General features: G+C 39.3%; 99 protein-coding genes, 2 tRNA genes and 3 rRNA genes (2 of these 104 cut by a window edge). 67 read left to right on the forward strand and 37 right to left on the reverse strand.

Features of this window, described 5'->3' with window-relative positions; translation table 11 throughout:
• On the forward strand, window positions 1–239 hold the 3' portion of the coding sequence (gene guaA / locus PYV58_RS00525; protein WP_004823655.1) for a glutamine-hydrolyzing GMP synthase. 1,330 nt of this gene lie to the left of the window's left edge; the window shows 239 of its 1,569 coding nt (coding positions 1,331–1,569); its start codon lies beyond the left edge, outside the window; its stop codon occupies window positions 237–239.
• A 285-nt stretch (window positions 240–524) separates the two neighbouring features.
• Window positions 525–1,445, forward strand: a complete 921-nt coding sequence (locus PYV58_RS00530; protein WP_034614969.1) for a restriction endonuclease — start codon at window positions 525–527, stop codon at window positions 1,443–1,445.
• Between the two features lie 150 nt (window positions 1,446–1,595).
• On the opposite strand, the gene PYV58_RS00535 is transcribed toward PYV58_RS00530, so the two are convergent.
• The gene (locus tag PYV58_RS00535) at window positions 1,596–2,363 is read right to left on the reverse strand and encodes a putative porin (protein ID WP_004823657.1); all 768 of its coding nucleotides are present in this window, start codon (window positions 2,361–2,363) and stop codon (window positions 1,596–1,598) included.
• A 484-nt stretch (window positions 2,364–2,847) separates the two neighbouring features.
• Here PYV58_RS00535 and prfB point away from each other — a divergent pair.
• From prfB to PYV58_RS00560, 5 genes are all read left to right on the forward strand, one after another.
• Window positions 2,848–3,943 (forward strand): peptide chain release factor 2 gene (gene prfB, locus PYV58_RS00540; protein WP_096735380.1). Its coding sequence is split into 2 segments (ribosomal slippage): window positions 2,848–2,919 and window positions 2,921–3,943, totalling 1,095 coding nucleotides; the frame shifts between segments, so codons are not numbered across the junction.
• A 140-nt stretch (window positions 3,944–4,083) separates the two neighbouring features.
• Window positions 4,084–4,383 (forward strand): helix-turn-helix transcriptional regulator, encoded by a 300-nt coding sequence (locus PYV58_RS00545; RefSeq protein ID WP_034614967.1) that lies wholly within the window; start codon window positions 4,084–4,086, stop codon window positions 4,381–4,383.
• Window positions 4,384–4,421: 38 nt separating this feature from the next.
• The gene (locus PYV58_RS00550; RefSeq protein ID WP_034614963.1) at window positions 4,422–5,480 is read left to right on the forward strand and encodes an alkene reductase; all 1,059 of its coding nucleotides are present in this window, start codon (window positions 4,422–4,424) and stop codon (window positions 5,478–5,480) included.
• A gap of 350 nt (window positions 5,481–5,830) precedes the next feature.
• A complete protein-coding gene (locus PYV58_RS00555; protein ID WP_034614960.1) occupies window positions 5,831–7,111 on the forward strand; it encodes a 3-deoxy-D-manno-octulosonic acid transferase in 1,281 nt (426 codons plus the stop codon).
• 60 nt (window positions 7,112–7,171) lie between these two features.
• The gene (locus PYV58_RS00560) at window positions 7,172–7,885 is read left to right on the forward strand and encodes a 16S rRNA (uracil(1498)-N(3))-methyltransferase (RefSeq protein ID WP_034614958.1); all 714 of its coding nucleotides are present in this window, start codon (window positions 7,172–7,174) and stop codon (window positions 7,883–7,885) included.
• Here the strand turns inward: PYV58_RS00560 and PYV58_RS00565 are convergent.
• Both PYV58_RS00565 and PYV58_RS00570 read right to left on the reverse strand, forming a co-directional pair.
• Window positions 7,868–8,845, reverse strand: a complete 978-nt coding sequence (locus PYV58_RS00565) for a mechanosensitive ion channel family protein (RefSeq protein WP_034614990.1) — start codon at window positions 8,843–8,845, stop codon at window positions 7,868–7,870. The two genes, PYV58_RS00560 and PYV58_RS00565, sit on opposite strands and share 18 nt — an antisense overlap.
• 152 nt (window positions 8,846–8,997) lie before the next feature.
• Complete coding sequence (locus PYV58_RS00570) at window positions 8,998–9,579, reverse strand: DUF805 domain-containing protein (RefSeq protein WP_034614988.1); 582 nt, start codon at window positions 9,577–9,579, stop codon at window positions 8,998–9,000.
• Between the two features lie 293 nt (window positions 9,580–9,872).
• Between PYV58_RS00570 and acs the strand changes: the two genes are divergently transcribed.
• Together acs and PYV58_RS00580 are read left to right on the forward strand one after the other, a co-directional pair.
• Window positions 9,873–11,816, forward strand: a complete 1,944-nt coding sequence (acs, locus tag PYV58_RS00575; protein WP_034614955.1) for an acetate--CoA ligase — start codon at window positions 9,873–9,875, stop codon at window positions 11,814–11,816.
• 169 nt (window positions 11,817–11,985) lie between these two features.
• Entirely contained in the window at window positions 11,986–13,170 is a 1,185-nt protein-coding gene (locus PYV58_RS00580; protein WP_155768686.1) for an acyl-CoA dehydrogenase family protein, read from the forward strand.
• Window positions 13,171–13,391: 221 nt separating this feature from the next.
• On the opposite strand, the gene ampC is transcribed toward PYV58_RS00580, so the two are convergent.
• The 3 genes from ampC to msuE all read right to left on the reverse strand — a co-directional run bounded on the left by ampC (window position 13,392) and on the right by msuE (window position 16,772).
• A complete protein-coding gene (ampC, locus tag PYV58_RS00585; protein ID WP_034614985.1) occupies window positions 13,392–14,567 on the reverse strand; it encodes a class C beta-lactamase in 1,176 nt (391 codons plus the stop codon).
• A 302-nt stretch (window positions 14,568–14,869) separates the two neighbouring features.
• A complete protein-coding gene (gene sfnG, locus PYV58_RS00590) occupies window positions 14,870–15,988 on the reverse strand; it encodes a dimethylsulfone monooxygenase SfnG (protein ID WP_034614949.1) in 1,119 nt (372 codons plus the stop codon).
• Between the two features lie 46 nt (window positions 15,989–16,034).
• Window positions 16,035–16,772: an FMN reductase gene (gene msuE, locus PYV58_RS00595; protein ID WP_004723461.1), complete on the reverse strand. Its 738-nt coding sequence runs from the start codon at window positions 16,770–16,772 to the stop codon at window positions 16,035–16,037.
• 378 nt (window positions 16,773–17,150) lie between these two features.
• Between msuE and PYV58_RS00600 the strand changes: the two genes are divergently transcribed.
• From PYV58_RS00600 to PYV58_RS00615, 4 genes are all read left to right on the forward strand, one after another.
• On the forward strand, window positions 17,151–17,804 hold the full coding sequence (locus PYV58_RS00600) for a response regulator transcription factor (RefSeq protein WP_004823671.1): 654 nt from the start codon (window positions 17,151–17,153) through the stop codon (window positions 17,802–17,804).
• Window positions 17,805–18,038: 234 nt separating this feature from the next.
• A complete protein-coding gene (locus tag PYV58_RS00605; protein WP_034614943.1) occupies window positions 18,039–19,247 on the forward strand; it encodes an MFS transporter in 1,209 nt (402 codons plus the stop codon).
• A 279-nt stretch (window positions 19,248–19,526) separates the two neighbouring features.
• Window positions 19,527–21,932 carry a YgiQ family radical SAM protein gene (locus PYV58_RS00610; RefSeq protein WP_034614941.1) on the forward strand — a complete coding sequence of 802 codons (2,406 nt, stop codon included), beginning with the start codon at window positions 19,527–19,529 and terminating at the stop codon, window positions 21,930–21,932.
• A gap of 431 nt (window positions 21,933–22,363) precedes the next feature.
• Window positions 22,364–22,888 (forward strand): DUF2726 domain-containing protein, encoded by a 525-nt coding sequence (locus PYV58_RS00615; RefSeq protein WP_004823674.1) that lies wholly within the window; start codon window positions 22,364–22,366, stop codon window positions 22,886–22,888.
• A gap of 60 nt (window positions 22,889–22,948) precedes the next feature.
• On the opposite strand, the gene PYV58_RS00620 is transcribed toward PYV58_RS00615, so the two are convergent.
• The 7 genes from PYV58_RS00620 to argS form a co-directional block, all read right to left on the reverse strand.
• Complete coding sequence (locus tag PYV58_RS00620; RefSeq protein ID WP_004823675.1) at window positions 22,949–23,305, reverse strand: RidA family protein; 357 nt, start codon at window positions 23,303–23,305, stop codon at window positions 22,949–22,951.
• A gap of 59 nt (window positions 23,306–23,364) precedes the next feature.
• Window positions 23,365–23,589 carry a hypothetical protein gene (locus tag PYV58_RS00625; RefSeq protein ID WP_004823676.1) on the reverse strand — a complete coding sequence of 75 codons (225 nt, stop codon included), beginning with the start codon at window positions 23,587–23,589 and terminating at the stop codon, window positions 23,365–23,367.
• 69 nt (window positions 23,590–23,658) lie between these two features.
• Window positions 23,659–25,071 (reverse strand): cell envelope integrity protein CreD, encoded by a 1,413-nt coding sequence (creD, locus tag PYV58_RS00630; RefSeq protein ID WP_275059686.1) that lies wholly within the window; start codon window positions 25,069–25,071, stop codon window positions 23,659–23,661.
• 113 nt (window positions 25,072–25,184) lie between these two features.
• Entirely contained in the window at window positions 25,185–26,648 is a 1,464-nt protein-coding gene (gene creC, locus PYV58_RS00635) for a two-component system sensor histidine kinase CreC (RefSeq protein WP_004823678.1), read from the reverse strand.
• Window positions 26,649–26,651: 3 nt separating this feature from the next.
• A complete protein-coding gene (gene creB / locus PYV58_RS00640) occupies window positions 26,652–27,371 on the reverse strand; it encodes a two-component system response regulator CreB (RefSeq protein ID WP_034614935.1) in 720 nt (239 codons plus the stop codon).
• 445 nt (window positions 27,372–27,816) lie between these two features.
• Window positions 27,817–28,410, reverse strand: a complete 594-nt coding sequence (locus tag PYV58_RS00645) for an SPOR domain-containing protein (protein ID WP_034614933.1) — start codon at window positions 28,408–28,410, stop codon at window positions 27,817–27,819.
• A 145-nt stretch (window positions 28,411–28,555) separates the two neighbouring features.
• Window positions 28,556–30,346: an arginine--tRNA ligase gene (argS, locus tag PYV58_RS00650; RefSeq protein ID WP_004823680.1), complete on the reverse strand. Its 1,791-nt coding sequence runs from the start codon at window positions 30,344–30,346 to the stop codon at window positions 28,556–28,558.
• A 194-nt stretch (window positions 30,347–30,540) separates the two neighbouring features.
• Here argS and PYV58_RS00655 point away from each other — a divergent pair, with 194 nt between their 5' ends.
• Window positions 30,541–30,960 (forward strand): hypothetical protein, encoded by a 420-nt coding sequence (locus PYV58_RS00655; RefSeq protein WP_034614930.1) that lies wholly within the window; start codon window positions 30,541–30,543, stop codon window positions 30,958–30,960.
• Window positions 30,961–31,018: 58 nt separating this feature from the next.
• The gene (locus tag PYV58_RS00660; protein ID WP_004823682.1) at window positions 31,019–31,288 is read left to right on the forward strand and encodes a DUF2798 domain-containing protein; all 270 of its coding nucleotides are present in this window, start codon (window positions 31,019–31,021) and stop codon (window positions 31,286–31,288) included.
• A 5-nt stretch (window positions 31,289–31,293) separates the two neighbouring features.
• Here PYV58_RS00660 and PYV58_RS00665 read toward each other — a convergent pair whose 3' ends face one another.
• Entirely contained in the window at window positions 31,294–31,890 is a 597-nt protein-coding gene (locus PYV58_RS00665; protein WP_034614927.1) for a hypothetical protein, read from the reverse strand.
• A 324-nt stretch (window positions 31,891–32,214) separates the two neighbouring features.
• Here PYV58_RS00665 and PYV58_RS00670 point away from each other — a divergent pair, with 324 nt between their 5' ends.
• The 5 genes from PYV58_RS00670 (at window position 32,215) to PYV58_RS00690 (ending at window position 41,761) form a co-directional block, all read left to right on the forward strand.
• Window positions 32,215–33,912 (forward strand): NAD-dependent malic enzyme, encoded by a 1,698-nt coding sequence (locus tag PYV58_RS00670; RefSeq protein WP_034614981.1) that lies wholly within the window; start codon window positions 32,215–32,217, stop codon window positions 33,910–33,912.
• Window positions 33,913–34,097: 185 nt separating this feature from the next.
• Entirely contained in the window at window positions 34,098–37,400 is a 3,303-nt protein-coding gene (locus tag PYV58_RS00675; RefSeq protein ID WP_034614978.1) for a type VI secretion system Vgr family protein, read from the forward strand.
• 20 nt (window positions 37,401–37,420) lie between these two features.
• Window positions 37,421–39,763, forward strand: coding sequence for a LysM peptidoglycan-binding domain-containing protein (locus PYV58_RS00680; RefSeq protein ID WP_275059687.1), 2,343 nt, complete (start codon window positions 37,421–37,423; stop codon window positions 39,761–39,763).
• Complete coding sequence (locus tag PYV58_RS00685; protein ID WP_227504276.1) at window positions 39,760–40,503, forward strand: RND transporter; 744 nt, start codon at window positions 39,760–39,762, stop codon at window positions 40,501–40,503. Before PYV58_RS00680 ends, PYV58_RS00685 begins: the two co-directional genes overlap by 4 nt.
• 376 nt (window positions 40,504–40,879) lie before the next feature.
• Window positions 40,880–41,761, forward strand: a complete 882-nt coding sequence (locus PYV58_RS00690) for a hypothetical protein (protein ID WP_034617241.1) — start codon at window positions 40,880–40,882, stop codon at window positions 41,759–41,761.
• 76 nt (window positions 41,762–41,837) lie between these two features.
• Here the strand turns inward: PYV58_RS00690 and PYV58_RS00695 are convergent, their stop codons facing one another.
• Window positions 41,838–42,758, reverse strand: a complete 921-nt coding sequence (locus tag PYV58_RS00695) for a Dyp-type peroxidase (RefSeq protein ID WP_004823695.1) — start codon at window positions 42,756–42,758, stop codon at window positions 41,838–41,840.
• Window positions 42,759–42,920: 162 nt separating this feature from the next.
• Here PYV58_RS00695 and PYV58_RS00700 point away from each other — a divergent pair, with 162 nt between their 5' ends.
• Window positions 42,921–43,541, forward strand: a complete 621-nt coding sequence (locus PYV58_RS00700; protein WP_004823696.1) for a LysE family transporter — start codon at window positions 42,921–42,923, stop codon at window positions 43,539–43,541.
• A gap of 72 nt (window positions 43,542–43,613) precedes the next feature.
• On the forward strand, window positions 43,614–44,234 hold the full coding sequence (locus PYV58_RS00705) for a LysE family translocator (RefSeq protein WP_034617240.1): 621 nt from the start codon (window positions 43,614–43,616) through the stop codon (window positions 44,232–44,234).
• Between the two features lie 34 nt (window positions 44,235–44,268).
• Here the strand turns inward: PYV58_RS00705 and znuB are convergent, their stop codons facing one another.
• Genes znuB through PYV58_RS00720 form a run of 3 tightly spaced genes read right to left on the reverse strand, consistent with a single transcriptional unit; the run spans window position 44,269 to window position 46,343 of the window.
• On the reverse strand, window positions 44,269–45,069 hold the full coding sequence (gene znuB / locus PYV58_RS00710; protein ID WP_004723435.1) for a zinc ABC transporter permease subunit ZnuB: 801 nt from the start codon (window positions 45,067–45,069) through the stop codon (window positions 44,269–44,271).
• 3 nt (window positions 45,070–45,072) lie between these two features.
• Window positions 45,073–45,873 carry a zinc ABC transporter ATP-binding protein ZnuC gene (gene znuC, locus PYV58_RS00715; protein WP_004723434.1) on the reverse strand — a complete coding sequence of 267 codons (801 nt, stop codon included), beginning with the start codon at window positions 45,871–45,873 and terminating at the stop codon, window positions 45,073–45,075.
• Window positions 45,846–46,343, reverse strand: coding sequence for a transcriptional repressor (locus PYV58_RS00720; RefSeq protein WP_004723431.1), 498 nt, complete (start codon window positions 46,341–46,343; stop codon window positions 45,846–45,848). The genes znuC and PYV58_RS00720 overlap by 28 nt, the downstream gene beginning before the upstream one ends.
• A 138-nt stretch (window positions 46,344–46,481) precedes the next feature.
• Here PYV58_RS00720 and PYV58_RS00725 point away from each other — a divergent pair, with 138 nt between their 5' ends.
• From PYV58_RS00725 to PYV58_RS00770, 10 genes are all read left to right on the forward strand, one after another.
• Window positions 46,482–47,324, forward strand: coding sequence for a zinc ABC transporter substrate-binding protein (locus PYV58_RS00725; RefSeq protein WP_004823702.1), 843 nt, complete (start codon window positions 46,482–46,484; stop codon window positions 47,322–47,324).
• 171 nt (window positions 47,325–47,495) lie between these two features.
• Window positions 47,496–47,894 carry an ATP synthase subunit I gene (locus PYV58_RS00730; protein WP_004723429.1) on the forward strand — a complete coding sequence of 133 codons (399 nt, stop codon included), beginning with the start codon at window positions 47,496–47,498 and terminating at the stop codon, window positions 47,892–47,894.
• A 103-nt stretch (window positions 47,895–47,997) separates the two neighbouring features.
• Window positions 47,998–48,873: a F0F1 ATP synthase subunit A gene (atpB, locus tag PYV58_RS00735; protein WP_004723427.1), complete on the forward strand. Its 876-nt coding sequence runs from the start codon at window positions 47,998–48,000 to the stop codon at window positions 48,871–48,873.
• A gap of 83 nt (window positions 48,874–48,956) precedes the next feature.
• Window positions 48,957–49,202: a F0F1 ATP synthase subunit C gene (gene atpE, locus PYV58_RS00740; protein WP_000424060.1), complete on the forward strand. Its 246-nt coding sequence runs from the start codon at window positions 48,957–48,959 to the stop codon at window positions 49,200–49,202.
• 39 nt (window positions 49,203–49,241) lie between these two features.
• Window positions 49,242–49,712 carry a F0F1 ATP synthase subunit B gene (locus PYV58_RS00745; protein WP_004723424.1) on the forward strand — a complete coding sequence of 157 codons (471 nt, stop codon included), beginning with the start codon at window positions 49,242–49,244 and terminating at the stop codon, window positions 49,710–49,712.
• 11 nt (window positions 49,713–49,723) lie between these two features.
• Complete coding sequence (locus tag PYV58_RS00750) at window positions 49,724–50,260, forward strand: F0F1 ATP synthase subunit delta (protein WP_034617236.1); 537 nt, start codon at window positions 49,724–49,726, stop codon at window positions 50,258–50,260.
• Window positions 50,261–50,320: 60 nt separating this feature from the next.
• Window positions 50,321–51,865 carry a F0F1 ATP synthase subunit alpha gene (atpA, locus tag PYV58_RS00755; protein WP_034617234.1) on the forward strand — a complete coding sequence of 515 codons (1,545 nt, stop codon included), beginning with the start codon at window positions 50,321–50,323 and terminating at the stop codon, window positions 51,863–51,865.
• An 88-nt stretch (window positions 51,866–51,953) separates the two neighbouring features.
• Entirely contained in the window at window positions 51,954–52,823 is an 870-nt protein-coding gene (gene atpG / locus PYV58_RS00760; protein WP_004723421.1) for a F0F1 ATP synthase subunit gamma, read from the forward strand.
• 26 nt (window positions 52,824–52,849) lie between these two features.
• Complete coding sequence (atpD, locus tag PYV58_RS00765; protein ID WP_004723420.1) at window positions 52,850–54,244, forward strand: F0F1 ATP synthase subunit beta; 1,395 nt, start codon at window positions 52,850–52,852, stop codon at window positions 54,242–54,244.
• A gap of 27 nt (window positions 54,245–54,271) precedes the next feature.
• Window positions 54,272–54,691 carry a F0F1 ATP synthase subunit epsilon gene (locus PYV58_RS00770; RefSeq protein ID WP_004823705.1) on the forward strand — a complete coding sequence of 140 codons (420 nt, stop codon included), beginning with the start codon at window positions 54,272–54,274 and terminating at the stop codon, window positions 54,689–54,691.
• A gap of 99 nt (window positions 54,692–54,790) precedes the next feature.
• On the opposite strand, the gene PYV58_RS00775 is transcribed toward PYV58_RS00770, so the two are convergent.
• Window positions 54,791–55,564 carry a tRNA(His) guanylyltransferase Thg1 family protein gene (locus tag PYV58_RS00775; protein WP_034617231.1) on the reverse strand — a complete coding sequence of 258 codons (774 nt, stop codon included), beginning with the start codon at window positions 55,562–55,564 and terminating at the stop codon, window positions 54,791–54,793.
• Window positions 55,565–55,660: 96 nt separating this feature from the next.
• Between PYV58_RS00775 and PYV58_RS00780 the strand changes: the two genes are divergently transcribed.
• A complete protein-coding gene (locus PYV58_RS00780; protein WP_034617228.1) occupies window positions 55,661–55,960 on the forward strand; it encodes a hypothetical protein in 300 nt (99 codons plus the stop codon).
• A gap of 8 nt (window positions 55,961–55,968) precedes the next feature.
• Here the strand turns inward: PYV58_RS00780 and PYV58_RS00785 are convergent, their stop codons facing one another.
• The gene (locus tag PYV58_RS00785) at window positions 55,969–56,406 is read right to left on the reverse strand and encodes an ATP-binding protein (RefSeq protein ID WP_034617225.1); all 438 of its coding nucleotides are present in this window, start codon (window positions 56,404–56,406) and stop codon (window positions 55,969–55,971) included.
• Between the two features lie 94 nt (window positions 56,407–56,500).
• Between PYV58_RS00785 and PYV58_RS00790 the strand changes: the two genes are divergently transcribed.
• Complete coding sequence (locus PYV58_RS00790) at window positions 56,501–56,965, forward strand: hypothetical protein (RefSeq protein WP_034617223.1); 465 nt, start codon at window positions 56,501–56,503, stop codon at window positions 56,963–56,965.
• Window positions 56,966–56,986: 21 nt separating this feature from the next.
• Here the strand turns inward: PYV58_RS00790 and PYV58_RS00795 are convergent, their stop codons facing one another.
• The 5 genes from PYV58_RS00795 to PYV58_RS00815 all read right to left on the reverse strand — a co-directional run bounded on the left by PYV58_RS00795 (window position 56,987) and on the right by PYV58_RS00815 (window position 61,291).
• Window positions 56,987–57,601, reverse strand: a complete 615-nt coding sequence (locus PYV58_RS00795) for a hypothetical protein (RefSeq protein WP_034617221.1) — start codon at window positions 57,599–57,601, stop codon at window positions 56,987–56,989.
• A 278-nt stretch (window positions 57,602–57,879) separates the two neighbouring features.
• The gene (locus tag PYV58_RS00800; protein ID WP_004723411.1) at window positions 57,880–58,425 is read right to left on the reverse strand and encodes a glutathione peroxidase; all 546 of its coding nucleotides are present in this window, start codon (window positions 58,423–58,425) and stop codon (window positions 57,880–57,882) included.
• A 155-nt stretch (window positions 58,426–58,580) separates the two neighbouring features.
• Complete coding sequence (locus tag PYV58_RS00805) at window positions 58,581–59,105, reverse strand: hypothetical protein (protein WP_004823717.1); 525 nt, start codon at window positions 59,103–59,105, stop codon at window positions 58,581–58,583.
• 188 nt (window positions 59,106–59,293) lie between these two features.
• A complete protein-coding gene (locus tag PYV58_RS00810; RefSeq protein ID WP_004723409.1) occupies window positions 59,294–60,040 on the reverse strand; it encodes a helix-turn-helix domain-containing protein in 747 nt (248 codons plus the stop codon).
• 12 nt (window positions 60,041–60,052) lie between these two features.
• A complete protein-coding gene (locus tag PYV58_RS00815; protein ID WP_171077806.1) occupies window positions 60,053–61,291 on the reverse strand; it encodes an MFS transporter in 1,239 nt (412 codons plus the stop codon).
• 149 nt (window positions 61,292–61,440) lie between these two features.
• Here PYV58_RS00815 and PYV58_RS00820 point away from each other — a divergent pair, with 149 nt between their 5' ends.
• Together PYV58_RS00820 and PYV58_RS00825 are read left to right on the forward strand one after the other, a co-directional pair.
• Window positions 61,441–62,085, forward strand: coding sequence for a TetR/AcrR family transcriptional regulator (locus PYV58_RS00820; RefSeq protein WP_004823720.1), 645 nt, complete (start codon window positions 61,441–61,443; stop codon window positions 62,083–62,085).
• 142 nt (window positions 62,086–62,227) lie between these two features.
• A complete protein-coding gene (locus PYV58_RS00825) occupies window positions 62,228–63,121 on the forward strand; it encodes a DMT family transporter (protein ID WP_004823721.1) in 894 nt (297 codons plus the stop codon).
• A 620-nt stretch (window positions 63,122–63,741) separates the two neighbouring features.
• Here PYV58_RS00825 and PYV58_RS00830 read toward each other — a convergent pair.
• From PYV58_RS00830 to PYV58_RS00840, 3 genes are read right to left on the reverse strand one after another with little or no spacing between them, the layout of a single operon-like run.
• The gene (locus PYV58_RS00830) at window positions 63,742–64,311 is read right to left on the reverse strand and encodes a Sua5/YciO/YrdC/YwlC family protein (RefSeq protein ID WP_004823722.1); all 570 of its coding nucleotides are present in this window, start codon (window positions 64,309–64,311) and stop codon (window positions 63,742–63,744) included.
• A gap of 46 nt (window positions 64,312–64,357) precedes the next feature.
• Window positions 64,358–65,485 (reverse strand): DNA-processing protein DprA, encoded by a 1,128-nt coding sequence (dprA, locus tag PYV58_RS00835; protein WP_034618197.1) that lies wholly within the window; start codon window positions 65,483–65,485, stop codon window positions 64,358–64,360.
• A gap of 23 nt (window positions 65,486–65,508) precedes the next feature.
• Window positions 65,509–66,660: a LysM peptidoglycan-binding domain-containing protein gene (locus PYV58_RS00840; protein ID WP_034618195.1), complete on the reverse strand. Its 1,152-nt coding sequence runs from the start codon at window positions 66,658–66,660 to the stop codon at window positions 65,509–65,511.
• Between the two features lie 123 nt (window positions 66,661–66,783).
• Here PYV58_RS00840 and def point away from each other — a divergent pair, with 123 nt between their 5' ends.
• The 4 genes from def (at window position 66,784) to PYV58_RS00860 (ending at window position 70,318) form a co-directional block, all read left to right on the forward strand.
• Window positions 66,784–67,314: a peptide deformylase gene (gene def, locus PYV58_RS00845; RefSeq protein ID WP_004723400.1), complete on the forward strand. Its 531-nt coding sequence runs from the start codon at window positions 66,784–66,786 to the stop codon at window positions 67,312–67,314.
• Between the two features lie 108 nt (window positions 67,315–67,422).
• Window positions 67,423–67,890: a DUF2946 family protein gene (locus PYV58_RS00850; RefSeq protein ID WP_034618192.1), complete on the forward strand. Its 468-nt coding sequence runs from the start codon at window positions 67,423–67,425 to the stop codon at window positions 67,888–67,890.
• 70 nt (window positions 67,891–67,960) lie between these two features.
• Entirely contained in the window at window positions 67,961–70,033 is a 2,073-nt protein-coding gene (locus PYV58_RS00855) for a TonB-dependent copper receptor (protein ID WP_034618191.1), read from the forward strand.
• Window positions 70,034–70,075: 42 nt separating this feature from the next.
• Window positions 70,076–70,318, forward strand: coding sequence for a hypothetical protein (locus PYV58_RS00860; protein ID WP_034618188.1), 243 nt, complete (start codon window positions 70,076–70,078; stop codon window positions 70,316–70,318).
• A 113-nt stretch (window positions 70,319–70,431) separates the two neighbouring features.
• Here PYV58_RS00860 and PYV58_RS00865 read toward each other — a convergent pair whose 3' ends face one another.
• Entirely contained in the window at window positions 70,432–71,640 is a 1,209-nt protein-coding gene (locus PYV58_RS00865; RefSeq protein WP_034618187.1) for an oxygenase MpaB family protein, read from the reverse strand.
• 86 nt (window positions 71,641–71,726) lie between these two features.
• Here PYV58_RS00865 and PYV58_RS00870 point away from each other — a divergent pair, with 86 nt between their 5' ends.
• From PYV58_RS00870 to PYV58_RS00910, 9 genes are all read left to right on the forward strand, one after another.
• Window positions 71,727–72,341 carry a TetR/AcrR family transcriptional regulator gene (locus tag PYV58_RS00870; protein ID WP_034618185.1) on the forward strand — a complete coding sequence of 205 codons (615 nt, stop codon included), beginning with the start codon at window positions 71,727–71,729 and terminating at the stop codon, window positions 72,339–72,341.
• An 834-nt stretch (window positions 72,342–73,175) separates the two neighbouring features.
• Window positions 73,176–74,714: ribosomal RNA gene (locus PYV58_RS00875) — 16S ribosomal RNA — on the forward strand.
• Between the two features lie 59 nt (window positions 74,715–74,773).
• Window positions 74,774–74,850 (forward strand) — tRNA-Ile (locus PYV58_RS00880).
• A gap of 44 nt (window positions 74,851–74,894) precedes the next feature.
• Window positions 74,895–74,970: transfer RNA gene (locus PYV58_RS00885), tRNA-Ala, on the forward strand.
• Between the two features lie 337 nt (window positions 74,971–75,307).
• A 23S ribosomal RNA gene (locus PYV58_RS00890) occupies window positions 75,308–78,198 on the forward strand.
• A gap of 167 nt (window positions 78,199–78,365) precedes the next feature.
• Window positions 78,366–78,480: ribosomal RNA gene (gene rrf, locus PYV58_RS00895) — 5S ribosomal RNA — on the forward strand.
• The 16S, 23S and 5S rRNA genes sit together here with 2 tRNA genes alongside, the layout of an rRNA operon.
• Before the next feature lie 447 nt (window positions 78,481–78,927).
• Entirely contained in the window at window positions 78,928–80,070 is a 1,143-nt protein-coding gene (locus PYV58_RS00900; RefSeq protein ID WP_034612740.1) for a PQQ-dependent sugar dehydrogenase, read from the forward strand.
• A 138-nt stretch (window positions 80,071–80,208) separates the two neighbouring features.
• The gene (locus PYV58_RS00905; protein WP_034612737.1) at window positions 80,209–80,604 is read left to right on the forward strand and encodes a tautomerase family protein; all 396 of its coding nucleotides are present in this window, start codon (window positions 80,209–80,211) and stop codon (window positions 80,602–80,604) included.
• 227 nt (window positions 80,605–80,831) lie between these two features.
• Window positions 80,832–82,076 carry an esterase-like activity of phytase family protein gene (locus PYV58_RS00910; RefSeq protein WP_034612735.1) on the forward strand — a complete coding sequence of 415 codons (1,245 nt, stop codon included), beginning with the start codon at window positions 80,832–80,834 and terminating at the stop codon, window positions 82,074–82,076.
• A gap of 278 nt (window positions 82,077–82,354) precedes the next feature.
• On the opposite strand, the gene PYV58_RS00915 is transcribed toward PYV58_RS00910, so the two are convergent.
• Together PYV58_RS00915 and PYV58_RS00920 are read right to left on the reverse strand one after the other, a co-directional pair.
• Window positions 82,355–83,122 (reverse strand): hypothetical protein, encoded by a 768-nt coding sequence (locus PYV58_RS00915; protein WP_034612732.1) that lies wholly within the window; start codon window positions 83,120–83,122, stop codon window positions 82,355–82,357.
• Window positions 83,123–83,563: 441 nt separating this feature from the next.
• Window positions 83,564–87,055: a PAS domain-containing hybrid sensor histidine kinase/response regulator gene (locus PYV58_RS00920; protein ID WP_034612729.1), complete on the reverse strand. Its 3,492-nt coding sequence runs from the start codon at window positions 87,053–87,055 to the stop codon at window positions 83,564–83,566.
• 185 nt (window positions 87,056–87,240) lie between these two features.
• Here PYV58_RS00920 and PYV58_RS00925 point away from each other — a divergent pair, with 185 nt between their 5' ends.
• From PYV58_RS00925 to PYV58_RS00940, 4 genes are all read left to right on the forward strand, one after another.
• The gene (locus tag PYV58_RS00925; RefSeq protein WP_004725226.1) at window positions 87,241–87,573 is read left to right on the forward strand and encodes a DUF485 domain-containing protein; all 333 of its coding nucleotides are present in this window, start codon (window positions 87,241–87,243) and stop codon (window positions 87,571–87,573) included.
• 1 nt (window position 87,574) lies between these two features.
• The gene (locus tag PYV58_RS00930; RefSeq protein ID WP_004816490.1) at window positions 87,575–89,290 is read left to right on the forward strand and encodes a cation acetate symporter; all 1,716 of its coding nucleotides are present in this window, start codon (window positions 87,575–87,577) and stop codon (window positions 89,288–89,290) included.
• Window positions 89,291–89,508: 218 nt separating this feature from the next.
• Window positions 89,509–90,189, forward strand: coding sequence for an ion channel (locus PYV58_RS00935; protein ID WP_034612723.1), 681 nt, complete (start codon window positions 89,509–89,511; stop codon window positions 90,187–90,189).
• 167 nt (window positions 90,190–90,356) lie between these two features.
• Window positions 90,357–92,324: a BCCT family transporter gene (locus PYV58_RS00940; RefSeq protein WP_275059688.1), complete on the forward strand. Its 1,968-nt coding sequence runs from the start codon at window positions 90,357–90,359 to the stop codon at window positions 92,322–92,324.
• 73 nt (window positions 92,325–92,397) lie between these two features.
• Here PYV58_RS00940 and omp33-36 read toward each other — a convergent pair whose 3' ends face one another.
• Complete coding sequence (gene omp33-36, locus PYV58_RS00945; RefSeq protein WP_034612715.1) at window positions 92,398–93,282, reverse strand: porin Omp33-36; 885 nt, start codon at window positions 93,280–93,282, stop codon at window positions 92,398–92,400.
• Window positions 93,283–94,161: 879 nt separating this feature from the next.
• Here omp33-36 and PYV58_RS00950 point away from each other — a divergent pair.
• Both PYV58_RS00950 and PYV58_RS00955 read left to right on the forward strand, forming a co-directional pair.
• On the forward strand, window positions 94,162–95,007 hold the full coding sequence (locus PYV58_RS00950; RefSeq protein WP_034612711.1) for an OXA-274 family carbapenem-hydrolyzing class D beta-lactamase OXA-668: 846 nt from the start codon (window positions 94,162–94,164) through the stop codon (window positions 95,005–95,007).
• A gap of 286 nt (window positions 95,008–95,293) precedes the next feature.
• Window positions 95,294–97,006 carry a GGDEF domain-containing protein gene (locus PYV58_RS00955; RefSeq protein WP_034612708.1) on the forward strand — a complete coding sequence of 571 codons (1,713 nt, stop codon included), beginning with the start codon at window positions 95,294–95,296 and terminating at the stop codon, window positions 97,004–97,006.
• A 79-nt stretch (window positions 97,007–97,085) separates the two neighbouring features.
• Here the strand turns inward: PYV58_RS00955 and PYV58_RS00960 are convergent, their stop codons facing one another.
• A complete protein-coding gene (locus PYV58_RS00960; RefSeq protein ID WP_034612704.1) occupies window positions 97,086–97,655 on the reverse strand; it encodes a hypothetical protein in 570 nt (189 codons plus the stop codon).
• Between the two features lie 242 nt (window positions 97,656–97,897).
• Complete coding sequence (gene uvrA / locus PYV58_RS00965) at window positions 97,898–100,729, reverse strand: excinuclease ABC subunit UvrA (protein WP_004816511.1); 2,832 nt, start codon at window positions 100,727–100,729, stop codon at window positions 97,898–97,900.
• Window positions 100,730–101,207: 478 nt separating this feature from the next.
• Between uvrA and PYV58_RS00970 the strand changes: the two genes are divergently transcribed.
• Window positions 101,208–101,972: a hypothetical protein gene (locus PYV58_RS00970; protein ID WP_034612701.1), complete on the forward strand. Its 765-nt coding sequence runs from the start codon at window positions 101,208–101,210 to the stop codon at window positions 101,970–101,972.
• Between the two features lie 100 nt (window positions 101,973–102,072).
• Entirely contained in the window at window positions 102,073–102,426 is a 354-nt protein-coding gene (locus PYV58_RS00975) for a GlpM family protein (protein ID WP_034612698.1), read from the forward strand.
• A gap of 111 nt (window positions 102,427–102,537) precedes the next feature.
• Here the strand turns inward: PYV58_RS00975 and PYV58_RS00980 are convergent, their stop codons facing one another.
• Window positions 102,538–103,170, reverse strand: a complete 633-nt coding sequence (locus PYV58_RS00980; protein WP_004816519.1) for a TIGR00730 family Rossman fold protein — start codon at window positions 103,168–103,170, stop codon at window positions 102,538–102,540.
• Window positions 103,171–103,543: 373 nt separating this feature from the next.
• Between PYV58_RS00980 and PYV58_RS00985 the strand changes: the two genes are divergently transcribed.
• The 8 genes from PYV58_RS00985 (at window position 103,544) to PYV58_RS01020 (ending at window position 113,195) form a co-directional block, all read left to right on the forward strand.
• Window positions 103,544–105,127 (forward strand): TerC family protein, encoded by a 1,584-nt coding sequence (locus PYV58_RS00985; protein ID WP_034612694.1) that lies wholly within the window; start codon window positions 103,544–103,546, stop codon window positions 105,125–105,127.
• A 182-nt stretch (window positions 105,128–105,309) separates the two neighbouring features.
• A complete protein-coding gene (locus PYV58_RS00990; RefSeq protein WP_004816522.1) occupies window positions 105,310–105,777 on the forward strand; it encodes a YchJ family protein in 468 nt (155 codons plus the stop codon).
• 61 nt (window positions 105,778–105,838) lie between these two features.
• Window positions 105,839–106,483, forward strand: coding sequence for a trimeric intracellular cation channel family protein (locus PYV58_RS00995; protein ID WP_004816523.1), 645 nt, complete (start codon window positions 105,839–105,841; stop codon window positions 106,481–106,483).
• Window positions 106,484–106,544: 61 nt separating this feature from the next.
• Complete coding sequence (locus tag PYV58_RS01000; RefSeq protein ID WP_034612691.1) at window positions 106,545–107,048, forward strand: GNAT family N-acetyltransferase; 504 nt, start codon at window positions 106,545–106,547, stop codon at window positions 107,046–107,048.
• Between the two features lie 54 nt (window positions 107,049–107,102).
• Window positions 107,103–108,422 (forward strand): MFS transporter, encoded by a 1,320-nt coding sequence (locus tag PYV58_RS01005; protein ID WP_034612688.1) that lies wholly within the window; start codon window positions 107,103–107,105, stop codon window positions 108,420–108,422.
• A 184-nt stretch (window positions 108,423–108,606) separates the two neighbouring features.
• Window positions 108,607–108,909: a hypothetical protein gene (locus PYV58_RS01010; protein ID WP_034612685.1), complete on the forward strand. Its 303-nt coding sequence runs from the start codon at window positions 108,607–108,609 to the stop codon at window positions 108,907–108,909.
• 243 nt (window positions 108,910–109,152) lie between these two features.
• On the forward strand, window positions 109,153–111,372 hold the full coding sequence (gene parC, locus PYV58_RS01015; protein WP_034612682.1) for a DNA topoisomerase IV subunit A: 2,220 nt from the start codon (window positions 109,153–109,155) through the stop codon (window positions 111,370–111,372).
• Window positions 111,373–111,521: 149 nt separating this feature from the next.
• The gene (locus PYV58_RS01020; protein ID WP_004816532.1) at window positions 111,522–113,195 is read left to right on the forward strand and encodes a long-chain-fatty-acid--CoA ligase; all 1,674 of its coding nucleotides are present in this window, start codon (window positions 111,522–111,524) and stop codon (window positions 113,193–113,195) included.
• A gap of 84 nt (window positions 113,196–113,279) precedes the next feature.
• Here the strand turns inward: PYV58_RS01020 and PYV58_RS01025 are convergent, their stop codons facing one another.
• Window positions 113,280–113,666: a hypothetical protein gene (locus PYV58_RS01025; protein ID WP_004816535.1), complete on the reverse strand. Its 387-nt coding sequence runs from the start codon at window positions 113,664–113,666 to the stop codon at window positions 113,280–113,282.
• A 106-nt stretch (window positions 113,667–113,772) separates the two neighbouring features.
• On the opposite strand from PYV58_RS01025, the gene PYV58_RS01030 reads away from it, so the two are divergent.
• A complete protein-coding gene (locus tag PYV58_RS01030; protein WP_004725268.1) occupies window positions 113,773–114,171 on the forward strand; it encodes an MAPEG family protein in 399 nt (132 codons plus the stop codon).
• Between the two features lie 120 nt (window positions 114,172–114,291).
• Window positions 114,292–114,816, forward strand: coding sequence for an inorganic diphosphatase (gene ppa / locus PYV58_RS01035; RefSeq protein ID WP_004725270.1), 525 nt, complete (start codon window positions 114,292–114,294; stop codon window positions 114,814–114,816).
• 103 nt (window positions 114,817–114,919) lie between these two features.
• Here ppa and PYV58_RS01040 read toward each other — a convergent pair whose 3' ends face one another.
• A protein-coding gene (locus PYV58_RS01040; RefSeq protein ID WP_034612675.1) for an OprD family outer membrane porin crosses the window boundary here: on the reverse strand, window positions 114,920–115,343 show its 3' end. It continues 902 nt past the right edge of the window; only the last 424 of its 1,326 coding nucleotides appear in the window; its start codon lies beyond the right edge, outside the window; its stop codon occupies window positions 114,920–114,922.

The following is a 115,343-nucleotide window of genomic DNA, read 5'->3' on the forward strand; positions in this document are numbered from 1 at the left end:
CATTTGCAGTATTCCAACCAGTAAAATCGGTGGGTGTTGTGGGTGATGGTCGTCGTTATGCATGGGTCATTGCACTTCGTGCCGTGGAAACGGTTGACTTTATGACAGCTCGTTTTGCCCATCTTCCATATGAGTTGGTTGATAAAATCTCAACACGTATCATGAATGAAATTAAAGATGTTTCTCGTGTGGTGTATGACGTTTCTTCTAAACCACCAGCAACAATTGAATGGGAGTAATTCAGGGATTTCAAGAAGCGAAGCTTCTTGCCTGAATTACGCCAAGGGCTATGCCCGCGGCAGCAGGGTTTCAAAATGCAACGCATTTTGCTGATTTTACGCCAAGGGCTATGCCCGCGGCAGCAGGGTTTTAAGAAGCGATAGCTTTTAGCCAAATTTACGCCAAGAGCCGTGCCCGCGGCAGTTAGGGATTTCTGTCCAAATTTCCTTTTAAAAAGAGCGCTTAGGCGCTCTTTTTCTTTTATACTTGAATTATTTAAAGCAAAAAATATTAAGAGAAATAGAATGTCTTTGCCTAATCATCAGGAATTAATGCTACCACTATTGAAACTCCTCAATACGCAAGGGCAAGCCATCCAAATTAGTCAAGTTGGTAAATTGTTGGCAGAACAATCAAATTTGACTATGGATGAATTAAATCAAATGATTCCAAGTGGGAAAAGAACAGTTTTTTATGATCGTGTGGGATGGGCCAAAACATATTTGGTTAAAGCAGGTTTAGTTAATCAGCCTGATTGGGGGATGTGTGAATTATCTGAAGAAGCGAAAAAATTAGATTTAAATGTATTAGATAAAATAGATAATAATTTTTTAATGCGCTATGAAAGTTTTCGTGAGTTCAAGGTTCCAACAAAAATAAGGCAGAATAAAGAAAAGATTATTTGTATTGAAGAAAATGATGATATTGAAACACCTGAGGAATCATTACAAAGAATTAATGAAATACTACTTACCAATTTGAAAGATGATTTATTGAATTTGATTCAGACAAAAAATCCATATTTTTTTGAAAGATTAGTTGTCGATTTACTGGTTGCTATGGGCTATGGCGGCTCACATCAAGATGCGGCACAAGCCATTGGTAAAACAAGTGACGGCGGGATTGATGGAATTATTAGTGAAGATCGTTTAGGTCTAGATAAAATTTATATTCAAGCCAAACGTTGGAAAAACACTGTTGGACGACCAGATATTCAACAATTTAAAGGTGCTTTAGCAGATCAAGTCGCTAAAAAAGGGGTGTTCATTACGACCTCAAATTTTAGTAAAGAGGCTGTTGAATCTGCAAAGAAATCGGGAATTGTTTTAATTGATGGAGATAAATTGACTTCTTTAATGATTGAATTTGGTTTAGGTGTTCAGGTTGAAAGAAGCTTTAATATTTATAAGATAGATCAAGATCGGTTTGATGAAGACAATTTTTAGAAGTGTTTAAAAGAATTTTAATATTCTGACATTTACTACAAATTTATTAAAACGTATTTAATTAATGATGCATACACATATAAAAAAGCCAATCAACGCATTGATTGGCTTTTGTTGCTCCAAAAGAGCGATTGCTAAATGGATTTAAACTTAGAAACGGTATCCAGCACGAACGCCGTAAGTGTTGTAGTTATCACCAAAACCTACACGACCTTCTAAGCTAACGTTTTGATTAAAGAATTTCTTCGCAGAAATACCCCATTCATCACGATCAGTTAAATCATTGTTGTAGTAGTCAGCACCTACACTTAAAGTCTTATCTAAATACAAGTCACCACGTACTTTGTACTCATCCAAGTCCCCGAATGCACCAAAAGCTTCAAAGTTAGCGTCATATTGACCTACTTTGGTTACATATTTAGCACGTACAGTTGGGTCTGCGCCGTCATCACCATTTTTAACATCATAACCCGTTACACCAAGTGCAAGTAATAAACCAGGAGCTGGTAAATAACCCACTTCAGCGCCGTAAGTTGTTACTTTATTGTCGATGTTAGTGTTATCAACTTCAAGTTCATCACGACCTACACGACCACTTACATAGAAGTCTGAGTTAGGTACATAGTATTCAAGACCTGCACCATATTGACTATCTTTTACACCATCATTTTTGGCATAATTTACATTGGCTTTTACATTACTTGCGCGATCTAAGAATGCAGCCTCATTAAGTGGTGAATTACGAGTTTGTACTGGTTTGAAATAATAAGTACCATCTACACCAAAGCTATGAGTTGCATCAAAATTATCTGGATCATTATATGTATATGAACCACCAACTTCGGCTTGGTAAGCATGTGCAGTGCCAGTTAAAGCGGCTACGGAAAAGATTGCAGATGCGATTGCTAATTTTTTCATGGAATTCGCCCCTATGAAGAATTGATTGATTTATACATGTTTAGTTACAATTTTGAGTCTAGGGCAAATATAAAAATCGTCAACCACGCTATAGTAACTGGAATGTAATATTAGTGAGTTTATGTAACAATATTGGATTAAGTTATTGAAAATAAATACATAAAACTTATGTGTTGTTTTATTAAAATTGTGTAGATAGTGTGGATATTGGTACGCTTTGAGTAAGAGCTGGACATAATTTGTAATAAAAAAGCATTCAGAAATTAAAATACTCTTAAGCAAATGATCAATTGTAGAATTTATAAACATAAGTTTTGACTACGATAAGATGATCTTTCTAATTGCAAAAAGCAATTCATCTCACTTTTCTTGTTACAGCATGATTGAGCTATAGGTGGATCTATAAAATGCCATATCTCAACTTTTTCCACTCTGTGGTAGAATGCGTGCGAATTAAAAGACGTCAAATGTGAGATTAAAACTCGTGGAAATTAATCCTTATCTAGTTCAGCTAAAAGACTTAAATGACCGTGGTCTAACACTACGGGGGTATCTTTGACTACGATCTAAAGAAAGAGCGTTTAGAAGAGGTTCTCCGCGAGTTAGAAGATCCAGCGATATGGAATGATCAAAGCCGCGCACAGGCGATGGCAAAAGAAAAAGGCGAGCTTGAAAACGTGATCAACGTTTTAGAAGGCTTGGCGACACAGCTTGATGATGCACAAGCCATGCTTGATCTTGCTGTTGAAGCAGATGATGAAAGCTTATTGGCAGATGTTCAGTCTGAATTGACTGCAGCAGAAGAAGAGTTAGCAAAACTTGAATTCCGTCGTATGTTTAGTAATCCAATGGACCCAAATCCATGTTATGTGGAAATTCAAGCTGGTTCAGGCGGTACTGAAGCACAAGATTGGGCTTCAATGTTGTTACGTATGTATATGCGTTGGATCGAACGTCATGGCTTTAAAGCAGAATTGATGGAAGAATCAGATGGTGATGTTGCAGGGATTAAATCTGCAACAATCCGTGTTGAAGGCGAGTATGCTTATGGTTGGTTACGTACCGAATCTGGTGTACACCGTTTAGTACGTAAGTCACCATTTGACTCAGGTAATCGCCGTCATACCTCATTCTCGGCAGTATTTGTATCACCTGAAGTGGACGATAATATTGAAATTGATATTAATCCTGCTGACGTGCGTACAGATACATATCGTGCATCTGGTGCAGGCGGTCAGCATATTAACAAAACCGACTCAGCAGTACGTTTGACTCACGCACCCACTGGGATTGTGGTGGCATGCCAGAACCAGCGTTCACAACATGCAAACCGTGATCATGCTTGGAAACAGTTACGTGCAAAATTGTACGAACTGGAAATGAGTAAACGTAATGAAGCTGCTCAAGCACTTGAAGATTCAAAGTCGGATATCGGTTGGGGCAGTCAGATTCGTTCATATGTACTGGATGACTCTCGTATTAAAGATTTGCGTACTGGTGTTGAGAACTCGAACACGGGTGCAGTATTGGATGGCGATCTAGATAAATTTATTGAAGCCAGCTTGAAACAAGGTCTTTAATTTAAATTTTTAACAAAAGCAAAGCTTTATCCGTATTTTTGCAATATATCTAAAAAAATCGATATTAAAATCGAAAAAATGCGATATATTGGGTGCAAAGATGCTGAATGGAGCTTTGCTCTGAATTGAATGTGTCTAAGATGGATATTGATTTAATTTCTAAAGCATTAGCGAATCCGACTCGCCGACAGATTTTGGAATGGCTCAAGAAGCCACAACAATATTTGTCGGAAGAGCAGTGCGGTGGCTTTGGTCGTGGTGTCTGTGCAGGGAATATCGAGAAGCTCGGTAATGTCTCTCAATCTACGATGTCAAATCATTTGTCTGTTTTGCAACAGTCAGGATTAATTCAGGCCGAGAAATATGGTCAATGGTCATATTTCTCGCGTAATGAAGCTTTAATTCAGCAATATATTGATTATCTACAAAACTCGCTTTAACACCTGATTTCAATCAGAAAGCGAGTGATGAGGCAAATATGGCTGAACTTAACTCTCCCCTTGTACTTGGCGATTTACATTTAAAAAATCGTGTCGTGATGGCGCCTTTAACCCGTAGCCGTGCTACCGCTGATCGGGTACCCACGGCGATCATGGCTGAGCACTATGCACAGCGTGCCAGTGCGGGTTTAATCATTACTGAAGCAACAGTGATTTCTGAACAAGCCAATGGTTATTTAAATACACCAGGGTTATTTACCGATGCACAAGTTGAAGGCTGGAAGTCTGTAACCCAAGCGGTTCATGAGCAAGGTGGTTTGATTGTGGCGCAGTTATGGCATGTAGGACGTGTTTCACATCCAGATCTACTCGATGGTGAAACGCCTGTATCTGCAAGTGCAATACAACAAGCTGGACAAGTCAGCTTATTACGTCCAAAACGTGACTATGTTGTGCCACGCCCTTTGGAAATCTCCGAAATTCACACCATCACTGAACAGTTTAAACAGGCTGCAATTAAAGCCAAGGCGGCTGGTTTTGATGGCGTTGAATTACATGCTGCCAATGGCTACCTGATTGATCAGTTCTTACAAAGCTCAACCAATCATCGTGAAGATGAATATGGTGGTTCTGTTGAAAACCGTGCACGTCTTTTACTTGAAGTAATGGATGCTTTAATTGAAGTATGGGGCGCAGGCCGTGTGGGCATACATTTAGCGCCTCGTGGCGATGAGCATGATATGGGGGATGCTGATCCACGTGAAACCTTTGGTTATGTCTTGGAACAACTAGGTAAACGTAAAATCGCGTTCTTCTTTACACGTGAATATTTAGCCGATGACAGTATCAGTGAATATATGAAACAACGTTCAAATGGTGTGCCATATATTGCCAATATGCGTTTAAGCCGTGAAGATGCCATCAAACTCTTGGCATCAGGTCAAGCAGATGCGGTGTCTTTCGGTAAAGCTTATATTGCCAATCCTGATTTGTATGAACGTCTAATTCAAGACGCACCTTTAAATGAATTGGTGTTTGAAAATATGATTGGTTCACAAACTGCGGAAGGCTATATTGATTATCCTGCTTTAGGATAAAACAAAGACTGTATTTTCTCTGGATGTGAATGGAATACCCATTCACATCCACAACTCAGATAAATTTAACCAGTTTTCTTTTTGTATCGTTGAATCTTACAAGGCATATCTATTGTACATGGCATGGATATCGCCATTGGTTAAGGCGTATAACACGACCTCTTAACCAAAAAACGTTTTTTCATCCTTGTGAAGCCAAGTTTTGCTAGGGTTGTTGCTGTTTGATGGATCAGATTTGCTCTAGCATGTGGTCGACTACCTTGCTGACAACAAATCGTTAAATATTATTCATTAACAACTGAATATGGCTCTGTTATATTTGCCCATTCATCTATATTGAGACATTCTGTTTGGCTACTCCTTTTTGGTATAACACAGCACTTAAAATCGTTAAGCCTTTGTATCAATGGCGTATCAAAAAACGTGCGAAAGATAGCGCAGAATACCAACAAGAATGTCTTGAGCGCTTTGGCCCCTTTCAAGATGTAAAGAATCAGCATGCCATTTGGTTTCATTGTGTTTCAGTCGGAGAAACCAATGCTGCTCAGCCTTTAATCGAACATTATTTAAAAGCAGGTCATGCTGTTTTAGTCACCAATACGACAAAAACAGGCCAAGCACGTGCCAAATCGTTATTCTTAAAAGCACCTTATCAAGTATTATTTCAAGCGGTATATTTGCCTGCCGATCAACGCTATTTAGTTGCTGATTTTTATCAGAAATACCAACCCAAATTGCTGATTTTGGTTGAAACTGAACTATGGCCAAATCTTATTGACCAAGCTCAACAGTTTAAAGTGCCTTGTATTTTAGTGAATGCACGGCTTTCGGAAAAATCTGCCAAAGGCTATGCCAAAGTTCCAAGCCTGACCCGGCCAATGCTACAGAAATTAGATCAGCTATTGGCGCAAGATATTGCAACGCAGCAACGCTTTATTGATCTGGGTATGCCACAAAATAAAACACAAGTACTTGGAAGTATTAAATTTGATATTTCTACACCTGAACAATTTATCCATAAAGCACAACAGTTGCAGCAGGACTGGAACTTAGCAAATCGAAAAATCATTACTATCGCCAGTACACATGCACCTGAAGAAGAAAAATTATTTCTCGCATTTAAAACCTATTTAGAACAATATCCAGATTGGTTGTTGATCGTTGTCCCGCGCCATCCTGAACGTTTTGATGAGGTTTTTGCTGCTGCACAAAGTTTAAATTTAACCACACAGCGCCGTAGTTTAGAGCAAGCAATCGAGTCGGATACCCAAGTCTATTTGGCAGACAGTATGGGTGAAATGTGGCTGTGGTATGCATTAAGTCAGGCATGTTTTGTTGGCGGGTCGTTAAATGAACCCGGTGGTGGGCATAATATTTTAGAAGCTATGGTTTTAGATGTACCCACCGTGATTGGACCGCATTATTTTAATTTTCAAGCCATTGTGGATGAGTTCTTACAGGCAGATGCCTTAAAAGTAGGGCAAACTGTTGATGAGGTGGTTCAGTTATTGGTGCGCTGTTTGGAAGATCAAGCTTTTGCCCAGCAATTAAGCCAGCATGCGATTGATGTTTTAAAGCGTAATCAGGGTTCTTTATACAAACATATTGCAGTGATTGATCAGTATTTATAATTTATACATTGTTGATGAATAAACACCATCAGCTAAAAGTAAAACGAACCAGAATTTTTTATGAACATCGTCCTTCTTGATCCTCGTCAAACACAAGCTGAAACTTGGACAATCAGTTCAAAAAGGCAAGTTGAACATTTGCACACGCATCTTGCTGCCAAAGTCGGAGATACGCTTAAGGTTGGCATCCGAGGTGCCAGTCGTTATTTAACTGAAATTGTTGATATTTCAGAACATACGATTTTACTTCGACCGATTCAAGAAGAGCCAGTTCCTGCAAAATTACCCGTAACTTTAATTGTGGCATTACCTCGCCCCAAAGTGTTACGCCGCTTAATTATGGATGCGGTGACACTGGGGGTAGAAAAATTAATTTTGATTCATAGTTATCGGGTCGATAAGAGTTATTGGCAAAGCCCTTTTTTACAGCAAATTGATCATTACATCACCTTGGGATTAGAACAGGCAGGAGATACCATCGCTCCTCAAATTGAACTATATAAACGCTTTAAACCTTTTGTTGAAGATGTCTTACCTAGCTTCATTACGCCACAAAATCCTGCTTATGTGGCGCATCCGTATACTGAACAGAAAATGCCATTTGCTATCGATCATTCATGTACTGTGATCATTGGACCTGAAGGGGGTTTTATACCTTATGAGGTGGATTTACTGATAAAAAACGGCTGCCAAGCAGTGAGCTTAGGCAACCGTATTTTGCGTACTGAAACCGCGATCCCTTATGTATTGGGGCGCTTATTTAGCACGAGCTGATTCGATGTCATCCGCTGATGGATCACCGCGGTAGACTTTGACTTCCTGAACAGGATAAGGAATCGAAATATTATTATCCGCAAAGGCTTCTAGCACACGTTCTTGAATTTCACTGATCGAAGCCGCTGTAACCACTTGGGTGGTATCTACCCACCAACGAACGGTTAAATTGACAGAGAAATCCGCCAAAGCAGAAACATTCACAGTAAAGCCCGGCTGGCTTAAAATACGTTGATCTTTATCAAGCAATTTAAGAATAATGTCTTTGGCTTTCTGTACATCGTCTTCATAACCAATCCCAACCACAAACTCACAACGACGGCGTTGGTAAGCGGTATTTACCGTCACGGCACTGGTATACACAGTTGCATTTGGAATCACGATACGTCGCCCGTCAGGGGAACGTAAAAAAGTTGCACGAATTTGAATGTCTTCGACAGTACCTTCCATATTGTTGACGATGATGTCATCACCAATCTTGAACGGTTCACCCAAAAGAATCAAAATTCCAGAAAGTAAATTTTGGAAAATATCTTTAAATGCAAAACCAATCGCGACCGAACCAATCCCCAAAGCACTCATCAGTTGAGCAGGAGTAAAGCCTGGAATTGCGATAACCATGGCAATTAAGAAACCAAAAAAGATAATTGCGGTACTGCCGACACGATTCAGTACCAGAACTAAATTTTGGCGCGTATAGGTACGGTTTTCGAGTGTTCTACGGACAAAGAATTTAAAAAGCTTAGACAGCAACCAGAAAATAGTGATGACGATCAGCGCAATACATAAATATGGCATACGCTCCCAAAAACCATCAACAAACTTGTCGATGGTTGAGTATGCGTCTTTATATTTTTCAGTATGTTGAATCACTGTTTGTGCAGTTTTTTCGCCTGCAGAATGGATCAATTGAGTCGTGTCTTGTGCAACGGTACTCAATGCATTTGCTTCTTCAGCCACAATCATGTCCAATAAAATAATTGGCATATTTTGCCTGAAATTTCAAAGAAGTTAAGCTTTGATTACAGTTTTTCTTATGACGGACAAATAAAAATAATATTTGTGAATCAATATTCAACTCATATTAATGCATCATTAAGGATTAATTCTTCTTAAAAATATTTAGTCCCTTTTTCAATGATTGTTGTTGGATTTTCAATTTCTCCAGTCCCCAGCATAAATGACACTACGCTTACAGAGGTCAATAAGCTGATGATAAAGCCGATTAGCATCAGCCAAGCCATTAATTTTTCAATAAAAGTCGATGGGCGTGGGTGACCAAAACGATTGGCGCGATTACAACCACGTGCAAGGAGTAAATACAGCAGCATCAAGAATTGCACAATGGGAATCAGCAATAACAGAATAAACCAACCAGATTTATTACGATCATGCAGCCTGCGAATAATCACAACCATCATTCCATATAAATAAAGACAGCTGAGTGCGAGGTAAGTGAACTGTCCTAATCCTGAAAGTGAATTTATCGCATGTTGGCTGAATTGCAGTGAATGTAAATTCACAATGCCAAAGACTAGACCGAGGGCAAGCAATGCAATGCTAAAAATGAGATGCAAAAATCCAAACCAAGCAATATAACTCAAACGATTAAAGCGGCCTTGAGTAGAATGGGGATGATCTACTGGTGATACTTGATGCTTTGAAAAAAAAGTCGACGATTCTTGTATTTGCATGACGATCGCGTCCAGTTGAATGAGTTCGGTAAGGAAATGTTTTTTTCTGAAAAAAACCATATGCACTTCTGAATACAAATTATAAGATCAAAAAAACTCCATAGATATTGAAAATTCGAATATTTTGGCAAATGACTTAAGATTTTCCGATGGTTAAAGTGACCCCCGTGTCTACGACCAAAGCACAATTGTTAACCGAAATGCGCTATCGTAATACTGAACACATGCAGCAAATAAAATCAAGAACGTAGGCATACATCTCGTGATGAGGTGACAAATCAAGGAAGCAGAATATGAATGAAATCTATCCAGTTCCAGAACAATTTGTTAAAACAGCAAGGACCAATGAACAAGAATACTTCGATCGTTATCAACAGTCAGTAGAGCATCCAGATGAGTTTTGGGCAGAAGCTGCAAAGAAATTGGACTGGATTAAGCCATTTACTCAAGTAAAAAACACCAGCTACGACAAAGATAATTTTAAAATTGAATGGTTTGCAGATGGGCAGCTGAATGTCAGTGCCAACTGTTTAGATCGTCATTTAAAAGAGCACCCACTGAAACCTGCAATTATTTGGGAGGGGGATCATCCATCTCGCCATAAAATCATTTCTTTTGAGGAACTGCATGATGAAGTGTGTCGTTTTGCCAATGTCTTAAAGAAAAATGGAATCGGGAAAGGTGATCGAGTCATTTTGTATATGCCGATGATCCCTGAAGCGGCGATTGCCATGCTGGCCTGTACCCGAATAGGGGCGGTGCATTGTGTGGTATTTGGTGGGTTCTCACCAGACTCATTGGCAAGTCGGATAGACGACAGTCAAGCCAAATTGGTGATTACCGCTGACCAAGGTATGCGTGGTGGCAAAACGATTCCGTTAAAAGAAAATGTAGATGCCGCATTGGCGCTGGATGGAACCACTTCGGTTGAAAAAATGATTGTGGTACATCGTACAGGCTATGCAATAACAATGCAGGAGGGGCGTGACCTGTGGTATCACATGGAAATTATGACGGTCACAGATATCTGTCCGCCAGAACCAGTGAATGCCGAAGATCCTTTATTTATTTTGTATACGTCTGGGTCAACAGGAAAGCCTAAAGGGGTGTTACATACCACAGGTGGTTATTTAACCTATGTCAATTCAACTTTCCGTGAAGTTTTTGATATTAAACAAGATGATGTGTTCTGGTGTACTGCAGATGTGGGCTGGATTACGGGGCATTCTTATGTACTTTATGGACCATTATCCAATGGTACAACCACGGTCATGTCTGAAGGCATCCCGCAATATCCAACATGGGCACGTACAGGGCATATTGTAGATAAGCATAACATTACCATTCTCTATACTGCACCAACAGCGATCCGCGCCATGATGCGTGAAGGTGATGCTTTTGTGCGTGAAAGTGACCGTAGCAGTTTGCGTCTATTGGGAACCGTGGGTGAGCCGATTAATCCAGAAGCATGGAATTGGTACTATACCGTTGTGGGTGAAAGCCGTTGTCCAATTGTGGATACATGGTGGCAAACTGAAACAGGCGGTATTTTAATTTCTCCACTGCCGGGTGCAACCCCACTTAAACCGGGTTCGGCTACTCGTCCATTGTTTGGCGTACAACCGGCATTGGTTGATGCTGAGGGTCAAGAACTTGAAGGTGAAGCAGAAGGCAATTTGATTATTAAGAATTCTTGGCCGGGGCAAATGCGGACCATTTGGGGCGATCCTGAGCGATTTATTGAAGCGTATTTCTCAACCTATCCAGGCAGTTATTTTACTGGTGATGGTGCGCGTCGCGATAAAGATGGTTATTACTGGATTACAGGCCGTGTAGATGATGTTCTGAATGTTTCGGGTCACCGTTTGGGCACTGCTGAAATTGAAAGTGCCTTGGTTGCGCATGCAAAAGTCGCTGAATCAGCTGTTGTTGGTATGCCACATGAAATTAAAGGGCAAGGCATAGCGGCCTATGTGACCTTACAGGCAGGTGAAGCTGAAACTGAAGAATTACGTAAAGAATTGGTCAGTTGGGTACGTAAAGTGCTGGGACCTGTGGCAACACCTGATGCAATTTATTGGGCACCTGCTTTGCCAAAAACCCGTTCTGGAAAAATCATGCGGCGCATTTTAAGAAAAATTGCTGCCAATGAGCTAGATAGTTTAGGTGATACTTCTACTTTGGCTGATCCCGGTGTGGTAGATCAGTTAATTACGGAGGTTAAGGCCAATTCTTAATGATTGAAGCCTCTTGATTTTGCTAGCCAAAAGTTGAATACCGTTAGAGAAATTCTAGCGGTATTTTTTTGTTATTGATTTTCAAACCACAGAATAAGTAATGCAGGCATTGAGATAAGGAAATCTTACTTGATTTGATAAGCTCAAGACACTGGGAATAAGAGTAAATATGATGAATGCACCTCAACAGGCGGTAAACCTTTCTGCTTTAGCAACGGCAAAGCAATTGGCAGAACAATTTGCGCAGACTGCTGCTGAGCGTGATAAAGCAGGTGGTAATCCAAAGCTGGAACGGGATTTGATTCGTCAAAGCGGCTTATTGGGACTGTCTATTCCACAACAATATGGCGGGCAAGGAGCGAACTGGAAAACAATTTTCCAGACCATTCAAAGTATTGCACAAGTCGATAGCTCCTTGGCACATGTATATGGCTTTCATCATTTATTAATCGCCACCGTACAGTTATTTGCTCAACCTCAACAATATTCGGCATGGTTTGAACACACTGCCCGCAATAACTTGTTTTGGGGCAATACGTTAAACCCTTTAGATCAGCGCACGAAGGTACAACAACTCACTGAGAATGACTTTATTTTTCATGGTGATAAAAGCTTTTGCTCAGGATCAATAGATTCAGACATACTGCTTTGTTCGGGCTTTAATGATGCTGGAAAATTACTGATAGCTGTGATCCCAACACGTCGAGAAGGGGTCAGTTTTTTAGGCGATTGGAATAATATGGGGCAGCGTCAAACGGACAGTGGAACCAGTCATTTTGAACAGGTCAAAATTCACAAAGATGAGTTATTGTTAAATCCAGGACCATTAAGTACACCTTACTCCAGTTTACGACCTTTGATCGCGCAATTGATTTTTGTGCATCTGTTTTTAGGCGTTGCTGAAGGTGCCTTTGACCTTGCAAGACAAACAATACAAAGTCAGAAAGCATGGTCAACGTCTTTGGCTGAAAATGCGGTGAATGATCCATTTACCCAGAAGCATTTTGCTGAGTTTTATGTACAGCTTGAAAGTGTACGTTTACTTGCCGATAAAGCCATTGCAGCATTGCAAACGGCTTGGAATATTGGTGAGCAATTAACAGCAGAACAACGTGGTGAAGTCTCAATTGCCATTGCGACTGCAAAAATTGCTGCAACCAATAGCTCACTGTTTATAACACAGAATATTTTTCAAGTAATGGGTGCTAGAGCGACAACAGCCAAATTGAATTTAGATCGTTTTTGGCGAAATGTCCGTACTCAGACTTTGCATGATCCGATTGATTATAAGTATCAGGAAGTAGGGGAATGGGTATTGACTGGGAAAGTGCCTGATCCAAGTTTTTACGCTTGAACCTAAGCCGACCGATGACATTTTATAGACGTTCATTCCTAGCGCTTTAGCGTTGGTATTGCCATATCTTAGATTGAAAAAATCTGTGTTGGATAAGGGGTAGCTGTTATACCCCTACCAACACCGACAATTATGTTGCCATGCAATAGATACAGTATGAATGATTTAACAAAGCACAAAGTACAAAGCTAAAGCCTAGCCCGATCTGACGTGTTTTAGCATCAAGGATGGGATTTTTGCTTTAAGCTATTGAGCACTTCATACGCTGCCTTAATTCGCTCAGCGTTGGGAATTTTTTTATTCATTAACATCACCAAGCCAAAGTTCTCTTGTGGAATATAAATCACATAGGTCCCAAAACCATTGGTAGAGCCAGTTTTATGAAAGACTCTTGAACCAGTCTTCACGAGGGTTTTTTCAACGGGGTTAGATTGCATCACAACCCGATCAGAATTGCTTTCTAATAGTGTGTTTAATGTGGCTGGGTAGCTGAACGATTCCCAGCCAAGGGCTTGGGTCATACCACCCATTTTAAAGTAACCGGTATGTGTCGCTAGAATTGCAGGTTTAATCGCTGCTTTGGCTTGATCTGGATTTAAGTTTAAATTTAAAAAATGTAGCATGTCAGGTAGGCTAGATTTCACCCCATAGGCTTGCGCATCAAAAGCGCCAGCAGTGACCCGAAGCGGGTGATTATTTTGATCATAACCAAAAGCATAGTTGCCTTGTTGTGCTTTAGGAACTTGGACATAAGTATGTTGGAGTTCTAGTTTGGGGAAGATCACTTGTTCTAATAAAGCACTAAAAGGCATATTCATCGCTTTAGCGGTCGCTTCACCGAATAACCCTATGCTTGGATTAGAGTATTGTCGAAATTGACCAATCGGGTTTTTGACTTTCCAATCTTGAAAATATTTAAGTGTTTGCGCATCTGTTTTTATTTGATCAGGAAATTGCAATGGAAGATTACCACTGGTGTAGGTGGCCAATTCTAAGAGTGTGACTTGATTAATGTCTGAGTTCTTTAATGCGGGTATATATTTACCAGGATGGTCTTGAAGAGAAATTTTACCTAAATTTTGTGCATAAGTGCCTGCTGTTGCAGTAAATATCTTACTGACTGAGCCTAATTCAAAAAGGGTATTTTTATTTACGGCTTTCGCATTCGCAAGTGATTGTACGCCGTAGTATTTTTCATAACTTTTTCCGTTATACAAAATACCTATTGCCATACCGGGCACTGCATAAGTTTTCATTAATGGCTGAAATGCAGTATTCATTGCAGTTTCAACCTTTATAGACGTTGCAGGTATGTCGTTGGCGTTTACATAGCTCGTCAAGCTCATACTGCCAATGAGGACGCAAAATATCGTTTTTGTTTTATTTAAAACTACCATGCCCACTTTTTCCATCTATGCTACAAAAAGGGCGTATTTTAAAGTTGAAAGAAATTTTTTCCAAGATTACGGTTGTTGAGTATATGTATAGAACAAATACACTCGATGATTCAATAAAACAAAAAGCAAAAGTAGGCTAATTTATATAAGGATAATTGTACTGATTTATACGATTCTATTTTTATAAATACTTTTTATTTATTCTAAAAAAAATCCCTCAAGCCGAGTCAAGAGGGAAAGCTGCAAAGCTGTTTTAGTTATTTATTGTTGTTTTCACAGCACCATCAATGAAGAGATAAACCTTAAGCTGATTTTGCAGTAATTTGATCTTTTTGCGCTTCTTCAATTTGACGAACCAAAGGCAAGACCTTTTCACCGAAATATTCAACTTCTTCAATAAAATGTAAAAAGCCAGATAACACCAGATCTACCCCTACATTTTTGAGCTCAACAATACGTTCGGCAATTTGTTGTGGTGTACCAATCAGATTGGTTTTAAAGCCATCGTTATATTGCACCAAGTCTTCAAAGGTTGATTTTGCCCAGTTACCTTCACCTTCTTTAGATGCTGCGCCTGCTTCACGGGTTGCATCGCCAAAGGCATTGACCGCTTCAACATTGGCTTGGTCAATAATCTCTTGTAGCACTGCTTTAGCTTCTTCTTCAGTGTCACGAGCAATGATAAAAGCATTAACCCCGATTTTGACTGAGTGGTTATTTAGCTTGGCTTTTTCACGAATATCATCGATTTGTTTTTTGAGTTCCTCAGGTGTATTGCCATTGGTAAAGTACCAATCCGAAACACGCGAAGCCATGTCACGTGCAGCACGTGAACTTCCCCCTTGGAATACTTCAATATGGGGTTTCTGCAAAGGTTTTGGTTTTAAAGTGTAGTCTTTAAACTGATAATATTTACCATCAAAGCTATAGTTATCCGTTGTCCAAATACCTTTTAACGTACGAATAAACTCTTCTGAGCGAACATAGCGTTCATCATGTTCAGGCCATGGCTCACCAATAGCATCAAACTCGCCACGGAACCAACCACTTACCACGTTAATCGCAATACGCCCATTGGTCAGATAGTCAATGGTCGCCAACTGTTTTGCGGCTAAAACAGGTTTCCATGGTCCCGGAAGAATTGCTGCAATCACTTTTAATTTTTCAGTCTTGGCTAAAAGTGCATGACTAAAACTCACAGATTCATGTTGATTTTCAGCGCCATACCCTGCGGTAAAACGAATTTGGGTGAGGGCATATTCAAAACCACTTTTTTCGGCAGCTTGTGCCAAACGGACATTGTAGTCATAGCTCCAGTCTGTCCGTTGTTCAATATTACTGACCACTAAGCCGCCACTGACATTGGGAACCCAATAGGCAAATCGAATTGCTTGGCCATTATTCGATGAAAACTGTGACATATCATAACCCTCAATTTTTTATGATTTATTCATAACAAGGTTGCGCTTAAGCAACCTGTGATTGTGGTGTTTTGGATTTTGCATGTAGACGAGACTCTGCCGCATCCAAGTCTGGTATCGCCGCGGAAGGAAGCACATCATCTTGCTCAATCTGTTTGTTGATGCCTAAATTTTGATTGGCTTGCTCTGTTTTGGCTTTGACCACTTCTGCTCGCTGACCTTTTGCAGGTGCCCATTCTAAAATTGGCAATGCACGTGCGACAGCTAAAGTGATACGGTCTTGGATGTGTTCACTTTTAATGGTGTACTCAGGTGTGAAGTCACGATCTGTTGCATAGACACCAATAGGCAGCGTTTGCGCTTGAAAGAAGCTAAATAATGGACGTAACTGATGTTCTAGAACTAAAGCATGACGGTCACTACCACCCGATGCAGCAAGCAATACAGGAACATCGACTAGCGCTGTTTGTTCAACAAAATCAAAGAAATGTTTAAATAAACCAGTAAATGATGCACGATAAACAGGTGTTCCCACGATGAGCGCATCTGCTGCTTCTACGGCAGCTAAGTCATCTTGAACACGTTGTGGCAGTTGGTTGCGATAAATTGCGCCCCCTAACAAATGGCCTATTTCACTGAATTTAATAAAGTGAACATGAATCGGTGTTGCCTGACCCAGCTCATCTAAAATCGCTTGCACTAAACTTTCGGTTTTTGAAGGGTTATTTAATCCCCCTGAAACAGCAACAATATTTAATGGTTTTTGTTGAGTATAAATAGACATGTTGGCAACCTAATAAATTGAATCTCGGAATGCCATTCATTAATCTATATTTGACGAAGCGCTGTAAAATAATGAAAAACAGATTGGTTATCTGTTTTTAAGATAAACCGGAAAGACATGGAATAATGCACGATTTCGTCTTTTAAGTATTTGAAGTTAAATAATATTCTTAAAATGAATAAGTAATTCATTTTTAACTGTTTATTTTATATTTAAAAGTGATATTCAAATCTTAATTTCGATAAATGACCTAAAGATTGTAGGGAATTTTAATTAAAGCCGACAAATTATTCAAAAATTCGTTAATATTTACGTATCCTAAATAGCAATAGTGCGGTTAGAATGAAATAACTGCGCTAGAGATCTCTCGCTTCGCTTATGAATATTTTAATCGTTGATGATCATCCACTGTTTCGCCATGCGTTAATTCAGGCGGTTCGTTATAGTTTGCCACAGGCTCAAATTAGTGAAACTGCGGCTGTTAATGAATTTTATGAGCGTTTGGAAAATGGTCCAGAACCAGATCTCGTCTTGTTGGATTTAAATCTGCCAGGCGCATCGGGTTTCTCTGCATTGGTACATGTTCGTGCACAGTATCCTGCACTTCCTATTATTGTGGTTTCTGCTCACGAAGATGCGTCCATTATTCAACGTGCAATTGCACATGGCGCAATGGGCTATATTCCTAAATCTGCGCATCCAAGCCATATTGGGGAAGCAATTCGCCAAGTGCTGGATGGTGATATTTGGTTACCGCCAAACTTACCCGCAGCGAATATGAATTTTGATCCGCGTGCTGCAGATGAAACAGCTTTGGCTGAACGTATTCAATCGTTAACACCTCAACAGTTCCGTGTATTGATGATGGTTGCAGAAGGTTTATTGAATAAGCAAATTGCTTATGAACTTGATGTTTCGGAAGCGACCATTAAAGCGCATGTGACGGCAATTTTCCGTAAATTAGGTGTACAGAACCGTACTCAAGCGGTACTCGCAATCAATGCACTCAATATTGAAGAACGAAAAGTTTAAGATTCTTGCTGGTTAAATTTAACCTCAATATATTGAAAAATTACGAGAAGAGTGTATTAAAAATACGCTCTTTTTTATTTTCTGATTTCTGCATTTTCTCATATAATTTTATTCTAAATCAAATATTTAAGATTTATATCCGACTTGAATCATCAAGGTATAGTCTGCAATAAAACTTTAGCTTTTATCAAGAGTTAAAAATAGGCGTATACTGAACGGACATGAGGAATAATTATGTCTGAAGCACCTGAATCTACAGCTTATATTGAGTATGGCACTCGGCCTTTTATCGCAATTTTACTTTCATTGTTTTTAGCTGGCTTTGCTGTATTTTCATCGTTGTACTGTGTTCAGCCGATGATGCCGTTTTTGGCAAGTTTTTTTCATGTTACACCAACCCATAGTAGTTTCCCGCTTTCATTTTCCACCATCGCCTTAGCCTTAGGGCTTCTTTTTGCAGGAATGATTTCAGATCGTTATGGTCGTAAGCAGATCATGGCCATTTCTTTATTTTCCACAGCAAGCTTGTTATTGCTGAGTTCGTTTTTACCGTATTGGGAAATATTTCTTGCAACACGCATGATGATTGGCTTGGCTGTCAGTGGTGTCGCGTCTGTCGCAATGACCTATATCGGTGAAGAAATTGCACAAAAAGATGTTGGCTTTGCCATGGGACTGTATATTTCAGGGACAGCAATAGGGGGAATGGGCGGGCGTTTGATTGCAGGGGTATTGCTGGATTATATCTCTTGGCAAACTGCGACGATGATTATTGGTCTACTTAATTTATTGATCGCGATTACATTTTATATTGCCTTACCTGCCTCTAAACACTTTAAATCTTATCCCATTCAATTCACACGTTTTATCGAATCTTTTAAGAAAAATCTTTCTGACCCAAAGCTCAGATTATTGTTTGTAGAAGGTTTTATTCTGATGGGATGCTTTGTGACCGTGTTTAATTACATGAGTTATCATCTGTTAGAAAAACCTTTTGAACTGTCACAAACTTGGATTGGTTTGATTTCGATTGCCTATTTATCTGGCATTTATAGTTCACCTCGTGCAGCCAGTTGGAGCCGTCAATTTGGACGAGGTAAGGTACTGATTGTGATGTTCTCAAGCATGATTCTGGGGTTATGGATGATGCTGATTCCATCACTATGGGTGATCTTGATTGGTCTATTGATTTTCACGTTCTCATTTTTTGCCGCCCATTCCACATCAAGCAGTTGGGTATCGGTACAATCCTTACAATATCGTGCAGTCGGTTCTTCGCTTTATCTATTTTGTTATTATCTTGGTTCAAGTTTCTTGGGCAGCAGTAGTGGTTTAGTCTGGGAAAAATATGGATGGTTTGGCCTAACAGTTACGATGACTTGTGTACTTTGTATCGGGCTCTTGGTGGCTTTAAAACTCAATCAAACGCAGCATAAAGATTAGGCAAAAGTATGAGCGGCTGCATCTAAATAGCGTTAAATAAGCTTTTCTATTCAATTTCTCTGCGCTTTTAAACAATCCATCATGATAGGTCAATTTTCCTTTTATAACGTATGACGAATACATTTAACATCTTAAAAAGCTATCAATAACAGACTAAATAGAAGACCAAGAAGAAATGTTTACTTTTTAATCAAACAACATGAGTAAAATTCATGGTAAAATGATCAACTTTCATTTTAGATCTCTCCCGATCGCCAACTGCCAATCGAGAAACTCATCATGTCGACCGCTTATACTGCTCAGACAGCGCCTACTGCGTTGTTTGATTATGACAAATATTGGGCATCGTGCTTTGAACCAGCACCATTTTTGCCAATGTCACGCGAGGAGATGGATCAACTCGGTTGGGATAGTTGTGACTTTATTCTGGTATGTGGTGACGCTTATATCGATCATCCATCGTTCTGTTCAGGAATTATTGGCCGAACGCTTGAAGCACAGGGTTTCCGTGTCGGGATTATTGCACAACCAGATTGGACTTCTGCTGAAGCATTTAAAGTGTTAGGTAAACCGAATATTGCATGGGGTGTGACCGCGGGTAATATGGATTCTATGATCAACCGCTATACGGCTGACCGTAAAATCCGTTCTGATGATGCATATTCACCAGATAATCTACCCAATAAACGTCCTGACCGTGCTGCAACTGTATATTGTCAGCGTTGTCGTGAAGCATTTCCTGATGTACCCGTATTATTGGGCGGTATCGAAGCATCATTACGCCGTATTGCACATTATGATTACTGGTCAGACAAAGTTCGTCGTTCAGTGCTGATGGATTCCAAAGCAGACTTATTGATGTATGGCAATGGTGAACGGTCTGTTGTTGAAGTTATGCATCGTCTTGCCAAAGGCGAAAAAATTCATGAAATCACCGATGTTCGTGGTACTGCATTTATCGTCAATAAAATTAATCGTGTTTCTAAAGCCAAGTTTGTTGAAATTGCATCGAATGATGTCGATGCGATTGGTCGTGTTGATCCAATCATCAATCCTTATGTAATGACTGAAGATTTAGATGGTTGTGAAATTGAACAAGGCAAAGGAAATTCTTTAACCCAATATCAAAATTTCCAAAAAGAATTGGTGGCAAATCCTGTTGTTCGTGAAGGTGATCAACTGGATGAGAATACCCAGATTGTACGTTTATTGCCGACATCCAAAGCGATTAAACATAAATTACCACCACGTGAATTGGCTGTGATTCGTTTGCCTGCTTTTGAAGAAGTGGCAACTGATCCTGTACTTTATGCACATACCAACCGCATCTTGCATCTTGAAACCAATCCCGGGAATGCTCGTGCATTGGTACAAAAGCATGGTGAACGTGATGTATGGTTAAATGCACCACCGATTCCATTGACCACCGAAGAAATGGATTATGTGTTTGACTTGCCTTATGCGCGTTTACCACATCCAGCTTATGGTGAAGCGCGTTTCCCTGCATTTGATATGATCAAATTCTCTGTAAATATCATGCGTGGTTGTTTTGGTGGTTGTACATTCTGTTCGATTACCGAACATGAAGGTCGTATTATTCAAAACCGTTCAGAAGAATCAATTTTACGTGAAGTTGAAAAAATTCGTGATACAGCCCCAGGTTTTACAGGCATCATTTCAGATTTAGGTGGCCCAACTGCAAACATGTATCGCTTGCAGTGTAAAGATCCTGAGATTGAAAAGAACTGTCGTAAACCTTCTTGTGTGTATCCAGGTGTATGTCAAAATTTACATACTGACCATGCGCCACTTACTCAACTTTATCGCAAAGCACGTTCATTAAAAGGCATCAAAAAGATTCTGATTGGTTCAGGCTTACGTTATGACCTTGCGGTATTGAACCCTGAATATGTCAAAGAACTGGTTCAACACCATGTTGGCGGTTATTTAAAAATTGCTCCAGAGCATACCGAGAAAGGTCCATTGTCGAAGATGATGAAACCGGGAATCGGAACCTATGATCGCTTTAAACAGATGTTTGATCGTTTTAGTAAGGAAGCGGGTAAAGAACAGTATTTAATCCCGTACTTTATCGCTGCGCATCCGGGAACAACGGATTATGACATGATGAATCTTGCGATCTGGCTTAAGAAAAATGGCTTCCGTGCCGATCAGGTGCAAACCTTTTATCCATCACCAATGGCGACAGCGACCACGATGTATCACACGGGGAAAAACCCGTTGGCCAAAGTGGCTCGTTATACCGAAAGTGTGGATATTGTCAAAGGTGAAAAGCGTCGTCGTTTACACAAAGCCTTCTTGCGTTACCACGATCCAAACAACTGGCCATTACTACGTGATGCATTACGTGAAATGGGCCGAATAGATTTGATTGGTAATTCTAAGCATCATCTGATTCCAACTTATCAACCGCAAGGAACAGAAGGACAATACCAATCTGCGCGTAAGAAAAACTCGACTGTAGACGGTGATTCGCAAAAGCGTACTGGGGATAGCCGTAATTCACAGGCAAAAACGCAATCGCGTCCTTCCAATACCAAAAAGCGTCCTGAACGTGGTCAAATATTGACGCAACATACAGGTTTACCGCCGCGTGAAACGGGTGATAAAAAACCATTTGCTGGAAATAGCAAAACAAAGTCTAAGTCAAAAAGTAGAGCTTAGTTGCTGTTTGAGAAAGTAATAAGAAAGGATGCCTAAGCATCCTTTCTTAAATTAGCAATTGAATAATAAAAATACGCAACTGTGGATAACTCTCTGTAAACTGTTGAAAACTTTAGTGTACTAAAAACACACAATTCTCGAATATCCTTGTCCTACAATAGTACGCAAGATTCATTAAATTCAGTTGTATTCGCATTCAATACACGCTATATATGAGGTGCAATTCAATTCATTTGGTTGAAATACCAAGTGAATAAAACAAATAATAGTTCAATAAATAAGTTAAAAATGTGATTTATTTGATTATTTTGAAAAAGCAAATATGAGAATGCGTCTGGCATATTACAAAATTGAACTGATTAAAAATAGTATCTTTGATACACAAGAACTGGTCGTAGACCAAATTATAATAAAGAATTAGGAAATGAAAAATGGACATGATAATCGTTGCGAGTCTGATATTACTTGCTGTCGTGATTGGTGCTGCTTATAAAGGATTGAAAAATAAGCAACAAGCAGATAGTGCTTTACGAAGAAGAGCAGTATTTAACTCACATGAACAAATTACGTTTACGCGTTTAAAAGAAATTTTACCTGAAGCCAATATCTTGGCTCATGTATCTTTTGATGCCTTGTTAACGACAAAATATTTACATACACGTCGTAAGTATCAGCAAATGTTTGCAAATTTTGTTGTGCTGGACAAAGATTATAAAGTTTTAGCTGTGATTGCTTTAGATGATACCAATGCGATTAAGCGTTCGAATCAAAATACCTATGAAGATGCTTTGTTACAGTCGGCAGGTTATCGCGTGATTCGTTATATGGGAATTCCAGAATATCAGGATTTGCGAGAAGATTTTTTAACAGAATTTTCAGAAATGAACCATTCGCAAATGTTGGAGGAACATGTACTGGGGAAGTTTGATCTGTACTCAAATCGCGCATATAGCTAATCAAAAAAATGCATGTTTAAACATGCATTTTTTACGCTTTCCAAAAATTAAATAACGAGTTTATTCTGGTTTGACCGCAACAACCGTCATTTCAACTAAAACATCAGGTCGATAAAGCTTTGCTTCTACACAAGTTCTCGGCAGAGCTTGCATATCTGAACACCATGTATCCCAGATTTCGTTCATTCCTGCATAATCATTTTCAATATCTTTTAAAAAAATCATCACAGACATAATATGCTTTTTATCTGTGCCCGCATCTGCAAGAAAACGATCAATGATATCTAAGGTTTGTTGAGTTTGCCCTTTGATATCCAAACTTAAATCCGTAGCCAATTGACCCGCCAAGTGAACTAAATTTCCCGAAATTGCGATTTCAGAAAAGCGTTTTTCTACGTGCAAACGTTGTACAGTCATGATCATTCTCAAAGTTTGTTTATGTTTTAAATTTTACGTCATGATTTACAATCTGCAAATCAACTTTGTTGCTTGTTGGTGAATCTATCTATACGAATGAGAATTTTATACTTAAAAATAATCAAACAGTTATATTCTGGGCAAATAATGAAATTGCCTAAATTTAAAAATTGAATTTGCGCACCACGTAACTGATTTAAACAAAATGCAATTGAACATTGCAGAGGACAAAGTTGTTGCAACTGCTTAAAGTTTTGTTGCTCCTGTAGTATGGAAATATTCATTGAAATACCTATTATTTAGAATCTATTTTAAAGCCAGTGAATCGCTTTGAGCTATTCACTGTGCCGTTATCAAGCTTGCGGAGGTGTATAGGATTTGAGTTTTTGTTCAGGCTTATTGTTGATTTGATACCAGTCGATATGCCGTGTAATAAACATCACCACAGCAAGTAAAACAAATGAAATGATAGAGCCAATTAGGAAGGTTTTGCCTGAAGATTGCAACAGCATATACATCACGGCATAAAGTGAACTCAGGATGATGCTAAATAGGCCAGCGGCTTTAAAACCTTTCATCACATAGTATAAGTACCAGCTCATGAGCCCGACACAGGCAATTCCAGCAACGAAATAAGCCCATGCAAAGGCATAGTATTCACTGATCGAAAGCAGTAAAACAAAGAACACCACTTGAGCCATCGCCACCAAAGAATATTGAATGGGGTGAATCCGTAAGCTTTTAAGCACTTCAAAGAGAAAGAAACAAGCAAAGGTGATGATGATAATCACGATACCGTATTTAATCGCACGATCTGTTTGTGTATAGACATTGACTGATTCTAGGAATTCTGTTGATAAACCAATACTTTGACTAGGTTCACCCATATAAGCTGGCTCTTGGGTAAAATAGCCATTACTAAACTGGCGAATACACTCATTGTTGTCGCAATCAATCAATTTACTGATGTTTTGATGACCTAGAGCAATATTTTTCCATTGTGCGGTGAATTGTTGTGGTGTACTGGTTTTTGCAAAAGGTAAGTTTTGTCCTGAATATTTGGTATCCGCCCAATTGCCTTTGGCCTGATAAGTGACGCTACGACTGGTTGGGATCAGGGTGAATTTCCCCAGACCCGTAATATTGGCGGTTAAATCAAAAGTAAAACCATTTTGAATGGCATTGATTAATTCAGGATATTTTTTTGCAGAAATATAAATAAAATCAAAACCAGAACTGTTACTCCCTTGAGCACTCATTTCAAAGGCATAAGTTTTATTGAGCATGTTTAAGCTCGGTTGTGTATCTAAGCCACGAGGATCATGTACAGGGAAGATAATTTCAGCTCGGTCCCATTGGTAATCTTTCTTTTCAAGTGTTGGTTTTTGGAATACCCCTTTGGCCATGAGATTGGCGGTATAGCTAATTGCTCGATAGATGGTACGTTTATAAGTGTTGTCCGAAACATTAAAGTTGGATGACCATTGTGTGCTGTCAGCACTGATATATAGCCATTGTTCCTCAGTACACAAATAGGCCACCTTTTTTTCATCGAGGCAGTTTTTTTGCTCATTGTAGGGCACACGGATATACGGTGAAATCACGGTTTGAGGACTAATATTGTTTTGTGCAATTTCTTTCAGAAATGCCCGTTGATAATCTTGTCGTTCTGAGACCAGACTGGTAATAAAGAGTAAGCCTATCCAAAATAAGGCAACTAAAATTGCGATTGCAATAATTTTGAATGTAATAAAGTTGGAGCGCATCGCTGTTTTCCTTCGCCGTTGTTTTTTGTCAGTGTTGAGTGTGCGAAACAGCAATGTGCTTTGTTTGAGGTGTATCGGTTTTTTATATGAATTTTAAGTGAAGTTTGGCCGTGCTAAGGCAATTGAATTTTTACCAATACACCTTTTTGGTGGGGTTGTAAGATGGTGATTTCATTTCCTTGAATATTGCCAATGTGAATCTGTCCATGGTGTTGTTCAATGACCTGTTTAACAATGCTCAGTCCAATACCAGAACTGCGTTGCTGGCTAATCGGACGAGGCAAGGAAAAATAAGTATCAAACACTTGCGTAAGTGCATAATCTGGAATCCATTCGCCCTCATTAAAAACCTGTAATTCTACTTGTTGGTGTGTTTGACGATGAAGCCGAATCAGGATTTTTGCTGAATCTGCAGAAAAATCTAGGGCATTATCTAAAATATTGGCAAGGGTTTGTTGAATCCAAAATCGATCTGCACCAACCATACAATTGGCTTCAATATCCAGTAAACACTGGATTTTTTTGGCCTGAATTTGACTGGCATGTTGGTCTAAAGTTTGTTGAATCAGTTCAGATAAATTGAAATTTTGCATTTCAATTTGATGTTTAGATTTTTCCAGACGGGTCAATAAGAGCATCCGATCAATCAGGCTACGTAAGCGCTGGCTTTGTTCATGAATATGCGTGGCAAATTGTTGTTGATCATTTAATGGTAAATCTTCTTTGAGTAGTTCTGCGCTGGCTTGAATTGCGGTAAGTGGGCTTTTGAGTTCATGGGTCAGTGTATTGACATAGTGTTCTACATAAGCACGATCTTCGAGTTTTTCTCGCATATTTTCAACGGCTTGAGCAACTTGATTGAGTTCTTTTGCTGAACGAAAATAGGGCGTTTGATTGACAGGGGCAAGTGCCTGCGCGTATTTACGCACACGGTCAATACTGTGTTTTAGCCAATAGGCCACCAAACTGGCAAGAAACAGACTGAGTAATGTAATCCAAGCGGCTTGTCGGATCAGCTGATTTTCAGCGCGCTGAATATAAGGCTGTACTGAAATATTGGGCTTTCCAATGCTGACAACGCCAATCAATTGCTGTTGTTGACCAACTTGATAATAGATTGGCGCTGCAATAAACATGGTGCTGCTATTGCTGTCCTTTTCATAACTGCGTGTAGAGCGAACCCCGTATTTTCCCTTTAAGGTTAGGTAAACATCATTCCATCGTGAGTAATCTTGTCCTGTGGCGATACCTTGTGAGTCATAAATGACGATACCTTTGTTGTCGGTAATATAGATTTGTTGATTGATCTCATTTTTATTATGTTTCCAGATCGTGGCATTGAGTTTTCGATTCAGTGCTTTTTGAATTTTTTCATCAAACTGAACGGTACTGACTTTATTTTCATAGACATCTTCAGCCACTAACATCGCGATAATATTAGCATTTTCCGCAAGAGTATCTTCTACGACCTGTCGTACATTGGGCTTTACTTGTTGATTGAAGGTATAAGACATAAACCATAAACCCAGCAAGATGATCAATCCAAAGAAGAACCAAATACGAATAAAAATGGACATGGTTTAGCCTTGCCTTTTTAAACTATAGCCAAAACCTCGATGGGTTTCGATTGGGTCTTGCTCAGGAGAGATCTGCTTAAGTTTATTGCGAATACTTTTGATATGGGTATCGACAGTTCTTTCTAAACTATGTTCAGGGTGTTCCCATACATGATCCATCAATTGTTGACGGCTAAACACCTGTTCAGGGCGTTGAATCAATAATTTAAGTAAGCGATATTCATAGCGAGTCAGCTGAAGTATTGTGCCTAAGTAATGGATTTGTAAAGCCTCATCATTGCATTGCCAAACTTTAGCTGGCGTTGTAGAAAGCTGTGTATTTGGCTGTGAAATGTGCTGTAACTGATTCTGTATCTCCATTCTGCGCCAAATGGCTTTAATCCGAGACACAATTTCACGCGAACTAAATGGCTTGGTACAGTAGTCATCTGCGCCAATTTCTAAGCCCACAATACGATCTATTTCATCATCTCGTGCGGTTAAAAATAGCAAGGGTGTATGATTAAAGAGACGAATTTTTTTACAGACATCAAAACCATTTAAATCAGGTAGTCCGACATCTAAAATAATAAAATCAAAGGGTTTCTGTTGAATAAAATCAATGGCTTGCAGGCCTGAATTGGCCCAAGTCACTTGCCAGTCTTCTCGTTCAAGTGCGTAACGTAACGGCATAAGAATAGCAGCATCATCTTCTACACATAAAATCTGTTTTTTATTATTCATTGCATTTAAAAACTCATAATCTCAATAGGAGTGTACTCAAATTGAAATACTTAGGCGAATGAATTTTCAGTGAAGTTTAGATGAACTGTTTTATTGTTTGAAATTGGCTGAATGCCTATTGGTGTGGGCTTTTACCCATGTGAATTTCTGAGCGTCCTGTAATCTTCGGATTTGATCGTCACGCCAATCACAGGACAGCAAATCAAAAGTATTGGTGACTTTTGATATCTCGGCAACGACATGGGTAATGTATTGCGGAAAATAGATTACTCTAATTTTGATCAATTTGGGTAAATTTTTATCGAATTATATTTCTTTTGAGTAAAAATTATGCAATTTGCCCACATATCTAAATAAGGTTAAAAAACGATTTTAAAGAATAAAACAGGATGCCAAAGCATCCTGTTTTAACGATTGATTGATCAGGCCATACCTGAAAATTGCATCAGCGTTTAACCACAATAGAGTCAATACCGCTATGTTGTAAGGTTTGTTGGGCAATCACTGCTGCATTTTGTGATTCATAAGGGCCTGAAATCACACGATACCAAGTTTTTCCAGCTTCTGTGCTTTGAACCACATCGGCAGATAAACCATTTAAGATAATTTCAGCACGACGTGCATCGGCAGCATCAGGATCATCATAACTACGAACTTGTAAAATATATTCGGGTTGAACAGGTGTTGTACGTTCAGCATTTACACCAACATCAACATTTTCAGACTGAGCAGGTGCTTCAACAATTACAGGTTGTTGTTGATTTCTGCTTTCAGGAACAGCTTGTTCAGGAATAGGGGTAACCTGTTGTTGAGGTAACAGATCATAAAAACGATAGTCTTTGTTGGTATCTTCTTGATAATGCTCAGACGTGATTTCGTTTTTGGGTTGGACGGGCGCCCACGGTTTCCAGAGCATCAGTGCGACACCAAAACTTAACACGATTAAAATGACGACAAGCATCCCTAACCATTTAGGAATCAATGGTTGTTTAGGTTTGGTTGGCCTTTCTGAAACACCGCGTTGCGTTTTTCCAAACACGTGGAACCCTCTTATTATGTATTGCTTAGATCGTGTTCAAGCATAGTTTTGCTTGAACACGATGTAAAGTAATGATTTATTACACACTTCAATGCTTACTTTGAGCCAGACCTTGGTCTTGGGAACATGTAAAGCAATTCTTGACTTACATACTTTCAGGTGCAGATACACCCAATAATTCAAGACCATTATGTAAGACTTGTTTGATATTTGCTGAAAGCAATAAACGGGCTTGAGTCAATTCCGCATCATCACCCAATACTTTATTCTCGTTGTACCAACCATGGAATAAAGCAGCAAGTTCTTTCAAATAATTACCAACTTGATGTGGTTCATAATTATTTGCAGCGCGAATAAGCACTTCAGGATAAGCCGCGAGTTTCGCTAAAATTTCAGTTTCAGCATCAAGTTCTAATTTTGCAGCAAATTGACGTGCATTTTCAGTATCAAATTGAATATTTGTTGTTGCTGCTTTTTCTAACATACGACAAATACGAGCATGTGCATATTGAATATAATACACGGCATTGTCTTTGCTTTGAGATACCGCTAAATCTAAATCAAAATCAATGTGCTGTTCAGATTTACGCATCACATAATAAAAACGAGCTGCATCATTGCCGACTTCTTTACGAAGATCGCGTAATGTCACGAATTGACCTGAACGAGATGACATTTGTACCATCTCACCACCACGCCATAAGCTGACGAACTGTACTAAAAGTACCGTCAATTTAGATGAGTCATAGCCCATCGCATCAATTGCAGCTTTAACACGTGCAATATAGCCATGGTGGTCTGAACCCCAGATATCAACAAGGTCAGTAAAGCCACGTTGTAATTTATTTAAATGATAGGCAATATCAGAGGCAAAGTACGTGGTTTGTCCATTACGACGTTTGACTACACGGTCTTTTTCATCGCCAAATTCAGTTGATTTAAACCAAATGTTGCCATCTTTTTCATAAAGAAAACCACGTTGGTCTAATGTTTGTAAGGCTTCATCAATTTTTTCAGCCAAAGATGCTTCACTAAACCAGTGATTAAACGTTACGCCAAACTCACCAAGGTCATCTTTAATGTCATCTAAAATGGCATGTAAAGCTGCTTGATGGAATACACGATAACCTTCACCCACTAAAGCTTGTGAGTTGTGAATTAAGCCATCAATGTGCTTTTCTTTATCGCCTGAAATAACCACTTTATTGCCATCGGCATCAAGCTCTTCAGCATATTGCACATCTTCTGGAACATCTTTGTAAACATCAGCCACACTACGTACATAAGCATCAGCATGTTTGTCGATGATACCTTGGGCGATTTCTTTAACGTAATCACCTTGATAAGCATTTTTAGGAAAAACTAAAGTTTGGCCGCTTAATTCTAAATAACGTAAATAAGTTGATGTGGCGAGGATGTCCATTTGACGGCCAGCATCATTGACATAATATTCACGTTCAACTTTGGCACCTGTTGCTTCAAGTAAGTTTGCAACAGTCATACCATATGCAGCACCACGACCATGACCTACATGCAGGCTAGAGGTTGGGTTTGCAGAAACGAATTCAACCTGAATTTTCTTGGCTGCATTTGCTTGGGTTTTACCAAATTGTTCTTTTTGTGCTTGGATCTGATCCAACACAGTAAAGCGTTGATCGGCATTTAAAAAGAAGTTGATAAAACCAGGACCCGCAATTTCAGCTTTGGCAATATCAACCACTTCGGGTAAATTTGCCAAAATTTTCTCTGCAAGATCACGTGGTTTCATACCAGCAACTTTAGCGCCCATCATGGCAATGTTTGATGCGAAATCACCGTGGCTTCGGTCTTTAGTTCGCGTTAAAACACTCGTGTTTTTCCAGTCAGATGGAAGAGTCCCTTCAGCTTGTAGGGATTGCACTGCATGATCAAGAGCTGCTTGTATGGCCGTATTCATAATCTATAGAGAAATAAATGTCGCAGAAAAACGCTAAATATAGCAAATTTTGCGCCTTTTAGGTGAATGCATTTGTATAGAATAAAACTTATTCGATAAGAAAAATGTCGGTATGCTCAATTTCACTGTGTATTGGCGTTTAGATTTCAAATGGACTTGACGGATTACACTGCTTTAATCACAGGATAAAAAATATGTTTGTGAGTTTTTTAGATCAAATCGATCATGAGATTTTAGAAAAAGAACAAGTTATACAGTTGTTTGCGAAGATTCAGGCCACAGACTTGGAATATTCAAATTCAGGTTATCTTGCGCTAGATATGCCAAAACAAGGTCAGATCATTTTATTGTTTTGGTGGGTAGATACGACTCACTTGATTTTGCGTTACGATAAAAATATCCCTACTGTCCAACAAGGTGAGTCGTGGTTGTCTTGCAATGAAGATCTGAACTTAACGTTATTTGATGTTGGTGATGACACATGGCTCCCTTTAAATTCAATTATTTCACTCGATGATGCAATCAATGTGATATCTGAGCTCTATGATCAGCCTTTAAATTTGCCCAATCAAATCAAATGGCAAAATGTGGCCGATGTTATGTGGAAGGATTAATTGTTTCAGGTCCATTAAAAGAATAAAATGTGTCCTGTTGGTAAATTTAGAGCGATATATGTCAAATACTCCTCCCACAATTATTGGCAATATCCCAAAACTCCCTGCAAAATTTGCAGCATGGATTATGCCGTTGTTCTTATCTTGTTTAATGAGTGGCATGGTGTCATTGATTAATATGTTGATCAATGTGGGTTTGATTAACGGATTTTGGACCAAATGGCTTGCTGCATGGATGGTATCATGGGCTGTGGCATATCCTGTGGTTCTGATTGTTTTACCCTTAGTACGACGTTTAACCGCCGTATTTGTGGATATGCCTAAATAATGGATCTACTCTTTACATGTGACAGGCTTGCTAAGCAATTCAGCATGGCCATTTGTAAAGGTATAAAGTTTGGAATTGTTAAAGATTTTAATCACTTTGGCTTTGCTCAGTGCCGTTTTAAATGTCGGCATTTTTTTCGCATTGACTAAGTCAAATGGATTGCCATAGTTGTTATTGTCGATTAAGAATTGAACTTGACCCGTTTGCGCATCATGTGCTTTAAGCAGCTCTTTGCCATCTTTATCTTCAATTGTAAAACCAGACTTCTGCGAAGGAATCTTACAATTCAAACGCAAATATAGGACGTTTCCATCACTGGATTTGTTTTGTAAGGTGTAAATACCTTGAAGATCATTTTCAATATAGACCCATTGTCCAGTGGGCATATTGATCTTCATTTGTTCTAGTTTTTCAAGGGTGGCTTTACTGACATCAACCACGCCTTGTTGATCAACTTCTGGAACTTTGGTTTCGCCTAAGCCCACCATATTTTTGACTTTTTCAGTGGTTTTAGAAACACCAGAAGATACTTTTTTTGCAGTTTGGCAGCCAGTACATGCAATGACTGTGCTAAGAAGGAGTAGAGAGATCTTTGTGTTCATTGTTATTGGTTTAGCTTCATCGTATTTTAAACAAAATAAATCTAAACCGAAAAAAAATCAATGATTGGTCAAAATTGCGTACAAATATGCAGTTTTAATGGCGGGATCATGGCTCATTATTTTAGGGGAAAATATTAAATTGCTTAAAAAAGAGAATTTGATCCGCAAAACTGAGAATAATTTATCATTCTGTAAAATACTTTGAATATCATTATCACGTATCTAAATACCCATTTAGTCAAAAATAGGCTTAAGCTTGTATCAGACCAAAGTCGTAGCTTAGCAAAAGATAGAAGCAGGCAGTCTGCTTCAATGAGAATGGAAATGCCAACGGAAACCCTGAAAAAATATCCTCTATATATTCATTATGCAGGTAATGCCTTATTAGAGCTGCCTTTATTAAATAAAGGTTCAGCCTTCACAGAAGAAGAACGAACTCAATTTAACTTACACGGTTTAATTCCTCATGTGATCGAAAGTATCGAGGAACAAAGTCAACGTTCATACCAACAGTTCTGTTCTTTCAGTGAAGCGATCAATAAGCATATTTATTTACGAAATATTCAAGACACCAATGAAACGCTGTTTTACCACCTGATTGAAAACCACTTAAGTGAGATGATGCCGATTATCTATACACCGACAGTGGGTGAAGCATGTCAGCGTTTCTCCGATATTTATCGCCGTCATCGTGGAGTATTTCTTTCCTATCCTGACCGTAAATACATTGATGAAATCATTCACAACGTAAACCGTAAAAACGTCAAAGTGATTGTAATCACAGATGGTGAGCGTATTCTTGGTTTAGGCGACCAAGGTATTGGCGGCATGGGTATTCCAATTGGAAAACTGTCTCTTTACACCGCATGTGGTGGTATTAGTCCAGCCTATACATTGCCGATTACCATAGATGTGGGAACCAATAATCAACAATTATTGAATGACCCGATTTATATGGGATGGTCGCAACCTCGTGTCAGTGGGGATGAATACTATGAATTTGTCGATGAAGTGATTGCAGCGGTTAAACGTCGTTGGCCAAAAGCATTGATTCAATTCGAAGATTTTGCACAAAAAAATGCCATGCCTTTACTTGAAAAATACCGTGATAAGATTTGTTGTTTTAATGACGATATTCAAGGGACAGCGGCAGTCTGCGTTGGTACTTTAATTGCTGCGAGTAGAGCCGCAGGTAAACAGCTCAAAGACCAGAAAATTACTTTCTTAGGGGCTGGTTCAGCAGGTTGTGGTATTGCAGAACAAATTATTGCACAGATGGTTGCTGAAGGCCTGACGGATGCTGAAGCGCGTGCCAAAGTATTTATGGTGGATCGTTTTGGCTTAATCACTGAAAATCAGCCAAACTTATTAGATTTCCAACGTAAACTTGCGCAGAAACCTGAAGATGTTGCACATTGGGGCAATGCTGAGGAAATCATTTCACTGCTTGATGTTGTGAAAAATGCCAAACCAACCGTATTGATTGGGGTATCCGGTCAACCGGGTTTATTTACAGAAGAAATCATTAAAACGATGGCTGAAAACTGTGAATATCCGATTGTATTGCCTTTATCCAACCCAACTTCAAGAGTTGAAGCCGTGCCAGCTGATATTATTCAATGGACTGATGGTAAAGCATTGATTGCGACAGGTAGCCCATTTACCCCTGTGAATTATCATGGTGAAACCTATCAGATTTCACAGTGCAATAACTCTTATATTTTCCCTGGTATTGGTTTGGGTGTGGTAGCAGTTCAAGCAACCCGTGTTACGGACAATATGCTGATGGCTTCAAGTTCAGCTTTGGCAGATTGTTCACCGAAGTTGCAAGATATCCACGCAGATTTATTGCCTGATTTAAATGAATTGCAGCAAGTGTCTAAAATTATCGCATTTAAAGTTGCTAAAGCCGCTATTCAAGATGGTGTAGCGCCGATGATCAGTGATGAGCAATTGCTAGAAAGTATTGAACAGAACTTCTGGAAACCAGAATATCGTGATTATAAACGTGTTCCGTTCTAGAGTTTTTTGGATGTTGTAAAAAAGGGGCTATACGCCCTTTTTTATTAACCTTAAAATAACCTTAAGTAATCATGTTATTTATTTAGTTATTTGTAGTTTTTTTATAAAAAGTAATTTAGGTCTGTTTATATTTTTTGAACATTAGTTATAATACTATTATACAAAATTTAACATTTAAAAATAAAATGCTTAGAAATATTAATACTTTACTTGAAAGTTTTGGCTTGGGACTACAAACACGAGCGATCCACGTTCAATTCTCAAATCAAGCCTTAAACAGCAGTGTATTCTTGCAATGCATTCAGGGGCAACAACAGATCAACCAAGGCTTAAAGGCAGAATTACTCTGCCTTTCAACCAATGCGCATATTGCTTTAAAACAATTTATCGGGTGTCAGGTTGCAGTTGATCAAGTCACCGATTTTGGTGAACTGTACCGAACCACTGGAATTGTAACAGGGGCAAGCCAAGGGCAGAGTGATGGGGCGTTAAGCGTTTATAAATTAACGCTTGAAGATGCAACCAGTCTTTGGCATAAGCGTCGTAATAGCCGTGTTTTTATGAACAAAAGTGTTCTGGAAATATCAGAAATCTTATTTAAAGAGTGGCAAGCGAAAAGTGCCTTATTTTCTGCCAGTTTAAGTCTGGACAGTAGTGGTTTAAAAAAACAATACGATATCCGTCCTTTTGTAATGCAAGCCAATGAAACGGATTATGAGTTTTTAACTCGCTTGTGGCGCAGTGAAGGTATTAACTGGTTAGTTGATGAATCTGTACGAATTGTGCCTATTTCGGCAACGCAGATTCAGGCACAAAAATTACGTCTCATTGATGACAATACGCAATATGAGGCAATGCCTAGACGAAGTATTCGTTTCCATCGCAGTCATGCAACAGAACGCTTTGACACGATCACCAGCCTCATTGCCCAGCGCTCAATTCAATCAACAGCAATACAAGTACAACGTTGGCAAGCGGATAGCCTTTTACAAGATCAGGGCGATAGCCAGTTAAGTAATCACCAACATAGTGATCAACAAGACAATGAAACTTTAAGCTTAGAGCAGGCTTGGACAATTAGCCCAGCTTGGACCAGTGATCTCAATGGCGAAGATCAAACCACAGTTTCCAGTTCAGCTCAAGTTGATAAATTAAATACCCAACTAACACAATACCAAGAATTACAGTCCAAATATTTTACTGCAACCAGTTCAGTGCGTGATGCGCAAGTTGGCTATTGGTTTGAATTAAGAGAACACCCTGAAATTGATCAACATGATGGTTCGGATCGTGAGTTCTTAATCTTAGGTAAGACTTTTTACAATCAAAATAACTTACCTAAAGAGTTACAAGATCAGTTATCCAAGCTGCTTAATTTAAATTATTGGAACCATTTAATTAAAGACCAGCGTCAAGCCAATGAGTTGTCCTTGGTACGCCGTAGAATCCCGATCGTTCCTGAGTATAACCCTTTAGCACATAGACCTTCTGCATTTCCACAACGTGCCAAAGTGGTTGGCCCGCAAGGCGAAACGATTTATGTCGATCAATGGGGGCGGATCAAAGTTCGTTTCCTCTTCACCCGTACCGATGACAATAGTCATGATGGTGGTGCAGGCTCGAATGACAATGATACAGACTCAGCTTGGGTTGATGTATTGACCTCTTGGGCGGGAGAAGGTTATGGCACAAGATTCCACCCACGAATTGGTGAAATCGTAGTGATTGATTTCTTTGATGGCAATGTCGACCGTCCATTTGTGATGGGACGTTTACATGAAGCAGAACGTCATCAAACCATGTTTGATATCAAAGGCCAGTTGCCTGATACCAAAAAATTAAGCGGTATTCGCTCATCGGAAGTAGGTGGATCAGGTTTTAACCAACTCCGCTTTGATGATACAACAGGCCAAATCAGCACGCAGCTACAAAGTAGTCATGCAGCAACACAACTTAACCTTGGGAACTTAAGCCATCCGAAAGATAAGGAAACCAGCAATGGGCGTGGTGAAGGTTTTGAGTTAAGAACCGATGCTTATGGTGCCATGCGTGCAGGCAAAGGCATGCTTATCACGACGTATGCCCAAGAAAATGCGATTGCAGACCACTTAGAAGCAGCACAAGCGCAGTCCTTGTTAAATCAAGGTGCAGAAAGTATGAAAGTGCTGAGTGAAATAGCAGTCAAACAACAAACAGATGCCTTGAATGTTGTCAATCGTTTACCGAAACTGATTAACTCTTTAGAACTAAAAGGTGCAAATCAGGCTTTACAGGCAACCGTGGGTTTATTTAAAAATGCTGTGGGGAATGATCCAATTTCAGCACTGAAAAACAGTGGTGATTTTATCGAGGACATCCAGAAATTTGGTAAAGATACCAAGAATATTGTAGATGAATTTAAAGACTTTTTTAATGATTCCAAAGAGTCGATTGAGAACTTAAAGAGTTTTATCGAAAATATTGAAGAACATGGTTCAGATGTTTTAAAAGGTAAATTAACCAGTTTAAAAGACAAATTTGATTCAGAACCATTAAGCGCTTTAAAAGACGTGGGTAAGGTAATTGCCAATGTTGAAATTAAGGATTTTGATTTAACCAGTGTTTGTGGAACTTTTAATAAAGGCAGTAAATTGGATGTGAATCCGATGCAGGCTTTAGGCTCTTTACAGGGCTTTATGGAGAGTTATACAAAAGACTTAGAAAATAGTGGTGATAGTGCCAAACAAGAGCAAGGTAAGATCTTTCGTCAGGCATTGATGTTACTGGCTTCACCCAATGGGATTGCACTGACAACCCCAGAAGATATTGTCTTACAAGCTTCACAAGATATTGCTGAAAGTGCGCAAGGCTCAATTAATTTAAGTGCACAGAAGAATATTGTCGGTCATGCACAAGATAAGATCAGCTTGTTTGCAGCACAGAAAGGTTTAAGTGCTTTTGCTGCAAAGGGTCCGATCAAAGTTCAGGCGCAGGATGACTTGATTGAAATCATTGCGAAGAAAGTGATTAAACTGATCGCGACTGAAGATAAGATTGAGCTGACCAGTTCTAAAGAAATTGACTTAAAAGCAGGTGGTACTCAGCTGGTTATCAATGGTAGTGGTGTCTTTATTAAAACTGGTGGAAAGTTTGAAGTGAAGTCGGGGCAACAGTTGTTTACCAGTGGTGAGAAGGTGTCTTCGGATATACCTGAATTGCCGAAGGTTGGTCCATCTGCAATTAAATTTTTATTTACTTCAATATTTGGAGAGGCAATTCCTGAAGCTAAAGTTATAGTGTTTGATGACTTAGAAAAACAGACACTATGGGAAGGATTAACTGATGGAAGTGGTTTAACAGCCTTATTAGAAAGCGACGATGCTAAGAAATATTCTGCATATTTAGGTTTTGATCAATGGTCTAGCTCTTTTTATGATGATGAAATCGATGATGAGAGTAGTAACGATATGATTTTAGAACCGGGCGACCATGGTTCACAACTTGATTAAATTTTAGTGGGTATGAATAAATGAATAAGAAGATACACAATGTTGCAAAAGGTGAAACACTTTGGGGGATATCAAAACACTATGGAATTCCTTTAAACAATTTAGCTGACTGGAATAACTTAACTGGGCGACGAATTCATAATATAAGTATTGGGCAAAAAATATATTTATGCCCACCTGAAGAAGAAATTGACACATTTCTAACTATTCGATTACTGGATTTAGCATTTAATCCAATTAATACAGCCATATTAAATTTAGAATATGATGGTATAAAAAAGGAAATTGAAATATTAAATGGAAATTCTTCTGTAATTGCTGTTAAAGATCATACTAAAGGGATTAAAGTTTATTTTAAAAGTAACCAAAAAGGCTTTTATTTAATTGCTGATCATAAGAAATTGCCTTTAGGGAAAAAGAAATTAATTTTAACTTCAAGAATGATGAAATCATACGGTGTATATGGTTATAAAGAGGGTACTGAGAATCAAAAAGTAAAAGATGTTAAAGTTGATTTAAAAAATAAGAATAAAGAAATAGCAAAGAAGCAAGATGTAACATTATCCTCAGGCCCTCTAGTAGTTGAAGATAATAAGGAGTTAAATAATCAAAAAGGAGTATTGGTTGCTAGTGGGGAGAAGACTCCAGCTAGTGGGAGTTTACAAAAACCAAAAGAAAAACAACCTCCAACTAATTTACCTGAAACAATCGACAAATCGATTAGAACTGAAGGAGGAGAAAAAACACATGCTATTGCTAAGGTCGGAATTGAAGGAAATTTGAGACTGGTTGCTGCAAATGAAGTTTATAGAAAAGATATTCTGGATGCTGAAAAAAAATATGGCATAAATGCAGCGACAATAGCAGCTCTTATTTGTATCGAAACAGGTGGAGGGAAAGTCGAAAATAAATGGGATTCAAAAGCAGTAAATCCAGAAGGAACGGGAGTCGGTTTAGGTCAGTTTTTTACACCAACTTGGTTGGAATTAGCAACAGATAAAACGGGTAAGCTTAATCAATATATAGTTAAGAAGAAAGGGTATAAGGTGTTAGTTGGAAGTGGTCGTTGGAGAAACTATACGCTTTCTGATGACCAGCGTACTGAAGAACAAAAAAAGAAGAAATTACAAGAACCTATAGTTAAGTTGAATAGCAATGATATCAACTGGATAAACTCACTAAGAACAGATGCAGGATTATCAATTGATACTATAGCTTTGTCTGCAAAAAAAAATTTAGAGGGCTTAAAGCGCAGATTAAAGAAGAATGGTTTAGATACTAGTGGGGTTGATAGTTTAAATCCATTAGAAATGAGCAAGTTGATATATTTTTGTCATCATGAATCATCTGGAACAGCATATTTGATCATGAGAAATAGTATTGATGAAGATACGGCCAAAAAGAACTTTAAATCGAATGTGAGTGCAAAAGTTCAAGCTAAATACTTAAAGCAAGGTAATAATAATTATATTCAAGCTTATAAAATTTGGATGTATGAAAATTTGATTGATACAAAAGTTCATACCTTAGAATTTATGTTAAATACAAATGGATTACATGAATCTAATATGGTGGATATAGAAAAGAAAGTTTTAAATTCTAAACAGGAACAAAAACAGGAACAAAAACAGGAACAAAAACAGGAAGCAAAACAGGAAGCAAAACAGGAAGCAAAACAGGAACAAAAACAGGAAGCAAAACAGGAAGCAAAACAGGAAGCAAAACAGGAACAAAAACAGGAAACAAAAATTGGTGGAGCAAATGTCTGGTTTGATCCATTAAGAGTAAATAGAATGAGGTCTGCAGGAAAATATGCTGCAGTTGCAAAATCTTGCACATTTGGCATGGTCAGAAATGGTGGAACAAGAGCGCATCAAGGTATTGATTTAGAAGCAAAAGTTGGAGATGAAATAAAGGCTGTTGCTTCAGGAACTTTATATGCTGTTAATAGGGATTTTAATGCTAAAGGAGATAGTAGTTTTGGAGCATCTATTACATTGCAAGTAAAAGTAGATGATTTACCAGATAAACAAAAATCTTACATAAGAAAACGCTATCCGGATATAACATTTGTTTGGTTTTTTTACGCCCATTTGAGTCAAATCAATAGTTTTGAAAGTGATGAACAATGGATTGATGCTGGCACTCCATTAGGAAAAACTGGCTGTAGTGGAAATGCACATGTAATGCCAACAGTTGAATTAGGTAGCCATTTACATTTTGAAGTTTGGTATTTGAAGGATCATGGGAAAGGGAACAAATCATTACCAACAAAGGATCAAGATGGTAGAGGTCTAGTTGGGCGTTTTGATCCGTATCCTTTACTTAATAACCCATTACCTCCAACTAAAGAAAAACGATGAGATTAGATATGTATTTAAGAAAAATATTTTTAATATTAGCTCTGTTGATACCAAGCTTTTTGCAGGCGAAAAATATTATTCTTTATGATGATTCAAATAGTGGTATTTCTCAAGGCTACAAAAGTATTAATGAACTTGGGCAGTCTGTAAAAATAGATAAAGATTATGAGATTATAACTAAAGAAAACTCTTTGAATTCTGGCGATAATAATGGTGCTAATTCTTATAGTATTCTTTTGAAGAAAGGAGATGTTTTATATACTTTAGATAAAAACAAAATATATGGTTTGAATAGGTATGTTATTTCACCTTACTTTTCTGATAACAATTTTATTGGTTTTGTACAATATACGGAAAACATATTAAGAGGTGATTTTTATGTTATAAAGAAATTTTATATTTTTAATAAGAAAGCAAAAGAAGTTGCTGTTGTTAAAGTAAATAACACAAGTGTTTCTCGTAATAAGAATGGTCAGTATGATTATAATTTTCTAGATCAAAATTATATAAAAAGAATTAGCGTAGATGATTCTTTAAATACGTACAGTGTAGATTCTGTATATGAGCAGAACAACCCTGCTATTTGGGCAGTTTTATCAAAAGAATTTAAACCAGGGCATAAAATTAATAACGGGTTTAAATTTAAGTTAATGAAAAATAATAAAATTAAATGCGAGGACTTAAAAGGTTCAATTCTTGAATGTAATGAAGGTTTTATGCAAATTCAACAAATAAAATGAAGGTTTTAAAATCGCAGTCTAATTTTTAGAGTGCGATTTTTTAATAAATACTGAAACTAATGGATAGATAGCTAATAAATATAAGAGTTCTGTTTTGATTATACTGATTTTTCATTAAGATTGCTTGGTTTTCTGTAAGATATTATTTTCAAACACTGTAATTAATAAATTTATTATTAATTGATTTTACCAGCCTTCCAAAATATCTTTATTTGTTGTAAAAATAAGCACTATACATAGGTGCTATTGTTATGATTACAAAATACTATTATGAAATTAGTGCCAATTATTCAAACTCAAGTTCTACATAAATGGTTAAACAAATTTTAGAAAAGATCTATCAATATCATCAGCAGCACAAAAAGTGAGATGGCAAGTGAAAAAGCAGTTTGGAATATTAATATTTTCTAGTTTTTTTGCAATTACAGGTTGTAATGCGAAATCTGTTGAGAAGGATGTTACATCAAAAATAAAAGTTGAACCTTGTGGTTTTGATTATGATGTGGATAATTTTTATTGCAAAGCAGATAAAATTAATTTATACAAAAAAAATGTTGGGAATAAACCAAATTTTAATAGTAATTATACAATAATTAAAATCAATGACGGAAAATATTTTAGAATAGTTGCACTAAATCAAAAAGATTTAAAAGTTTATCCTTTAAATTATCAGATAGATTATAAATCCAAATTTGATTATTCGGTGAATAATGATAGCTTGTGTGTTACAGGCGATTTTTATGCATATAGAGATGATTATAGTAATTCAAAGTTATGTTTCAAGGTGATAAATGGAAGTTTTGTAAAAACAAATATTTCTGAAACTTCACCCAAAAGTACTAAAGAAAGCAATTTGAAAAAGGTATTAATTCCTAATTTTTCAAATTACTTCTTAAAGTGTTTAAAAAGTAACTCTCAAAGTAAATGTGAAAAGTTGAGTGATTCAGAGAACCATGTATATAAGTTGGACGATGTGAAAAATATATCACCAGAAATTTATGGTGTATTAAGTGATAATAAAATTAATAATTTAAATTTGGATGGGGTTAAATTTCTTCCTAATATTGGAAGTTCACAATTTATTATTGGTGAAAAATATCATGATACAGATAATGGTTCTACTACATTTTTTTATTTGATAAGAATAAAGCCAAAAGTTGATGTTTTTAATCTTGGAGAAAGCTACTCAATAGATGGAAAATATAATTTAAACTATAAAGATTCTATGGGGAATAACAAAAATATAAAATTAAATTGATTTTCTTTGAGATTCGATACCTAACCTTTGAAACTAATAAGCAGCTTTATAAAGCTGCTTATTTAATGGATTTCTTTCAATCTTCCAAAATCTCTTCCAACACTTCTTCATTCGGCGCAAAGAAATAAGCACCATCCATAGGTGTTACAAAGTGCAGCAAACGGTCATGAATCCCATCGCCTTGAGTACCAAACATATTGACTAGCATACGATCAATACGGGTTAAGTCTTTGGTATAGGCAATAAAAAATAGACCTTGCTCGCCTTGACCATCGCCATAAGGAAGAGAGTGGCGTAGGATTTCTAATTCTTCACCTTCATTATCTTCAATGACAACACGAGCAATATGGGCATTTTCAGGTTTGTGTTCATCGTCCATCTCAATACTTTCTAATTTAGAACGACCAATCACATTTTCCTGTGCATCAACTTTTAAACGTTTCCACTTTTCAAGTTCATGTACATAACGTTGTGCAAAAATAAAAGATCCATCTTCAAAAATACCTGAATCTTCACCTAATAACGCAGTCTCAGCACGATCATCAGGGAATTGAGGATTTTCAGTACCATCAATAAAACCAGTCAGGTCACGACCGTCGAGATAACGGAAGCACACCCGTTCATCCAGAACTTCAACTTGATTTTGGATACCATCAAAAAAGGATTGGCTAAGCGCAAAGCAAATATCTGTACGTGCAGACGCAATATGAATCAGAACATCAGCAGGAACCACTGGCATCTCAAATGCGCCTTGAATCGGTTCTAACTGTTTAAACCCTTCAGGAGTTGTATGATAAAGTTTTGCCCAAAGTTCAGGACCAAAAGCGATTGAGGTCTTGATTTCGGCTTCAGGATGTTGAGTGATTAGGCGATCACGTGTACTTAACAACGCATTGAGTTGTTCTTTTAAACCATCAATAGACAGATTTTTTAAATTTAAAACAATGAAACGAGCATGATTAGAAGGTAAAGGTAGAATTACAGATTGGGCTGTCATATGGTGATGGCTCCTCAATTTTTATTTATCAATACTCTTATTGTGCATGATCAAGCAACAGCTGAATAGTAAAGTCTTATACTTTTTACCAATTAAATTAATCGAAATGTATCGTTTTAAAACCGCTATAATAGCGTGTTAAAAGTTTTCTATCCTTTTGTTATGTCGTATCAAGTCTGGTTTGCCTATATGTTGGCGTGCTGGGTGATCAGTATTTCACCTGGTGCGGGTGCGATCGCGTCTATGTCGAGCGGTCTAAATTATGGTTTTCGCCGTGGTTATTGGAATGCAATCGGTTTACAACTGGCATTGTTGGTTCAAATTGCGATTGTCGCAGCAGGGGTTGGGGTATTGTTTGCAACCACACCGCTGGCATTTTTCGTGGTGAAATGGTTTGGGGTTTTATATTTACTGTATTTAGCCTACATACAATGGACGACGAAAACACAGTCGATAGATATCCCAACTGAGCAACCGACAAAATCTATTCCCAAGCTGATCTTATATGGCTTTATTGTCAATATCAGTAATCCAAAAGCTATCGTCTTTTTACTTGCCGTTTTACCACAATTTCTAGACTTGTCTAAACCACAATGGATTCAGTATGTGATTATGGCGGTGACCATGATTACCATTGATTTGATTGTCATGGCTGGTTATACGGGATTGGCAGCCAAAGTGTTAAGACTATTAAAATCACCAAAACAACAAAAATATATGAACCGTACTTTTGCCGTATTGTTTAGTTGTGCCGCTGGCTTATTAAGCCTGGTGCACCAATAACAACATAGGCGATTAAATGAGCTATGTGTTAGAGATTTGACCATATAAATAAGCCATTGTTTCGAGGATGCTTTGAATTATTTAGAATTTTATTTGTATGCCATTAGTGTGATTATCATGATTGCAACGCCTGGTCCAGTCATGATCTTGGTTGCAAGTGCAGGTTTAAAAGGCGGCTATCGACAGTCTTTACTGACCATTATTGGGACAAATTTGGCTTCTTTGGTACTTATCACAGCCTCTATTTTAATTTTAAAAGGCATGTTTAGTGTCAATGAAACCCTTTTCTTGATCATTAAAGTTTTAGGATGTCTTTATATTGCCTATCTAGGTTATGGAATTCTAAAAGAAGTGTTATCCCAACAGGAGCATCAACTCAATACGATGTTGTCGCCTGTGGATGGTGGTCTCAGCAAAGGCTTTTTAGTGGGTATCTCAAATCCTAAAGATATCATTTTCTTTTCATCATTTTTTCCGCAGTTTATTCATATTCATGCTGATATAAATACCAGTCTGGTTATCTTAGTCGTGACATGGATTATTTTAGATTTTCTCACGTTATCTTTGGTCTATCTGTCGTTTAATAAGCTTTCTAAAAGTCAAATTTATCCAAAAATATTAGGGCTTTGCGGATTAATTTTGATTGTCATTGCTATATATGGATTATATGTTTCATTAAAAAGCATGGTTTAAATATTGATTGGGGCCTAAAGATGGAATTGATCAATCAAGCCATCTTTCTTACTTTCATTACACAGAAAATCACAGCAAACAGCAAAGACATGGTTAATACGATGCTTAGCCCTGTAGAGATGTTCAGGGCTGCACTTGACCATAAACCCACAGTCACACCAATTTGAGCAATCACAAACGCCCCCATCACCATTTGTTTCGGTGAGTGAGAAATAAGACGTGAAGCCAGTGCGGGGATGACCAATAACGCCCCCATCAATAACGAACCGACGGCACGTAAAGCGAGTACGGTGAATAAAGCCAATAACAACATAAAAATTAAGCGTTGCCATTTGGCGTTTACGCCTTCACTTACTGCAATATCAGGATCAATCGCAATTTGAATTTGTGCTTGCCAGTAACGGTAGAGAACAGCTAAAGCAACAATAATCACAGTTGCAAAAATAGGTAGGTCTGACCACTCAATTGTTAATAAATCACCAAATAAATAACTTAATAATTCAGGACGTAATGCGGGTAAATGTTGAATTAACAATAGACCAGAACAAAGTAAGGTCGCAGCACATAATGCAAGTAAGGCGTCGTTGGGTAAACGCGGGTCATGTAGAACCCAAAGTACCGCCACCAAGAGGATCGCAGTAAAGGTAACACCGACCCAAAGCGGTAAAGTTAAAACAGCGGCTAAAGCGACACCCAGCAAGGTACCATGTGCCATCGTGTCAGCAAAGAACGACATTCTGCGCCATAGCATCAAACAACCTAGCGGAGCTGTTAGAAACACTAAAAGTGTTCCCATAATCCATGCAGGTAACAGTAATTCTAACCATTCCATCATGGTTTAAGCTTCCGGTTCTGGGTGAATGTGTGGATGTGGGCCATGTTCACAAGTTTTGGCGGAGTCACCATGTGCACAATGGTCATGATGGTGTTGGTAAAAAGCGTGGTATTTTCCAAAGGTATCACCAAACAAAGCTTGATACTCTGGATGCTGCTGAATACTGTCAGGTAAACCACTACAGCAAATGTGCTTATTTAAACAGACAACTCGTTGAGTGCCTTGCATGACCCATTGTAAATCATGAGACACAATTAAAATGGCGCAACCATAACGTTGTGGCAGGCTACGTACATATTCATACAGTTCAGCTTCAGATTGGATATCTAAACCTTGCATAGGTTCATCTAAAACCAAAATATCGGGTTGGCGTAATAAAGCACGCGCCAATAAAACCCGCTGACGCTCACCACCTGAAAGTTGTTGTACTTTGGCATACTCTAATTTGGCAATACCAGTATCTCGAATGATTTCAGCTTTAATGGCCTTATCACATTTCTCAAGATCAAGCAGATCTTTAACTCTTAAAGGCAGACTATGAGAGGGATTAAATTTTTGTGGTACATACGCCAGTTTAATTTTTTTTGAGCTGATAATTTTGCCCGCATTGGGTTTTAAAATACCCAATAACACTTTGATCAGGGTTGATTTGCCTGCGCCATTAGGACCAATAAGCGTGACAATTTCTTTTTCTTGTAATGAAAAATCTATATTTTTTAGAATGTCACGATCATCAATTCGGACATTAATTTGTTGCAGTTGAACGAGAGGGGAGTTTACGCTTTGTTCGAGCACTGCTGACATATTCCTGAAATCTCAATAATACTGTGATGTGCATTGAAGTGATCTGACGCGGCTAAGTGGTTTAATTCTTGAATCAAACCTTTTGCTGAAGCTTCTTTCACTGTATGACATTCAGTGCAAATTAAAAATGCGGCTTGATGTCCTTCACGTGGGTGACAACAAGGGATATAAGCATTAATAGAGGTTAAACGATGAATAAAACCTTTTTCTAAGAGAAAATCTAAGGTTCTATACACGGTAGGCGGTGCAGCTGGACGTTCTGCAGCACCTTTCATCTTGGCTAAAAGATCATAAGCACCTACAGGACCTGAGGCATTCAAAATTAATTCAAGTACTTCTTTACGCAAAGGGGTAAGGCGGGCACCTGAGGTTGCACAAAGGCTTTCTGCTTCTGATAAACGAGCTTCTACATTGAGATGATCGTGTACACCATGCAAAGTATCATGCTGCTCGTGTGAACATAAGCTCATATCAGACCTCAAAACTTGTTATTTGAATGGAAGAGAATCGCAAATATTAACATGAAGCTCTATCAACTTACGAATGGCGTAGGTATTTTTTAACTTCTGTTATACTATAACATAAATTTTTTTTGGTAATACACTCCCATGAATCGCATTATCGCCTTTTGCTTATGTGCATTATTTATTAGTGTCACTTGGGCTCAAGCGCCTTTAGTGGTGTCAACTCATCCTATTTATTTGATTGCAAAAGAAATAACAGAAGGCGTAGAAGAGCCTGTTTTGCTTTTGGGAAATCAAACGGGGCATGATGTTCAACTTACACCAGATAATCGCAAAACGATTATGGATGCTTCATTGGTGATTTGGCTGGGAAAAGAACATGAAGCGCCTTTGGAAAAGGTTTTAGGCGAGAATGCAAAAGCGATTTCAATACTCAATTCAGGTATTATCCAAGCACTTCCTTTAAGAAGTCCAAAAGGTGTTGCACTGAAAGATACGATTGATACACATGTGTGGTTAGATCCAAATAATGCTGTGCGTATTGGTTTCTTTATTGCAGCCTTGCGTTCACAACAACATCCAGAAAATAAAGCAGCATATTGGAATAATGCGAAGAAGTTTGCCAGTGAAATGCTGCGTGTTTCACAGAAAAGTATCAGTGCTGGTAGCGCACGTCCATACTGGGCTTATCATGATGCTTACCAATATTTAGAACGTTCATTAAACTTAAAATTTGCAGGTGCGATGACAGATGATCCGCATGTTGCGCCGACTGTGACTCAAATCAAGTTTTTAAATGACACGAGACCTTACAAAAAAATGTGCTTGCTGGCAGAAGGCAGTGCAAGTCCAAGTCAGTACCGAAAATTGGGTGAAATTTCATTTCAAGCGGTAGACGAAACTTTGGCTAAACAACAAGATTTTGTGGTTGCATGGCAGACTTTGGCTCAACAAACACAAGCTTGCGTACTTAATGCACGGAAATGATGCAAAAATTAATCAACAATTGTTCATATGCAAAGCAACCTGTATATCGAAAAAAACACGACTAAGGTCGGGAAAAGATTGCATGTTCAGGGGTGTAACTCTATAATGCCTGCGATTAAAAACGATCATCAGCTAAACTTGTCAAGCATTTATGCTGTGAGTGGATAAAAAATGAGCCAAACTAGTCGCTTGATTGACCGACGATTAGCAAAAGCTTTGGTCTATTTGCAAGCGTTTATGATTCCTGTTTCAGCCTTGGTAGCGTGGGTCTTGAAAGACTCGACTGCGGCTCTGAGTGCAGCGTTAGGTGCACTGATATGTTGGCTTGCCAGTTGTTATTTTTCTTGGCAGTCGTTTCGAGCAGCAGGGGCACGTGCTTCAAAACAGGTTCTTTCGAACATGTATAGAGGCTTAATGGGCAAATTTGCAATTGTGATCGTTGGTTTCATTTTAATTTTATGCAATGTCAAACCGTTATCTCCGGTGGCATTGTTTTGTGGTTTTATTCTCGTTCAAGCGATGTCGTGGATTGCACCTTTTTGGGTAGCACGACAACAAAAACGAGTATAAGCGCAGCAGAAATTGAAAATTTTTTTGGGGATTAACGAGATATCATGCAGCACGCGATATTCGTTAACTCTATTTATTATTTGACATTGACCAGGTGTGATTTATGGCTGCTGAAGAACATGCCCTGACTTCGACCGAGTATATCAAGCATCACTTGACCAATATGACCTATGGCAAAATGCCAGATGGTACTTGGAAATTGGCTGAAAGTGGTGCAGAAGCTCAACAGATGGGGTTCACTGCTATCCACTTGGATTCAATGGGTTGGTCAATTGGCCTTGGTGTGATTTTCTGTTTGATATTCTGGTGCGTAGCGAAAGCTGCAAACTCTGGTGTTCCTACCAAGTTCCAGTCTGCAATCGAAATGATTATCGAGTTTGTTGACTCAAGTGTTCGTGATACGTTTCATGGTAAATCACGTTTAATTGCGCCTTTAGCCTTGACCATTTTCGTGTGGATTTTCCTCATGAATGCGATGGACTTAATTCCTGTTGACTGGATTCCGTATACAGCTCAATTGATTGGTGCAAACGTATTTGGTATGGACCCTCACCACGTTTACTTTAAGGTTGTTCCATCTACAGACCCTAACATTACCCTTGGTATGTCTTTGTCTGTATTTGCGTTGATCTTGTTCTATAGTATTCGTGAAAAAGGCATCGGCGGTTTCGTTGGTGAATTGGCACTTAACCCATTTAATCCAAGTAACCCAGTTGCAAAAGCGTTATTGATTCCAGTGAACTTAATTCTAGAATTAGTAACATTCCTTGCACGTCCAATTTCATTGGCACTCCGATTATTCGGTAACATGTATGCGGGTGAGTTAATCTTCATTCTTATCGCGTTGTTACCTTTCTGGATCCAGTGGGCGTTGTCTGTGCCTTGGGCTATCTTCCACATTCTTGTTATTACATTGCAAGCCTTCATTTTCATGATGCTAACAATCGTATACTTGAGCATGGCAAGCGAAAAACATTAATGGTATTGCCTAACTGTCATCCGGTGGTTAGGTATAATTTTTTTACTTTAATTTGGTATAAACCTAACCTCTGAGGAATTATCATGGAACTCACTTTAGGTCTAGTTGCAATTGCATCTGCTATCTTGATCGCTTTTGGTGCTTTAGGTACTGCGATTGGTTTTGGTCTTTTAGGCGGCCGTTTCCTTGAAGCTGTTGCTCGTCAACCAGAATTGGCTCCACAACTTCAAACTCGTATGTTCTTAATCGCAGGTCTTCTTGATGCTGTGCCTATGATCGGTGTTGGTATTGGCTTGTTCTTCATCTTCGCTAATCCATTTGTAGGTTAATCAGCTTAATTCCGAAATTCACTATTTGAGGAATTTGCAATGAATATCAACCTCACATTGTTTGGCCAAGCGATTGCATTTGCGATATTTGTCGCATTCTGCATGAAGTTTGTATGGCCACCACTAATCAATGCGATTAGTGAGCGTCAGCGTAAAATCGCTGATGGCTTAAATGCTGCAGAGAAAGCGAAAGCTGATCTTGCTGATGCACAAGCACAAGTTAAGCAAGAAATTGATGCGGCGAAAGCACAAGCGGCTCAATTGATCGAACAAGCGAACCGTCGTGCGGCACAATTGGTCGAAGAAGCGCGTACTCAAGCATCTGCTGAAGGTGAGCGTATTCGTCAACAAGCGAAAGATGCTGTTGACCAAGACATCAATTCTGCTCGTGAAGAATTACGTCAACAAGTTGCTGCTCTTGCAGTTGCTGGTGCAGAGAAAATTCTGAACCAACAAGTTGACGCAGAAGCTCATAATGCCATGCTGAATCAGCTGGCTGCTAAACTTTAAGAGAGGCGAATATGGCTGAATTCTTGACGTTGGCACGCCCATACGCTAAAGCAGCATTTGCTTATGCATCTGAGCAAAATGCAACTGACGCTTGGTCAAATGCATTACAACTGCTCAGTGCTGCGGTGCAAGATGAAGCATTCTCCGCTTATTTAAATCGCCCTGAGTTGACACCTGCAGAGCAGGTTGATCTTTTTGCGAAAGTTTTAGGTAATGAACAAACTGCGGCTGTGTCAAACTTTTTGACACTTCTTGCAGACAATGGCCGTTTAGCATTGTTACCTGAAATTGACACAGAATTTGAGCAACTCAAATCGCAAAATAACAACACTGTAGATGTTGTGATTGAATCCGCTTTTCCATTGGATTCAGTACAAGAACAGAAGTTGGCTCATGCGTTAGAAAAACGCTTGAACAGCGCTGTGAAAATTACAGTTGAAGTAAATCCAGCATTGATTGCTGGTGTTGTTATTCGTGCAGGCGACCAAGTGATAGATGATTCTGCGCTTAGCAAGCTTGAAAAAATGCGGACTCGTCTTCTAGCGTAATTGTTAAAAATAACTACGTCTAAAGAAGACTGAACTTTAAAAAGATTGAGGTATAGCGCAATGCAACAACTGAATCCATCCGAGATCAGTGCGCTCATTAAACAGCGTATCGGCGATCTGGACACCAGCGCGACCGCTAAGAACGAAGGGACCATTGTTATGGTTTCCGACGGTATTGTGCGTATTCACGGCCTTGCTGATGCAATGTACGGTGAAATGATCGAATTCGACGGCGGCTTATTTGGTATGGCACTGAACCTAGAACAGGATTCAGTGGGTGCCGTTGTCTTAGGTAACTACTTAAGCCTTCAAGAAGGTCAAAAAGCTCGTTGCACAGGTCGTGTATTAGAAGTTCCGGTTGGTCCAGAACTTTTAGGCCGTGTAGTAGATGCTTTGGGTAACCCGATTGATGGTAAAGGCCCTATTGATGCAAAACTTACTGATGCTGTTGAAAAAGTAGCACCAGGTGTAATTTGGCGTCAATCAGTGGATCAACCTGTACAAACTGGTTATAAATCAGTAGATACAATGATCCCTGTTGGTCGTGGTCAGCGTGAGTTGATCATCGGTGACCGTCAAACTGGTAAAACAGCAATGGCGATCGATGCGATCATTGCTCAAAAACAATCAGGCATTAAGTGTGTATACGTTGCGATTGGTCAAAAACAATCAACAATTGCAAACGTAGTACGTAAGCTTGAAGAAACTGGCGCTATGGCGTACACAACTGTTGTAGCAGCTGCTGCAGCTGATCCTGCAGCAATGCAGTATCTTGCTCCATATGCTGGTTGTACAATGGGCGAGTACTTCCGTGACCGCGGTGAAGACGCACTTATCATTTATGATGACTTGTCTAAACAAGCTGTTGCTTACCGTCAAATTTCATTGCTTCTTCGTCGTCCACCAGGTCGTGAAGCTTACCCAGGTGACGTGTTCTATCTTCATTCACGTCTACTTGAACGTGCTTCTCGTGTATCTGCTGACTATGTTGAGAAATTCACTAATGGTGAAGTTAAAGGCCAAACTGGTTCATTAACTGCATTGCCAATTATTGAAACTCAAGCGGGTGACGTATCTGCATTCGTACCGACAAACGTAATTTCGATTACTGATGGTCAGATCTTCTTAGAAACATCATTATTCAACGCAGGTATTCGTCCTGCTGTGAACGCGGGTATCTCTGTATCGCGTGTTGGTGGTTCTGCTCAAACGAAGATCATCAAAAAATTGTCTGGTGGTATCCGTACTGCTTTGGCGCAATACCGTGAATTGGCAGCATTTGCTCAGTTCGCTTCTGACCTTGATGAAGCAACTCGTAAGCAACTTGAACATGGTCAACGTGTAACTGAATTAATGAAGCAAAAACAATATGCTCCATATTCAATTGCTGACCAAGCTGTTTCAATTTATGCATCTAACGAAGGCCACATGGCTGACGTTGAAGTGAAGAAAATCGTAGACTTTGATACTGCGTTAATTTCTTACTTCCGTTCAGAACATGCTGCGTTAATGCAAAACATCGATGAAACTGGTAACTACGACAAAGACATCGAAGCTGCAATCAAAGCAGGTATTGAAAGCTTTAAAGCGACTCAAACTTACTAATTTCAATGTATGTTGTTGTTAGTTATGGTTTGGTTCACGGATCAACCTTCGGAAGCTCGAAAGGGCTTTCGAATACTAGGTTAAGCGTATGGCAAATTTAAAAGAAATTCGCGCCAAAGTAGCTAGTATCAAGAGCACGCAAAAGATTACTCGCGCGATGCAAATGGTAGCAGCTTCTAAGATGCGTCGTGCGCAAGAGCGCATGGCTCAGGGCCGTCCGTATGCCGAAAATATGCACCGTGTAATTGCTCATTTGGTCCAAGCGAATCCTGAATACAAACATCGCTATATGGTTGAACGCCCTGTAAAACGCGTTGGCTATATCATTGTTTCTTCAGATCGTGGTCTTGCTGGTGGTTTGAACATTAACTTGTTCAAAAAAGTGGTAAAACACGTACAACAGCAACAAGAGCAGTCAATTGAAGTTCAATTTGCTTTAATTGGTCAAAAAGCGGTTTCGTTTTTTAAAAACTACGGCGGTAAAGTACTTGGCGCAACTACGCAAGTAGGTGATGCTCCAAGTCTTGAACAGTTAACTGGTTCTGTACAGGTGATGTTAGATGCATTTGATAAAGGCGAGTTAGATCGTATTTATCTTGTGTCAAACGGCTTTGTCAATGCCATGACTCAAAACCAAAAAATCGAACAACTTGTTCCATTAGCTGCGGCTGATACGGACGAGGATCTTAACCGTCAATATGGTTGGGATTATCTATATGAACCAGAAGCTGAAGAGCTTTTAAATGGTTTATTGGTTCGTTATATTGAGTCTATGGTTTATCAAGGTGTGATTGAAAACATCGCATGTGAGCAGTCTGCTCGTATGGTTGCAATGAAAGCTGCAACTGACAACGCAGGTGATCTTATCAAGAGCCTACAACTCATTTATAACAAGCTGCGTCAAGCCGCGATTACTCAGGAAATTTCTGAGATCGTTGGTGGTGCCGCTGCCGTTTAACATTATTTTGAATTGAGGAGACAGCAATGAGTAGCGGTCGTATCATTCAGATCATCGGCGCGGTTATCGACGTCGAGTTTGAACGCAATAGCGTTCCTAAGATCTATGACGCTCTCCAAGTTGACGGTACTGAAACTACTTTAGAAGTTCAGCAACAACTTGGTGATGGTGTAGTTCGTACCATCGCAATGGGATCTACAGAAGGTCTTAAACGTGGTCTAAACGTATCTAATACTGGTGCACCTATTTCTGTACCTGTAGGTACTGCATGTTTAGGTCGTATCATGGACGTTCTTGGTCGCCCAATCGACGAAGCTGGTCCAGTTGCGACTGAAGCGCGTTTGCCGATTCACCGTCAAGCACCTTCTTATGCTGAACAAGCTGCTTCTACTGACCTTTTAGAAACTGGTATTAAAGTCATTGACTTACTTTGCCCGTTTGCTAAAGGTGGTAAAGTTGGTTTATTCGGTGGTGCCGGTGTTGGTAAAACTGTAAACATGATGGAATTGATCAACAACATCGCGAAAGCTCACTCAGGTTTATCTGTGTTTGCTGGTGTTGGTGAGCGTACTCGTGAAGGTAATGACTTCTACCACGAGATGAAAGATTCTAACGTTCTTGACAAAGTAGCAATGGTCTACGGTCAGATGAATGAGCCACCGGGTAACCGTTTACGCGTAGCGTTAACTGGTTTGACCATGGCTGAATACTTCCGTGATGAGAAAGATGAAAACGGTAAAGGCCGTGACGTATTGTTGTTCGTTGACAACATTTACCGTTACACATTGGCTGGTACTGAAGTATCTGCTCTTTTAGGTCGTATGCCATCTGCAGTAGGTTACCAACCAACGCTTGCAGAAGAGATGGGTGTTCTTCAAGAACGTATTACATCGACTAAGTCTGGTTCGATTACATCTATCCAAGCGGTATATGTACCTGCCGATGACTTAACAGATCCATCGCCTGCAACTACATTTGCTCACTTAGATGCAACTGTAGTATTGAGCCGTGACATCGCATCTTCTGGTATTTACCCAGCGATCGATCCACTTGACTCTACTTCACGTCAGTTAGATCCACTTGTTGTTGGTGCTGAGCATTATGAAATTGCACGTTCTGTACAGAACGTATTGCAACGTTATAAAGAGCTTAAAGACATCATCGCAATCTTGGGTATGGACGAGTTAGCAGAAGAAGATAAGTTGATTGTTTACCGTGCGCGTAAAATCCAACGTTTCTTCTCTCAACCGTTCCACGTAGCTGAAGTGTTTACTGGTGCTCCTGGTAAACTTGTACCACTTAAAGAAACAATTCGTGGCTTTAAAGGTCTTCTAGCTGGTGAATACGATCACATCCCAGAACAAGCGTTCTATATGGTTGGTGGTATTGACGAAGTGATCGCTAAAGCCGAGAAGCTTTAATTAGCAACTCTAATTTAGGAGATTCACATGTCGACTATGCAATGTGATGTTGTAAGTGTTAAAGAGTCTTTGTACTCAGGCACTGTGACAATGCTTATCGCAAAAGGTGCTGGCGGTGAATTGGGTATCATGCCTGGTCACGCTCCGTTAGTCACTTTGCTCAAGCCGGGCGCAATTCGCGTTCTGCTTGAAAACGGTACAGAAGAGTTAATCTATGTATCTGGTGGTGTTCTAGAAGTTCAACCGCATGTTGTTACTGTGCTTGCAGATACTGCTGTTCGTGCTGACAACTTAGATGAAGCTGCAATTCTTGAAGCACGTAAAAATGCTGAACAATTGCTTGCAAATCAAAAAAGCGATTTGGACTCTGCTGCTGCTTTGGCTGCTCTTGCAGAAACTGCTGCTCAGTTGGAAACCATCCGCAAAATCAAAAACCGCGCGCTATAAGACGCAGTTTGAGATTGAAAAACCACCCGCGAGGGTGGTTTTTTTATGCAATTAATTTATGGATGGTTCAAATTTATATTGGTTCAACATGCTATAAACTTATGGTTGGGGAGTGTCCAATAAAAATTGTGTTTGTATAAATTGACTATAATCCTCTCCCAAAGGTAATTCATAGTCTTTAAAAATGTGACGACGAGTTGATACTGTCGGCTGTTTAGTTTTCGGATTAAAACTACTTTTTTCAATTTCTGTCCAATATAAACCTGTGCCACGCTTTTGCCATGATGGCAATTCATTGAAGTTAATGTCACGGCTAAAGAGTAAATCATGCTTTTCTTGGCGAGATAATCCTTTTACTTGGTCGGTTGCATTTTTTACATTTTTTCCTTCCTTGCGTAACATCCAATAGCAATGTGCATTGAGTGCGTTGCGATGAGCATCTTCATGACGCCAACGAAAATAATCTTCAACAGTTTTTGCATTGGGCAGTATACAAATTCGAGCATCAAAAGTTGCCATCTCACCATGTAATACACTGAATTTTGCACTGGCTTCTGCGGCTAAAATAGAAATAATTTTTCGTGTTTTACGATTAAAGCTGTCATCTTTTAAATGAAACAGTAAGGAGATTTCATCGCTTTGTGTATAGCCATAAATAATATTAAAGCCACATTGCATTAAGTGAGCTGTTGTTTCGACCATCAAGTCCCTAAAACGAAGGTCAAAGGGCGCTTCAAATTTCCAAATATCTTTGGTGAGTTTGGTAAAGCCACGTCCATCCAAACGCACAACGATATATTGTTCTGGCGGTACACAGAAATCATAAGCTGTTTCATAAACACGTAATCGTGTATCTAGATCATCAAATCTCATGGTTAAACTTCTTCGTTATTCTCATGCTAAAGTTATATTTCATCACTGACTAGTTTTAGCATAATCTAAATAATAAAAAAGGAGATATAGAAGACAATGTACCTCATCGAACAGCAAGCGCACTTTTGGGAACTTTATCAAACGCAAGATGACTACTATCTCAGCATTGCCGTAGATATGAGTTCTGTTGTTTCATGTTGGGATATTTATTTAACCGAAGTAGAAATTCTGGCGTATCACAACAAAGGTCGAATTGCGATCGAAGATTTGGCAAATTCAATTGTGGCTGAAACCTATCGTGGAGATTTTTCCAATATAGCAGCTCGTAAGGTACCTAAAGAAATACAACAACAGATGCAAACCGCATTTAAAACATGGCGGTTGGCCCAACATTAAATTTTTATTCAGTTATGAGTAATTGAAAAGCCATTATTTTCTATCATATTTACTTTAAACAGCGCATCAAAACCTTCTGAACGATTTGGGACTTCTAATTTATAAAAGGTGGCTTTGACGCCTTTTTCAGCAATATTGGCTTTACCCTCACGTTGTGCATTACGCTGTAAAGTGCTGTCTAGATCCGTTTCAAAATAATATGAAATGATCTCGAAGCCAGCAGTTTTGGCAAGTTGAATATAACGGGCTCGATCGGCTTTGCTCATGTTGGTGTTATCTATCACGATTTTGGTTTTAGAGGCTATAGCTGCTTCAAACAGTATCTTTTCACGATGGCGTGTTTTTAGCATATCGAGATTGATACGTAGATGTGTATGGTAAAAATACTGTTGATAAAAAGTAGATTTGCCCGAAGCTTGTACGCCTGTGAATAAAATCAGTTGCATGAAACACTACAAAATACGCTTAATCTGCTATTAAATCATGTTCATGAACTTTGCTACAATCCATTCATTGTTGTAGAAAACCAATAAATTTAAAATGAAAAAATTAGTTCAATGTCGGTATTTATTTTCTGTACTTCTACTGAGTGCTGTTTCAGCATGTCAAAGTCAATTTGTCACTACACCAAATGCACCCACTGAAGCAAGTTTGGTGGCAAATTCAGTGGGAAATGGTTTAGAAACAGAGTTAGATATCGATTATGTTATCGCATTTAAAAATTTGAAAATGGCCTATGGGCAATGTGTTGCATTTACTGGCGAAAAAGATTTTGTTTTTACCGACAATCGACTAGAACGAGATTTAGAAATGGGAACCTTGTTTACCCGTACAGAGGGTGGGGCGTATTTATCAAAAACCTTGGTGGAATCCATTGGAAAGAATAAAACCCGTTTAACGCTATTTTTACCCGCAAGTTATAAGTCTGCTCAAGCTCGTTTTAAGTTGGATGCTAAACGCGCGCTAGGACTAGACCCATCATGTAATGTCGCAAAGCCAAGCTAAGGCTGCTCTGTTCAAATTTAATTAACGCTGTTCAGTGGTTTGCTCTGTATTTGATCCAGGAATCATCATGCCTGCCAGTTTAAGCATATCTAGTTGGATGGTATTCATTTGTTGTTCGATTTTCTTAAAATCAACTTTTGAAATGTCTAAATCACCATTTAACAGTGCTGAGTTAAGCACTTGCTTATTGGCTTGTAGCACTTGTTGGCGGATACCATCAATCTCTTGGCTTTTTAAATCTAATGAAATCAATGCTGTATTAAAGCCTTGTAGTTCACGGGTCAATGTTTTGACAGATTGTTGCAGCTCAGCTTGATTTTGTGATTGTATGGCTTGTTGTAAATTAGCTTGGCTTTGCTGTAATTTTTCAACATAGTCACCAGTTTTCAGTTGTACGTTGGCAACATCACGTGCGATATAAAACATATTGCCTTGTTTTAAATCCTCAGTGCTTTTTGCTGTTGATTGATTATTATTATTTGAGTCGGATGTATTTTCACTCATTTGCGCAGTTTCAATCGCTTGAGCGTCATCTTGTTGACGTGATTGTTCAGCGGCTTGATTACAGCCTAGCAGTAACATGCCAGAAATAAAAATAACAAAAGGCAAAACCGCACCTTGTAAAAGCTTTTTCATCGTTGTCCAAAAGTAATTTAATCGGTTATGAATTCACTATAATTTGCAAAAGTGTAGAGATTGAGGATTGTTGCAAAGGGCATACAGTCTGTAACTTTAGAGATTCATTTCTACTCAAGCAAAAGCAAAAAAGAATGCATTTTTAGACTCTATTGAAGATGGTTGAAATTTTAAATTGTGAATAAAGCTAGAGGGATTTTGATCGAAAATATAAAATTTTCGATCAAAACTGTAAAATATAAAAATTTATTTAAAACATAGCGTTGTTAATGATCGATCTATTTTGCTAATTCAGCTTCAATCGCAGATGTAATTCGTGGATCATCAGCAGTGATATCTGGTGCAAAACGTGCCACGATTTCACCATTTTTACCGATTAAGAATTTTTCAAAGTTCCAAAGGACTTCAGGTTTAGGGTTTGGGGTTAGGCCATAATCGACTAAGTCTTTCCACCAAGGGCCTTCACCAATACGCTCAGGGATTGCATGAATTAAGCTGTCATAAAGTGGATGCTTGTCATCACCTGCAACTGAAATTTTAGCAAAAAGTGGGAAGTCGACATTGTAAGTTAAAGAGCAAAATTGCTCGATTTCATCATTTGTTCCAGGCTCTTGCGCAAGAAAGTTATTTGCAGGAAAGCCGAGGATTTCTAAACCTTGATCTTTCTTTTCAGTATATAGTTTTTCTAAACCTTCATATTGTGGAGTGAGGCCACATTTAGATGCAACGTTAACGATTAAAAGAACTTTACCTTGATATTGATTCAAGGTCGTCGCTTCACCTTTGATGGTATTGACTGGAATGTCATAAACGGAATTGCTCATAGGGGGTATCCTTAAAAATCAAAAGACAGTGATTAGAAATATGTCTAATGTTTTAGCGATATTCCAAGATTTCAGCAAGTTACATTTGTATATAAGTGTAATAAAAAAAGCAGATCATAGGATCTGCTTTTAAAAACTGCATCAAATTTAATCGATTATGGTGCAGCGTTTGCTTTGGCTTGAAGTGCTTGCATTTCAGTTAACAGGCTTTGTTGTAACTCAGTACCTTTCTTTTGTAGTTCCATGATTTTTTGTGGATCTGGTGAAGTCGCTAAACCAGCTTCAGACATTTCAACGCCTAGGTTATTTGACTCTTTCATTTTGTCACGTACAGATGCAACTTCAGTACTTTTAAGTGCTAAACCATCAAGATCTTTGTTGAAACCGTCCACATAAGTTTTCATTTTATCGACAACACCTTTCAGTGCATCTTTATCACCCTTTTGTGCAGCTTGCATCACTTCTGTTTGGAAGTTCAAAGCTTCTTTAGCTTTCGCTGTAGACATTGTTTGAAGTGCAGTTAAATCGCTTTTGATATCAGCAGTATTGTTGGTACTTAAAGAAACCGCAGCTGCAGCAGGTTTGCTCTCAGTTCCTGAAGCTGAATCAGCTGGTTTTTTATCACATGCAGTTAAAGCAAACGCTGAAGCACATAGTGTAGCTAGTAGTAATTTTTTCATTTATTCGAACCCTTCATTATTTAAAATTCTTATGAATTTGACGGTAATATATACAAATTCAAAAAGTTATATGCTTAATCTAGAGCATAAGATGCAAAATGCACAATTTTAAGGCAATTTTCCATAGTATTTTTGTATATAAACTTATCAATAAAGTGGAAATAGATTGTTTGAAAAATGTCCTAATCTTAAAGATTTCGCATTTGTGCTGGGGTTTGATGGGTATAACGTTTAAAAAACTCAATGAAGCTAGACGTGTGTTGATAGCCGAGATCTAAGCTAATTTTTTTAATTGAGATGCCTTGTTGGATCAATGAAATTGCATAAATAATCTTGGCACGATTACGCCATTCAGACAGCGAAAGTTTAAGGTGCTCTTGGCTAAGTCTAAGTGCGTGCCGTTCAGTAATTTGGAAAGTATCGAGTATTTCTTGAAGGCTTTGGGGAAAGCGTGTTGTATCAGACAAATGCTCAAGAATAGGTTTGAGTGTGGGGTGGTTGGTTTGCGGTAAATAATGCTCATAACACACACTATTTTGGATTTGATCGACCAACAGTTCTAATAAGTGTTGATAATAGGGAGATGATGGAATCCCTTGTTTCTGCTGCTCTAAAACTTCTTCAATGGTATGACGTAAAAAGGGGCGAATACTTAAAGTCTTTGTGCTTTGGGATAAGCTTTGACAAAGCTGAGGATGAATACGGATGCAGATATAATGCGTCAGTTGATCGTCCACAGCAGTACAACAATGTTCGGTTTGCGGTGGAATCCACAAACCATAACTTGGTGGGGACAGATAGGTTTGTTCTGCAACGTTGAGTTCTAAAGTCCCATTTAAACTCAAATTAAAATCACCCCATAAATTTGAATGGGGTGTCACCACATCATGCTTTTGGTAGAAAAATTCTTCTACAGAAATCAGCGCTGAATACATAGTTGAAAAGACTTAACTCTCACATTGGATGGCAGTGTTTTCAGCTTTGGGATTATTTAATCCACGACTCAACGTGAAGATTGAAATAAAGGCCAAAAGAATAAAACTCAGTACGCTATACAATAAAATGTTGGCATTAAAATGGTCAACAACATAGCCACCGATTAATGCACCTGTTGCAATCATGACTTGGAAGAAACCAACAAATAACGGCATACCTTTTTCTACGGCTTGAGGGGCGTGTAAAAACATCCAAATATTGGCAGTGGTTGGAAATGCACCAAATGCAAAACCCCAAAGCGCTGTAAGAATAAATGCGCCTGATGGATGAATGGCAAATAGAGGAAAGCCAAAGAATACAACCGCAAAACAGATGGCAACGAATGCAAAGGTATAACGCACATTCAAATTACCGCTATAACCAGCAAAAGCATTACCAAAGATACCGGCGATACCAAATAATAACAGTAGTGAACTGATGGTAGCACTGTCAAAGCCTGCTGAATTTTTAAAGAACGGGGTCAGATAGCTATATGATGAAAAATGAGCTAAACCAATCAACAAAATAATAATCAAACCTTGTCTGGCTTTACTGATTCTTAGCAATGCAGGTAAGTCTTTAAAATGAATGGCAGACTCTGGTTTTAAACTCGGGATAAATTTAATTCCCAATAGTAAAACAACGAAGCCGATGGCGGAGGTAATTCCAAATGATGTTCGCCAGCCGTATGCATCACTTAACCATGTCCCAATCGGTACACCAAGAACAGTGGCTAAAGTTACCCCAGCCATGACAGTTGCTGTTGCTTTCGCAATAGGTAAATGGGTTGGTGCTAAACGACCACTTAAGGCAATCGCAGTCGCCCAGAATCCACCAATCGCAAATCCAAGAATGAAACGGCTCAGCAATAAAATTTCAAAAGTTGATGCAATTGCAGTGATGGCATTGGCAAACACCATCGTTGCAGACAGTGCCAGAAGTAAGTAACGCCGATCTAAATTTTTGACTAGAACCGGAAGGAGTGGTGCTGCTATGGCGGCCATGATGCCTGGGAGGGTGATCATCAAACCTGCTGTACCAACAGACACATGCAAATCACTGGAAATATTGTTGAGTACACCGATTGGGAGAAACTCACTGGTGACCAAAGCAAAAGCAGTAATTGCAACGGTTAATAGCGCCAACCAGCTCCCTTGGCTACTGGGGGGAATCTCAGAGGGCTGTGGTTCAGAAACTTCTGATTGCATCATATTCATGAAGATATATTCCTGCTGTAAAGCGAAAGCATATGGAGGTATTTTTTAATTCATTAACGATCGTTATAAAAATAAAATATTTGATTAATTTTGTGTTGTCAATTAATTTAATAATGTTCGTTATAAAAATATATGTGAAAGTTATGGCTGATTCTGAAAAACATGCTTTAGTCGCTGAAAAACAAGCACCTAAGCGTGGGCGTGGTCGTCCTAAATGTTTTGATGAACAACAAGCGCTACAAAAAGCCATGTTGTTGTTCTGGGAATATGGCTATGAATCCACATCGATGAGTGATTTAACCAAAGCCTTAAATCTTACTGCACCCAGTATCTACAGTAGTTTTGGTGATAAATCACAGCTGTTTCATGCCTGTTTGGAATACTACTTAAAGCATGAGGCATGTCCTTTGGAAGTTATTTTTCAACAAGCCAAAACAGCAAAAATCGCCATTGAAATTTATTTGTATGAAAACCTCAAAAAACTGGTTCAACAGAATAAACCGACAGGTTGTATGTTGGTGACCGCAACCATGAATTGTTCACAAGAACATGCACCGATTCAGCATGATCTTTTGCTCAAAAGACAACAAGTCAAAGAAAATATCTACCAACGTTTGCAACAGGGTGTCAAAGAAGGTGACTTAAACCCACACGCCAATATTCAAGCGATGACAGATTATTATTCAACGGTGATCCAAGGTTTAACCATGCAAGCCCGTGATGGGGTTAGTGCTGAACAGTTACAAAGTGTGGTGACTTTAGCAATTAAAACTTGGGAATTATTCTAAGTTTAAAAACGCATAAAATAGCATTTGTCTGAAAAGCCCTATAGATGTCTGAAATGCCATATTTAAATTTATTCCGACTTCATCGATAATCATTTCCAGATCCTATTCGACAGTCAAAATTATGTATAGCAATTCAAAACCCATGTGGTGGGCAATCAGTTTACCGATCATTGCAGTATTGATTTGGTCAATGAATATTGCAGTTACACGTTATGTTTCGGATTATATTTCACCTGTCAGTATTAGCTTTTATCGCTGGTTAGTGGCATTTATTATTTTGACCCCATTTATGTTGCCCCAAGTGTGGAAGCAACGTCATTTGGTTAAACAACATTTTATGCAATTTGTGGTGCTGAGTGCTTTTGGTATGTTCTTGTATCAAGGCTTGGCATATAGCGCAGCGCATTACACCACAGCAACCAATATGGGCATTATCAACGCCTTTATTCCAGTATTTACCATTTTTGTTTCGATTCTTATTTTACGTGAAATTCCCAATCGCTTCGCTGTTGTCGGCAGTATCTTATCTTTTCTTGGTTTGCTGTATGTGATTGGCCGAGGGGATTTTAGCAACTTGACTCAATTGGCAGGGCACTCTGGTGATTTGATCATGGTTTTGGCCGTGTTCTTTTATGCTTTTTATGGAGTCTTTCTAAAAAAATGGCAATTGAAAGTTCCATTACTGCTGAGCCTCTATGTGCAAATTGCGTTGACCTTGGTCTACCATTTACCGTTTGTGCTTTATTATGGCATTGATGCGATTAACCAAGGCAATGTCGCCAGCGTTTTATATGCGGGTATATTACCTTCTCTTGTTGCGCCTTTATTGTGGATGATGGCTGTACAATATCTAGGTCCAAATCGAACCAGCATTTTTATGAATTTAATGCCAGTATTTACTGCAATCATTGCCTACTTCTGGCTGCATGAGGCTTGGACGATGTCGCATACCATCGGTGGTATTGTCATTTTAGTGGGAATTGCATTGGCACAAAAAAAGTCACTTAGTGTCAAAAAAAGTACATTATTGAGTTAAAATTCAAAGTATTTTGGGTGAAAAATGTTCATTTGGAAACTTATTTTTTACCCTTTTAAAGTATTAAATCTGAGCAAAATCTGTTTTTTAATTAGTGATTTACCTGTTAAAAATGCAAATAGTAAAACAAATTTAAACACTTAGTTTTATTATTGAAATTCCAGTTATTTGCAATTCATTTAAATGAACAGATCTTGCTCAGAAGAATATATTTGTATTCAAAAAAAATTTATAGGATAATATTTTCATCGTAGCGAATTAAGAATTTCTTAATTAAATTGTTCTACACTGAATTTTTCATACCCTCTGGATGTGTTTAACGCATCCTTTTTTATACTCAGCCAACCCTATATGTGGCTGAGTTTTTTTTTGCCTTTTTATTGGTAATATTGAGGGTCTGTTGACAATTCGTCTACGCCTTGCGCTGCAAACAAAGCAATGCTTTGTTCTTGCTCAGGGTTGTGGCTAAAATTATCTCAGCCTTCGTTATGAAACTCGAAAATAGTCTCGCTATTCTCTTCGTTTCATGCCTTGCCTGCTCAATTTTAACCTACAACGCAAGCCATTTATGAAATTCCAACAGGCCCTGAACTCATGTTTGAGTGAATATTTTAAAGTGCTTAAGCGCGAATCACTTGCGCTGTAGATGCGTCAATGATTTTGCTTGGTTCGCGACTTAAACCAAGATCACCATTTAAATAATTCAATTCAGAACCAAAATATTGACTGGCTTGTTGTAAAGATCTTGCTGGTTCTAAACCTGCTGAATTTGCACTGGTCGACACAATAAAACCATTAAAGGCATTACATAAGGCAATGCACAAAGGGTGATTGGTTACACGAACTGCAACCTGAGCATGCTGGCCTTTAATCCATTGTGGAATTTTATCATCAGCTGGAAGTAGCCAAGTTGTTGCCCGTTCTGCTCTAGAGCGTTGCGTCCATGATTGAATGATTTGTTCACGAATAATAGGGTCAATTTCTGTTAATAGATGCTCAACTTGTGAGAGCTGTCCTGCCAATAAAATCACGCCTTTCTCTATAGGGCGTTGTTTAAGCCTTAAAATTTCTAAAAAAGCCTGTTCATTGAACGGATCACAGCCTAAACCCCATACTGCCTCTGTTGGATAAGCCAAGACTTTACCTTGTTGAAGAATTTGTGCAGCTTCAGCAACTGAGGTTGTAATCATCTATGTTTACCTTGCCATTTCGTGGAATAAGCTACTATTGTGAACCTTAATAACTGACTCGGCAACGTAAGTACCGCCCAGATTGTTGAATACAGTGACCCAAAAGTTCTAATTCCATAAGATCGCTTGTGAGTTGTGCAATGTCTAAATTTGCGCTTTGAGCAAGCGTATCTAAGTCTTGCCCAATCCAATCCAGCAACTGATATAGCTTAAATAAATGCTCGGGAATTTCTGGCATTGGGGAGCGTGATTCAGACTGTTGAGCGCAATGCCATTGGGTGGGAAGTGCTAAATCTTCAACAATCTGTTCTGGATGATCAACCAGAATGGCCCCTTCACGAATGAGCTGATGACATCCTTGATGATGCTCTCCATAAATATGCCCTGGAATTGCAAAAATCACTTTACCTTGTTCTGCGGCAGCTTGTGCAGTAATCAGTGAACCACTACTAAGTTGGGCTTCTGCGACAACAACACCTAAGCTCAGACCACTGACTATTCGATTTCGATAGGGAAAATTGCGCTGAATAGGTTGGGTTTCTGGCAGGTATTCAGTCAGAATCGTTCCTGAATGCTGCAAAATTTGTTCTTGTAACTGTCTATTTTGACTAGGATAAACCAGATCTAAGCCTGTACCGATCACCGCAATGGTTCGATGGTGTTTTAGTCCACCCATATGTGCAGCGGCATCAATTCCCAGTGCTAGGCCACTGGTAATAAAAAAGCCCTTTTCACTCAAATAGTAAGCAAAATCATAAGCCACTTGTTTGCCATGCGGACTTGGCTTTCGGCTACCCACAATAGCGATTTGTGGTTGACTTAGATTCTGAAATGCACCTTTACCAAATAGAATTGGTGGATGATCAGGATAAGGTAGCAGTTGTTGAGGATAATGAGGGTCGGTATCTAAAACAATAAAATCTGTATGTTGTTGAATTTTATCGAAGCAAACTTGAAATTTGGATTGCCCAAGCGCAGTGAAAAATTCACTGGCTCTTTCAATATGGTTTTTATGAATTTTGGCTTCAGACCAGCGGTTTAAATTTTCAGCTTGCAGCGCTTTTGCGATAGAACCAAAGTGTGTTTCTAATTTACGAAAAGCGCTGAGCGAATGTTGAACCAAATACCAAAGTCTGATGGCATCATATTGGTCATTGGATATCTGCTTCAACATATTTAAATCACATCATGAAAAACTTAGTTATCTGCAATTGCAGGTGGTTTAATTTCAGCACCCATTTTAATTGGTAAATTACTTTCCAAAATATAGGCATAGCTGAGGTGATCAAAACTCTTAAAGATCATCAGCGTACCAATTTTTTGACTTGGTAATTTCACAGACTCTTTGGTTTTTGGGTCACGGACTGTTTCACCTTGTTGGTAAATACTAAAGACTTGCCCAGGTTTAGCACCTTGTAAGCTACCACGGTCAATGGTGACTACACTATATTGCGCTGCTGTACCAATTGAACCTTGTACACGAACCACTTTACCGCCATTGCTGACTTCATTGGTGGTGGTTGGATAGAACAAACTCGGCAATTCAGCATCATAGCTTGGTAGGACATAGTCGCCCTTACGCACTTCAGCATTATAACTTTTGGTTAACTCAAGGGTGGTGACATCATTTTCACCAGCCGCCGCAGTTGCAGAAGCAACCTCAGTTAATTCCATGCCTGCATTAAACTTTTTGCCTTCAGCATTGAGGAAAGTATAAGGTTTGCCTTCACGATAGATCCCATAACGTTGACCCACGACTAAGCCATTTCCACGCGCATAAACGGTTTGTCCTGCACCCGTTATCACACGATTATCAGCAGCGCCGATGGTATAAGGGATGTTCTGTAAAGATTCAGGATTGACCACAATACTGTGTTCTAACCATGGTTGAATATCTGATAATGGAATCACTGAAATCGCATTATTTAAGGATTCAACGCGTATTTGAGGGCGTAAAGATGTCCCACCTTGATGACGACGAATAATTCCATCACAACCATCACCTTCATCTACACCAATCAATGGGCGACCATCTAAAGTACACAACAATAATTTATCGCCTGGATAAATCCAATGTGGATTTTTAACATGCTTATTGCTTGCCCAGATTTCAGGCCAGCGCCAAGGCTTGCTTAAAAATTTCCCCGCAATATCCCATAAAGTATCACCACGTTTCACCACATAGACATTGGGTGCACTGGATTTAAGTGCAGGTGGATTGGTATTTGGACTTGCGTGTGTGATTTCCATGTAAGTGAATCCTGCACTTAAACATAGTGTCACAGCAAGTAATTGTTTCTTGAACCCCTTGGCATGAAAGTTCGTTATGCCAGTTAAAACCTTTTTCATTATCATAATTCCTAAAATTATGTCTCTATATGCGTTATAATACGCATATTACACACATTTTTTTAATGAAGCATATTCTTCATTTAGTTTTAAGATCAATGGCATAGCAACAGAGGGTACAGTATGGCCTTATTACCTATTTTAAGTTTTCCTGATCCCCGTTTACGCACCATTGCAAAACCTGTCGATGTGGTAACTGATGAAATTCGCCAGTTAGCAGCAGACATGTTTGAAACCATGTATGAAGCGCCAGGTATTGGTCTGGCTGCTACACAGGTCGATCAGCATATTCAGCTTATCGTAATGGATCTGTCTGAAGACAAAGACCAACCTATGGTGTTCATTAACCCCAAAATAACACCGCTTACAGAAGAAACCTTATCTTATGAGGAAGGCTGTCTTTCTGTTCCTCAAATATACGATAAAGTTGAGCGTCCGTCACGAGTTAAAATTGAAGCAATTAACCTTGAAGGTCAAGCTTTTGAAGTCGAAGCGGATGATCTATTGGCGGTATGTATTCAACATGAAATGGATCACTTAAACGGTAAATTATTTGTGGATTACTTATCCCCTTTAAAGCGTCAACGTGCGCGTGAAAAAGTGGAAAAAGTGGTTCGTCAGCGTGAAAAGCAAAAAGTTCCAGCAAAACGTTGATCTGAGTCAGTTGAATTTTAAAAACTTTTAAAATTTTCCTGCAATACAAAGCCCAATTTTGTTTGGGCTTTGTTATACTCTGGCTCGAAAAATGTTGAGACGAACGTTTTGTTGAGAATAGGTTTACTGCTCGGTTTTACCGCAGTTTTTTTACAGATTGCTGTATTTTTACAGCCTTTGCTACCGAAGCAATATCAAATTGCGCCGGTCTGTGAAACTATTACTCAAGCTTTAGTACAAAGTCATTTCTACGAAAAGCATCAACATAGCACCCATCATCAACATCAATCTGCATCTTCTGCACATGAAGCTGCCAGTCATGAGCATCTGTTGGCCCATGCTGAGCATGCAGTGCCAGAGCAACCAAGTTCACATCACCATGATGCGGGTCACCAGTGCCAATACTGTACAGTCTATGGCAATCTGGTTTTACCTCCTGAACTTGAAATCAAAGAAATATTAGATCGCATTCAAGTGCGACTGGTTGCATTTCAAAAAGCATTTCGACATGTCTATTTTGTATTGCAACGTTTGTTTTTACTTCCCCAAGGTCGAGCCCCGCCACTTTTCGCATAAATCAAAAACTTAATTTTTAGGGTCTTCATTGACTCCAGCCTTGTTTAATTTATGATTTAAGAGAAAGAAAATGGCTCAACCTCAATTCTTTTTACAGCCTTTAGCGGCTGCGGTTTGTGTTGCTTGTTATTCTACAGCGACGTTTGCACACGATCAGGAACATGCAGCTCAACTTGCTCCAATCGTGGTTACAGCACAGTTAAATAATGATGCCAATGGTTTGATTATTCATGCTGATCCAAAACAGCCGATTCAACCTGTACCTGCCACAGATGGTGCTGATTATCTGCAAAGTATTGCAGGCTTTAATTCGATTAAAAGCGGTGGAACCAATGGAGATGTCACATTCCGCGGCATGTTTGGTTCACGGATTAAAATTTTAACAGATGGTACCGAAAATTTAGGTGCATGCCCAGCACGCATGGATGCACCTACGTCGTATATTCAACCTGAAAGTTTTGACCGTATTTCGGTGGTAAAAGGACCTCAGACAGTCCAATATGCCAATACAGGTTCAGCAGCCACGGTTATTTTTGAACGTCAAAAACCAACCTTAACAGATGATAAAAATTATCAAGGTCAAGCCAGTGTTTTAGTCGGTTCTTTTGGACGTTTGGATCACAACATTGAAGCTGCTGTCGGTGACAGTAAAAAATATATGCGTATCAATGCCAATCGTTCTGAGTCAAACAGCTATGAGGATGGTGATGGTAATAAAGTGCCTTCTTCTTGGGAGCGCTGGAATACCGATTTAGCCTTAGGCTGGACACCGGATGAAGATACATGGGTTGAACTGACGGGTGGTAAAGCCGATGGTGAGGCTGAATACGCAGGCCGAACCATGGATGGTTCTCAATTTGCACGTGAAAGCCTAGGCTTACGTGTTGAAAAGAAGAATTTAAGCCCTGTGATTAAAAAGCTCGAAGGGCAAGTGAACTATAGTTATAACGACCATATTATGGATAACTTTAGTTTACGTACACCACCAATGACACATGATATGAATACACATCAAATGGTGTCGAATCCAATGGCAATGCAGGTGACACGCCGTACTTTAAATAGTCGTTTAGCCATGACCAGTGAATGGGATAAGCTCAGTTTAATTACTGGGGTGGATTCTCAGCTGAACAAACATGGTGGCAGTATGTCATCACCCACCATGCCATCCATGAATGTTGCATTTAGAGAGGATATGCGCTTCCAATCTTATGGTGCTTTCGGAGAAATGACCTATCAACTCAATGATGCTTATAAGTTGGTGACAGGTGCACGTATCGATCAAGTTAAAATTGATGCCTTAAAACTGAATGATCAACGTAAAGAAACTTTGCCAAGTGCATTTATTCGTTTAGAAAATCAATATCCTGAGCATAATGCCAAATCTTATATTGGTTTGGGTTATGTGGAGCGTGTTCCTGATTATTGGGAGCTATTCAGTACTGCACATGGTAATACTGGTATGTCTAAACCGACGTTTAATGATCTAAACACTGAAAAAACTTTACAGTTAGATCTCGGTTATCAATACCAACATGATGCATTGAGTGTATGGACATCAGCATATGCCGGGTTGATTAATGACTTTATTTTATTGAGTTATCATAATCATCCAAAAGCTGGAATGGGTGGGCATGATCACGGTTCTTCATTCAGTGCTGGGGCAAAAAATGTCGATGCTACTATCGCGGGTGCTGAAGCGGGGATCGGTTATCAATTTACCGATGCGATTCAAGCGGATTTAAGTGCAATGTATGCATGGGGCGAAAATACCGATACACATAAACCATTGCCACAAATTGCGCCTTTAGAAGGTCGTTTGAATTTACGTTATGTTCAAGATAAATATTCTTTAGGTTTATTATGGCGTGCAGTGGCGAAACAAGATCGTATTAGCTTAAATCAAGGTAATATCGTGGGTTATGACACTGGTGAAAGTAAAAGCTTTACCACCTTGGCATTGAATGCGTCATATAACATTCAAAAAGATTTAAATCTTGCTGTTGGTGTCGACAATGTCTTAGATAAAACCTATACCGAGCATTTAAACAAATTGGGTGTAGGTGCGGATGGTCAAGTCGGTACTCAACAATTTAATAATACAGGGCGTAATTATTGGGCTCGTATTAGTATGAAATTTTAATTGATTTAAAACTGAATTTTTACAGAAATATGAGGATGTTCTATGAGTAATGACAGTAATAAGTTGTCACCTGAAAAATCGTTTTGGGGATGGAAATTGCTGATTATCGCAATTATTTTAAGCTGTATTTTTATGGGAATCTTCTATTTGGCGATTACCAACGAGCCTGACTATATGCCAAGCCAAAAACAGAATGCAGCTCAGCAACATGATATGTCTAAGATGAGTCATGAAAATATGCCAAACATGGATCATTCGGCTTCTGAAGCAACGCATTCTCATTGATCAATGGGTAATGTGACGCGAAGTCATGTAATGTAAAACAAGGGGAGGCCAATTGGCTTCCCTTTATTTTTTTGTGTTTTTTTTAATGATGAAGTACGTTTGCTGGGTAGATCTTACTGATGCATACTCGCTAATTGTTTCCCAGCATTTTGATAAAGTTTGAGTGCATATTCTTGTTCTGCACGACCATTCTGTTGTAAATATTGATCCAGTTTGTCGATATGTTTAGCACCACGGTAGAGCAGGGTGTTTTTTGCAATTAAATAAAGCGGATACCAAGCCAAAGTACGTGGCTTGAGTCCTAGGTTTTTCATTTTACGTTGCCCAATAAAAAACTGGGTAATATCCAAGTGATTTTGATAGGCTTTTTTCTGCAAAAAAGAATTGAAGTGTTTGTAATGTCGTTCAAAAGGCTCTTTGGATAAGCTGATGGCTAAAGCTTTGCTACTTTCATCGGCCTTAGGGTGGGCATAATTCATCCATTGCAGTAGTTTCCATGCGTCAGACTCTTTGCTGACTAGCCATTTTTCATCTACTCCCATTAACCAGCCCGTATATTTCCAAAAATGCATGATGGCTTCTGATTCGGTCTTGCTTGGAAAAATGCCAATGGCTCTGACACCGAGAAGTAACACCGCACTAAATGCAATGTTGGTCATGGCTTGATCATATTGATTGATCGGTGCTCCCCAAATATCGTTATCCCAGTCTTTGGATTTATTGAGTTGATGCCGTACCAACGAATGAATAAAACGCACATAAATGGTTGAAGTAAAACCATTGTTAAAACGAGAGAAACTCTCTTGTTGATTGACATCAAGCCACCATTTGTGGGTTTCAGCTAAGCGTTTTCCAGCGTATTTATGTAAAGCACCCGTCATAATTAACGGTTGATTAAAACCAGGGTATTGATAACCCGTCATTAAAGCCACATCGCGTAAAATAAAAGTGCCATTTGTCCCTAAACGATGGGTGAATTTGATCGCCGTTTCAATTTTAGCTGGATCAAGCCAGGTAGGCGCTTGCTCAACCATTTTAAAAAAATCAGTTAATTCAGGGATTTCATTGGGAAGTTTATCCAAACCTTGATACAAGGCTGTTTCAAAAAGTTTTCTATTTTGTCTCGGATTGGTCATCACCCAATTCATAACTTTGTCCATCGCGATATCACCAGTCTGTAAGGCACGATTGAGTGAAAGATATTCGTCATAACTGGGTTGTAACTGCTGGTCTGTAAAATAATAAAAAAGCTTAGACTTCATATTTGTTTGTGCCATGGTCTCAAATGAGGCAAGGCGTTGTGGCTTAATTAATGTTTGCATTTTGAGCACGACCTGATTATTGTTTAGTCAAACTCTAATATGAATAATTATTCGCATTCAATTCGCATTTTGGAGTGAACCGCAAGATGAGAAAACAACCACAACAACAACGTGCTCGGAATGTCGTAGATAGTATCTTAGAAGCAACTCAATTATGTGTTGCTGAATATGGCTTAATCAACGTCACCACACCCAAAATTTCAGAAAAATCAGGTGTCAGTGTTGGTTCTATCTATCAGTATTTTGGCAATAAAGAAGAAATTATTCAGGAGCTTTTAAGTCGTAAAAGTGAGCAACTGGGGCTTGCGCTGAAACACATTGCAATTAGCCAAGAAGGATTGAGCTTAGAAGAAATCATTCCACTTAGTCTTCAATTCGGTTTTGACATGATGAAAGCCGATGGCGGTTTTTTTATTGAAGTGCTTAAACATTGGCATGGCTATAACAACTCAGAAGCAGCAAAAGTGTTAGAAAAGCATTTCTATGAAGTGGGATTGTATGTGTTTAGCCGTTTTTTTAATCATTGGAGTTTTGAAGTACTTAAAAATAAATCCTTTGTGATTATCAATAGTACGCTTTTTACCATGATGCGTTATGTCAGTCATAATAATTTTCTAATTTCAGAACAGCAGCTAAAAAAAGAATTAACTTTGATGATCTTGGCTTATCTAGAGCAAGGCGCCAGCCCTAATCCGCTTTAAGATCGTCTTTAATGGTGGTAGGGATCCATAGATTGTACTCGACTTATATAGACATACATCCAAATACAGATAGAGCTTGGTTTTATAGAACCCGATTTTATAGAGTTGGTTTTATAGCGTTGGTTTTAGCGAGTCTAATTGTTTGAGTTGGGATAGAACATTGATCTCTTTATCGGGAAGAGTTCGATGCTTCTACTCAATAGTAAGCTGACCCATCTCCTTTTATGGATTTTACTCGCCGTATCCCTATTAAATTGCATTTATAACAATGCTAAAGGTATACAAGAGGCCGTTTTAGTTGTTTTAGCAAATGTATGATGGGGGTATTGGTTTTTTTATTGCTGTGTTTTTATGCAAAAAAGCAGATTTTTAAAGAAAAAGTGCTGTTTTAGAAGAATAAATAAGCAAGTGATAGATAAAATGAAAAATAATTAAAAAAAGGGGTTGTGTTGGGTAAGGAATGCTGTAGAATGCACATCCATCGGCGGTGATGTTAAATAAAACTTCTGATAAATCAGGCACTTGATTAAGTTGTTAAGATTTCGAATTGAGATTTTAAGATGAGATTGGAGTTGGGTTTGTTGGAAAAAATAATTAACATTATTGATTGACTTTTTAGAGATAGAGAGTAGTATAGCCGACCTAGCTTGATGCTGACGAAGCATTGAGAAGATCATTAAGAGAATATGAAGAACAACTTGTGTGGATTTTTACTGATTGATTAATCGAAATATTATCATTGATTGATTGGTTTAAATTACTCGAAGTTTATTTGAGAGAATTTGTCAGTACATTGATGAGCCAGAATTGTGACCTTAAGTCACTAATGATTTTTAACTGAAGAGTTTGATCATGGCTCAGATTGAACGCTGGCGGCAGGCTTAACACATGCAAGTCGAGCGGGGGAGATTGCTTCGGTAATTGACCTAGCGGCGGACGGGTGAGTAATACTTAGGAATCTGCCTATTAATGGGGGACAACATCTCGAAAGGGATGCTAATACCGCATACGCCCTACGGGGGAAAGCAGGGGATCACTTGTGACCTTGCGTTAATAGATGAGCCTAAGTCGGATTAGCTAGTTGGTGGGGTAAAGGCCTACCAAGGCGACGATCTGTAGCGGGTCTGAGAGGATGATCCGCCACACTGGGACTGAGACACGGCCCAGACTCCTACGGGAGGCAGCAGTGGGGAATATTGGACAATGGGGGGAACCCTGATCCAGCCATGCCGCGTGTGTGAAGAAGGCCTTATGGTTGTAAAGCACTTTAAGCGAGGAGGAGGCTCTTCTAGTTAATACCTAGGATGAGTGGACGTTACTCGCAGAATAAGCACCGGCTAACTCTGTGCCAGCAGCCGCGGTAATACAGAGGGTGCGAGCGTTAATCGGATTTACTGGGCGTAAAGCGTGCGTAGGCGGCTTTTTAAGTCGGATGTGAAATCCCCGAGCTTAACTTGGGAATTGCATTCGATACTGGGAAGCTAGAGTATGGGAGAGGATGGTAGAATTCCAGGTGTAGCGGTGAAATGCGTAGAGATCTGGAGGAATACCGATGGCGAAGGCAGCCATCTGGCCTAATACTGACGCTGAGGTACGAAAGCATGGGGAGCAAACAGGATTAGATACCCTGGTAGTCCATGCCGTAAACGATGTCTACTAGCCGTTGGGGCCTTTGAGGCTTTAGTGGCGCAGCTAACGCGATAAGTAGACCGCCTGGGGAGTACGGTCGCAAGACTAAAACTCAAATGAATTGACGGGGGCCCGCACAAGCGGTGGAGCATGTGGTTTAATTCGATGCAACGCGAAGAACCTTACCTGGTCTTGACATAGTAAGAACTTTCCAGAGATGGATTGGTGCCTTCGGGAACTTACATACAGGTGCTGCATGGCTGTCGTCAGCTCGTGTCGTGAGATGTTGGGTTAAGTCCCGCAACGAGCGCAACCCTTTTCCTTATTTGCCAGCACTTCGGGTGGGAACTTTAAGGATACTGCCAGTGACAAACTGGAGGAAGGCGGGGACGACGTCAAGTCATCATGGCCCTTACGACCAGGGCTACACACGTGCTACAATGGTCGGTACAAAGGGTTGCTACCTAGCGATAGGATGCTAATCTCAAAAAGCCGATCGTAGTCCGGATTGGAGTCTGCAACTCGACTCCATGAAGTCGGAATCGCTAGTAATCGCGGATCAGAATGCCGCGGTGAATACGTTCCCGGGCCTTGTACACACCGCCCGTCACACCATGGGAGTTTGTTGCACCAGAAGTAGGTAGTCTAACCGTAAGGAGGACGCTTACCACGGTGTGGCCGATGACTGGGGTGAAGTCGTAACAAGGTAGCCGTAGGGGAACCTGCGGCTGGATCACCTCCTTAACGAAAGATTGACGATTGGTAAGAATCCACAACAAGTTGTTCTTCATTGATGTATCTGAGGGTCTGTAGCTCAGTTGGTTAGAGCACACGCTTGATAAGCGTGGGGTCACAAGTTCAAGTCTTGTCAGACCCACCAAGTCTACTGAACACAGAAGAGCAGATATATTAAGATCTTAAGCTGGGGACTTAGCTTAGTTGGTAGAGCGCCTGCTTTGCACGCAGGAGGTCAACGGTTCGACTCCGTTAGTCTCCACCACTAATTAAAGACTAAGTGATTACAGAACTTAGTAAGCCGATAGCTTATTAAGTTCTGTGATTTATCACAGTTAACTACTCGCTGACGAGGCGGTAGTGAATCATTAACAGAATATATTTGAGTTGAAATAATTGTTTAAACTCGTTTTAGTTGATGTTAGCAAGTAATTGTTAATGTTGAGTGAAATGAGCACTAGCGATAAAACTGAATCAAGCGTTTTGGTATATGAATTAAATTGAAGCTGTATGGTGATTAAGTTCACAGGCAACAAATAGAAGTGATTAAGTTCACATTGTTGATCCTCCTTGTAGGGATTAACGACTGTTTGGGGTTGTATAGTCAAGTAATTAAGTGCATGTGGTGGATGCCTTGGCAGTCAGAGGCGATGAAAGACGTAATAGCCTGCGATAAGCTTCGGGGAGGCGGCAAATATCCTGTGATCCGGAGATTTCTGAATGGGGAAACCCACTTACCATAAGGTAGGTATCGCATGATGAATACATAGTCATGCGAGGCGAACGAGGGGAAGTGAAACATCTCAGTACCCTTAGGAAAAGAAATCAATTGAGATTCCCTCAGTAGCGGCGAGCGAACGGGGATCAGCCCATTAAGTTATATGTGTTTTAGCGGAAAGCTCTGGGAAGTGCTACCGTAGAGGGTGATAGTCCCGTACACGAAAGGGCACATATAATGATGACGAGTAGGGCGAGGCACGTGAAACCTTGTCTGAATATGGGGGGACCATCCTCCAAGGCTAAATACTCCTGACTGACCGATAGTGAACCAGTACCGTGAGGGAAAGGCGAAAAGAACCCCTGTGAGGGGAGTGAAATAGATCCTGAAACCGCATGCATACAAGCAGTGGGAGCCGACTTGTTCGGTGACTGCGTACCTTTTGTATAATGGGTCAGCGACTTATATTCAGTAGCAAGGTTAACCGCATAGGGGAGCCGTAGAGAAATCGAGTCTTAATAGGGCGTTTAGTTGCTGGGTATAGACCCGAAACCGGGTGATCTATCCATGAGCAGGTTGAAGGTTGGGTAACACTAACTGGAGGACCGAACCCACTGTCGTTGAAAAGCCAGGGGATGACTTGTGGATAGGGGTGAAAGGCTAATCAAACTCGGTGATAGCTGGTTCTCCCCGAAAGCTATTTAGGTAGCGCCTCGGACGAATACCATAGGGGGTAGAGCACTGTTTCGGCTAGGGGGTCATCCCGACTTACCAAACCGATGCAAACTCCGAATACCTATGAGTACTATCCGGGAGACAGACTGCGGGTGCTAACGTCCGTAGTCAAGAGGAAAACAATCCAGACCGCCAGCTAAGGCCCCCAAATTATAGTTAAGTGGGAAACGATGTGGGAAGGCATAGACAGCTAGGAGGTTGGCTTAGAAGCAGCCACCCTTTAAAGAAAGCGTAATAGCTCACTAGTCGAGTCGGCCTGCGCGGAAGATGTAACGGGGCTAAAACTATATGCCGAAGCTGCGGATGTATACTATGTATACGTGGTAGGGGAGCGTTCTGTAAGCCGATGAAGGTGTATTGAGAAGTATGCTGGAGGTATCAGAAGTGCGAATGCTGACGTGAGTAACGACAAAACGGGTGAAAAACCCGTTCGCTGAAAGACCAAGGGTTCCAGTCCAACGTTAATCGGGGCTGGGTGAGTCGACCCCTAAGGCGAGGCCGAGAGGCGTAGTCGATGGGAAATTGGTTAATATTCCAATACTTCTGTGTAATGCGATGAGAGGACGGAGAAAGTTAAGTCAGCCTGGCGTTGGTTGTCCAGGTGAAAGGCAGTAGGCATGCATCTTAGGCAAATCCGGGGTGCTCTATGCTGAGAGCTGATAGCAAGCTAGTTTACTAGCGAAGTGGCTGATACTATGCTTCCAGGAAAAGTCTCTAAGCTTCAGTTACACAGGAATCGTACCCTAAACCGACACAGGTGGTCAGGTCGAGTAGACCAAAGCGCTTGAGAGAACTCTGCTGAAGGAACTAGGCAAAATGGTACCGTAACTTCGGGAGAAGGTACGCTGCTGACGGTGATAGGACTTGCTCCTTGAGCTATTGGCAGCCACAGAAACCAGGCCCCTGCAACTGTTTATTAAAAACATAGCACTCTGCAAACACGAAAGTGGACGTATAGGGTGTGATGCCTGCCCGGTGCTGGAAGGTTAATTGATGGGGTTAGCGTAAGCGAAGCTCTTGATCGAAGCCCCAGTAAACGGCGGCCGTAACTATAACGGTCCTAAGGTAGCGAAATTCCTTGTCGGGTAAGTTCCGACCTGCACGAATGGCATAATGATGGGGGCGCTGTCTCCAGCAGAGGCTCAGTGAAATCGAAATCGCCGTGAAGATGCGGTGTACCCGCGGCTAGACGGAAAGACCCCGTGAACCTTTACTGCAGCTTGACATTGAACTTTGATCTTACTTGTGTAGGATAGGTGGGAGGCTTTGAAGTAGTGACGCCAGTTGCTATGGAGCCATCCTTGAAATACCACCCTGGTAATATTGAGGTTCTAACTCTGTCCCGTTATCCGGGACGAGGACCATGTCTGGTGGGTAGTTTGACTGGGGCGGTCTCCTCCTAAAGAGTAACGGAGGAGTACGAAGGTGCGCTCAGCGTGGTCGGAAATCACGCGTAGAGTATAAAGGCAAAAGCGCGCTTAACTGCGAGACCCACAAGTCGAGCAGGTACGAAAGTAGGTCTTAGTGATCCGGTGGTTCTGTATGGAAGGGCCATCGCTCAACGGATAAAAGGTACTCTGGGGATAACAGGCTGATACCGCCCAAGAGTTCATATCGACGGCGGTGTTTGGCACCTCGATGTCGGCTCATCTCATCCTGGGGCTGAAGCAGGTCCCAAGGGTATGGCTGTTCGCCATTTAAAGAGGTACGCGAGCTGGGTTTAGAACGTCGTGAGACAGTTCGGTCCCTATCTACCGTGGGCGTTGGAAATTTGAGAGGATCTGCTCCTAGTACGAGAGGACCAGAGTGGACGAACCTCTGGTGTACCGGTTGTGACGCCAGTCGCATCGCCGGGTAGCTATGTTCGGAAGGGATAACCGCTGAAAGCATCTAAGCGGGAAGCCTACCTCAAGATAAGATTTCCCTAGGACTTTATGTCCTCTAAAGAGCCGTTGAAGACTACGACGTTGATAGGTTGGATGTGGAAGTGCGGTGACGCATGAAGCTGACCAATACTAATTGCTCGTGAGGCTTGACTATACAACACCCAAGCAGTTGTATATGAAGCATCATTTGATTCATAAAAGATCAAACATACTTGATTTAGTTGAAAAGCTAGTTACAATACCCAACTCAAATGTTCTGTTAAACTCATTTGGTACGAAGTAAGGCATTTAAATAAGACCCGAACAAGTCCATAACAGTTTGCTGGCGACAATAGCAAGAGTGAACCACCTGATCCCTTCCCGAACTCAGAAGTGAAACCTCTTAGCGCTGATGGTAGTGTGGGGTTACCCATGTGAGAGTAAGTCATCGCCAGCTTTTAAATCTAAAACACCCCGATCTCTAGCGAGAACGGGGTGTTTTTTTATGCGTGGTGTTGATTAGCGAAATGAAAAGAAATCTGAAGAATTGAAGTGCATAAACAACTGAAAATAAATAGATTTTTTAGATACAAAAAGAAAACCCCATCATCCTGATGGGGTTTTCTTCGTATTGGTGTGTTAGATTTGACTCCTGTCGAATCTCACGTCCTGTGTGTTTTTTTATTCTCAATGAGACTTCCTGTCTCTTTATGTTTGCTATCATAAGCGCAATGCCTAAATCAGTATATTCGCTAATCACTACGATTGTTGTAGGTTAAAGCTTACAAGATGATCCAATTAAAAATTAAGACCCAATTCGCTCAGTTACCAATATGACATGGTGAGATGGATACTTTTGTTTAAAATAAATCGATAAGTCATAACAATATTGAGGGAATCTAAAATGAAGGCTTTTCGAGAGTGCTTAATCTATTTACCCCTATTGCTCAGCTGTAGCGTGTTAAGTGCATGTAATGCTCAAAATAATCAAACCACTACGGCTAATTCTTTGATTAACCAGAGCTATCAGATCCAAAAAGTCGCGACATTTGATGAACCTTGGGCAATGACTGAGTTAGTTGATGGACGTTTACTGATTACTGAAAGGAGAGGGAAGTTAAAACTGTTTGATCCTTCCACATTGAAAAGTATCGAAATTTTAGGGCTTCCTGAAGTGGCTTATGGTGGGCAAGGGGGCTTAGGCGATATTGTTCTACATCCTGATTTTGCAAACAATCATCAAATTTATTTAAGTTATGCCGAAACAGGAAAAGGGGGATATGGTGCGGTTGTGATTCGTGGTGAATTAAATCTTCAAGAGAAAAATCCCCGAATAATCAATATCAAAAGAATTTGGGAACAAGTTCCTAAAGTTTCAGGGCAAGGGCATTATGCACATCGAATGATTTTTGCAAAGGATGGCAAGCTCTGGATTAGTTCTGGTGAACGCCAGAAATTTGATCCTGCTCAAGATATGAATTCCAATTTAGGAAAAGTTTTAAGACTGAATGATGATGGTACTGTTGTTGCAGATCATCCATTTACTCAGCAAGGTGAGATTGCAAAACAAGTATGGTCGTTGGGTCATCGTAATCCATTAGGTATGGCTTTTGATGCGAAGGATCAATTGTGGGTGGTTGAAATGGGGCCTAAAGGAGGAGATGAGTTAAATCTGATTAAGAAGGGCGAAAATTATGGTTATCCGATTGTTTCCAATGGTGATCATTATTCAGGAAAATCCATTCCCGATCATGCGACGCGTCCTGAATTTAAGGCGCCAGAAATCAGTTGGACACCAGTAATATCACCCTCCAGTTTGGTCTTTTATCAAGATGAATTATTCCCGAAATGGAGTCACAAAGCCTTGATTGGTGGGTTATCCTCAGAAGCGATTATTGTGGTTGATACTGAATCGAAGCCTGTTCGTGAGGTACAGCGTTTAAACATGCAGCAACGCATTCGAGATATCCATCCCGCCCATAATGGTTCGATTTGGGTTTTGGAAGATGGAAAAAATGCGGGGCTATTAAGATTGTTACCTAAGTAAAAAATTAATTTAATTCAATGGATTATTATATTATTGAAAAGATGTGGAAGCAGCTGAATTGATATCAGTTGAATTGTTAGGGTTGTCTATAAATTATGCTATTCTTTCGATTTAAAATAATATAAATCGAGAACAATAATGCCAGCAACTACAATTGAAGTTCGCTATCAATATTCTGTAGCGCAAGAAGTGGACTTCATCGATGCTGTTCATCGTGCATTGGTGAGCGCTTTTAAAATTCCTGAATATGATCGTGATATTCGTTTATTGGTGCATGAACCGCATCGCTTTCAATGTCCACCGAATAAGCTTTATCCTGAAAAATTCACCCTGATTCGTATTGATTGTTTTGCTGGGCGTACACTGGATACCAAGCGAAATTTGTATCGCAGTATTGTAGAGAATCTATCTGTATTAGGGATTCCCAAAGATCATATCAAAATTTTATTAAGAGAAATTCCCGCTGAAAATTGGGGAATCCGTGGTGGTCAAGCTGCCTGTGATATGGATTTGGGGTTCGATATTCAAGTCTAGCTCAACCTAATATGAATCAAAGTAGATAGAATAGATTACTCTGTTGATAATATTATTTAAATTCAATATGTTAATTCAGCTTGTGCGCGCTTATAAGGTGGAGTATATGCTGCGTGAAGCATATCTACGTATCATTAAACTGACGTAATATTGTCATTGAAATGACCTCAAAATGTCATGCTATTGGTTTCTAATAAAGCTCATTTAAATCAATAAAAAAGACCTTTATGAAAAAAATTGCTTACTCTGTTTTAGCGTTAGGCGTATTGGCTTTAACCGCATGTAATGATGATGACAATGATTTCTCATTTGAACCATCTGTTACTGTACCGACCTTGGTTTCATTTGCCAAACTTGATGTCGAAACTTATGCAGCCGGTCCAAACTCAGGTGCATTTGTAAAGGGCGCCAATGGCATATTTCCACCTTTTAAAGGTCAGCCAGTTCAAGGCTTTTCGGGTGCTGTAAAGAACGGTGATGGCACTTATATGGTCATGGCAGACAATGGCTTTGGTACACAAGACAATTCATCTGACTTTTTACTCCGTGTTTATCAAGTAAAACCTGATTTTCGGACGAAATCGGCAGGATCTGCAAAAGTTCAAGTGATGAGCTTTATTCAGCTTCGTGATCCCAATAAATTAATACCATTTTCAATCGTCAATCAAAACAGCACAGATCGTTTACTCACTGGGGCGGATTTTGATCCTGAATCGATTCAACGTACTGCGGATGGTACTTATTGGATTGGGGATGAATTTGGACCATATTTACTGCATTTTGATAAAGATGGAATACTGCTTGATGCGCCGATTGCATTACCTCATCCATTGAAAGCTGGTGTGGAATTGCGTTCTCCGCAAAATCAATTCAATAAAGCCAACATAAATTATGTAGAGCCTTTGGTTCAGCAAAGCGGTGGCTTTGAAGGAATGGCATTGTCTAAGGATGGTCAATATTTATATCCTTTGTTAGAAAAACCGTTAAAAGGCGAGACCACACAACAGTTGCTTATCTCACAATTTGATGTGAAGAAGAAAGCGTATACTGGTCGATATTATTATTTTACCTTGAATGCCAAGGCGACCAATATTGGTGACTTCCAAATGTTTGATGATAAGTCTGGCATTATCATTGAGCGTGATGCGAGTCAAAACAAGTTAGATGGTTATAAGAAGCTGATTCAAATTGAATTAGGGGATTCTGGTAAAGCGGTAAAACGTTCTGACTTAGTTGATCTTATGAATATCGCCAACCCGAATAATTTATATGGGACAGCGCGAGATGGAGATATTGGTACAGCAACAACTTTTGCTTTTCCATTTGAAACCATTGAAGATGTGATTATTGAAAATAAAAATACCTTAACTGTTTTAAATGACAATAACTTTCCAGGTTCATCAGGACGAAATGCAAAGCGTGCGGATGATAATGAAATTATTCAGATTAAATTGCCTAAAGCATTGTATTAATAAGCGATAAAATGCTTAGCCTCCACGACCCGAAGCTAAATTATTCTTAGCAAGGGAAAACGCCCTTCTTTTTAAAAGGAGGGCTGGGGAGGATTAAAACTTAAACTGATCAATATTAAGTGAAATACCTGACTTTTTATTGAGGGTAAAGCATCAGTACATACCTTAAACTAGCTGAGCAGATATTCTTATTTTAAAGTACGAAGTAATCTTTAAGCTAAATCGCAGAAAGCCAGTCAATTGACTGGCTTTATTTATGCATCATTCAAGCATGAGGATTAAGCTAAACAGTCTTGTTTCGAAACTTGATCAGGGCAACCCAATGGATTTAAAGCACATTTTAAATCTTCAATTTGTTCATGGGTGACATAGCCTTTAGATTTTAGATAATCTGCAACTCGGTCATCACGTAGACTTAAGAATGCTGCATCATAAACACCTAAATCTACAAATAAAGCAGCTGCTTCTAAGCTATTAAAACGGTCTAGAAACACATCATTGCCATACATTAGGAAAACATGGTCGTAATCCGCATGTGCATCGATTTTTAAACGAGCTGCCAATGTTGTTGGTGAGGTTTTGATAAAAAGCAAATCTGATAATTCATCGAATTGGGTCATATCTAAGATATTTTCGCCGGTTTTTACTTTACCTAACCATGCTTTAAAGACCAGTACCGCACCGCCACGTAGTAACATGCTCCACACTTGATGACGAACTTCATCATTTAAGCATTCGCATTCATCTTCGAGACGTTGAACCAGTTTTTCTTCCTGTTGCGCTAATTTATCAAACAGACCTAAGCCTTGAGGATGATAAGCAACAGGGGTAAATACATCAAATTTTAATTCCTCAAACACTTGAAGTGCTAAAGGCACAGCTGCTTGATAAATCGTGTTGAGTGCTTGTATTTGTGTGTCGTGGAGTTTGCTGTGTTTAAACAGATCTTGCCAATCAATTTCAGGCAGGATTGCATTTGCACCATATTGACGATGAAATTGTTGAGCTTGGTGTAGCCCATGTGGAACAGTTTCTGAAATATTCATGGTTAAAAATCCTATTTAAAATTGAATTCAAACGCTGTTTTTGTTTTCCTAAACATGAGCGTAGTTTTGTCTTGAAGTAATTTTTGATTTATCTGAGATGCAATAGGAATACGACTAAAGTTGTAGACAGGGTGAAAAGTAGTTTTTTATTTTTTAAAATCATATAAATAGAAAATTGTAACTAACTATACAAGTGTATATTTACTATTTTGATGTTATTTGCCATAGAAAAGAGGGCTTTGAAGTTTTTAGTCAATAAATGGGTTCGAGTTTTGCTTTTTTTTGAATGCTTTTGCACAAAGCTTAAAAAAAATTGCTATTCCACTTAAAAAATTGCGTTACAAAACCTCTAGAACGCAATGGTCTAGAGGTTGTAAATGTTTCAAAACATTAAAGAAGAACGTGATCAATAAACTGAAAAGGGTTGAACGTAGTGGAAGATTATTTAGAAATCTTCAAGCCAGATAACCATGCACGTAGAGAAGCAGGTTTCAATGGTTTCTTCAACAACACCACATTGAGGTCTTTAACACGCTCTGGTAATTCAGGATCAGAATCTGCAGTAATCAGTGCTGAAGGAACATTTTCCTGACGGTTTTCAACAATAAAATCTAAGCCAATTTTGCCATGATTTAAATGCTGATCAACCAGCCAGACTTGAATATTTTCTTTTTGAATAATTTCCAAAGCTTGTTCAGGTTCAGTGGCTTTAAAGACTTGATAACCCCATTTGGTCAGTAGCGTTGCCATACCCTCCAAAATCGTATCATCATTGTCCAAACATAAGATTTTATAAGCTTTGGCTTTTAATGGTACCGCTTGTACAGGTGATGAAACCAGTTTAGGTGCTGCTACCATTGGCACATCAATCATAAAGCATGAGCCTTTACCTAGTTCAGAGTAAACATGCACAGGATAATCAAGCAAACTGGTCATACGTTGGACGATTGCCAGACCAAGTCCTAGACCTTGCTCACCCCATGGTGAGGTATGTCCACAACGCTCAAATTCTTGAAACAGCTTAATGCGTTGTTCTTCTGCAATCCCTGGGCCGGTATCCCAGACACCGATACGGATATGATTTGGCCGATTAGACGCGCGTAATACACCAACAATCACACGTCCACGAGCAGTATAACGTAAGGCATTGCTGACAAAGTTTTGGATGATACGACGGATCCATTGTGGGTCGGTATCAATCCAGAATTGAGCATCATGGACACGCAATTGGATATTACGTTGTGCGGCGATTGATTTAAATTGCAGTTCTAAATCACTTAATAAATCATGCAGTGGATAAGCTTGGCGTTTCGGTTGGATTGAACCACCTTCCAGCCGTGCAATATCCAAAAGGGCAGACAACATGCTTTCGGCACCATGTAAGGCACGATCAAGTTGTTGTAAGGTTTTACGATCTTCATCCGATTGTACGCTTTGTTCTAAAGCAGTACTGAATAAGCGTGCTGCATGCATCGGCTGAAGTAAATCGTGACTGGCTGCTGCAATAAAGCGACTTTTTGACATATTGGCTTTATCGGCTTGCTCACGTGCCAGTTGTTGTTCAGATAAGGCATTTGCAAGCTGTTGGGTACGATCAGACACACGTGCTTCAAGTACCGCTTCATTTTCACGGAATGCAGTAATATCCGCAAAGGTTGTAACAAAACCACCACCTTCAATGGGATTACCACGCATTTGAATCACACGGCCATCTTTACGAATCCGTTCAAACTCATGTGCGCTCCCGACTTTCATCCAATGAATTCGCTTACGTACATGTTCTTCTACCGAGCCTGGACCACATTCGCCACGCTCTGCGTTATAACGAATCAAATCGGCAATTGGGCAGCCGACATAGACTAAATCTTTTGGATAATCAAACAGCTTTAAATATTGATTGTTCCACGCGACCAAACACATGTTTTCATCAACCACACTGACGCCTTGGGTCATGTGGTCAATCATGGTCATGATAAGATTTTGGTTAAAGCGTTGCCATTGTGACGCTTGGTCGAGAATATTTGCCACTTGGCCCAATGCCAAGCCATTATTGACCATAGCCGTGGTGAGTAATGTCCGTGCAGAGGCTGCCCCGATTGTGCCTGCGAGGTATTGTTCAGTGAACCGCCACCACATCCCATTGGCACTGCTATTTTCATTGAGCACCACATTGTTCATGGTACAAAATTGCTGAAAGGCATGGGTTGCTGGGCCTTCACCAGTAATCCGTTTGGCTAGTGCAATCAGATCACCAACTTTAAGTTTAGCGACATCATGGTGTAAATAATTAATATCGGTAGAGGTGTTTTGTGCAGGTAAGGGCTTGGTTTCATAATAGAAAAAGCTTTCTGCCTGTATTTGTTCAGCAATACTAGGACGATAAATACGAGAGACCCAAATATATAAGGTAATATTTAAACCAAGTGCCCAGATTACACCATGGGTAAGCGGGGCAAAAGATTCAAAACCAAATAAGGCTTCTGGTCTTAACCATTCAATATTTAAAGGTCCAAACATCAAAAATTGATGTGCAAACTGGCTATATTCAACAGGTAAGCTACGTAAAATCGTTGGCAATAATAAGGTATATGACCAAAGGATAAAGCCTACAACCAAGCCTGCATACACCCCTTGGCGACTTCCGCCACGCCAGTATAAACCACCAATTAAAGCCGGTGAAAATTGTGCAACCGCACTAAAAGCCAATAGTCCGAAGGTAGATAATTGGTCAATATCATTAAAGAAGTGGAAGAATAAAAATCCGAGTAACATTACCGCTAAAATACACACACGACGGGTAAATTTAAGTACTTGTGGTAAGCGTTTGTCATGACGAGAAAGAATGCCAAACTTCCATAGAGAAGGCATAATCAAGTCATTACTGAGCATGATGGACAGTGCCACAGAAGAGACTAATAGCATCCCTGTTGATGCTGAAAAACCGCCTAAAAATGCCAGTAAAGATAACCAGTCTTGGTTATAACTAATCGGTAATGAGAGTACTGCAACATCAGGAATGGTCAGATACTTAGGTGCTGCATGCAGTGCCCAACTGGCGATTGGAATAATGGCAATAATGGTCAGAATCAAATATGCCGCAAACCACCTTCTTGCACCACGAATATGTTTTTCATCGCGTAACTCAACCACGGCCACATGGAACTGACGCGGTAAACAGATAATCGCCAATGAAGCAAGTAATGTTTGAACCCAGAAGGTGTCTGGCACACCAAACAGTTGTACCTCATGAAAAGTCTTTTGCACATCCTGTGAGATTTGTACGATATTTTGTGGATGATCAAAAATAAAGAAAAAGGCCACGCAGAGCAGGGCAAATAGTTTTACAAATGATTCAAAAGCAACGGCAAGCATTAAACCGCCATGTTGTTCGGTATTGGCAATTTGTCTTGTGCCAAACATCATGGCCAAGATCGCCAATACAGCGGTAAGACCAAGCACACCATTGGTGGTGGTGGAGACCACTTGGGTATTGTGATCGAGCATGACGGAAGCGCTAAGCGCAATGGCGCGTAATTGTAGTGCTAAGTAAGGAATAATGGCGATTACAGCCAAGATGGTCACTAAGGATGCTAATGTTCCACTTTTACCATAACGTGCTGCGACAAAGTCGGCAATCGAAGAAATCGCATGATGTTGTCGAACGCGACCTAAACGGCGCCAAATGTCATAACCTAGCCAGACAAATAATAAAGGTCCTAAATAAATCGGAAGGAAAATAATCCCCTCACGTACTGCAGCACCTGTTGCTCCATAAAATGTCCAAGATGAGCAATATACCCCCAATGTTAGACTAAAGAGAAGCATCCTGCCGCGCGTGCTTAATCGACTCGCATGCTTCTCACCAAAGAAGGCACAAACGAATAGAATGAGGATGTAAAGGGCCAGAACCCCTATAATTAACCAACTGTTCATAAGGACTACAGTATAAAAAGCTGCGCCTATAATAACGCATACATGAACTGTCTCGTTTATTTTGCTCAAAATTTAACGACCAAAGTCTAAGTTACGAGAACCCCACAATATTGTTAATTTTGACCATGTAAAAAAAGACTAAAAAAAGCAACCAGCGTTCTGGTCGCTTATCAAGGAGCATGGTTATGGATGAGAGACAGGTAGAGGCGATTCTACAAAATCCAAAATTCAAGGAAATGGTTGCTAAAAAAAGTAAATTAAGCTGGACATTAACTGCAATTATGTTGTTCGTTTATGTTGGATTTATGCTTTTAGTTGGCTATAACAAAGAATTTTTAATGAGTTCATTTAGTGGTGGTATCACCACTTGGGGAATTCCTTTAGGTCTAGGAATTATTGTTTTATCTTTCGTATTGTGTGGTGTGTACTCATATATTGCCAACAATAAATTGGATCAATTGAATGCAGATGCAATGAAAGAAGTCGAAGCAATCGCCCACGAAAAAGGACTGCACTAAGATGAAATGGAACTCTTTAAAGACTAAAGCAGCTCTTGCATCTACTGCACTGCTTTCTACTGTTGCACAAGCAGGCCCAGATTTAGGTGAAGCTCAGCAGCAAGCGACCAACTGGCATGCAATCATTATGTTTGCAATTTTTGTTGGTTTAACCTTATTTATTACCAAATGGGCTGCAAAACAAACCACCAATACTGCAGACTTCTATACCGCTGGTGGTGGTATCTCTGGTTTCCAAAATGGTTTAGCGATTGCAGGTGACTATATGTCTGCTGCATCGTTCTTGGGTATTTCTGCATTGGTGTTTAGCTCAGGCTTTGATGGCTTGCTTTATTCACTGGGTTTCATGGTTGGCTGGCCAATCGTATTGTTCTTGGTTGCTGAGCGCCTACGTAACTTAGGTAAATATAACCTGTCTGACGTGGTTTCGTTCCGTTTAGAAGAAAAACCAGTACGTACACTTGCAGCAATCAGTTCGCTTGTTGTTGTGGCTTTCTATTTGATTGCTCAAATGGTGGGTGCTGGTCAGCTGATCAAACTGTTATTTGGTTTGAACTATAACATCGCAGTTGTGATTGTTGGTCTTCTGATGATGGCTTATGTGATCTTCGGTGGCATGTTGGCAACAACTTGGGTACAGATCATTAAAGCAGTGATGTTACTTTCAGGTGCAACATTCATGGCGTTCATGGTGATGCATTCTGTCGGTTATAGCTTCTCTGAAATGTTCAGACAGTCTATTGATGTATTTGCAAAAGTACATGATGTCAGTCTTGATGATGCAACCAAAATTATGGGACCAGGCAGTTTGGCGAAAAACCCACTCGATGCTTTGTCACTTGGTTTAGCACTCATGTTTGGTACAGCAGGTTTACCACACATTCTTATGCGTTTCTTTACAGTTAAAGATGCTAAAGAAGCGCGTAAATCTGTGGTTGTTGCAACAGGCTTCATTGGTTACTTCTATTTATTAACTTTCATTATTGGTTTCGGTGCGATCCTTTTCGTATCAAACAACCCACAATTTATTGATGTTGCTAAAATGGCTGTAACTGGCAAACTAGAATTAGTTGGCGGTAACAACATGGCAGCGGTACACCTTGCAGATGCAGTGGGTGGCGATCTGTTCATGGGCTTTATTTCAGCAGTTGCATTTGCAACGATTCTTGCGGTAGTTGCAGGTTTGACATTGTCAGGTGCTTCAGCAATTTCACATGACTTGTACGCAAACGTACTGAAAAAAGGTCAAACTACCCCTGAATCTGAATTACGTATGTCGAAGATTGCAACACTTGGTCTTGCGATTTTTGCGATGATTTTAGGTATTTTGTTCGAGAAGCAAAACGTTGCCTTCATGGTGGGTTTAGCATTCTCTGTCGCGGCGTGTGCAAACTTCCCAGTATTGGTTCTTTCAATGTTCTGGAAAGGCTTAACTACACGTGGTGCTGTTGTAGGTGGTGTTGTCGGTCTAGTGACAGCGGTGACTTTAATTATCTTATCTAAAGCAGTTTGGGTAGACACATTAAAAATCTCTGATACTCCGATCAACTCATTCAATGGTCCTGCAATCTTTGCTATGCCATTAGCATTCATCTGCTGCTGGTTGTTCTCTGTGACAGACAAATCTGCACGTGCAGAAGCAGAGCGCAAAGCATTTGATGCACAGTTTGTACGTTCACAAACAGGTATTGGTATCTCTGGTGCTTCAGATCACTAAGTGATTTGAGATCAGCTTAAAAAACACCTTCTCGAAGGTGTTTTTTTATGGGCGATGCAAAGCCAGAACTCCATCATCCCAGTTTCAGCTTTTAAGCGATATAAAGCTTGTTTTATGCTGATAGATCAGTTGAATTATCACGAAAAATTGAAAGGATTTAAGAAACCCCATGAATATGTTAATTTGAATGTTTAAAAGAACAATCAGAATCAGAAAATATGCGTTCAATGATCGAATTTTGGAAAGGTTTTAAACAATTACCGTCAGCATGGTTATTGTTGGTCCAACTGCTTATTTTAGTTTTATCTGTCTATACCAATGCCAGCAGAAGTTATCAAATTTTAACTTGGTTACTCGGTGTCTCTGCATTACTGATTATTGCCAAAGTGATTCGACAAACACCGACATTTACACTGTTGGGCTTAACTTTTGTCACGGGGGCATTTGTACTGTCCTTTCTGATGCTGATCGGTTTTCATTCTGTTACTTTGCAAATCTTTGCACATTCATTTGAAGCAGCTGCTTATTTTTGTGCAGCATATGGCCTAATCCGCTATATGTTTGCAGATCGTTATTTAACCAAAGATGAACTGTTTGCTGCGGGTGCGGTATTTACCCTGATCGCATGGGGATTTGCCTTCTTATACAGTATTTGTCAATTGCTGGTTCCGCAGAGTTTTCAAAACCCAAATCATGTTGCGGACTACCAATCTTGGCTGGATTTATTGTTCATTAGTTTTAGTTTGCAATCGGCAACGGGATTGTCCGATTTGATTCCTGTTGCACCTGCTGCGCGGGTGATTTCAATGTTGCAAATGTTCTGTGGTGTGATGTATTTTGCCCTGATCGTCTCACGGATGATTGCCTTGCAATATATTGAAAATAAACCAAAATCATGAGCTAATGATCTTGTTACATTTAGTAAATTGTTGAAAATGTTAATTTAAATTATAATGTGGCCTGAATCCAATCGCTGTTCTACAGGATTCGTCTTTTTTCACACCTGTGAATGCCTTTTTTTGACTTTAAAAAGTCTGTCCATTGAGTATAAAAACCTGGAGGAAATATGCCTTCCAAAAAAATCACTTGGTTTGACAATGTCAATCCAAATGTTTTCTTGAGCACTGTTGGAATTATTGCGCTTTTTTTAGCCGTTGTTGTCTTTGCACCAAATGCCTTTGAACTGATTACTCAAAGGATGAACCGCTGGATCACCGATTCATTTAGTTGGTTCTATGTTTTATCTGTCGCAATATTTTTAATTGTGCTGATTTTTATTGCCTTTTCTGACATGGGTAAAATCAAGCTTGGACCTGATCATAGCCAGCCTGAGTATAGTAATGGGTCATGGTTTGCCATGCTATTTACTGCGGGTATGGGGATCGGGTTAATGTTCTTCAGTGTTGCAGAACCTGTCATGCATTATGTCAATCCACCTGCCGGTGATCCACAAACCATTGAATCTGCCCAAGAAGCAATGAGAATTACCTTTTTCCATTGGGGCTTACATGCTTGGGCTATCTATGCGGTTGTGGGTTTAACGCTGGCTTATTTTGCTTTTCGCTATAACTTGCCACTCAAAGTTCGTTCGGGTTTATTTCCGATTATTGGCCAACGAATTCATGGTCCAATCGGAGATGCGGTCGATACCTTTGCCACCATTGGTACCGTATTTGGTGTAGCTACCACGTTAGGATTTGGGGTAACGCAAATTAACTCTGGCTTAAATTATTTATTTGGCTGGGAAAGTAATATTAGCACCCAAATCTTTTTAATTATTGTGGTGAGTACGCTGGCTTCATTGTCGGTTTTCCTTGGATTAGATAAGGGAATCAAACGACTTTCTGAACTGAATCTAATTTTAGCCTTGGTATTACTGGGCTTTGTATTCCTTGCCAGTTCCAGTATTTATATCCTGCAAGCAACCATTCAAAACGCTGGGCAGTATATTTCGAATTTGTTTAGCATGACCTTTAATTTATATGCTTATCAATCGAATGGCTGGATTGGGGGGTGGACCATTATGTATTGGGCATGGTGGATTTCTTGGTCACCATTTGTCGGTATGTTTATTGCGCGTGTTTCAAAAGGTCGAACCATTCGAGAGTTTATTGTCGGTGTACTGCTTATTCCGACAGGCTTTACCTTGATCTGGATGGGATTTATTGGCAATGCTGCCTTGTTTAGTATTATGGAACAAGGGCAGACGGGGCTGATTTCTGCGGTACAAAAAGATTCATCAGTTGCATTGTTTGAGTTTTTAACCCACCTGCCTTTTTCAGGTGTGTTTAGTCTTATTGCGACACTGCTGGTGGTATTGTTCTTTGTTACCTCTGCGGATTCTGGTGCATTGGTGACCGATTATCTCACTGCGAAAACAGAAAATTCGCCGATATGGCAACGCTTGTTCTGGACTGTTTTAATGGCGGTCTTGTCGATCCTCCTATTAATGGTTGGTGGGCTAGGCGCACTACAATCGGCCACCATGATGAGTGCCTTACCATTCACCTTTATTATGCTGTTGTTGTGTTGGGGCTTAGTCAAAGCATTGCGCTTAGATGTCACCAAGATGCAGGCTTTACAAGTGGCAAGAATCACGCCGAGAGCTGTGCAAAACCCACGTAGTTGGCAGCAACGTTTGGGCTTAATCATGCACTATCCGCATACGTTAGCTGAAGTACAACATTATATTCAGATTGATGTGATTAAGGCTTTTGAAAGTATTCGTTTTGAGTTTAAACGCCGTGATTTAAATGTGGTGATTAAAGAAACCGAAGACGGTGTTCAACTGAGTGTGGATCATCATGATGAGTTCAATTTTATCTATAAAGTCATTGCACGCAAAATGGTTGCGCCAAGCTTTATGATGAATGAAGAACATCAGGAAACCGATGATTTTTATCAAGCAGAAATATTTTTAAGAGAAGGTGGTCAAAACTATGATGTAATGGAGTGGACGCAAGAAGACTTGATTCAAGACATCATTGATCAATATGAACGCCATCTACATTTCTTAAATGTACTGAGAAACTAAGTTGTTTATTTAAAAAACAAAGGCAATAAAAAAGGACTCGTATGAGTCCTTTTTGATTCAATTTCTAAGCAACTTAGAAACGGAATTTAGCGTTTAAGCCAACAGTTTGCGTATCACCAACATACGAAATTGCTTGGCCTTTATTGTTTTCGTAGTTTGCATTTACGTAGCTTGCACCAACTGCAATCGCAGGCGTGATGAAGTAGTTTACGTTTGCACCCCAAGCTGAATCAGGCGTACCTTCGTAGCTAGACGCTGCGTAAGAAGCACCAACGCTTAATTGTGGGTTCAAATAGAAATCAGTTTTAAACTGGTATGCAGTCGCATCACCATAGATGATGCCTGATTCAAACGCTAAAGACATATTTGTACCGTCAATACCGCCAACGTATTTAGCACGTGCAGTGATTGCGTCTTGGTCTTCACCAATTGTTGCAGCTTCAGCAGTCGCTTTAGCAACGCCGTTACCCATAACATTGAATGCATCTAAAGCAACTTGGTCAGCAACGTTAGTATAACCAACAGCGACTAAGAAGTTTTGAGTAGGAAGAGCACCCACTTCTAATGCAAAACGATCGCCTTGATCATTTGGCAAGCCATTTTTACCGTCAAGGATTGTGTGGCTATAAGAAGCACTTGCGTATGCAGGTACATATGGAGTAGGAACATAAAGTTCAGCTTTAGCGCCGTAGTTATGTGCAACTACACCAGCGTCTAATTCGCCATAGTTATATGCTAAAGAAACATTTGATGCTTGGTTTAAGAACGCTGCTTCAGCCAATGGACCTTTTGAAGAGTCAACATTTTTGAAGTAGTAAGTACCTTGCAAACCACCAGTGAAATCTTTGTCATTTTCAGTTGTATCGATATACTCTGATTGACCTTGAATTTCAAATTGGTATGCTTGAGCGCCGGTCATGGCTAATAATAAAGCAGTGGCTAAACCGAGTTTTTTCATAATCTTTTCCAATAGGAGAAATTGGTGAAACAGACGGCATTGTATTGTAACAAGATATTAAGTCAATGACGTTTAAGGCCACTGTTTACAAAGTAGATACATGAAATTTACATTGTTTAAAAAACGTACATTTGAACAGCTTTACGTCAACCTAGAAAAAAACTTAATTAGAACAACAGACTAAATTCAGACAAAAGTTTTATTTCATATAAAACAGATATCAAATTGTTAAATTAATACATTCATTTTACTGTTTATTTGTGTTTTTTAATCGATATTACCGATGGTTGTTTTGCGATCAATGTCAAGAAAATGTCATTAAATTCTGCTTATTTTTAGAATTAATTTGTGATTGTATAATCATTTCATGTGAATATTGTTGTTTTATTCTCAATTATTCATAAAAACGATAATTTATTTATATCCGATCAATTTAATAGGTTTTACAAAGTAAAAGATATTTTGAATAATGAGTCAATAAAGTTCATTCATTTTAAATGAATTTTTTTGAGATTTTGAGTTTATATGCCCAGCTTTCCCCAAGGTTGGGCTTTTTTTTATTTAAAAATTCAAAGCAAATCGCATTAAACAGACAATAAAAGTATTGCACCAATATGTAGCATAATTAAGCAAAAGATGAATTGTGTTGGCATGATTCTTGCCAAAAAAAATCCCAATTTTCAAAGAAAACTGGGATTTTTCGCCAAAATCTGGAGCAAATCAATAAATTCTGCTGAGGAATATTAATAAATTGCCCTAATGAAGTGCATTATGCACCAATATATTGCACCTGTAAATATTTTCTTACATTCAATTTAAAAAATAATTCATGGGCTCATCTACACTATTTCAGATTGAGTCAATGCCTAAGTAAAGTTTATGAGTAATTACCGATTTAAATCTAAAATAAAAAGCAGTGTATTGATCATTCTGAGTAGTGTGGCATTTTCAGGTTGTGTTTCTAATGCCAATTTGCATGATCCAGCGTCATCACAAAGAACAAGTGAAATCCCGTTGTTGTTTAATTATGCGCAAACTCAAGCCGTCTTTGTGACTTATGATGGAACTCAATTTAAACGTTATGGGAATGATTTAAATAGAGCCAAGACTGCCTATATTCCAGCCTCTACTTTTAAAATGTTGAATGCCTTAATTGGTTTGCAACATGCGAAAGCGACGAATACAGAAGTATTTAAGTGGAATGGAGAAAAAAGATCTTTTCCTGCATGGGAAAAAGATATGACCTTGGCACAAGCAATGCAGGCTTCAGCCGTACCTGTATATCAGGAGTTGGCACGACGTATTGGCTTGGATTTGATGAGTAAAGAAGTCAAGCGTGTTGGTTTTGGCAATACACAAATTGGTCAACAGGTAGATAATTTCTGGCTAGTCGGCCCATTGAAAATTACCCCAGAGCAAGAAGCTAAATTTGCTTATCAATTGGCAAAGAAAACATTGCCTTTTGATGATGCTGTACAGCAACAAGTTAAAGATATGCTCTATGTCGAAAGACGGGGTGATTCCAAGCTTTATGCCAAAAGTGGATGGGGAATGGATGTGGAGCCACAAGTGGGTTGGTATACGGGATGGGTGGAACAGCCGAATGGTCAGATCACCGCTTTTGCTTTAAATATGCACATGCAGACAGGGGATGATCCTGCTGAACGCAAGCAACTGACATTAAGTATCTTGGATAAATTAGGCTTATTCTTTTATTTGAGATAAATGCAGTAGATAAAAAAATGCCCAGTTTATTGGGGGAAACTGGGCAATAAAAAAGGTATATTTTCAAATCATGAGAATTTCTATCTAAGTCCAATTTTATGCAAATTCTATTTATATGTAAAATGTGAATTTTGAATATTACTCATCTATAAAAACGATAATATAAAGGCGTTGAACGCTGTAGATTAAACTTGATTATGTGGAGTAGTTTATGTGTATATATTCTATAATATAAACAAAATTTCTTTAGCTTTATAGCGATATAACTTCCCACAGGACCATGGTGATGGTGCATGAACTCAGATCAGAACAAATAAGCACGCGTTTGCTTATCCTCATGTCAGTCATCATTTTGTCTGTTTTGTTGATTGCTGTTCCACAAATCATCAGTAATTATCGAGAGTATAGCCGAGCAAATCGAGCTTTAGTCAATATTCAAGCCTTGCAAGTTTTTGCTGAAACATCCAATAAAATTTCACGGGAAAGAGCGCCAACAAATAAAGCAATGTCGAGCACGACAGCAAATTTTCCAGACAGAATAAAAGAATTACAGGACTATCGTAAGGACGTAGATCAGCAGATTAATTTAACCGTCGAGACCTTAAACAAGGCGGGGTTTACCAGTTTGGCGGATCAAGTTGATGTTCAGTTAAGACATGATTTGAACATCGCCCGCAAACAAGTCGATGCTTATTTAGCCTTACCATTAAAAGAACGTAATTCGGTGCAAATGGATCAAGTGATTCAGGGAATGTTTCGGGCATGGGACAGTTGTAGAGCCATGTTGCAGCAATTAATTAACCATTCAAAAAAGAATAATAGTGATGTGACGGATTATGCTTCAATTGTGCTGATATTGGCTGATTTACGAGATCAATCTGGACGAGTTGCGTCTAACATCATGGCACCCCTGAGCTTTTCCGAACCACTGCCTGAATATAACAAAGCACGCTCATTACAAACGCAAGAACAGGTTAAATACTTATGGCGTTTGATGGATACCATGCAAATAGAGTCTTTAAAAACGCCAGAGTATCTTTATTTATATGGTCAGGTGAAAACTCAATTTATTGACCAAGGTTTACCCATCGTAAATCGTTTGGTGCAAGAGAGTAGAAATCAGCAGCCTTATTTTTTAACGGCAAACCAACTGACAGATGCAATCGTGGATAAGTTTACCACGGTGGTAAATTTACAAAAATATCTACTTGAAACTCATGCCTTAAGTGCACGTCATCGAATGGAATCGGAGCAACGTCAATTTTTTATCACGCTCTTTATTTCTCTTTTGTCATTGTCGGTCGCAGTTTTTACGATGTTATATACACGTAAAAAGTTATTTGAACCCTTGATATATGCAAGAAATATGATTTTGGAACTGTCTCAAGTACAAGAACGTGATTATCTAGGGGATGCTTCGATACAAACCAAAGAGGTGCATACCCTAACTGATGCGCTTGATAAATTAAAAGAAATGCTCAAGCAACGTGATGCTTTTGAATTTCAATTACAAAATAGCGCCAACACTGACAGTTTAACCGGTGTCTCAAATCGATTGGCTTTAGATGTTTATTTAAAAAATATTGCGACACAAACCGAGCGGTTTCAAGAGTTGACCTTGATCATGGTGGATATTGATAATTTTAAATATGTGAATGATCGCTTTGGGCATATTTTAGGTGATTCGGTTATTGTTGAAATTGCTCGATGTTTAAAAGCAAATATTGCGCAATCTGATTTGATTGTACGTTTTGGTGGCGATGAGTTTTTGATTTTGATTGATCGTATTCAATGGGATTGGGCGTTGCAAATTTCTGAAAGCATTTTGGCTGATGTCTCACGGTTAAATTTTAACAGTTCAATGTCTAACGAACAGCTGAATGTTTCTGTCAGTATTGGCGTGGCAACTGGGGCAGAAAGTTGGGAAGCTTTGTTTAATCGGGCAGATGCATCGCTATTTAAGGCCAAAGCACAAGGTCGAAATAAAGTCGTGGGATGATCGATAGGATATCTTGATGATGATTAATCGGTTTGAAAATATTGATTTATCATCAGTATTCAATGATAAGAATATTGAATTATTTTGCAGTGACTTTACGTAACTCAGCATACAATTGATTTAAAAATCGTTGCTGTTCTGGATTGTCTTGAAAGTGACGTTGATACAGTACACTACAGCTTTCTACATCAACAATATTATTGAGATTAAAAGACCAATCCTCTGTATTTTTAATACCAATCCCCAGATCATCACCACAACGTTGCCACTGTTTGGAGAAGCCAGAGTTTTGATTGGGAGCAAGCTGCTTAAATTCTGCTTTAAGGCTAAAGCCGCGCATTTCTGAGTTGGTGAATTTGTTGATTGCACTGATTGGTACACCACCCCAAGTGATGGTTTGTCCACTCGGCATTGAGATGCTTTGCAGTTGACTTTCATTCATTAACTGACTTTGTCTACCGGTTTTAAAGCCCTGTTTTTCGTAGGTCAAAGTAGAGCCAACAGGAAGCTGTATTTTTTTAATTAGTAAGGGTTGGGTGGTGATAAAATAAGGATTGTCAGGTCTGCCATTACCACCGGCAATGTTTATACTACAACTGTTGAATAAACAGATACTTGGGACTAAAAAGCATAAGTAAAAAAGCTTCATAAGGAAAATATCCTGTGCTATGCATTGATCTTGCCTTGTTTAAATTAGAAATGCAAAATTTGCTCAGCAAATCCTCAAATTAAGCCAATGATTGTTGGAATATAAAGGCGCGAATCTGAGTTTTATAAAAATTATATGAGTTATTTAATTTCGAGCTTAGATGATTAATCTCCCCCTAAGTCCTGTGGGATAAAGAGAAACTCCCCCCCTTATTTAAAGGAGGGAGGGGAAGATGCAGGGAATTACTTCAACAACGGCTTTAAGAACTTCGCTGTATGTGAAACTTTAGATTTCACCACTTGTTCTGGGGTACCTTCCGCAATAATCTGACCACCCCCTGCGCCACCTTCAGGGCCTAAATCAATCACCCAGTCCGCCGTCTTAATCACATCGAGATTATGCTCAATCACCACAATGGTATTGCCCTTATTGCGTAGTTCATGAAGAATATCGAGCAGTTTGGCAATATCATGGAAATGCAAACCAGTGGTTGGCTCATCCAGTACATACAAGGTTTTACCTGTATCGCGTTTTGCCAGCTCACGTGCCAGTTTGACCCGTTGCGCTTCACCACCAGATAGCGTTGTTGCAGACTGACCTAAGCGGATATAGCCTAACCCGACTTGGTTTAAGGTTTCCAAACGACGGTGAATCACTGGGATTGCATCAAAGAAATGCATCGCATCTTCGACGGTCATTTCCAATACATCAGAAATATTCTTGCCTTTATAACCAACTTCTAAGGTTTCACGGTTATAACGCTGACCATGACAGTTATCACAAGGCACGTACATATCGGGTAAGAAGTGCATGGCAACTTTGATCATACCATCCCCCTCACACACCTCACAGCGCCCGCCTTTGACGTTAAACGAGAAACGACCTGCAGCATAACCACGGGCTTTAGCTTCAGGGGTTTGTGCAAACAATTCACGAATCGGGGTAAACAAACCGGTATATGTCGCTGGGTTGGAACGTGGAGTACGCCCAATCGGACTTTGGTCAATGTCTACCACTTTATCAAGGAACTGTAAGCCATCAATCGAATCAAACTTTTCAGCAGTTAAGGTGGTTGCACCATTTAATTGCGTCGCTGCAAGTGGTAACAGGGTACGGTTAATTAAGGTGGATTTACCTGAACCTGAAACACCTGTCACACAAGTCATTACACCTAAAGGAATCGTCAAATCAACATTTTGTAAGTTATGCCCTGATGCGCCCATCAGTTTAATTTGTTCTTCAGGCTTAGGCGGTTTAACTCGCTCTTTGGGCACTGCAATTTTTAACTTACCAGAGAGGTATTTTCCTGTTAGAGAGTTCTCATTGGCTGCAAGTTCATCATAGGTTCCTTCGGCAATGATATGACCACCATGCACACCAGCACCCGGACCAATATCAATAATATGGTCGGCTGCACGGATTGCATCTTCATCATGCTCAACCACTAAAACTGTATTGCCCAGATCACGCAAACGAACCAGTGTTTCCAATAAACGATCATTATCGCGTTGGTGTAACCCAATGGATGGCTCATCTAAAACGTACATCACCCCCATTAGACCAGCACCAATTTGTGAGGCTAGGCGGATACGTTGTGCTTCACCACCTGAAAGTGTTTCAGCAGAGCGAGATAGGCTTAAATAATTTAAACCGACTGATACAAGGAAGTGCAAACGCTCGCGAATTTCTTTAAAAATTTTATCGGCAATTTCACCTTTGGCACCTTCAAGATTTAAATCTTGATAGTAGCTTTCAGCATCACCAATCGACATTTTGGTAATTTGGGCAATGGTTTTGTCTTTAACACGGACATGACGTGAAATTTCATTTAAACGTGAGCCGCCACAAGCATCACAAGCGGCATTGGATAAGTACTGCGCCAGATCATCACGGACATAATTAGATTCAGTTTCACGATAACGACGCTCTAAATGAGGCAAAATACCTTCAAAAGGTTGTACCCGATTGTGTTTACGACCACGCTCATCGATATAGCTAAGATCAACTTTTTCTTTGCCTGTACCGTAAAGAAATTTCTTTTTCGTATCAGCGTCGAGTTCATTCCAAGGCGTGTCTAAAGAAAAGCCAAAATGATCTGCAACTTTCTGAATCATGCTGTAATAGTATGGACGTTGTCTGTCCCAGCCACGGATTGCACCTTGGCTGATAGAAACATCTGGGCTTGGAATCAGTTTTTCAGCACTGAAATGACTACGGGTACCTAAACCGTCGCAGACAGGGCAGGCACCAAATGGGTTATTGAACGAGAACAGACGTGGTTCTAGTTCAGCAACAGCACGGTCGCATTCAGGGCAGGAATGTTTTGCTGAAAATACACGGTCAGGATGTTCACCACCCATCCACGATAAAATCGCCAGATCACTGCCTAAACGTAAGGCAGTTTCAAAGCTTTCGGCAATTCGGTTACCTAAATCATCACGGACTTTAAAACGGTCAACCACAACTTCAATGGTGTGCTTTTTCTTTTTATCGAGTTCTGGTGGTGTATCGATATCAATCACTTCACCATCCACGCGCGCGCGGACAAAACCTTGGCTCTGTAATTGCTCAAACAGGTTGCTGTATTCACCTTTACGCTCACGAACAACCGGCGCAAGGAGCATCAACGCTGTGCCTTCCTCCAGTCCTTTCACTGCATCGACCATTTCAGAAACAGTCTGTGCAACCATCGGCAAGTCGTGCTCTGGGCAGTAGGGTGTACCAACACGTGCATACAGTAAACGTAAATAGTCGTAGATTTCAGTAATGGTTCCCACGGTTGAACGGGGGTTATGGCTGGTAGACTTCTGTTCAATCGCAATCGCAGGGCTTAAACCTTCAATTGAATCAACTTCAGGCTTTTCCATTTGTGAAAGAAACTGACGTGCATACGCAGATAAAGATTCGACATAACGGCGCTGACCCTCAGCATATAAGGTATCGAAAGCCAGAGATGATTTCCCTGAGCCTGAGAGTCCTGTGATGACCACAAACTTGTCACGTGGAATATCGAGTGACACATTTTTTAAATTATGGGTACGTGCGCCTCGAATACGGATATGACTTTGACTCATAAAAGCTTTCTCGAAATTATGCGAATTAAAGGGGTATATGATAGCGATTTAATTTTGTTCAAGCTGTAAAAAATAGTTTTTAAACGACAAATTGTGTCATGTAACTGACCATTTAAAACTGTGATGGAGTTTGAGTTTTTCAATAAAATAATAATATTCATATGTTTATGATGGTTTTCAATAATTTTTAGGGTCGCATTCAGCTAATTTAAAATCAAAGCTATAATTTATTTAAAATAAGTTATTGAAGAAAAATGAGATATGCAGTCAGCTTTAGATGCTGTGCTGATTTCTGAGTACTTATTGCGATATTGCATAGGGTAGAACGAATAAACCAGATCAGCTTTAAGATTGGTCCTGTGATGGAATCAATAACCATTTATCTAAAAAAGAGAATTGTTAGACAAAGGTTCTGTGATTAACCATTGTTTTTATTATAAAATATGTGATATCTATCGCACTTGTGGAGGGCTCGAAAATGAATATACGAAAAATTATATCAGTTATTTGTTTTGCATTTTCTTGCAATGTCTTGGCAGGCGAGACTTCACAAGTTTTATTTGATCAAGTGTTAAATTTAAAACCCAATCAATTGTACGAATTAGAATTAGAAGATGTACAAGCGGGGGATCAGATTTGGACGGCGGTTTATTTGGTTGGACGACAAAATTATCCGGGACTTACTGCAAAAGTTGAGTTTGTCATGGACAATCAAGGCCTGTTAAATAAAGCCAATCCCAGTGAGCATACTGTATATCAAACACTGATTGCAGAAAATTTGACGCAAACAAATCAATATTCATTTAAGCAATTCAAAGGCTTAAACACATTCATTGAAGATACTTCAGAACAGCTGATTACAGATCCGATATTGGAAAAAACAGATAGCATTCGTATTTATAGTCAAGTGAATGACTGGATCCCTGAATACAACACTTATGAACCCACCAAAGTGAAATTTGGCATTCAAAATCCTTTGGATTTTGACATTGTTGCGGCTTATGTTTTGGTGGGCAAGGGGGAAAAGCCTGCTGAACTCAGTGAATTAAATTTTAAAAATATTCCAGCCACTTATGCCTCACCTTTGCCTCCAGTACCAGCTGATTTTACCCAAGCTGAGGTGAATAAATCTGAGACGCACTTGAGTAGAAGTGAGCTAAAATTTATCTTTTTTATCGTGATGGCGATTGTCATGGGTTTGGTTGCGTTTATTAACCGTGGCAAATTAAAACGCGCTTTTTAAAGCTTTAACTTATAGCGGATTAAATTTCTAATATTTTAGATTTCAAATTTACACGCTTGGCGTAAACTCTTGCACTGATCATGTGTTCGAGTAATTTTAGATGTTGTCTTTATTTTTGAAATGTATTCTGGGTGCAGCAGTGGTTTTGTTGATTTCAATTCTTTCAAAAAGTAAGGCATTTTATATTGCAGGTTTAGTCCCACTTTTTCCAACATTTGCATTGATCGCACATGTGATTGTGGCGCAGGAAAAAGGTGCTGAAGCCTTAAAGCAAACAGCTTTATTCGGGCTATGGTCATTGATACCTTATTTCATTTATTTGTTCACGGTTTATTTACTGGCAACTAAGCTTTCGATGTGGTCTTGTTTAGGGATTGCAACGTTATGCTGGATTGTGGCTGCTGCTGTTTTGATTTATGCATGGCAATTGTTTCAGAATGGATCGGTTTTATGATGTATTGAATCAATAAAAAGAGTTGCAATGAATACTTTTGAGTGGATTGTAAAGTTAATGAGCCTTTGATCAAGGCTCATTTTTTAGGGATATATTTTAATAATCAGCTGTTTAAACAATAAACTGTTTTGGGCTTTCTAGGTTCTTAATGGCATTGTAAATTTGATCTGCATGATTACACACAATCAGTTTTGCCCGATGTTGAGGCGGTAAAAAGCCTTCAATAACAGCATGGTCTAATTGCGCAATCAAATGGTCATAGAAACCATTGACGTTATATAACATCATCGGTTTTTGATGTTGATTCAATTGTCCCCATGTCGCGACTTCTAAAATTTCTTCAAAGGTACCAAAACCACCAGGTAGAGCGACAAAAGCACTCGCGCGTTCAGCCATCATTGCCTTACGTTCATGCATGTTTTGTACAATATGTAATTCTGTTAATTGGTTATGGGCAATTTCATAATCCAGCATAAATTCGGGAATAACACCCACAACATCACCGCCATGTTCAGTGACCGTATCTGCAACTTGGCCCATTAAGCCAATACTTGCACCGCCATAGACAATTCCAAAACCTTGTTCTGCGATGCCTTGGGCAAGTTGGATGGCTTTTTCTCGATAGGTGGGATTATTTCCAGGTCGGGAGCCACAATAGAGCGCGATTAAACATTGTGTGGCTTTATGTTGTTGTTGATCTAATTCGAAAGGTTTATTCATCATTACAGGCAATACACTATTCATAATTTATTTTTTCACCTTAACTTATCATGTTCTTATACATTTCTACTACTTTAAGTAAGAAATGTGACAAAAACATGTTGTGTTATCGGCGCTTTTGCAATGATTTGTATCACTTTGATTTTGTATTTAATTTTAGATAAATCAGTAAAAATCCTGATAAATGAGATGAAATTCCTATCTGGATTGCCTATAATTAACGCTTATTTATCAACAAATGAATCATCATGGGTAGTGGTTGTAGTCGCTCCGAAAATGCACAATCTTTAGACAAAATAATAGTTCAAAATACACTAAAGTTTTCTTCTCAATTCCGAAATTTACAGTTCACACATGCTGAAAATAGCTATTGCACATTTTCAATGGAGCAAGATCAATGATACTTGAGTGGATGTCTGATCCTTCTGCATGGGTTGGTCTTGCAACTTTAGTTGTTTTAGAAATCGTTTTGGGTATTGATAACCTTGTATTTATTGCAATTTTGGCAGAAAAACTTCCGCCTGAACAACGTGATAAAGCAAGGATTATTGGGCTTTTACTTGCCCTCTGTATGCGAATGGTGTTACTGGCATCCATTGCATGGGTGGTGACATTAACCGAACCATTATTCCATCTCTTTGAGCATGCTTTTTCTGGGCGTGATCTGATCTTGCTGTTTGGTGGTGTGTTCTTATTGTTTAAAGGCACAATGGAACTACATGAACGTCTTGAAGGTGGTCAGGATCTTAAAGAAGAAAATCCTGTACATGCTGTATTTTGGATGGTCATTGTCCAAATTGTTGTTTTAGATGCAGTATTCTCCCTAGACAGTGTGATCACCGCGGTGGGAATGGTGAAAGAACTTTCAGTGATGATGATCGCTGTGGTGATTGCCGTAGCTATTATGCTGTGGGCATCAAAAGCCTTGATGGACTTTGTCAATAAGCACCCAACAGTCGTGATTCTATGTCTTGGCTTTTTGATGATGATCGGTTTCTCATTGATCGTCGAAGGTTTTGGTTATCACATTCCAAAAGGTTATTTATATGCAGCGATTGGTTTCTCGGTGCTGATCGAGTTTATGAACCAAACCATGCGTAAAAACCAAGAGAAAATGGTGACAACGACCGACTTACGTTTCCGTACAGCTTCTGCGGTATTGAAAATGTTAGGTGGAAAAAGTGCCGATAGTCAAAATGGTAAAGCGGATGATGTGATCGCAACACAAGCACTGGCAGATGAAATTTTTGATGATGAAAATGGCGCTTACCATAGTGTTATGGTTCAAGGGGTCTTGGGGCTATCAGAACGTCCAGTAAAATCGGTCATGACACCGCGCCCTGAACTAGAATGGTTAGATTTGGATGAAGACGAAGCCAGCATTAAAGAAAATTTGATGGCAATGTCACATTCACGTTTAATTTTGGCGCATGGTGAATTGGATAATATCGCGGGTATTGTTTTAACCCATAAAGTTTTAAATGATTATATCGAAACGGGTGTTTTAAATTTTGAAAAACACTTACGCGAGCCTGTGATTGTGCATGAAAATGCGCAAGTGTTGATGGTGATGGAACAACTGCGTCAGGCACCCTTACAAATGGCGATCGTACTAAATGAATATGGGTCAATTGAAGGGATTGCAACGCCGATTGATGTGCTTGAAGCAATCGCAGGCGAGTTCCCTGATGAAGATGAACTAGAAGCTGCTGCGGAAAGTCTTGAAGATGGTTCGTTGATCCTTGAAGGTTCAACCGATATTCGTCATGTTTCTTTGCTGTTAGGTCGTGATTTAGTCAATGAGTCAGAACAATACTCGACCCTTTCGGGTTATATATTGTTCCATCTCGGGCGTTTGCCTGAAAATGGTCAAAAGCTTCAAGTTGATGGTTATGAGTTTGAAGTGGTAACGATGGATGGGCATAAAATTGAGAAGGTGCATATTATGGCATTAACAAAATCTAAAGATGCCGAGTCCTAATGGATTTGTTGTAATGAAGCCAGTCGAAAGACTGGCTTCTTTTTATTTTGTTTTTGAAAATAATGATTTAAACCATATCGTTAAAATGATGTCTGAATGGCATCATTCATATAGAAAGAATAGGTTTCGATTTTCTGCTGGGTTGGATTATCATTGAGCCTATTCAGATTTTGAGTATTTTCATGTCCAATCTATCCTGTCCATGTGGTTCAGCACTTTATGCTGAATGCTGTCAGCCGCTGCATTTGGGGAAGAACAAAGCCAAGACAGCAGCACAGTTGATGCGTTCGCGTTATAGCGCTTTTGCCAAACATGAGATTGATTATATTGTTCAGACCACTGCGCTTGGACAGCAGCAAGCTTTGGATGTTAAAGCGATTTCAGACTGGAGCAAAGCCAATCAATGGCTCAGTCTTGACGTGGTGCAAGCCCAAGAAAAGCTCGATAAAAATCATGCTCAAGTTGAATTTAAAGCACATTTTCATGATGGTCAGCAGGCTCAAATACACCATGAAGTTTCACACTTTGTGCAGCATGATGGTGTATGGTATTTCTTAGATCCAACCACAGATCAGCCAATCACCATGAAACAGCCATGTATTTGTGGATCCACCAAAAAATTTAAGCAATGTTGCGCACAATTTTTATAACTTTTAGTTCATTTTTGACTTAAAATAGCGCGCATCTTTTCCCATCAGTGGATGAAGGGCAATGTTACTGACGATTATTTATATTATAGCCATTACAGCAGAAGCCATGACTGGAGCGTTGTCCGCAGGACGACGCAGTATGGACTGGTTTGGGGTGATACTGATTGCCTGTGTCACTGCACTCGGTGGCGGTTCTGTGCGAGATGTTTTACTTGGACATTATCCACTGACTTGGGTGAAACATCCTGAATACCTTGTCCTGACATGCTGTGCTGCCTTTGTCACCATTATTATTGCCAAATGGATGAAGCACTTACATTCCATTTTCTTATTGTTGGATGCTTTAGGCTTAATTGGTTTTACCATTATTGGCTGTCAAATTGCCTTGCAAATGGGGCATGGTTTTGTGGTTTCCGCGGTTGCTGGGGTATTAACAGGGGTATCTGGTGGTATTCTACGAGATATTCTGTGTAATGATGTTCCGTTGGTATTCCGTCGTGAACTGTATGCGTCGATTTCCTTTGTTGCGGTAATTTTCTATTGGTTCTGTATAGATTTTGGTTTATCGCTTGAAATTACCGTGGTTTCTACTTTAGTTTTTGGTTTTGCATTACGTTGTGTGGCGATTTATTTTGGTTTGGAAATGCCGAAATTTATCTATAAAGATCATGATGAACAATCGGCATCTTCTAAAGATGAGTCCTAAGAATGGATGCTTGAACAGCAGCTATTGACTGTGAATCGCTACGTTTAACTTTGAGCTTGGTATGTCATATCTGATTCAGCAAAATCTTAAACTTGAAAAATTTACTGAGCTAGATTTTGCTGTGTATTTTGAATTGGTCAAAAATATTAAAGTCATGCAAATGATTACCGAACGAGCATTAACGCTTGAGGAAGCGCATACGGAATTTGCCAAGATTTTATCCAAGAATGCCTATGATGTAGCATTGGGAAATTATAAAATTCTTGATGCTCAAACAAATGACTTTATCGGTTTAGCCAAACTTGAGTTGGATCGGCCAACAGCAACAACTGCGGAATTGGGCTATATGCTTTTACCCGAATATTGGGGGAAAGGTATTGCCAGTCAGGTTGTTACATTTTTAATTGAGCATGCAAAACAACAAGCATATTTAAAGGATCTCATGGCTATTATTGATCCCGAAAATATAGCTTCAAGAAAAATATTGATAAACAATGGTTTCCATTCTCAAGAGTTTAAAGATTTTGACGGACTAGCAGGAGAAATTCTGCTGTTCAGTCTTTAAAATTAAACAACGAGCCAAAGGTGTTTCTGCTTTTACATATTTGTTGAGTGCATTATGGATTTAGTATCACGTGTACAACGCTTACCCATAGGTAAATTTCACTATACCTTACTCTGGGTGATCGGACTGGGCTGGATGTTTGATGCCATGGATACAGGACTGATCTCCTTTATTCTCACCAAAATGGCAGAAGAATGGCAAATGACCCCTACTGAAAAAGGCTGGGTAGTCTCCATTGGCTTTGTGGGTATGGCAATTGGTGCTGTATTTTCAGGTGGTTTGGCTGATCGAATTGGTCGTAGAACAGTCTTTGCGATTACTTTGGTGACCTATAGCATTGCAACCGCGTTATGTGCTTTTGCACCGAATCTGACTTGGTTGTTACTGTTCCGTTTTATTGTCGGATTAGGGCTGGGTGGGCAACTTCCTGTGGCGGTGACTTTGGTCAGTGAATATATTCCTGCTCAAGTACGTGGTCGATTTATCGTACTTTTAGAAAGTTTCTGGGGACTTGGCTGGCTTGTTGCTGCGCTTATTTCTTATTTTGTAATTCCTGATTATGGTTGGCATATAGCATTTTTGATTGGTGGTTTACCTGCAATTTATGTTTTTATGATTCTCAAAAAAGTGCCTGAATCGGTTCCTTATTTGATTAATCGTGGACGAATTGAAGAAGCCCATGCACTGGTACAGAAACTGGAACGGCAGTGTGGGGTAGAAGTGATTGAAACCATTGAAGTCAAACCTGTTTCAGCAAAACAAACGATTTCATTTTCACAGCTTTGGTCAGGTGCTTTTGCCCGTCGTACTTTGATGCTGTGGTTGATTTGGTTTGGTATCGTCTATTCTTATTATGGCATTTTTACTTGGTTACCAAGTTTGCTGGTCAAGCAGGGCTATACCATTGTGCAATCTTTTGAATATGTGCTCGGGATGATTTTGGCACAATTACCCGGTTATGTGGCTGCGGCTTGGTTGGTGGAAAAGCTTGGACGTAAAGTAACACTCGCTGGTTTTATTGCTATGTGTGCGCTTTCTGCTTACTTCTTTGGTCAAGCGACTTCAGTCAATATGATTATGTTGTGGGGATGCTTAATGTCGTTCTTTAATTTGGGTGCATGGGGGGTGCTATATACTTATACACCTGAACAATACCCAACCAATATTCGTGCTTTTGGCTCAGGTTGGGCATCTGCAATCGGTCGTATGGGGGGGATTGTCGCACCGTTGGTGGTGACCCATATGATGGTGGCAAGTGATGGATTTAGTTCCGTCTTTATGATGTTTACGATTGTATTTTTCGCTGTTGCAGCTGTGGTTTTGGTCTTGGGTGAAGAAACCAAAGGTAAGACCTTAGAAGAGATTGGGTTATAGTGGTTTATTGAAATATATAAAAACATAGCGCTAAAAAACGATAACAAAGAAAAAGTATACAATGGCTGATATAGGGTTAATCTTGCCTCTCAGCCATTTTAATTTATCTAACGTTAAAATTAAAAAAACCAATCATTCATAGCGATATTATCAAATAGATCAGACCAGTATTGAGGGCGGAATAATGAAAAGTAAAATAGGATTAAGCTTTTGTATTGTTTATCTTTTGCTTACCGCATTTTGTCTTTATATCGCGTTAGATCCAATGACGGATAACAAAGGAAACTTTGTTTTCTTACAATTACCGATAGGTTTTCAAGTCTCGGCATTTAATGCAATTGGCTTAGGCCCTTTATTCGATCGGCTGTCTTGGACGCAAGCGTACAGTTTTGTGGTTCCTGTTACTTTACTGTTTCTATATGGGATCGGGTGGTTGTTGAGTTCGAGCATTCATTCTATAAAAACGCGAAATGGACCACTTCAATAAGTTTCAGCATTTATAAATTTCATTTGAAATAAAGCGCATACCCCAATTTAAAAATAGCAGTTTAAATAAAAGTTGCTCATTTCTTAAAAAATGGATAATTTTACGTCATTAGAAAGATCTAAAGACGCAATTTGTCGTTGTAGGGTACACTTGCACTTGTGTAGTCAGACCCTGCGACTTAGCATAAGAACGTAGATACAAAACATTTATTTAGAACGCACTTATTTAGGATAAAAGGTTGTTATGACAAGCCTTGCGCATCATGCGACAGAAAATCGTTCCGTAGCAGAATTTACTGAACAAGCTTACCTCAACTATGCCATGTACGTGATTATGGATCGTGCATTGCCACACATCAGTGATGGTTTAAAACCTGTACAACGCCGTATCGTTTATGCGATGAGCGAATTGGGATTAAAACCAAGCGGTAAGCCGAAAAAGTCTGCGCGTACAGTCGGTGATGTATTGGGTAAATACCATCCGCATGGTGACTCAGCCTGTTATGAGGCCATGGTGTTGATGGCGCAGCCATTTAGTTACCGTTACCCATTTATTGAAGGGCAAGGGAACTGGGGTTCGCCTGATGATCCTAAATCATTCGCAGCCATGCGTTATACCGAAGCCAAACTCTCACCTTATAGTGATTTGTTGCTTTCTGAATTAGGGCAAGGAACCTGTGATTGGCAAGATAACTTTGATGGTTCAATGAAAGAGCCTGTCAATTTACCAGCGCGTGTACCAAATATTTTACTCAATGGTACCACTGGTATTGCAGTGGGAATGGCAACGGATATTCCGCCACACAATTTACGTGAAGTGGTTAAAGGTACGATTGCTTTAATCCGTAATCCAAACTTAACAGATGAAAAAATTGCAGAATATATTCCTGCACCTGACTTACCGACCAAAGCAGAAATTATTACACCACGTGATGAATTATTAAAAATTCAAATGACTGGACGTGGTAGCTATCGTACCCGTGCCGTATATACCATTGAAAAAAATGAAATTATCATCACTGAGCTGCCATATCAAGTTTCTGGCTCAAAAGTCATCACGCAAATTGCAGATCAAATGCAAGCCAAAAAACTGCCATTGGTCAGTGACTTACGTGATGAATCAGACCATAAAAACCCAACACGGTTGGTGATTGTATTACGTTCAAACCGTATCGATGCCGATGCAGTCATGAGTCATTTGTTTGCGACAACCGATTTAGAGTCGAGCTATCGTGTCAATATGAACATGATCGGTGCTGATGGTCGTCCACAAGTTAAATCAATCCGTCGCATTTTATTAGAATGGATTGAAATTCGTAAGAGTACTGTCACACGTCGTCTGCAATATCATTTGAATAAAATTGAAAAGCGCCTACATATTCTTGGTGGTTTGATCATTGCGTATTTGAACATTGATGAAGTGATCAAAATTATTCGCGAAGAAGATCAACCTAAACCCGTATTGATGATGCGTTTCAATATTGATGAAGTTCAGGCAGAAGCAATTTTAGAGCTTAAGTTACGCCATTTGGCAAAACTTGAAGAAATGGAAATGCGCCGTGAGCAAGAAGAACTTGAGGCCAGAGCAGCGGTAATTCGTGAACAACTTGCAAATCCAGAGTCATTAAAATCTTTAATTATCGAAGAACTTAAAGATGATGCGAAGAAGTTTGGTGATGATCGTCGTTCACCGATTGTGCAACGTGAAGAATCACAAGCCATTAGCGAACAAGATTTAATGCCAGCTGAAGCGGTAACAGTGATCCTTTCTGAAGCGGGCTGGGTTCGTGCAGCCAAAGGTCATGATATTGATGTTGAAAAATTAAATTTCCGTGCTGGTGATCAGTACTTGAGTTCAGCACAAGGCAAGTCCAATCAGAAAGTATATATTTTAGATGAAACTGGACGAAGTTATGCTTTGGCCATCAATAGTTTGCCATCGGCGCGTGGTTTAGGAGAACCGTTGAGTTCAAAACTTTCTCCAGCCAATGGTGTGGGCTTTATGCAAGTCCTGATTGAAGATGAAGAAAAAGAAATAGTTGCTGTAAGTTCAAAAGGTTATGGCTTTAAATCGCAAGCTAAACAATTGGATACCAATGCCAAAGCGGGTAAAACATTCCTGACAGTTGCTGAAAATGCGACAGCAATGCCAATTGAAGTCGTTGAAAATCATACTCATTTGGCTATACTCAGCTCAGCAGGACGCCTACTTTTAATTGAATTATCTGAGTTGCCAACGCTGAATAAAGGTAAAGGAAATAAGTTGATACAACTTGAAACTAATGAGTCTGTTCAGTTTATGTTAACTTTGAATTTAGATGAAGTAATACAAGTGCTTGCAGGGCAGCAACAATTAAAATTAAAAGGGGAAGATTTACAGAAATATATCGGTAAACGCGCATCAAAAGGTCAGTTGTTACCGCGCGGATATCAAAAAGCAAATAAACTGTTGATTCAAAGATAAAACTAGCATCCTTGGATTGAAATACGTTATATATGCAAAGTGTTCGTGAAAATGGATGCAATATTGAGCACAAAGAAGCCAAAAAATTATGTTCAATATTGAGAAAAACAGTTTAAAACTAAGGATTACTGATTGGAGATTATGGCATTATGGAAAAAGTTTGGTTCGCTGAATATCAAAAAACTGGAATTCCAGAAACAGTAGAATTGCCACAGGAAAATAGCTCTCTTATTGATATTTTTGAGCGTAATTTCCAAAAATTTGGTTCACGTGATGCCTTTATCTTCATGGATAAAGTGATGTCATTCAGTGACCTTGAATTGGCAAGCCGTAAATTTGCGACTTATTTGCAAAGTTTAGGTTTGGCAAAAGGTTCACGTGTCGCAGTGATGATGCCTAACGTCCTTCAGTATCCCGTTGTTGCTTTAGGTGTATTCCGTGCAGGTTTGGTACTTGTGAATGTGAATCCACTTTATACAGCACGTGAATTAGAACACCAACTTAATGACTCAGGCGCTGAAGCTTTGGTCATTGTTGAAAACTTTGCGACTGTTTATCAAGCGATTATTGGCAAAACACCTGTAAAACATGTTGTTGTTGCATCCGTTGGCGATATGTTGGGTACTTTAAAAGGGACTTTGGTGAATTTTGTTCTACGTAAAGTGCGTAAACAAATTCCAGATTGGAATATTCCAGGACATATTAAGTTTAATGCAGCATTGGCAAAAGTAAGCCCAAGCAATTATAAACGTCCAACCATGACCCTCAGTGATACTGCTGTACTTCAGTACACAGGCGGTACTACGGGTGTTTCCAAAGGGGCGGAACTGACGCACCGTAACTTAGTAGCAAACTTGCTGCAATGTGATGGCATTTTCCAAAGTAAATTTGGTCAAGGTGATGGCGCGAAAGATGATCGTATCTTCTGTGCTTTACCGCTTTATCACATCTTCGCATTCATGGTGTGTGCGATGTATGGTATGTATAAAGGTCAGGCAAATATTCTGATTCCAAATCCACGTGATTTACCTGCGGTGATTAAAGAATTACGTAAATACCAACCGGGTTTCTTCCCTGCGGTAAATACTTTGTTCAATGCGTTGGTACATAATGAAGAATTTAGACAGCTCGACTTCAGTAAGTTAAAAATGGCGATGGGTGGTGGTATGGCCGTGTTGCCGTCAACCGCTGAAGAATGGAAAAAAGTTACTGGAACCATCATTATTGAAGGTTATGGTTTATCTGAAACGTCTCCAGTTGCAACTGCAAACCCGCCTGCAACGACTGAGTTTAGCGGTACAATTGGTATTCCTTTACCACTGACTGATGTTGCGATCTTAGATGATGATGGCAATCATTTATCACAAGGTGAGCAGGGTGAAATCTCGATTCGTGGTCCTCAAGTGATGAAAGGCTATTGGAATCGCCCAGATGAAACTGCAAAAGTCATGACAGCTGACGGTTATTTCCGTACTGGTGATATTGGGATCATGGATACCCGCGGTTATTTCAAAATTGTCGATCGTAAGAAAGACATGATTTTAGTATCAGGCTTTAACGTCTATCCTTCTGAAATTGAAGAAGTGATTGCGCAACATCCAAAAGTGCTTGAAGTGGCTGCAATTGGTGTACCTGATGAAAAATCGGGTGAAGTGCCAAAACTATTTGTAGTGAAAAAAGATCCGTCTTTAACCACTGAAGAAGTTCTTGAATATGCAAAAGAAAACTTAACTGGTTATAAACGTCCGCGTTATGTTGAATTTATGGATGATTTACCAAAATCAAATGTAGGTAAAATCCTACGTAAAGATTTACGTAAATAATTGAAAAGTTAAAGATAAAAAAGCGCCAACAAGGGCGCTTTTTTATGCTTGAGGTAAAACAATCGATCGCTTTATATGGTGATTTTATTTTTTATGCGAACGAATATACCAACCGTCAATATAGGGGCGGCTTAAGCCAACAATTGCTGTAAAGGTTAGCATGGTGCCCATTTGACGACCCAGTGCAGAAGGATGAATACTGCCATAGCTAAAATAAATATCGATTAAACAGTATACGACAATAATGGCTAACCAAAAGTATAGATTCATACGCTTTATGCCGACCGCAAAAAAGGCCACCACCAAAACAATAAGCGTCCCCAATGTGGATTGCCAATTGTAATTTGCACAAATCACGCACAAGAGAAAAGCCAAAATTGGCAATACAATTTTAAGAATACGATCAATCTCCGCTTGTTGATGGCGCTGCTTTTCTAAAACCTCAAACAATTCATTTTGATCTGGTTGCACGTTATTGTCCTCACTACACAATTTTGCAAAACTCTGCATTTAACAAAAAATATTCTGTTCATGCCATGCTATGATAACTCGCATTAACACTTCATGAGAAAAAATCATGTCTGGGATAGATGGCATCATATATTTAATTCTAATTGCCTGTTTACTTCCTTATGTTTTTACCATTATTGCGAAAGCGTCTGGTGGTTTTAAAGCTGCTGATAATCAGAATCCACGTGAATTTTTAGCCAAAACCACAGGCTTGGCGGCACGTGCCAATGCAGTACAACAGAATAGTTTTGAGAGCTTACCTTTATTTATTGCTGCGATTTTAATGGCAGAGTATATGGTGGTATCACAACATCTGATTATGATGTTAGGGATCGCCTATATCGTGTTACGCATTATTTATGGGATTTGCTATCTAGCCAATATTTCAGCGCTACGTACCATTATTTGGGCTTTGTCCTTAGCTTGCCCAATTATTTTATTGTTATTGGTTATTCGCATCGTCTAAACAGTTTTGATGAAATTCATTCATTTTGATGATGCAAAATGTATAATCCGCATCTGTTTGCGCAATTTAGCGTTATAATCGACAAGATTTTAAATAAGACCTCACTTGAAAGAGTATCCTATGAGCTATAGCAATATTCCTGCTGGTAAAGATGCACCAAATGACATCTACGTAATTATCGAAATCCCAGCAAATGCTGCACCGATTAAATATGAAGTAGATAAAGATTCAGATGCTTTATTTGTAGATCGTTTCATGGGTACAGCAATGTTCTACCCAGCGAACTATGGTTATGTACCAAATACATTGTCTGAAGATGGTGACCCATTAGACGTATTGGTTGTAACTCCACACCCATTGGTACATGGTTCAGTGATTCGTTGTCGTCCTGTTGGTAAATTAAACATGGAAGATGATGGTGGTATCGATGCGAAACTGATCGCAGTTCCACATGACAAATTGACTCCGCTTTATAAAGATGTGAAAGAATATTCAGATCTTCCTGCTTTATTATTGAATCAAATTGAACATTTCTTTGCACATTACAAAGATTTAGAACCTGGTAAATGGGTTAAATTGACAGGTTGGGAAAGTTCAGAAGTTGCCAAAGCTGAAGTCTTAAAAGCAATCGAAGCTGCAAAATAAGCCTGATTTAAACGTGGTTTGAAGATTAAAGAATGTTCAAACCCATAAAAAAAACCTGCATCATTCAATGCAGGTTTTTTTGTTTCTGTAGACTTATTCTAAATTAGAAAAATTTCACAGGAATATCTAAGAAAATACGCCATTCATTGGTATCACCAATATAGACAGGATTATACGCTTCACTTGCACGGTAGTAAGAGTGACGTAGACGTAAGCTCGCATCTTTTGCAAAACCGCTTTGCATGGTGTATTTCACCTGATTAAAGAATTCACGTTCTTGTGCATCATCAGTTACATTGCGGACTTTAATATCCCAACCATAAACAAATGCTGTGGTCCAATTTAAGCCAGCAACACCATAATTGCTAAAGTCTAGGTTATATTGAACTTGTGCTGATTTTTCATGGTTACCAATAAAATCAGACATATAAGAGTTTGGTAAATAAATACTTTGGAAACCGTCAGCATTTTGACCATAGTCATAACCCACATCACCCGTATTTTGTTGGTAAGCCAACATCACAGTG

It is taken from the genome of Acinetobacter sp. TAC-1 (assembly GCF_029025845.1).
GTDB lineage: Bacteria > Pseudomonadota > Gammaproteobacteria > Pseudomonadales > Moraxellaceae > Acinetobacter > Acinetobacter guillouiae.

Bases quoted from the DNA above. Each gene is read 5' to 3' on its own strand.
- PYV58_RS00855 (WP_034618191.1), top strand. From the start codon at position 67,961: ATGGCTCAACCTCAATTCTTTTTACAGCCTTTAGCGGCTGCGGTTTGT.
- PYV58_RS00910 (WP_034612735.1), top strand. From the start codon at position 80,832: ATGAAAAAAATTGCTTACTCTGTTTTAGCGTTAGGCGTATTGGCTTTA.
- parC (WP_034612682.1), top strand. From the start codon at position 109,153: ATGACAAGCCTTGCGCATCATGCGACAGAAAATCGTTCCGTAGCAGAA.
- creB (WP_034614935.1), bottom strand. From the start codon at position 27,371: ATGAATAATAAAAAACAGATTTTATGTGTAGAAGATGATGCTGCTATT.
- PYV58_RS00865 (WP_034618187.1), bottom strand. From the start codon at position 71,640: ATGCAAACATTAATTAAGCCACAACGCCTTGCCTCATTTGAGACCATG.
- atpA (WP_034617234.1), top strand. From the start codon at position 50,321: ATGCAACAACTGAATCCATCCGAGATCAGTGCGCTCATTAAACAGCGT.
- PYV58_RS00750 (WP_034617236.1), top strand. From the start codon at position 49,724: ATGGCTGAATTCTTGACGTTGGCACGCCCATACGCTAAAGCAGCATTT.
- PYV58_RS00680 (WP_275059687.1), top strand. From the start codon at position 37,421: ATGAATAAGAAGATACACAATGTTGCAAAAGGTGAAACACTTTGGGGG.
- PYV58_RS00670 (WP_034614981.1), top strand. From the start codon at position 32,215: ATGCCAACGGAAACCCTGAAAAAATATCCTCTATATATTCATTATGCA.
- sfnG (WP_034614949.1), bottom strand. From the start codon at position 15,988: ATGTCACAGTTTTCATCGAATAATGGCCAAGCAATTCGATTTGCCTAT.
- PYV58_RS00745 (WP_004723424.1), top strand. From the start codon at position 49,242: ATGAATATCAACCTCACATTGTTTGGCCAAGCGATTGCATTTGCGATA.
- PYV58_RS00625 (WP_004823676.1), bottom strand. From the start codon at position 23,589: ATGAATATTTCCATACTACAGGAGCAACAAAACTTTAAGCAGTTGCAA.
- PYV58_RS00785 (WP_034617225.1), bottom strand. From the start codon at position 56,406: ATGCAACTGATTTTATTCACAGGCGTACAAGCTTCGGGCAAATCTACT.
- acs (WP_034614955.1), top strand. From the start codon at position 9,873: ATGAATGAAATCTATCCAGTTCCAGAACAATTTGTTAAAACAGCAAGG.
- PYV58_RS00860 (WP_034618188.1), top strand. From the start codon at position 70,076: ATGAGTAATGACAGTAATAAGTTGTCACCTGAAAAATCGTTTTGGGGA.
- PYV58_RS00775 (WP_034617231.1), bottom strand. From the start codon at position 55,564: ATGAGATTTGATGATCTAGATACACGATTACGTGTTTATGAAACAGCT.
- uvrA (WP_004816511.1), bottom strand. From the start codon at position 100,729: ATGAGTCAAAGTCATATCCGTATTCGAGGCGCACGTACCCATAATTTA.
- PYV58_RS00795 (WP_034617221.1), bottom strand. From the start codon at position 57,601: ATGAAAAAGCTTTTACAAGGTGCGGTTTTGCCTTTTGTTATTTTTATT.
- ppa (WP_004725270.1), top strand. From the start codon at position 114,292: ATGAGCTATAGCAATATTCCTGCTGGTAAAGATGCACCAAATGACATC.
- PYV58_RS01030 (WP_004725268.1), top strand. From the start codon at position 113,773: ATGTCTGGGATAGATGGCATCATATATTTAATTCTAATTGCCTGTTTA.
- PYV58_RS00530 (WP_034614969.1), top strand. From the start codon at position 525: ATGTCTTTGCCTAATCATCAGGAATTAATGCTACCACTATTGAAACTC.
- ampC (WP_034614985.1), bottom strand. From the start codon at position 14,567: ATGGTAGTTTTAAATAAAACAAAAACGATATTTTGCGTCCTCATTGGC.
- PYV58_RS00930 (WP_004816490.1), top strand. From the start codon at position 87,575: ATGAAATGGAACTCTTTAAAGACTAAAGCAGCTCTTGCATCTACTGCA.
- PYV58_RS00780 (WP_034617228.1), top strand. From the start codon at position 55,661: ATGTACCTCATCGAACAGCAAGCGCACTTTTGGGAACTTTATCAAACG.
- def (WP_004723400.1), top strand. From the start codon at position 66,784: ATGGCCTTATTACCTATTTTAAGTTTTCCTGATCCCCGTTTACGCACC.
- PYV58_RS00820 (WP_004823720.1), top strand. From the start codon at position 61,441: ATGGCTGATTCTGAAAAACATGCTTTAGTCGCTGAAAAACAAGCACCT.
- PYV58_RS00675 (WP_034614978.1), top strand. From the start codon at position 34,098: ATGCTTAGAAATATTAATACTTTACTTGAAAGTTTTGGCTTGGGACTA.
- PYV58_RS00665 (WP_034614927.1), bottom strand. From the start codon at position 31,890: ATGAACACAAAGATCTCTCTACTCCTTCTTAGCACAGTCATTGCATGT.
- PYV58_RS00920 (WP_034612729.1), bottom strand. From the start codon at position 87,055: ATGAACAGTTGGTTAATTATAGGGGTTCTGGCCCTTTACATCCTCATT.
- PYV58_RS00700 (WP_004823696.1), top strand. From the start codon at position 42,921: ATGTCGTATCAAGTCTGGTTTGCCTATATGTTGGCGTGCTGGGTGATC.
- PYV58_RS00925 (WP_004725226.1), top strand. From the start codon at position 87,241: ATGGATGAGAGACAGGTAGAGGCGATTCTACAAAATCCAAAATTCAAG.
- PYV58_RS00975 (WP_034612698.1), top strand. From the start codon at position 102,073: ATGTTGTCTTTATTTTTGAAATGTATTCTGGGTGCAGCAGTGGTTTTG.
- PYV58_RS01020 (WP_004816532.1), top strand. From the start codon at position 111,522: ATGGAAAAAGTTTGGTTCGCTGAATATCAAAAAACTGGAATTCCAGAA.
- creD (WP_275059686.1), bottom strand. From the start codon at position 25,071: ATGCGCTCCAACTTTATTACATTCAAAATTATTGCAATCGCAATTTTA.
- atpB (WP_004723427.1), top strand. From the start codon at position 47,998: ATGGCTGCTGAAGAACATGCCCTGACTTCGACCGAGTATATCAAGCAT.
- PYV58_RS00985 (WP_034612694.1), top strand. From the start codon at position 103,544: ATGATACTTGAGTGGATGTCTGATCCTTCTGCATGGGTTGGTCTTGCA.
- PYV58_RS00605 (WP_034614943.1), top strand. From the start codon at position 18,039: ATGTCTGAAGCACCTGAATCTACAGCTTATATTGAGTATGGCACTCGG.
- PYV58_RS00570 (WP_034614988.1), bottom strand. From the start codon at position 9,579: ATGCAAATACAAGAATCGTCGACTTTTTTTTCAAAGCATCAAGTATCA.
- PYV58_RS00560 (WP_034614958.1), top strand. From the start codon at position 7,172: ATGAACATCGTCCTTCTTGATCCTCGTCAAACACAAGCTGAAACTTGG.
- PYV58_RS01010 (WP_034612685.1), top strand. From the start codon at position 108,607: ATGAAAAGTAAAATAGGATTAAGCTTTTGTATTGTTTATCTTTTGCTT.
- PYV58_RS00615 (WP_004823674.1), top strand. From the start codon at position 22,364: ATGGACATGATAATCGTTGCGAGTCTGATATTACTTGCTGTCGTGATT.
- znuB (WP_004723435.1), bottom strand. From the start codon at position 45,069: ATGATGGAATGGTTAGAATTACTGTTACCTGCATGGATTATGGGAACA.
- PYV58_RS00840 (WP_034618195.1), bottom strand. From the start codon at position 66,660: ATGAAAAAGGTTTTAACTGGCATAACGAACTTTCATGCCAAGGGGTTC.
- PYV58_RS00815 (WP_171077806.1), bottom strand. From the start codon at position 61,291: ATGATGCAATCAGAAGTTTCTGAACCACAGCCCTCTGAGATTCCCCCC.
- PYV58_RS00610 (WP_034614941.1), top strand. From the start codon at position 19,527: ATGTCGACCGCTTATACTGCTCAGACAGCGCCTACTGCGTTGTTTGAT.
- PYV58_RS00825 (WP_004823721.1), top strand. From the start codon at position 62,228: ATGTGGTGGGCAATCAGTTTACCGATCATTGCAGTATTGATTTGGTCA.
- PYV58_RS00810 (WP_004723409.1), bottom strand. From the start codon at position 60,040: ATGTATTCAGCGCTGATTTCTGTAGAAGAATTTTTCTACCAAAAGCAT.
- PYV58_RS00900 (WP_034612740.1), top strand. From the start codon at position 78,928: ATGAAGGCTTTTCGAGAGTGCTTAATCTATTTACCCCTATTGCTCAGC.
- argS (WP_004823680.1), bottom strand. From the start codon at position 30,346: ATGAATACGGCCATACAAGCAGCTCTTGATCATGCAGTGCAATCCCTA.
- znuC (WP_004723434.1), bottom strand. From the start codon at position 45,873: ATGTCAGCAGTGCTCGAACAAAGCGTAAACTCCCCTCTCGTTCAACTG.
- creC (WP_004823678.1), bottom strand. From the start codon at position 26,648: ATGTCCATTTTTATTCGTATTTGGTTCTTCTTTGGATTGATCATCTTG.
- PYV58_RS00535 (WP_004823657.1), bottom strand. From the start codon at position 2,363: ATGAAAAAATTAGCAATCGCATCTGCAATCTTTTCCGTAGCCGCTTTA.
- PYV58_RS00655 (WP_034614930.1), top strand. From the start codon at position 30,541: ATGTTTGTGAGTTTTTTAGATCAAATCGATCATGAGATTTTAGAAAAA.
- PYV58_RS00545 (WP_034614967.1), top strand. From the start codon at position 4,084: ATGGATATTGATTTAATTTCTAAAGCATTAGCGAATCCGACTCGCCGA.
- PYV58_RS00800 (WP_004723411.1), bottom strand. From the start codon at position 58,425: ATGAGCAATTCCGTTTATGACATTCCAGTCAATACCATCAAAGGTGAA.
- PYV58_RS00905 (WP_034612737.1), top strand. From the start codon at position 80,209: ATGCCAGCAACTACAATTGAAGTTCGCTATCAATATTCTGTAGCGCAA.
- PYV58_RS00960 (WP_034612704.1), bottom strand. From the start codon at position 97,655: ATGAAGCTTTTTTACTTATGCTTTTTAGTCCCAAGTATCTGTTTATTC.
- PYV58_RS01000 (WP_034612691.1), top strand. From the start codon at position 106,545: ATGTCATATCTGATTCAGCAAAATCTTAAACTTGAAAAATTTACTGAG.
- msuE (WP_004723461.1), bottom strand. From the start codon at position 16,772: ATGTCTATTTATACTCAACAAAAACCATTAAATATTGTTGCTGTTTCA.
- atpG (WP_004723421.1), top strand. From the start codon at position 51,954: ATGGCAAATTTAAAAGAAATTCGCGCCAAAGTAGCTAGTATCAAGAGC.
- PYV58_RS00720 (WP_004723431.1), bottom strand. From the start codon at position 46,343: ATGAGCTTATGTTCACACGAGCAGCATGATACTTTGCATGGTGTACAC.
- PYV58_RS00725 (WP_004823702.1), top strand. From the start codon at position 46,482: ATGAATCGCATTATCGCCTTTTGCTTATGTGCATTATTTATTAGTGTC.
- PYV58_RS00915 (WP_034612732.1), bottom strand. From the start codon at position 83,122: ATGAATATTTCAGAAACTGTTCCACATGGGCTACACCAAGCTCAACAA.
- PYV58_RS00955 (WP_034612708.1), top strand. From the start codon at position 95,294: ATGGTGCATGAACTCAGATCAGAACAAATAAGCACGCGTTTGCTTATC.
- PYV58_RS00970 (WP_034612701.1), top strand. From the start codon at position 101,208: ATGAATATACGAAAAATTATATCAGTTATTTGTTTTGCATTTTCTTGC.
- PYV58_RS00990 (WP_004816522.1), top strand. From the start codon at position 105,310: ATGTCCAATCTATCCTGTCCATGTGGTTCAGCACTTTATGCTGAATGC.
- PYV58_RS01005 (WP_034612688.1), top strand. From the start codon at position 107,103: ATGGATTTAGTATCACGTGTACAACGCTTACCCATAGGTAAATTTCAC.
- omp33-36 (WP_034612715.1), bottom strand. From the start codon at position 93,282: ATGAAAAAACTCGGTTTAGCCACTGCTTTATTATTAGCCATGACCGGC.
- PYV58_RS00580 (WP_155768686.1), top strand. From the start codon at position 11,986: ATGATGAATGCACCTCAACAGGCGGTAAACCTTTCTGCTTTAGCAACG.
- PYV58_RS00695 (WP_004823695.1), bottom strand. From the start codon at position 42,758: ATGACAGCCCAATCTGTAATTCTACCTTTACCTTCTAATCATGCTCGT.
- dprA (WP_034618197.1), bottom strand. From the start codon at position 65,485: ATGTTGAAGCAGATATCCAATGACCAATATGATGCCATCAGACTTTGG.
- PYV58_RS00660 (WP_004823682.1), top strand. From the start codon at position 31,019: ATGTCAAATACTCCTCCCACAATTATTGGCAATATCCCAAAACTCCCT.
- PYV58_RS00995 (WP_004816523.1), top strand. From the start codon at position 105,839: ATGTTACTGACGATTATTTATATTATAGCCATTACAGCAGAAGCCATG.
- PYV58_RS00730 (WP_004723429.1), top strand. From the start codon at position 47,496: ATGAGCCAAACTAGTCGCTTGATTGACCGACGATTAGCAAAAGCTTTG.
- PYV58_RS00600 (WP_004823671.1), top strand. From the start codon at position 17,151: ATGAATATTTTAATCGTTGATGATCATCCACTGTTTCGCCATGCGTTA.
- PYV58_RS00940 (WP_275059688.1), top strand. From the start codon at position 90,357: ATGCCTTCCAAAAAAATCACTTGGTTTGACAATGTCAATCCAAATGTT.
- atpE (WP_000424060.1), top strand. From the start codon at position 48,957: ATGGAACTCACTTTAGGTCTAGTTGCAATTGCATCTGCTATCTTGATC.
- PYV58_RS00830 (WP_004823722.1), bottom strand. From the start codon at position 64,311: ATGATTACAACCTCAGTTGCTGAAGCTGCACAAATTCTTCAACAAGGT.
- PYV58_RS00805 (WP_004823717.1), bottom strand. From the start codon at position 59,105: ATGAAAAAATTACTACTAGCTACACTATGTGCTTCAGCGTTTGCTTTA.
- PYV58_RS00685 (WP_227504276.1), top strand. From the start codon at position 39,760: ATGAGATTAGATATGTATTTAAGAAAAATATTTTTAATATTAGCTCTG.
- PYV58_RS00550 (WP_034614963.1), top strand. From the start codon at position 4,422: ATGGCTGAACTTAACTCTCCCCTTGTACTTGGCGATTTACATTTAAAA.
- PYV58_RS00620 (WP_004823675.1), bottom strand. From the start codon at position 23,305: ATGACTGTACAACGTTTGCACGTAGAAAAACGCTTTTCTGAAATCGCA.
- PYV58_RS00980 (WP_004816519.1), bottom strand. From the start codon at position 103,170: ATGAATAGTGTATTGCCTGTAATGATGAATAAACCTTTCGAATTAGAT.
- PYV58_RS00870 (WP_034618185.1), top strand. From the start codon at position 71,727: ATGAGAAAACAACCACAACAACAACGTGCTCGGAATGTCGTAGATAGT.
- PYV58_RS00790 (WP_034617223.1), top strand. From the start codon at position 56,501: ATGAAAAAATTAGTTCAATGTCGGTATTTATTTTCTGTACTTCTACTG.
- atpD (WP_004723420.1), top strand. From the start codon at position 52,850: ATGAGTAGCGGTCGTATCATTCAGATCATCGGCGCGGTTATCGACGTC.
- PYV58_RS00935 (WP_034612723.1), top strand. From the start codon at position 89,509: ATGCGTTCAATGATCGAATTTTGGAAAGGTTTTAAACAATTACCGTCA.
- PYV58_RS00770 (WP_004823705.1), top strand. From the start codon at position 54,272: ATGTCGACTATGCAATGTGATGTTGTAAGTGTTAAAGAGTCTTTGTAC.
- PYV58_RS00950 (WP_034612711.1), top strand. From the start codon at position 94,162: ATGAGTAATTACCGATTTAAATCTAAAATAAAAAGCAGTGTATTGATC.